This is a genomic window from Oerskovia sp. Root918 (assembly GCF_001428945.1).
In the GTDB taxonomy this organism is placed as follows: domain Bacteria; phylum Actinomycetota; class Actinomycetes; order Actinomycetales; family Cellulomonadaceae; genus Oerskovia; species Oerskovia enterophila.
Genome location: NZ_LMJG01000016.1, coordinates 1 through 112960, shown reverse-complemented (window position 1 = coordinate 112960; position 112960 = coordinate 1). Strand labels below are relative to the sequence as shown.

The 112960-nt window shown below is 70.9% G+C and carries 113 protein-coding genes, 4 tRNA genes and 1 pseudogene (1 of these 118 cut by a window edge); 29 read left to right on the top strand and 89 right to left on the bottom strand.

The window, feature by feature from the left end:
• Nucleotides 1-410 carry the 5' portion of a GuaB3 family IMP dehydrogenase-related protein gene (locus ASE27_RS18135; RefSeq protein ID WP_056653894.1) on the bottom strand. 715 nt of this gene lie to the left of the window's left edge, so 410 of the gene's 1125 nt are visible here — the first part of the coding sequence; its start codon is at nucleotides 408-410; the stop codon falls past the left edge of the window.
• 292 nt (nucleotides 411-702) lie between these two features.
• Between ASE27_RS18135 and ASE27_RS18130 the strand changes: the two genes are divergently transcribed.
• Nucleotides 703-1401: an exonuclease domain-containing protein gene (locus tag ASE27_RS18130; protein WP_056653891.1), complete on the top strand. Its 699-nt coding sequence runs from the start codon at nucleotides 703-705 to the stop codon at nucleotides 1399-1401.
• A 123-nt stretch (nucleotides 1402-1524) separates the two neighbouring features.
• The gene (locus tag ASE27_RS18125; RefSeq protein ID WP_082609110.1) at nucleotides 1525-3066 is read left to right on the top strand and encodes a UDP-N-acetylglucosamine 1-carboxyvinyltransferase; all 1542 of its coding nucleotides are present in this window, start codon (nucleotides 1525-1527) and stop codon (nucleotides 3064-3066) included.
• 73 nt (nucleotides 3067-3139) lie between these two features.
• On the opposite strand, the gene guaB is transcribed toward ASE27_RS18125, so the two are convergent.
• Nucleotides 3140-4663, bottom strand: coding sequence for an IMP dehydrogenase (gene guaB / locus ASE27_RS18120; RefSeq protein ID WP_056653888.1), 1524 nt, complete (start codon nucleotides 4661-4663; stop codon nucleotides 3140-3142).
• 94 nt (nucleotides 4664-4757) lie between these two features.
• Nucleotides 4758-5864, bottom strand: coding sequence for a MerR family transcriptional regulator (locus tag ASE27_RS18115; RefSeq protein WP_056653884.1), 1107 nt, complete (start codon nucleotides 5862-5864; stop codon nucleotides 4758-4760).
• Between the two features lie 210 nt (nucleotides 5865-6074).
• On the opposite strand from ASE27_RS18115, the gene ASE27_RS18110 reads away from it, so the two are divergent.
• Complete coding sequence (locus ASE27_RS18110) at nucleotides 6075-6362, top strand: WhiB family transcriptional regulator (RefSeq protein ID WP_056653881.1); 288 nt, start codon at nucleotides 6075-6077, stop codon at nucleotides 6360-6362.
• A gap of 182 nt (nucleotides 6363-6544) precedes the next feature.
• Here the strand turns inward: ASE27_RS18110 and groES are convergent, their stop codons facing one another.
• Nucleotides 6545-6841 (bottom strand): co-chaperone GroES, encoded by a 297-nt coding sequence (gene groES / locus ASE27_RS18105; protein WP_056653879.1) that lies wholly within the window; start codon nucleotides 6839-6841, stop codon nucleotides 6545-6547.
• A 207-nt stretch (nucleotides 6842-7048) separates the two neighbouring features.
• Between groES and ASE27_RS18100 the strand changes: the two genes are divergently transcribed.
• Both ASE27_RS18100 and ASE27_RS18095 read left to right on the top strand, forming a co-directional pair.
• The gene (locus ASE27_RS18100) at nucleotides 7049-8347 is read left to right on the top strand and encodes a class I SAM-dependent methyltransferase (protein WP_056653876.1); all 1299 of its coding nucleotides are present in this window, start codon (nucleotides 7049-7051) and stop codon (nucleotides 8345-8347) included.
• Between the two features lie 3 nt (nucleotides 8348-8350).
• Entirely contained in the window at nucleotides 8351-9487 is a 1137-nt protein-coding gene (locus ASE27_RS18095) for a glutamate--cysteine ligase (RefSeq protein WP_056653873.1), read from the top strand.
• A 43-nt stretch (nucleotides 9488-9530) separates the two neighbouring features.
• On the opposite strand, the gene ASE27_RS18090 is transcribed toward ASE27_RS18095, so the two are convergent.
• Nucleotides 9531-10766, bottom strand: a complete 1236-nt coding sequence (locus ASE27_RS18090; protein WP_056653870.1) for a hypothetical protein — start codon at nucleotides 10764-10766, stop codon at nucleotides 9531-9533.
• Between the two features lie 120 nt (nucleotides 10767-10886).
• Here ASE27_RS18090 and ASE27_RS18085 point away from each other — a divergent pair, with 120 nt between their 5' ends.
• Entirely contained in the window at nucleotides 10887-11636 is a 750-nt protein-coding gene (locus ASE27_RS18085; RefSeq protein ID WP_056653866.1) for a class I SAM-dependent methyltransferase, read from the top strand.
• Nucleotides 11637-11681: 45 nt separating this feature from the next.
• Here the strand turns inward: ASE27_RS18085 and tsaD are convergent, their stop codons facing one another.
• On the bottom strand, nucleotides 11682-12752 hold the full coding sequence (tsaD, locus tag ASE27_RS18080) for a tRNA (adenosine(37)-N6)-threonylcarbamoyltransferase complex transferase subunit TsaD (protein ID WP_056653863.1): 1071 nt from the start codon (nucleotides 12750-12752) through the stop codon (nucleotides 11682-11684).
• Nucleotides 12753-12869: 117 nt separating this feature from the next.
• Between tsaD and ASE27_RS18075 the strand changes: the two genes are divergently transcribed.
• Nucleotides 12870-13511 carry a malonic semialdehyde reductase gene (locus ASE27_RS18075; protein ID WP_056653860.1) on the top strand — a complete coding sequence of 214 codons (642 nt, stop codon included), beginning with the start codon at nucleotides 12870-12872 and terminating at the stop codon, nucleotides 13509-13511.
• Between the two features lie 77 nt (nucleotides 13512-13588).
• Here the strand turns inward: ASE27_RS18075 and ASE27_RS18070 are convergent, their stop codons facing one another.
• From ASE27_RS18070 to ASE27_RS18035, 8 genes are all read right to left on the bottom strand, one after another.
• Nucleotides 13589-14395: a sulfurtransferase gene (locus ASE27_RS18070; RefSeq protein WP_056653987.1), complete on the bottom strand. Its 807-nt coding sequence runs from the start codon at nucleotides 14393-14395 to the stop codon at nucleotides 13589-13591.
• 47 nt (nucleotides 14396-14442) lie between these two features.
• Complete coding sequence (rimI, locus tag ASE27_RS18065) at nucleotides 14443-14997, bottom strand: ribosomal protein S18-alanine N-acetyltransferase (RefSeq protein ID WP_056653855.1); 555 nt, start codon at nucleotides 14995-14997, stop codon at nucleotides 14443-14445.
• Entirely contained in the window at nucleotides 14994-15728 is a 735-nt protein-coding gene (gene tsaB / locus ASE27_RS18060; RefSeq protein ID WP_056653851.1) for a tRNA (adenosine(37)-N6)-threonylcarbamoyltransferase complex dimerization subunit type 1 TsaB, read from the bottom strand. The genes rimI and tsaB overlap by 4 nt, the downstream gene beginning before the upstream one ends.
• Before the next feature lie 9 nt (nucleotides 15729-15737).
• Nucleotides 15738-16385: a tRNA (adenosine(37)-N6)-threonylcarbamoyltransferase complex ATPase subunit type 1 TsaE gene (tsaE, locus tag ASE27_RS18055; RefSeq protein WP_082609109.1), complete on the bottom strand. Its 648-nt coding sequence runs from the start codon at nucleotides 16383-16385 to the stop codon at nucleotides 15738-15740.
• Nucleotides 16382-17677 (bottom strand): alanine racemase, encoded by a 1296-nt coding sequence (gene alr / locus ASE27_RS18050; RefSeq protein WP_235535491.1) that lies wholly within the window; start codon nucleotides 17675-17677, stop codon nucleotides 16382-16384. The genes tsaE and alr overlap by 4 nt, the downstream gene beginning before the upstream one ends.
• Before the next feature lie 201 nt (nucleotides 17678-17878).
• Nucleotides 17879-18886, bottom strand: coding sequence for a pseudouridine synthase (locus ASE27_RS18045; RefSeq protein WP_235535489.1), 1008 nt, complete (start codon nucleotides 18884-18886; stop codon nucleotides 17879-17881).
• Nucleotides 18887-18980: 94 nt separating this feature from the next.
• A complete protein-coding gene (locus ASE27_RS18040) occupies nucleotides 18981-19733 on the bottom strand; it encodes a nucleoside/nucleotide kinase family protein (RefSeq protein ID WP_235535488.1) in 753 nt (250 codons plus the stop codon).
• Nucleotides 19734-19782: 49 nt separating this feature from the next.
• The gene (locus ASE27_RS18035; protein ID WP_056653850.1) at nucleotides 19783-21459 is read right to left on the bottom strand and encodes a bifunctional ADP-dependent NAD(P)H-hydrate dehydratase/NAD(P)H-hydrate epimerase; all 1677 of its coding nucleotides are present in this window, start codon (nucleotides 21457-21459) and stop codon (nucleotides 19783-19785) included.
• Nucleotides 21460-21558: 99 nt separating this feature from the next.
• On the opposite strand from ASE27_RS18035, the gene ASE27_RS18030 reads away from it, so the two are divergent.
• Nucleotides 21559-22611 (top strand): LLM class F420-dependent oxidoreductase, encoded by a 1053-nt coding sequence (locus tag ASE27_RS18030; RefSeq protein WP_056653846.1) that lies wholly within the window; start codon nucleotides 21559-21561, stop codon nucleotides 22609-22611.
• A gap of 197 nt (nucleotides 22612-22808) precedes the next feature.
• Here ASE27_RS18030 and ASE27_RS18025 read toward each other — a convergent pair whose 3' ends face one another.
• Together ASE27_RS18025 and glmS are read right to left on the bottom strand one after the other, a co-directional pair.
• Complete coding sequence (locus ASE27_RS18025) at nucleotides 22809-23159, bottom strand: holo-ACP synthase (RefSeq protein ID WP_056653843.1); 351 nt, start codon at nucleotides 23157-23159, stop codon at nucleotides 22809-22811.
• Between the two features lie 124 nt (nucleotides 23160-23283).
• Nucleotides 23284-25149, bottom strand: a complete 1866-nt coding sequence (gene glmS / locus ASE27_RS18020; RefSeq protein ID WP_056653840.1) for a glutamine--fructose-6-phosphate transaminase (isomerizing) — start codon at nucleotides 25147-25149, stop codon at nucleotides 23284-23286.
• Nucleotides 25150-25321: 172 nt separating this feature from the next.
• Here glmS and coaA point away from each other — a divergent pair, with 172 nt between their 5' ends.
• Nucleotides 25322-26302, top strand: a complete 981-nt coding sequence (coaA, locus tag ASE27_RS18015) for a type I pantothenate kinase (protein WP_139107692.1) — start codon at nucleotides 25322-25324, stop codon at nucleotides 26300-26302.
• Between the two features lie 118 nt (nucleotides 26303-26420).
• On the opposite strand, the gene ASE27_RS18010 is transcribed toward coaA, so the two are convergent.
• From ASE27_RS18010 to ASE27_RS17975, 8 genes are all read right to left on the bottom strand, one after another.
• Complete coding sequence (locus tag ASE27_RS18010; RefSeq protein WP_056653837.1) at nucleotides 26421-27179, bottom strand: DedA family protein; 759 nt, start codon at nucleotides 27177-27179, stop codon at nucleotides 26421-26423.
• A 318-nt stretch (nucleotides 27180-27497) separates the two neighbouring features.
• Nucleotides 27498-28172, bottom strand: coding sequence for a peptide deformylase (locus ASE27_RS18005; RefSeq protein WP_369819025.1), 675 nt, complete (start codon nucleotides 28170-28172; stop codon nucleotides 27498-27500).
• Entirely contained in the window at nucleotides 28169-29533 is a 1365-nt protein-coding gene (gene glmM, locus ASE27_RS18000; protein WP_056653834.1) for a phosphoglucosamine mutase, read from the bottom strand. The genes ASE27_RS18005 and glmM overlap by 4 nt, the downstream gene beginning before the upstream one ends.
• Before the next feature lie 153 nt (nucleotides 29534-29686).
• The gene (gene rpsI / locus ASE27_RS17995; protein ID WP_056653832.1) at nucleotides 29687-30175 is read right to left on the bottom strand and encodes a 30S ribosomal protein S9; all 489 of its coding nucleotides are present in this window, start codon (nucleotides 30173-30175) and stop codon (nucleotides 29687-29689) included.
• A 46-nt stretch (nucleotides 30176-30221) separates the two neighbouring features.
• Complete coding sequence (gene rplM / locus ASE27_RS17990; protein WP_030151909.1) at nucleotides 30222-30665, bottom strand: 50S ribosomal protein L13; 444 nt, start codon at nucleotides 30663-30665, stop codon at nucleotides 30222-30224.
• A 269-nt stretch (nucleotides 30666-30934) separates the two neighbouring features.
• Entirely contained in the window at nucleotides 30935-31894 is a 960-nt protein-coding gene (locus ASE27_RS17985; RefSeq protein ID WP_082609108.1) for a rhodanese-related sulfurtransferase, read from the bottom strand.
• 193 nt (nucleotides 31895-32087) lie between these two features.
• On the bottom strand, nucleotides 32088-33815 hold the full coding sequence (locus tag ASE27_RS17980; protein ID WP_056653828.1) for an ABC-F family ATP-binding cassette domain-containing protein: 1728 nt from the start codon (nucleotides 33813-33815) through the stop codon (nucleotides 32088-32090).
• A gap of 177 nt (nucleotides 33816-33992) precedes the next feature.
• On the bottom strand, nucleotides 33993-34547 hold the full coding sequence (locus ASE27_RS17975; RefSeq protein WP_056653825.1) for a DUF937 domain-containing protein: 555 nt from the start codon (nucleotides 34545-34547) through the stop codon (nucleotides 33993-33995).
• A 187-nt stretch (nucleotides 34548-34734) separates the two neighbouring features.
• Here ASE27_RS17975 and ASE27_RS17970 point away from each other — a divergent pair, with 187 nt between their 5' ends.
• Nucleotides 34735-35133 carry a DUF5709 domain-containing protein gene (locus ASE27_RS17970; protein WP_056653823.1) on the top strand — a complete coding sequence of 133 codons (399 nt, stop codon included), beginning with the start codon at nucleotides 34735-34737 and terminating at the stop codon, nucleotides 35131-35133.
• 32 nt (nucleotides 35134-35165) lie between these two features.
• Here ASE27_RS17970 and truA read toward each other — a convergent pair whose 3' ends face one another.
• A complete protein-coding gene (gene truA, locus ASE27_RS17965; protein WP_056653820.1) occupies nucleotides 35166-36086 on the bottom strand; it encodes a tRNA pseudouridine(38-40) synthase TruA in 921 nt (306 codons plus the stop codon).
• A gap of 34 nt (nucleotides 36087-36120) precedes the next feature.
• Here truA and ASE27_RS17960 point away from each other — a divergent pair, with 34 nt between their 5' ends.
• Nucleotides 36121-36906 carry an ROK family protein gene (locus ASE27_RS17960; protein ID WP_056653818.1) on the top strand — a complete coding sequence of 262 codons (786 nt, stop codon included), beginning with the start codon at nucleotides 36121-36123 and terminating at the stop codon, nucleotides 36904-36906.
• A 27-nt stretch (nucleotides 36907-36933) separates the two neighbouring features.
• Here ASE27_RS17960 and ASE27_RS17955 read toward each other — a convergent pair whose 3' ends face one another.
• The 43 genes from ASE27_RS17955 to ASE27_RS17745 form a co-directional block, all read right to left on the bottom strand.
• Nucleotides 36934-37671 (bottom strand): alpha/beta fold hydrolase, encoded by a 738-nt coding sequence (locus tag ASE27_RS17955; protein WP_056653815.1) that lies wholly within the window; start codon nucleotides 37669-37671, stop codon nucleotides 36934-36936.
• Nucleotides 37672-37934: 263 nt separating this feature from the next.
• On the bottom strand, nucleotides 37935-38435 hold the full coding sequence (gene rplQ, locus ASE27_RS17950; protein WP_056653812.1) for a 50S ribosomal protein L17: 501 nt from the start codon (nucleotides 38433-38435) through the stop codon (nucleotides 37935-37937).
• A gap of 56 nt (nucleotides 38436-38491) precedes the next feature.
• Nucleotides 38492-39511 (bottom strand): DNA-directed RNA polymerase subunit alpha, encoded by a 1020-nt coding sequence (locus tag ASE27_RS17945; protein WP_056653808.1) that lies wholly within the window; start codon nucleotides 39509-39511, stop codon nucleotides 38492-38494.
• Nucleotides 39512-39665: 154 nt separating this feature from the next.
• On the bottom strand, nucleotides 39666-40070 hold the full coding sequence (gene rpsK / locus ASE27_RS17940; protein ID WP_056653805.1) for a 30S ribosomal protein S11: 405 nt from the start codon (nucleotides 40068-40070) through the stop codon (nucleotides 39666-39668).
• Nucleotides 40071-40173: 103 nt separating this feature from the next.
• The gene (gene rpsM, locus ASE27_RS17935; protein ID WP_030151919.1) at nucleotides 40174-40548 is read right to left on the bottom strand and encodes a 30S ribosomal protein S13; all 375 of its coding nucleotides are present in this window, start codon (nucleotides 40546-40548) and stop codon (nucleotides 40174-40176) included.
• 214 nt (nucleotides 40549-40762) lie between these two features.
• A complete protein-coding gene (gene rpmJ / locus ASE27_RS17930) occupies nucleotides 40763-40876 on the bottom strand; it encodes a 50S ribosomal protein L36 (protein ID WP_009740505.1) in 114 nt (37 codons plus the stop codon).
• 85 nt (nucleotides 40877-40961) lie between these two features.
• Nucleotides 40962-41183: a translation initiation factor IF-1 gene (gene infA, locus ASE27_RS17925; RefSeq protein WP_012867920.1), complete on the bottom strand. Its 222-nt coding sequence runs from the start codon at nucleotides 41181-41183 to the stop codon at nucleotides 40962-40964.
• 308 nt (nucleotides 41184-41491) lie between these two features.
• A complete protein-coding gene (gene map, locus ASE27_RS17920; protein WP_056653802.1) occupies nucleotides 41492-42328 on the bottom strand; it encodes a type I methionyl aminopeptidase in 837 nt (278 codons plus the stop codon).
• Between the two features lie 22 nt (nucleotides 42329-42350).
• Nucleotides 42351-42971, bottom strand: coding sequence for an adenylate kinase (locus ASE27_RS17915; protein WP_255354269.1), 621 nt, complete (start codon nucleotides 42969-42971; stop codon nucleotides 42351-42353).
• Nucleotides 42968-44263, bottom strand: coding sequence for a preprotein translocase subunit SecY (gene secY, locus ASE27_RS17910; RefSeq protein WP_056653799.1), 1296 nt, complete (start codon nucleotides 44261-44263; stop codon nucleotides 42968-42970). Before secY ends, ASE27_RS17915 begins: the two co-directional genes overlap by 4 nt.
• Before the next feature lie 233 nt (nucleotides 44264-44496).
• Nucleotides 44497-45069, bottom strand: coding sequence for a 50S ribosomal protein L15 (gene rplO / locus ASE27_RS17905; protein WP_082609121.1), 573 nt, complete (start codon nucleotides 45067-45069; stop codon nucleotides 44497-44499).
• 2 nt (nucleotides 45070-45071) lie between these two features.
• Nucleotides 45072-45254 carry a 50S ribosomal protein L30 gene (rpmD, locus tag ASE27_RS17900; RefSeq protein WP_030151924.1) on the bottom strand — a complete coding sequence of 61 codons (183 nt, stop codon included), beginning with the start codon at nucleotides 45252-45254 and terminating at the stop codon, nucleotides 45072-45074.
• A complete protein-coding gene (rpsE, locus tag ASE27_RS17895) occupies nucleotides 45254-45910 on the bottom strand; it encodes a 30S ribosomal protein S5 (RefSeq protein ID WP_056653795.1) in 657 nt (218 codons plus the stop codon). The genes rpmD and rpsE overlap by 1 nt, the downstream gene beginning before the upstream one ends.
• 52 nt (nucleotides 45911-45962) lie before the next feature.
• On the bottom strand, nucleotides 45963-46334 hold the full coding sequence (gene rplR, locus ASE27_RS17890; RefSeq protein ID WP_056653792.1) for a 50S ribosomal protein L18: 372 nt from the start codon (nucleotides 46332-46334) through the stop codon (nucleotides 45963-45965).
• Nucleotides 46335-46336: 2 nt separating this feature from the next.
• Nucleotides 46337-46873 carry a 50S ribosomal protein L6 gene (rplF, locus tag ASE27_RS17885; protein ID WP_056653788.1) on the bottom strand — a complete coding sequence of 179 codons (537 nt, stop codon included), beginning with the start codon at nucleotides 46871-46873 and terminating at the stop codon, nucleotides 46337-46339.
• A 20-nt stretch (nucleotides 46874-46893) separates the two neighbouring features.
• The gene (gene rpsH, locus ASE27_RS17880) at nucleotides 46894-47292 is read right to left on the bottom strand and encodes a 30S ribosomal protein S8 (protein WP_030151928.1); all 399 of its coding nucleotides are present in this window, start codon (nucleotides 47290-47292) and stop codon (nucleotides 46894-46896) included.
• Between the two features lie 76 nt (nucleotides 47293-47368).
• A complete protein-coding gene (locus ASE27_RS17875; protein ID WP_012867931.1) occupies nucleotides 47369-47554 on the bottom strand; it encodes a type Z 30S ribosomal protein S14 in 186 nt (61 codons plus the stop codon).
• Between the two features lies 1 nt (nucleotide 47555).
• Nucleotides 47556-48128, bottom strand: a complete 573-nt coding sequence (gene rplE / locus ASE27_RS17870; protein ID WP_056653785.1) for a 50S ribosomal protein L5 — start codon at nucleotides 48126-48128, stop codon at nucleotides 47556-47558.
• The gene (gene rplX / locus ASE27_RS17865) at nucleotides 48128-48469 is read right to left on the bottom strand and encodes a 50S ribosomal protein L24 (protein ID WP_056653782.1); all 342 of its coding nucleotides are present in this window, start codon (nucleotides 48467-48469) and stop codon (nucleotides 48128-48130) included. Before rplX ends, rplE begins: the two co-directional genes overlap by 1 nt.
• Nucleotides 48470-48471: 2 nt before the next feature.
• Nucleotides 48472-48840 carry a 50S ribosomal protein L14 gene (gene rplN / locus ASE27_RS17860; protein WP_056653778.1) on the bottom strand — a complete coding sequence of 123 codons (369 nt, stop codon included), beginning with the start codon at nucleotides 48838-48840 and terminating at the stop codon, nucleotides 48472-48474.
• 205 nt (nucleotides 48841-49045) lie between these two features.
• Nucleotides 49046-49348, bottom strand: a complete 303-nt coding sequence (rpsQ, locus tag ASE27_RS17855; RefSeq protein ID WP_056653775.1) for a 30S ribosomal protein S17 — start codon at nucleotides 49346-49348, stop codon at nucleotides 49046-49048.
• A gap of 7 nt (nucleotides 49349-49355) precedes the next feature.
• The gene (gene rpmC, locus ASE27_RS17850; RefSeq protein ID WP_056653772.1) at nucleotides 49356-49595 is read right to left on the bottom strand and encodes a 50S ribosomal protein L29; all 240 of its coding nucleotides are present in this window, start codon (nucleotides 49593-49595) and stop codon (nucleotides 49356-49358) included.
• On the bottom strand, nucleotides 49595-50014 hold the full coding sequence (gene rplP / locus ASE27_RS17845) for a 50S ribosomal protein L16 (protein WP_056653770.1): 420 nt from the start codon (nucleotides 50012-50014) through the stop codon (nucleotides 49595-49597). The genes rpmC and rplP overlap by 1 nt, the downstream gene beginning before the upstream one ends.
• 2 nt (nucleotides 50015-50016) lie before the next feature.
• Complete coding sequence (gene rpsC, locus ASE27_RS17840; RefSeq protein ID WP_030151934.1) at nucleotides 50017-50859, bottom strand: 30S ribosomal protein S3; 843 nt, start codon at nucleotides 50857-50859, stop codon at nucleotides 50017-50019.
• Nucleotides 50859-51230 (bottom strand): 50S ribosomal protein L22, encoded by a 372-nt coding sequence (gene rplV / locus ASE27_RS17835; protein ID WP_030151935.1) that lies wholly within the window; start codon nucleotides 51228-51230, stop codon nucleotides 50859-50861. Before rplV ends, rpsC begins: the two co-directional genes overlap by 1 nt.
• Before the next feature lie 70 nt (nucleotides 51231-51300).
• Nucleotides 51301-51582 carry a 30S ribosomal protein S19 gene (gene rpsS / locus ASE27_RS17830; RefSeq protein WP_012867940.1) on the bottom strand — a complete coding sequence of 94 codons (282 nt, stop codon included), beginning with the start codon at nucleotides 51580-51582 and terminating at the stop codon, nucleotides 51301-51303.
• Nucleotides 51583-51596: 14 nt separating this feature from the next.
• Nucleotides 51597-52433 carry a 50S ribosomal protein L2 gene (gene rplB / locus ASE27_RS17825; RefSeq protein WP_056653766.1) on the bottom strand — a complete coding sequence of 279 codons (837 nt, stop codon included), beginning with the start codon at nucleotides 52431-52433 and terminating at the stop codon, nucleotides 51597-51599.
• Nucleotides 52434-52466: 33 nt separating this feature from the next.
• Nucleotides 52467-52769 carry a 50S ribosomal protein L23 gene (gene rplW, locus ASE27_RS17820; RefSeq protein ID WP_056653763.1) on the bottom strand — a complete coding sequence of 101 codons (303 nt, stop codon included), beginning with the start codon at nucleotides 52767-52769 and terminating at the stop codon, nucleotides 52467-52469.
• Nucleotides 52766-53467, bottom strand: coding sequence for a 50S ribosomal protein L4 (rplD, locus tag ASE27_RS17815; RefSeq protein WP_056653761.1), 702 nt, complete (start codon nucleotides 53465-53467; stop codon nucleotides 52766-52768). The genes rplW and rplD overlap by 4 nt, the downstream gene beginning before the upstream one ends.
• 5 nt (nucleotides 53468-53472) lie before the next feature.
• Nucleotides 53473-54135 (bottom strand): 50S ribosomal protein L3, encoded by a 663-nt coding sequence (gene rplC / locus ASE27_RS17810; RefSeq protein ID WP_056653758.1) that lies wholly within the window; start codon nucleotides 54133-54135, stop codon nucleotides 53473-53475.
• A 14-nt stretch (nucleotides 54136-54149) separates the two neighbouring features.
• Complete coding sequence (rpsJ, locus tag ASE27_RS17805; protein WP_012867945.1) at nucleotides 54150-54458, bottom strand: 30S ribosomal protein S10; 309 nt, start codon at nucleotides 54456-54458, stop codon at nucleotides 54150-54152.
• A gap of 1018 nt (nucleotides 54459-55476) precedes the next feature.
• On the bottom strand, nucleotides 55477-56667 hold the full coding sequence (gene tuf / locus ASE27_RS17800; protein ID WP_056653755.1) for an elongation factor Tu: 1191 nt from the start codon (nucleotides 56665-56667) through the stop codon (nucleotides 55477-55479).
• A gap of 118 nt (nucleotides 56668-56785) precedes the next feature.
• On the bottom strand, nucleotides 56786-58891 hold the full coding sequence (fusA, locus tag ASE27_RS17795; RefSeq protein ID WP_056653753.1) for an elongation factor G: 2106 nt from the start codon (nucleotides 58889-58891) through the stop codon (nucleotides 56786-56788).
• Nucleotides 58892-58999: 108 nt separating this feature from the next.
• Complete coding sequence (rpsG, locus tag ASE27_RS17790) at nucleotides 59000-59470, bottom strand: 30S ribosomal protein S7 (RefSeq protein ID WP_030151942.1); 471 nt, start codon at nucleotides 59468-59470, stop codon at nucleotides 59000-59002.
• Nucleotides 59470-59844: a 30S ribosomal protein S12 gene (gene rpsL / locus ASE27_RS17785; protein ID WP_021479869.1), complete on the bottom strand. Its 375-nt coding sequence runs from the start codon at nucleotides 59842-59844 to the stop codon at nucleotides 59470-59472. Before rpsL ends, rpsG begins: the two co-directional genes overlap by 1 nt.
• A 380-nt stretch (nucleotides 59845-60224) precedes the next feature.
• The gene (locus ASE27_RS17780) at nucleotides 60225-64094 is read right to left on the bottom strand and encodes a DNA-directed RNA polymerase subunit beta' (protein WP_056653751.1); all 3870 of its coding nucleotides are present in this window, start codon (nucleotides 64092-64094) and stop codon (nucleotides 60225-60227) included.
• A 129-nt stretch (nucleotides 64095-64223) separates the two neighbouring features.
• Nucleotides 64224-67748 carry a DNA-directed RNA polymerase subunit beta gene (gene rpoB / locus ASE27_RS17775; RefSeq protein WP_056653748.1) on the bottom strand — a complete coding sequence of 1175 codons (3525 nt, stop codon included), beginning with the start codon at nucleotides 67746-67748 and terminating at the stop codon, nucleotides 64224-64226.
• Nucleotides 67749-68222: 474 nt separating this feature from the next.
• Entirely contained in the window at nucleotides 68223-68606 is a 384-nt protein-coding gene (rplL, locus tag ASE27_RS17770) for a 50S ribosomal protein L7/L12 (protein WP_030151946.1), read from the bottom strand.
• Nucleotides 68607-68714: 108 nt separating this feature from the next.
• On the bottom strand, nucleotides 68715-69242 hold the full coding sequence (gene rplJ, locus ASE27_RS17765; RefSeq protein ID WP_030151947.1) for a 50S ribosomal protein L10: 528 nt from the start codon (nucleotides 69240-69242) through the stop codon (nucleotides 68715-68717).
• Nucleotides 69243-69599: 357 nt separating this feature from the next.
• Nucleotides 69600-72170: a CHAT domain-containing protein gene (locus ASE27_RS17760; RefSeq protein WP_056653745.1), complete on the bottom strand. Its 2571-nt coding sequence runs from the start codon at nucleotides 72168-72170 to the stop codon at nucleotides 69600-69602.
• A 9-nt stretch (nucleotides 72171-72179) separates the two neighbouring features.
• Entirely contained in the window at nucleotides 72180-73985 is a 1806-nt protein-coding gene (locus ASE27_RS17755) for a S8/S53 family peptidase (RefSeq protein ID WP_157257702.1), read from the bottom strand.
• A gap of 75 nt (nucleotides 73986-74060) precedes the next feature.
• Entirely contained in the window at nucleotides 74061-74558 is a 498-nt protein-coding gene (locus tag ASE27_RS17750; RefSeq protein ID WP_157257701.1) for a carboxypeptidase-like regulatory domain-containing protein, read from the bottom strand.
• Complete coding sequence (locus ASE27_RS17745; RefSeq protein ID WP_056653736.1) at nucleotides 74555-75199, bottom strand: RNA polymerase sigma factor; 645 nt, start codon at nucleotides 75197-75199, stop codon at nucleotides 74555-74557. Before ASE27_RS17745 ends, ASE27_RS17750 begins: the two co-directional genes overlap by 4 nt.
• 478 nt (nucleotides 75200-75677) lie before the next feature.
• On the opposite strand from ASE27_RS17745, the gene ASE27_RS17740 reads away from it, so the two are divergent.
• The gene (locus tag ASE27_RS17740) at nucleotides 75678-77078 is read left to right on the top strand and encodes a glycosyl hydrolase family 18 protein (protein WP_200955975.1); all 1401 of its coding nucleotides are present in this window, start codon (nucleotides 75678-75680) and stop codon (nucleotides 77076-77078) included.
• A 133-nt stretch (nucleotides 77079-77211) separates the two neighbouring features.
• Here the strand turns inward: ASE27_RS17740 and ASE27_RS17735 are convergent, their stop codons facing one another.
• The 6 genes from ASE27_RS17735 to ASE27_RS17710 form a co-directional block, all read right to left on the bottom strand.
• Nucleotides 77212-79254 (bottom strand): alkaline phosphatase family protein, encoded by a 2043-nt coding sequence (locus ASE27_RS17735; protein WP_056653733.1) that lies wholly within the window; start codon nucleotides 79252-79254, stop codon nucleotides 77212-77214.
• A gap of 327 nt (nucleotides 79255-79581) precedes the next feature.
• Nucleotides 79582-80298 carry a 50S ribosomal protein L1 gene (rplA, locus tag ASE27_RS17730; RefSeq protein ID WP_056653730.1) on the bottom strand — a complete coding sequence of 239 codons (717 nt, stop codon included), beginning with the start codon at nucleotides 80296-80298 and terminating at the stop codon, nucleotides 79582-79584.
• Between the two features lie 125 nt (nucleotides 80299-80423).
• Complete coding sequence (gene rplK, locus ASE27_RS17725) at nucleotides 80424-80855, bottom strand: 50S ribosomal protein L11 (protein ID WP_056653726.1); 432 nt, start codon at nucleotides 80853-80855, stop codon at nucleotides 80424-80426.
• Nucleotides 80856-80930: 75 nt separating this feature from the next.
• The gene (gene nusG, locus ASE27_RS17720; RefSeq protein ID WP_056653723.1) at nucleotides 80931-81734 is read right to left on the bottom strand and encodes a transcription termination/antitermination protein NusG; all 804 of its coding nucleotides are present in this window, start codon (nucleotides 81732-81734) and stop codon (nucleotides 80931-80933) included.
• Between the two features lie 126 nt (nucleotides 81735-81860).
• Nucleotides 81861-82136: a preprotein translocase subunit SecE gene (gene secE / locus ASE27_RS17715; RefSeq protein ID WP_082609106.1), complete on the bottom strand. Its 276-nt coding sequence runs from the start codon at nucleotides 82134-82136 to the stop codon at nucleotides 81861-81863.
• Between the two features lie 105 nt (nucleotides 82137-82241).
• Nucleotides 82242-82314 (bottom strand) — tRNA-Trp (locus ASE27_RS17710).
• Between the two features lie 357 nt (nucleotides 82315-82671).
• Between ASE27_RS17710 and ASE27_RS17705 the strand changes: the two genes are divergently transcribed.
• Nucleotides 82672-84318, top strand: coding sequence for an AbgT family transporter (locus ASE27_RS17705; RefSeq protein ID WP_056653721.1), 1647 nt, complete (start codon nucleotides 82672-82674; stop codon nucleotides 84316-84318).
• A gap of 137 nt (nucleotides 84319-84455) precedes the next feature.
• Here the strand turns inward: ASE27_RS17705 and ASE27_RS17700 are convergent, their stop codons facing one another.
• Nucleotides 84456-85937: a M17 family metallopeptidase gene (locus tag ASE27_RS17700; RefSeq protein WP_056653718.1), complete on the bottom strand. Its 1482-nt coding sequence runs from the start codon at nucleotides 85935-85937 to the stop codon at nucleotides 84456-84458.
• A 108-nt stretch (nucleotides 85938-86045) separates the two neighbouring features.
• Complete coding sequence (locus ASE27_RS17695; protein ID WP_056653716.1) at nucleotides 86046-87890, bottom strand: SLC13 family permease; 1845 nt, start codon at nucleotides 87888-87890, stop codon at nucleotides 86046-86048.
• Nucleotides 87891-88071: 181 nt separating this feature from the next.
• Between ASE27_RS17695 and ASE27_RS17690 the strand changes: the two genes are divergently transcribed.
• The 8 genes from ASE27_RS17690 (at nucleotide 88072) to ASE27_RS17655 (ending at nucleotide 95829) form a co-directional block, all read left to right on the top strand.
• Entirely contained in the window at nucleotides 88072-89091 is a 1020-nt protein-coding gene (locus ASE27_RS17690) for an ABC transporter ATP-binding protein (RefSeq protein ID WP_082609105.1), read from the top strand.
• Nucleotides 89088-89942 carry an ABC transporter permease gene (locus ASE27_RS17685; protein ID WP_056653713.1) on the top strand — a complete coding sequence of 285 codons (855 nt, stop codon included), beginning with the start codon at nucleotides 89088-89090 and terminating at the stop codon, nucleotides 89940-89942. The genes ASE27_RS17690 and ASE27_RS17685 overlap by 4 nt, the downstream gene beginning before the upstream one ends.
• Nucleotides 89929-91272 (top strand): sensor histidine kinase, encoded by a 1344-nt coding sequence (locus ASE27_RS17680; RefSeq protein WP_235535487.1) that lies wholly within the window; start codon nucleotides 89929-89931, stop codon nucleotides 91270-91272. The genes ASE27_RS17685 and ASE27_RS17680 overlap by 14 nt, the downstream gene beginning before the upstream one ends.
• An 83-nt stretch (nucleotides 91273-91355) precedes the next feature.
• Complete coding sequence (locus ASE27_RS17675) at nucleotides 91356-91946, top strand: response regulator transcription factor (RefSeq protein ID WP_056653958.1); 591 nt, start codon at nucleotides 91356-91358, stop codon at nucleotides 91944-91946.
• 74 nt (nucleotides 91947-92020) lie between these two features.
• Nucleotides 92021-93070 carry an adenosine deaminase gene (locus ASE27_RS17670; protein WP_056653710.1) on the top strand — a complete coding sequence of 350 codons (1050 nt, stop codon included), beginning with the start codon at nucleotides 92021-92023 and terminating at the stop codon, nucleotides 93068-93070.
• A gap of 46 nt (nucleotides 93071-93116) precedes the next feature.
• On the top strand, nucleotides 93117-93554 hold the full coding sequence (locus ASE27_RS17665; RefSeq protein WP_056653707.1) for a hypothetical protein: 438 nt from the start codon (nucleotides 93117-93119) through the stop codon (nucleotides 93552-93554).
• Entirely contained in the window at nucleotides 93554-95164 is a 1611-nt protein-coding gene (locus tag ASE27_RS17660) for a cell wall metabolism sensor histidine kinase WalK (protein WP_235535486.1), read from the top strand. Before ASE27_RS17665 ends, ASE27_RS17660 begins: the two co-directional genes overlap by 1 nt.
• Entirely contained in the window at nucleotides 95161-95829 is a 669-nt protein-coding gene (locus ASE27_RS17655) for a response regulator transcription factor (protein ID WP_056653704.1), read from the top strand. Before ASE27_RS17660 ends, ASE27_RS17655 begins: the two co-directional genes overlap by 4 nt.
• 178 nt (nucleotides 95830-96007) lie before the next feature.
• Here ASE27_RS17655 and ASE27_RS17650 read toward each other — a convergent pair whose 3' ends face one another.
• Together ASE27_RS17650 and ASE27_RS17645 are read right to left on the bottom strand one after the other, a co-directional pair.
• Nucleotides 96008-96325 carry a hypothetical protein gene (locus ASE27_RS17650; protein ID WP_056653701.1) on the bottom strand — a complete coding sequence of 106 codons (318 nt, stop codon included), beginning with the start codon at nucleotides 96323-96325 and terminating at the stop codon, nucleotides 96008-96010.
• Between the two features lie 11 nt (nucleotides 96326-96336).
• Complete coding sequence (locus ASE27_RS17645; protein ID WP_056653698.1) at nucleotides 96337-97689, bottom strand: phosphotransferase family protein; 1353 nt, start codon at nucleotides 97687-97689, stop codon at nucleotides 96337-96339.
• A gap of 169 nt (nucleotides 97690-97858) precedes the next feature.
• On the opposite strand from ASE27_RS17645, the gene ASE27_RS17640 reads away from it, so the two are divergent.
• Both ASE27_RS17640 and ASE27_RS17635 read left to right on the top strand, forming a co-directional pair.
• Nucleotides 97859-98260, top strand: coding sequence for a GntR family transcriptional regulator (locus ASE27_RS17640; protein WP_082609103.1), 402 nt, complete (start codon nucleotides 97859-97861; stop codon nucleotides 98258-98260).
• 123 nt (nucleotides 98261-98383) lie between these two features.
• Nucleotides 98384-99289 carry a L,D-transpeptidase family protein gene (locus ASE27_RS17635; RefSeq protein ID WP_056653695.1) on the top strand — a complete coding sequence of 302 codons (906 nt, stop codon included), beginning with the start codon at nucleotides 98384-98386 and terminating at the stop codon, nucleotides 99287-99289.
• Nucleotides 99290-99412: 123 nt separating this feature from the next.
• Here ASE27_RS17635 and ASE27_RS17630 read toward each other — a convergent pair whose 3' ends face one another.
• From ASE27_RS17630 to ASE27_RS17620, 3 genes are all read right to left on the bottom strand, one after another.
• Nucleotides 99413-100630, bottom strand: coding sequence for a UDP-N-acetylmuramate dehydrogenase (locus ASE27_RS17630; protein WP_082609102.1), 1218 nt, complete (start codon nucleotides 100628-100630; stop codon nucleotides 99413-99415).
• A 64-nt stretch (nucleotides 100631-100694) separates the two neighbouring features.
• The gene (locus tag ASE27_RS17625; protein WP_056653692.1) at nucleotides 100695-102005 is read right to left on the bottom strand and encodes an MFS transporter; all 1311 of its coding nucleotides are present in this window, start codon (nucleotides 102003-102005) and stop codon (nucleotides 100695-100697) included.
• Entirely contained in the window at nucleotides 102002-103585 is a 1584-nt protein-coding gene (locus ASE27_RS17620) for an MFS transporter (RefSeq protein ID WP_082609101.1), read from the bottom strand. Before ASE27_RS17620 ends, ASE27_RS17625 begins: the two co-directional genes overlap by 4 nt.
• 99 nt (nucleotides 103586-103684) lie before the next feature.
• Here ASE27_RS17620 and ASE27_RS17615 point away from each other — a divergent pair, with 99 nt between their 5' ends.
• Entirely contained in the window at nucleotides 103685-104785 is a 1101-nt protein-coding gene (locus tag ASE27_RS17615) for a LacI family DNA-binding transcriptional regulator (protein WP_056653689.1), read from the top strand.
• A gap of 121 nt (nucleotides 104786-104906) precedes the next feature.
• On the opposite strand, the gene ASE27_RS17610 is transcribed toward ASE27_RS17615, so the two are convergent.
• The 6 genes from ASE27_RS17610 to ASE27_RS17585 all read right to left on the bottom strand — a co-directional run bounded on the left by ASE27_RS17610 (nucleotide 104907) and on the right by ASE27_RS17585 (nucleotide 106849).
• A complete protein-coding gene (locus tag ASE27_RS17610; protein WP_056653686.1) occupies nucleotides 104907-105359 on the bottom strand; it encodes a MaoC family dehydratase in 453 nt (150 codons plus the stop codon).
• Nucleotides 105356-105823 carry a MaoC family dehydratase N-terminal domain-containing protein gene (locus tag ASE27_RS17605; RefSeq protein WP_056653682.1) on the bottom strand — a complete coding sequence of 156 codons (468 nt, stop codon included), beginning with the start codon at nucleotides 105821-105823 and terminating at the stop codon, nucleotides 105356-105358. Before ASE27_RS17605 ends, ASE27_RS17610 begins: the two co-directional genes overlap by 4 nt.
• Before the next feature lie 32 nt (nucleotides 105824-105855).
• A complete protein-coding gene (gene rpmG, locus ASE27_RS17600) occupies nucleotides 105856-106026 on the bottom strand; it encodes a 50S ribosomal protein L33 (RefSeq protein ID WP_030151977.1) in 171 nt (56 codons plus the stop codon).
• Nucleotides 106027-106114: 88 nt separating this feature from the next.
• Nucleotides 106115-106191 (bottom strand) — tRNA-Met (locus ASE27_RS17595).
• A gap of 63 nt (nucleotides 106192-106254) precedes the next feature.
• Nucleotides 106255-106327 (bottom strand) — tRNA-Thr (locus tag ASE27_RS17590).
• A 440-nt stretch (nucleotides 106328-106767) separates the two neighbouring features.
• A tRNA-Tyr gene (locus tag ASE27_RS17585) sits at nucleotides 106768-106849 on the bottom strand.
• A 162-nt stretch (nucleotides 106850-107011) separates the two neighbouring features.
• Between ASE27_RS17585 and rarD the strand changes: the two genes are divergently transcribed.
• From rarD to ASE27_RS17560, 5 genes are all read left to right on the top strand, one after another.
• Nucleotides 107012-107995 (top strand): EamA family transporter RarD, encoded by a 984-nt coding sequence (rarD, locus tag ASE27_RS17580; RefSeq protein WP_157257699.1) that lies wholly within the window; start codon nucleotides 107012-107014, stop codon nucleotides 107993-107995.
• 112 nt (nucleotides 107996-108107) lie between these two features.
• A complete protein-coding gene (locus ASE27_RS17575; RefSeq protein WP_191801466.1) occupies nucleotides 108108-108602 on the top strand; it encodes a YajQ family cyclic di-GMP-binding protein in 495 nt (164 codons plus the stop codon).
• Nucleotides 108603-108736: 134 nt separating this feature from the next.
• Nucleotides 108737-109462 carry a hypothetical protein gene (locus ASE27_RS17570; protein WP_056653676.1) on the top strand — a complete coding sequence of 242 codons (726 nt, stop codon included), beginning with the start codon at nucleotides 108737-108739 and terminating at the stop codon, nucleotides 109460-109462.
• A complete protein-coding gene (locus ASE27_RS17565) occupies nucleotides 109459-110304 on the top strand; it encodes an HAD family hydrolase (protein WP_056653673.1) in 846 nt (281 codons plus the stop codon). The genes ASE27_RS17570 and ASE27_RS17565 overlap by 4 nt, the downstream gene beginning before the upstream one ends.
• A complete protein-coding gene (locus ASE27_RS17560) occupies nucleotides 110304-111350 on the top strand; it encodes a S9 family peptidase (protein ID WP_056653669.1) in 1047 nt (348 codons plus the stop codon). Before ASE27_RS17565 ends, ASE27_RS17560 begins: the two co-directional genes overlap by 1 nt.
• A gap of 76 nt (nucleotides 111351-111426) precedes the next feature.
• Here the strand turns inward: ASE27_RS17560 and htpX are convergent, their stop codons facing one another.
• On the bottom strand, nucleotides 111427-112302 hold the full coding sequence (htpX, locus tag ASE27_RS17555) for a zinc metalloprotease HtpX (RefSeq protein ID WP_082609100.1): 876 nt from the start codon (nucleotides 112300-112302) through the stop codon (nucleotides 111427-111429).
• Between the two features lie 244 nt (nucleotides 112303-112546).
• Nucleotides 112547-112960, bottom strand: a pseudogene (locus ASE27_RS17550) (hypothetical protein); the annotation flags it as partial.

The window sequence follows — 112960 nt, the reverse complement described above, 5'->3', positions numbered from 1 at the left end:
CCGGCGACCGTGACGCCCGTCGCGCGGATCTCCTTGAGTCGCTGGGTGATCAGCTCGGCCTTGATCGGCTCGGCGTACACCTCCTGCATGCGGCGCGTCGCGCTCGCGGCGTCGAGCGTCGCGATCTCCGCGAGGATCGGCTCCGGGTTCTCGTAGCGCGTCCACAGGCCCTCGAGGTCCAGGACGCCCAGACCGCCCGCGTTGCCCAGGGCGACCGCGGTCGACGGGCTCATGACGGAGTCCATGGGTGCTGCCAGGATCGGCAGGTCGAAGTGGTAGGCGTCGATCTGCCACCCCACCGACACGTCCTCCGGGTCACGCGTACGCCGGGACGGGACCACGGCGATGTCGTCGAAGGAGAAGGCGCGCCGTCCGCGCTTGCCACGACCGATCTCGATCTCGTTGCTCACCCGACGAGGATACCGGCCCACGCCGCTCCCCCGCCCGCCCGTGCCGCCGGGTGGACTCCGCACGTCCAGCCCCGGGCACCCTGGAGCCCGCCGGACGGACCGGGCCGACGAGGCTGCCGCGGTGCCGGACGAGGCCCGGCCTCACCCTGGACGCCGCGCACGCGCCCCGTGCCACGCGCGGGCGCCCGTGTCAGTGGCCGCTGGCATGCTCACCACCAGAGACCAGGACAGGTCGGGCACGGCGCAGTCGGCCGGGCCCGCCGTCCACAGGACCACCGCAAGGAGCACGACGATGAGCTGGACCACCAGGCCCCTGCTGGGCTTCGACACGGAGACCACCGGCGTGGACGTCCACAACGACCGCATCGTGACCGCGGCCCTCGTCCGGCGCGTGCCGGGCGAGAGCACCGAGGTACGGACGTGGCTGATCGACCCGGGCGTCCCCATCCCCGCGGAGGCCGCGGCGATCCACGGGATCTCGACCGAGCACGCGGTCGAGCACGGGGAGGCCCCGGGCCCGGCGCTCGAGGAGATCGCGTCGCTCATCGCCGCGGACCTCGCGCTGGGGGTACCGGTCGTCGCGTTCAACGCCGCGTTCGACCTCTCGCTGCTCGACGCCGAGCTCACGCGGCACGCCCTGCCGACGCTCGGCGAGCGCCTGGGCCGCGAGGTCACCCCCGTGATCGACCCGCTCGTGCTGGACCGCTCGCTCGACCGCTACCGCAAGGGCAAGCGCAAGCTCGGCGACCTGTGCGCGCACTACGGCGTGTTCGACGGCGGCAACCTGCACACCGCGGACGTCGACGTCCTGGCGACCCTCGACGTGCTCGAGGCCATGACCCGCACGTTCCCGGAGATCGTGGACCAGGACCTGGACGCGCTCCACCGTCACCAGATCACGGCCCACCGCGCCTGGGCGGAGAACTTCAACTCCTGGCGCCAGCAGCAGGGGTACGTCGGGGCGGGAGCCAGCACCGCCTGGCCGTCCTGACCAGCGGCGACACGCCGCCTTGAACTCATAGAACAGATGAGCCAGGCGTGATGATCTCGTGAAACTGCCGCCACACGCCAGGATCGACGCGTCAATATCTCATGCATGAGTTACGGTCGGTCCATGACCATGGTCGACGAAGCACCCCAGCACCTCGCACAGGTCGCCGCGCTCATCCGCGGCGCGCGCCAGAACAAGGGCCTGACCCAGGCTCAGCTCGCCGAGAGGCTCGGCACCAGCCAGAGCGCGATCCACCGGATCGAGCAGGGCTCGCAGAACGTGAGCCTCGACATGCTCGCGCGGATCAGCGCAGCCCTCGACTCCGAGATCATCACGTTCGGAGCCCCCAAGCACTCGCACCTGCGGGTCAGCGGCGGACACGAGCTGTCCGGACGCATCGAGGTCAACTCCTCGAAGAACGGGGCCGTCGCCCTGCTCTGCGCGTCGCTGCTCAACCGCGGCCGGACCACGCTGCGGCGCGTCGCCCGCATCGTCGAGGTCGACCGCATCGTCGACGTCCTGCGCAGCATCGGCGTGCAGGCGACCTGGTCGACCGACGGCCGCGACCTCGAGATCGTCGTGCCCGAGCAGCTCGACCTGGCCTCGATCGACGTCGACGCGGCTCGTCGCACTCGATCGATCATCATGTTCCTGGGCCCGCTCCTGGGCCTCGAGCGCGAGTTCGCCCTCCCCTACGCCGGGGGCTGCGACCTGGGCACGCGGACCGTCGAGCCGCACATGATCGCGCTGCGCCCGTTCGGGCTGTCGGTCACGGCGGCCTCGGGCAACTACGAGGCCCTCGTGACCCCGGGCGGCTCGGAAGACCTGAGCGTCGTCCTGACCGAGCGCGGCGACACCGTCACGGAGAACGCGATCATGGCGGCCGCGTCGCGCGACGGCGTCACCACGATCCGCAACGCGAGCCCCAACTACATGGTCCAGGACCTGTGCTTCTACCTCGAGCTCGTCGGGGTCCGCATCGAGGGCATCGGCACCACGACCCTGCGCATCCACGGCCGCACCGACATCGACGCCGACGTCGAGTACGCGGTCTCCGAGGACCCGGTCGAGGCCATGAGCCTGCTGACCGCGGGGATCGTGACCGGCTCGGAGATCACCGTGGCCCGCGTGCCCATCGAGTTCATGGAGATCGAGCTCGCGACGCTCTCCGAGATGGGGCTGCGCTACTCGCTCACGCCCGAGTACCTGGCGCTCAACGGACGCACGCGCCTCGTCGACGTGACGGTCCACCCGAGCGAGCTGCACGCCCCGATCGACAAGATCCACCCCATGCCGTTCCCAGGGCTCAACATCGACAACCTGCCGTTCTTCGCGGTCATCGCCGCGTGCGCGAGCGGCCACACGCTCATCCACGACTGGGTCTACGAGGGCAGGGCCATCCACCTGACGGACCTGACCCGGCTCGGGGCCGACGTCCGCCTGCTCGACTCGCACCGCCTCGACATCACGGGCCCCACCCACTGGTCGGGCGCCGAGGTCAGCTGCCCGCCCGCTCTGCGCCCCGCGGTCGTGATCCTGCTCGGGATGCTCGCCGCGAAGGGCACCTCGGTGCTCCGCAACGTCGACATCATCTCGCGCGGCTACGAGCAGCTCCAGGAGCGCCTCATCGAGCTGGGCGCTCGGATCGAGACCTTCCGCGACTGAAGGCCTCTGCACGCCGGAACGGGCGTGACCCCACCAGGGGTCACGCCCGTTCTGACGTCGGGGGAGGAGCGGGTCAGCGTCCCGTGTAGTTGGGCGCCTCGACCGTCATCTGGATGTCGTGCGGGTGCGACTCCTTGAGCCCGGCCGGCGTGATGCGCACGAACTTGCCGCGCTCCTGGAGCTGGGGGATGGTGTGCGCGCCGACGTAGAACATCGACTGGTGCAGGCCACCGACCAGCTGGTGGGCGACCGCACCGAGCGGGCCGCGGTAGGGCACCTGGCCCTCGATGCCCTCGGGCACGATCTTGTCGTCGCTCGCGACGTCCGCCTGGAAGTAGCGGTCCTTGGAGTAGGACACCTTCTTGCCACGCGAGGCCATGGCGCCGATCGAGCCCATGCCGCGGTAGAGCTTGTACTGCTTGCCGTTGACGAACACGAGGTCGCCGGGGCTCTCGTCACAGCCCGCGAGGAGCGAGCCCAGCATGACCGTGTCGGCTCCGGCGACGAGCGCCTTGGCGATGTCGCCCGAGTACTGCAGGCCGCCGTCCCCGATGACCGGGACGCCGGCCGGGCGGCACGCGAGCGAGGCCTCGTAGATCGCGGTGACCTGCGGGACGCCGACGCCCGCGACGACGCGGGTCGTGCAGATCGAGCCCGGCCCGACGCCGACCTTCACGCCGTCCGCGCCCGCGTCGACGAGCGCCTGCGCGCCTGCGCGCGTCGCGACGTTGCCGCCGATGATCTGGACGTCCTTGAACGCCGGGTCCGCCTTGAGCTTGCGGATCATGTCGAGCAGGAGGCGGGCGTGCCCGTTGGCCGTGTCCGCGACGAGGACGTCGACGCCGGCCTCGGCGAGCGCCGTCGCGCGCGTCCAGGCGTCACCGAAGAAGCCGATCGCGGCACCGACGCGCAGACGACCCTCGTCGTCCTTGGTCGCGCCCGGGTACTGCTCGGTCTTGACGAAGTCCTTGACCGTGATGAGCCCGCCCAGGCGGCCCTCTGCGTCGATGAGGGGGAGCTTCTCGATCTTGTGCTTGGCCAGCAGCGCTGCGGCGTCGTCGCGCGCGATGCCGATCGGGGCCGTCACGAGGGGCATGGGCGTCATGATCTCGAAGACGCGACGCTCCGCGAAGTCCGCGGGGTTGACGAAGCGCAGGTCCCTGTTCGTGATGATGCCCAGGAGCTTGCCGGTCTCGTCGACCACGGGCAGCCCCGAGACGCGGTACTGACCGCACAGGGCGTCGAGCTCGGAGAGCGTGGCCTCCGGGCCGACCGTGACCGGGTCGGTGATCATGCCGGACTCCGACCGCTTGACGAGGTCGACCTCCTTGGCCTGCGCCTCGATCGACAGGTTGCGGTGGATGATCCCGATCCCGCCCTGGCGTGCCATCGCGATCGCCATGCGCGACTCGGTGACCGTGTCCATCGCGGCCGAGAGCAGCGGCGAGGACATGGAGATCTCGCGCGTCAGCCGCGCGGTCGTATCGACCTCGCTCGGGATGACGTCCGTCTCGTTCGGGAGCAGGAGGACGTCGTCGTACGTCAGTCCGGTGAATCCGAAGGGGTCGTGTGCGGGGGCTGCGAGAGAGTCGGTCACATCAAGATTCTACGCCGAGGGCCTCTGACATATTCCCGGCCGTCCCGCCACCGGACGGCCGGGAGGCCTGCCTCCGGTGCGCACGTGCCACGCGTCACCGGACGACGGCGAGCGCCTCGTGGAGGAGCCCCGTGAAGCTGCGCACCCGTTGGACGGTCGCGGCGAGGGGCAGATCCGTCGCCGCCTCGTCGTTCTGGAGCCCGACGAAGATGGGCAGGTCGGGGTTCGCCTCGTGCACCGTCCGCACGACGTCGAGGTCCGGCCGGGGCTGGGTCGTCACGACCGCGACCGCCGCAGGACGCACCATGGCGACGAGCTCGAGCGAGCGGTGCATGGTGGCCGACCCGGTCACGATGCGGGCCATCGCTCCCTGGGCCCCCAGGGCAGCGGCGAGCGCGTGGGCCGCGAGCGGCACCTGCTCCCCCGGCGCCGCGAAGATGAGGACGATGCGCCGCATCCTGCTCGGGTGGTTGGGCGGAGGTCCGCCGCCCGCGACGAGGGCGGCCTCGGACTGCTGGGTGTACTCGCGCAGCGCGGCCAGGGTCGCGTTGCTGAAGACGACCTCCGGCATCTCTCCCGGGGAGGCGAGGAACGTGCGCTCGGCGATGCGATGGAGGGCCGGCTCCACGAGGCTCGACCACCACTGACCGGGATCGGTGCCGGGTGCGATGCGCAGGAGCCTGTCGCACCGCTTCTGGTCGAACGAGATCGCGGCGTCGACCACGTCGGACACGCCCGCGGCGCGGATCGCGCCGACGCGCACCGGTTCGTCGTCCGCACCGCGAGGGACCGCGCGCAGGAGGCGCAGGCCCCCACCGGGCGTCTCGCCCGACGGTTCGCCCTCGGTCCCGGCCTCGGCGGAGTCGTCGTCGGCGGCGGTGGGCTGCTCGACCGGGCTGCTCTCGAGCGCGAGCTCTGCCTCGTCGGCGTCGAGCGCTGCGCGCGCGGCGTCGACGGGCGCGACCCCCTCGAGCGTGAGGCGACGCATGATGACGAGGCGCGCGACGTCGTCGGCGGTGTATCTCCGGTGCGAACCGGCAGTGTGCTCGGAGGGACCCAGACCGTAGCGACGGTCCCAGGTACGCAGGGTGGCGGGGGCGACGCCCAGCCTCTTGGCGACGGCTGCGACAGCGAGTGCAGGAACCTCGGTCACCTTCCGTCGGGGCCCGCCGGAGGTCGGGGCGGACCGGAGTGAAGTCATGCACCGATTCTGCCGACCGGCTCACCCCCTCGCCACTTCGGGCGCGGCGTGTCTCGGTCCGCGAGCCCGGTGTGTCCTGTCACACAGTGGACAACGCCGTAGTTCGCGCCAGGTTCACCGTGAATCGGTGCACACAGAGGCAAAGCCGGTCAGAAACTCATCCACCCCTGCTACTTGAACAACTTCTGCAACGCTTGTAGGTTGTTCGACATGACAGAGATCTCGAGGCTCCCCGGACCGGTGATGGAACTGTGGGAATGGCAGTACCAGGGCTCGTGCCGCGACGCGGACGACACCCTCTTCTTCCACCCGGAGGGCGAGCGAGGCTCCACCCGACGACGCCGCGCGGAAGCAGCCAAGGCCATCTGCGCCTCGTGCCCCGTGCTGATGCAGTGCCGCGAGCAGTCGCTCAAGGTCCGCGAGCCGTACGGCGTGTGGGGCGGCCTCAGCGAGGACGAGCGCTCCGCGATCCTGGCCGGGGTCTCGAAGACCGCCTGACCTGCCGCCTGGCCCCGGGCGCGACCTGCGCGTCGCCACGCCCCCGTCGGCCCGCACCACGACCAGCTTCACCACGACCTGCACCACTCCGAGGACCCAGCAGACCCCTGACATGACGAAGGGCCCCGCAACCGAGGTTGCGGGGCCCTTCGTGCTGGCAGCTGCCAGCCGTCAGCCGATGATCAGGCGACGACCACGGCGAGGATGTCGCGCGCGGAGAGCACCAGGTACTCCTGGCCCCCGTACTTGACCTCGGTGCCGCCGTACTTGCTGTAGATGACCTTGTCGCCGACGACGACGTCCAGGGGGACGCGGTTGCCGTTGTCGTCGATACGACCCGGACCAACGGCCAGGACCTCGCCCTCCTGGGGCTTCTCCTTGGCGGTGTCCGGAATGACCAGGCCGGATGCGGTCGTGGTCTCGGCCTCGAGGGCCTTCACGACGATCCGGTCCTCGAGCGGCTTGATGGGGACCGACACGTCGGACCTCCCCTTTCGCTATGAGAACTGCAACGGATGAGTGTCGAGCGCTGCCTGCCGTCCGTCGTCGCGGGTGCCGGACCGGCGGGTGTCGCTCTGGTGTTCGTCCACGCCCGAGGGCCTGAACGTCCTACGCACAATCTAGGTCCGCATTAGCACTCGGTCAAGGCGAGTGCCAACGCGTGCCGGGCGTGGAAAGATCGACGCATGGACGCGTCGGCACTGACCAAGCTGCTCAGCCCCACGGGGTGGGCGCTCCTCAACGCGCTCCCCCCGTACGACGAGCGGCAGGCCATGGTGCTCGCGACCGGCCTGCGGGCCAAGGGGGTCGACCCGGAGCTCGCCGCGGCGGCTCTCACCCAGTCGCGCCTGCGCGCCAAGGCGCACCTGAAGTTCGACACGTTCGCCGACGGCATGCTCTTCACCCAGGACGGCCTCGAGCAAGCCACGCGGCTCGTGGTCGCCGCGCGCCACGCGCAGCGGTACCACGCGGCCGGGGTGACCAAGGTCGCCGACCTGACGTGCGGCATCGGTGCGGACTCCATGACGTTCGCCGGGACCGGTCTGCGCGTGCTCGCGACGGACATCGACGAGGTCACGGCGTCGATCGCCACGGTCAACCTGCGCCACTTCCCCGAGGCGGAGGTCCGTCACGCGGACGGCCTGAGCATCGACCTGGCCACCGAGGGCGTCGACGGCGTGTTCGCCGACCCCGCGCGCCGCACCCGCTCGGGCACCCGGATCTTCGACCCGCGCTCGTACGCTCCCCCGCTCGACGACGTCTGGGCCCTGCGCTCGGTCGTGCCCGCGGTCGGCATCAAGGTCGGCCCCGGCATCCCGCACGCGGGCCTGCCGACCGACGCCGAGACGCAGTGGGTCTCGGTCGACGGCGACGTGGTCGAGGCCGCGCTGTGGTTCGGCCCGCTCGCCCCCGAGGGGCCTGGGCGCACCGCGCTGGTCCTGCGGACCGTCACGGACGACGACGGCACGCGCCGCACCACGTCGCGCACCCTGCGCCGCTCCCAGGGTGACGACGAGCTCGTCCCCGACGTGGGCGCCGTCGGGCACTACCTGTACGAGCCCGACGGCGCGATCATCCGCGCAGGGCTCGTCGCCCAGGCCGCAGCGGAGCTGGGCGGGCGCCTGCTCGACCGGACCATCGCCTACGTGACCACGGACTCCCCCGCTCCGCGCGCGGCGGTCGGCAGCGCCGACAGTGCTGATCTCGCGACCGGGTACCGCGTCCTGGACGTCATGCCCTTCAGCCTCAAGAAGCTCAAGGCCTACCTGCGCGAGCGTGGCGTGGGACGCCTGACCATCAAGAAGCGGGGCACGGCCGTCGTGCCCGAACAGCTCCGCAAGCAGCTCGACCTCCGCGGCACCGCGGAGGCGACCGTCGTCCTCACCCGGATCGCCGGCTCGCAGCAGGTCCTGGTCGTCGAACCGTTGATCCGGCCCGACGGCACGAACATCCTCGACTCCCCCACGCCTCCTGAAAGGGGCTGATCGGTGCACCTTCCCTTCGCCCGGTCCGAGCGTTCGTCCGTCGGCATCGAGTGGGAGCTCGCGCTCGTCGACAAGGACTCGGGCGACCTGCGCCAGGTCGCCCAGACCGTGCTCGACGCCGTCGAGCCCACCGACGGCTCGCAGCACCCGCACATCCGCCAGGAGCTGCTGCTCAACACGGTCGAGGTCGTGAGCGGCGTGTGCCGCACGGTCGGCGACGCCGGCCGCGACCTCGAGGCCGCGATCGAGGAGATCCGCGTCCTGACCGACCCGCTGCGCGTCGAGCTCATGAGCGCGGGCACGCACCCGTTCGCGCGCTGGGCCCAGCAGAAGGTCACCGACAAGCAGCGCTACGCGACCCTCATCGACCGCACCCAGTGGTGGGGCCGCCAGATGCTCATCTACGGCGTGCACGTGCACGTCGGGATCGAGGACCGCAGCAAGGTGCTGCCCATCTCGCGAGCCATGCTCGGGTACTTCGCGCACCTGCAGTCGCTCTCGGCCTCGTCGCCGTTCTGGGGCGGCAAGGACACGGGCTACGCATCGAACCGCGCGCTCATGTTCCAGCAGCTGCCGACGGCCGGCCTGGGCTTCCAGTTCGAGACCTGGGAGCAGCTCGAGGGCTACGTCGGGGACATGATCCACACGGGCGTGATCGACCAGTTCGACGAGGTCCGCTGGGACCTGCGCCCGTCGCCGCGGTTCGGGACGCTCGAGACCCGCATCTGCGACGGCGCGACCAACCTCACCGAGGTCCTCGCGCTCGCGGCGCTCAACCACTGCCTGGTCGAGCACCTCTCGACGCTGCTCGACCAGGGCAAGGAGCTCCCGACCATCCCGGCCTGGTTCGCCCAGGAGAACAAGTGGCGCTCGGCCCGGTACGGGATGGACGCCATCATCATCCTCGACCGGGCGGGCAACGAGGAGCTCGTGACCGAGGCCGTGGCCAAGCTGCTCGTCGAGCTCGAGCCCGTCGCGGCCCGGCTCGGCTGTCTCCAGGAGCTCGACGACGTCCGCGTGATCCTGCGCCGTGGCGCGTCGTACCAGCGGCAGCGTGCGGTGGCGCGGCGCAACGGCGGCGAGCTGGACGCCGTGGTGCGCGCGCTCGTCGCGGAGATGCGGGCGGGTCGCCCGCTGTAGCCGCGACGTGCCCGACGCCGGAGCGCACCTCGGGTGCGCCCGGTCAGTAGTCCGTGATCGTGACCCCGCGTGCCGCAGCCTGCTCGGCGAGCCAGTCCTCGGACCAGTCGGGGGCCGTGCACGGCGACGACGAGCTGTCCGCGACCTCCTGCGAGTAGCCGCCCCAGGACAGGACGCGGCAGGTCGCGTCCGACTCGACGACCGTCTTCCAGTCCTCGTCGTCCCGCAGTCCTGCGTCGCCCGCGGACTGGACGACGTCGAACCGGTGCCACCACTGCATGAGGTGCGAGAGCTCGTGCGCGAGCACGAACTCCTTCGCCGCGGCGCTCGCCTCGGGTCCCCAGTACATGAACAGGGTCGTCGGGTAGTCGGGGTCGTAGCACCCCGCGACGCCCGACTCGCGCATGTCGCGCTCGACGATCCAGTCCATGCCGCAGTTGTACGTGCTGTCGTCGGTGAACACCACACGCAGGCCCTCGTTGGCCGCGTTGAGGTCGACGAGCCATCGCGTCGGGTCGGGCTGACCGGGCGCGAAGGGGGTACCGGGGGAAGCCGTGAGCAGGTCGTCCGGCACGGGCAGCGCGTACTCGCCCTGCTTCCATCGTTCCTCCATGCCCGCGCCGGGTGGGAGGTCCGTCCCGTCCGCGGTGAGGTCGCCCGGAGCCGGGTCGACGTCGCCCGTCGCGGGGACCTGGTCCGTGGCGGGCTCCGGGACCGGCTCGGGCGCGACCCAGCCGTCGATCGCCGGGACGGTCGGCGCGGGGTTGTCGAACACCTCGGCGAGGCCCTGCTGCGCGGACCGCACCACGCCGAGGACCATGCCGATCAGCACCAGGACACCGACGATCGCGACGAAGGTTCCGACGAGCGCGGGCCCTCGGCGGCGCGGGGGCTGCGGCGCGCCGGGGGCAGGGTATACCGGGGGTGCAGCAGGGGCCGGGGGCCCGTGGTGACCGGCTGTGCCCCAGGCCGGGCCGGCGGCCGACGACGGCCCCGGTGCAGGTGCCAGCCCGGTCGGTGCCACCGCAGGGGGCGTCGGGTGCGCTGCCCAGCCGGCTCGCGCGGACTCCTGGGCGGCGAGCGTGCGGTGCACCGCGAACCAGTGCGCCGACGCTGCCAGGGCGTGCTGCTGGGCCGGCCCGGCCTGGGTGCGTGCGTACGCGTGCCACGCCTGCGCGCTCTGCCACGCAGCGGCGGCGCTGCCGGGCGTCGCGGGCACCGACCCCGACGGCGGGCCCGGGTACGCCGGTCCTGCCGGGCCGGGTCGGGCGGGGTCCATGAGCTCTCCGTACTGCCCCCGCGGCGGTCGCGTCGGCCAGGTGGCACGGTATCAAGTCCACCCGCGCGCCCCGCCCGAGGGTCCGAACAATTGGGTGGCGGTGGCTGAGAGCATGGGCGCATGGATCCCGCGGACTTCTACACCGGACTCGTCGTCGAGCTCTACTCGCCCCTGAAGTCGGGTCATGAGGACCCCGAGCGCTACGCGCGCTTCGTCCTGGACTCGGGCGAGCCGGCCCTCGAGCTCGGGTGCGGGGACGGGGACCCGCTCCTCGCGCTGCGCGCGCTCGACCTCGACGTCGAGGGCGTCGACTCGTCGGCCGACATGCTCGCGCGGTGCCGCGAGCTCGCGGCCCGGGAAGGGATCGACGTCGTGGTGCACCACCAGCGCATGGAGCAGCTCGACCTCGACCGGAGCTTCCGCTCGATCTTCCTCGCGGGCCCCACGTTCAACCTGCTGCCGGACGACGACACCGCCCTCGCCGCGCTGCGCCGCATCCGGACCCACCTGACCCTCGACGGCACCGCGATCGTCCCGCTCTTCGTCCCGTCGCCGACACCGACCGAGCAGCTCGGCCTGGCGCGCGGGACGACGCGCGACGACGGCGCGGTCCTGCGCGTCGGGGTCATCTCCGAGGAGCGCGACGAGAAGACCCAGGTCCAGCGCAGCACGCTGCGCTACGAGCGGGTCCTGGACGGGCTGAGCACGGTCGACGAGCGCGTGTGGACCATCCACTGGTACACCCGCGACGGCTTCCGGGAGCTGGCCCGGGCAGCCGGTCTCGAGGTCGTCGACGTCCAGGACGACGAGGGCCGCCCGGCCGCGCACGACGCGAGCGACGTCACGTTCGTGCTGCGCGCCGCGCGCTGACGCGGCGTCGCGCGCGGTTCAGACCGTGACGGTCGTCGGGGCAGATCAGACCGTGACGGTCGTCAGGGGCATGGAGGAGTCGACAGGGATGTCGAGGCCCGACGGCGCGACGCCCGCCCGCACCACGGCCGAGCCGAGCGCGGCGATCATGGCGCCGTTGTCGGTGCAGTAGCGGATGGGCGGGATGCGCAGGTCGATCCCCGCCTCGGCGCAGCGCTTCGCGGCCATGTCGCGCAGCTGCGAGTTGGCGCTGAACCCGCCCCCGACCACGAGCGTCTCGACGCCGTGCCGCTGGCAGGCCGCGATGGTCTTGGCCGTGAGCACGTCCGCGACGGCCTCGGCGAACGAGGCCGCGACGTCGTTCAGGGGCACCTCGAGCCCGCTGTCGACGCGTGCCTCGACCCAGCGGGCGACCGCGGTCTTGAGGCCCGAGAACGAGAAGTCGTACGCGTGCTTCTCCTGGTCCTTGCGCGCGGTGAGCCCGCGCGGGAAGCGGATCGCGGTCGGGTCGCCCTCGCGCGCGAGGCGGTCGACGTGGGGCCCGCCGGGGTAGGGCAGGCCCAGGAGGCGACCGACCTTGTCGAAGGCCTCGCCCGCGGCGTCGTCGAGCGTCGAGCCGAGCTCGGTCACGTCGGTCGCGATGTCGTCCACGAGCAGCAGCGACGAGTGCCCGCCCGAGACCACGAGCGCCATGACGCGCTCGGGGAACTCACCGTGGACCAGCTCGTCGACCGCGGCATGCCCGATCACGTGGTTCACGCCGTACAGGGGCTTGTTCAGGCCGATCGACAGCGCCTTGGCGGCCGAGGCGCCGATCGTGAGCGGGCCCACGAGCCCGGGACCCGCCGTGACGGCGATCGCGTCGATCTGCGAGAGGTCGACGTCCGCCTCGCCCAGCGCGCGCTGGATCGTGGGGATCATCGCCTCGAGGTGGGCGCGCGAGGCGACCTCGGGGATGATGCCGCCGTAGCGGGCGTGCTCGTCCATCGAGCTCGCGACCGCGTCCACGAGGAGCTCGCGGCCGCGCACGAGCGCGACCCCCGTCTCGTCGCAGGAGGACTCGATGCCGAGGACGAGGGGGGCGCCGAGGCTGTCAGAGGTACCGCCAGAAACCATGGTTCCCAGCGTAGTCGTGCCGCAGGGGTCGTCGTGCGACGGGAGCCCCCTGCGCTGTGTCGCACGTCACGGCCCGGATCGGGAAGAGTGATTGATCCTTCAACTGTTGACCGAGGCATGAGCACAGAGACCTTCACCCCCATCGACGCCGCTTTCGACGACCTGCTCGAGATCGACGCCTCGACCGCCGACCTGCTGTTCCGCGAGGCCCGCACCGTCCACGCGTTCGAGGACGAGGCCGTGCCGGACGAGAAGATCCAGGCCGCCTACGACCTGGTCCGCTGGGGACCGACCGCCATGAACACCGTGCCGCTGCGCCTCCTCGTGGTTCGTGACCCCGAGGCCCGTGCGCGCCTGGTCGAGCACATGGCGGACGGCAACAAGGCCAAGACCCTCGCCGCGCCGCTCACGATCGTCGCAGCGGCCGACACGAACTTCCACGAGTTCCTCCCGGTCCTCGCCCCGCACATGGAGGGCGCCAAGGAGAACTTCGAGGCCGCCGGTGAGGAGACGCGCGCCGGGATGTCGCGCACGTCCGCGCTGATCCAGGTCGGCTACTTCATCGTGGGCCTGCGCGCTGCCGGTCTGCACGTCGGTCCCATGGGCGGGTTCGACGCGGCCGGCATCGACGCCGAGTTCTTCGGCGAGAACGGCTGGAAGTCGCTCGTCGTCATCAACGTCGGCACCCCGGCCGGCGAGGGCGCGACCTACCCGCGCCAGACGCGCCTCACGTTCGAGCAGGCGTCGCAGACCCTCTGAGGTACCGCGGCACCGCGTGACCCGTGCTCCGACGCCCCGCGCGTCGCGGTGCCGAGCACGACCCGAGACCCGTCCGGTCAGGCCCCCGTGGCCACGGGGCGGGTCTCGTCGTTGGACCACTGGGACCACGAGCCCGCGTAGAGCGCGGCGTCGACCCCCAGCGTGGCGAGGGCCGCGACCTCGTGCGCGGCCGTGACCCCGGACCCGCAGTAGACACCGACGTGCTGCTCACCGTCGGCGCGCACCCCGAGCGCCTCGAAGCGCTCGCGCAGCGCGTCCTCGCCGAGGAACCGGCCGTCGGGCCCCAGGTTCTGGACGGTCGGGGCGCTCACGGCTCCCGGCACGTGCCCCGCACGCGGGTCCACGGGCTCGACCTCGCCCCGGAAGCGCTCGCCCGCGCGGGCGTCCAGGAGCAGTCCCGCGCCCGACGACGCCAGGTGCGCTGCGTCGTCGGGCGTGAGCGTGGGGAGCTCGCCCTCCGACAGGACGACGTCCCCCGGGACGGGGACGACCTCGCCCTGCTCGAGCGCGAAGCCCGCGCCGGTCCACGCACCGAGGCCGCCGTCGAGGAGGCGGACGTCGGCGAGACCCGCCCACCGCAGGAGCCACCAGACGCGGGCGGCCGACGTGGCGCCCACCGCGTCGTACGCGACGACCCGGGAGCCCGCGCGCACGCCCCAGCGACGCGCTGCCGCCTCGAGGTCGGCGAGGTCCGGGAGCGGGTGCCGCCCTCGCGCGGGCGACGGCGGAGCGGCGAGCTCGGTCTCGAGGTCCACGAACACCGCGCCGGGCAGGTGCCCTGCGAGGTACTGCTCGTGGCCGTCCGTGACACCGAGCGCCCAGCGGACGTCGAGCAGGACCAGGTCGCCCGTGCCCGCCGCCATCTCGTCGTGCAGCGCCCGCGCCGGGACGAGCACCGCGTCGCGTGCGCTCACGCGACGCCCGGCTCGTCGGGCACCGCTGCGTCACGGATCTCGGCTGCGGGCGCGTCGTCCGTCGCCGAGTCGTCGGTCAGCTCGAGGCGCATGGTGTACGCGTCGACGTCCTCGGGCTGGTAGTACCGCTTGCGGATGCCGAGCTGCTCGAACCCGAACTTGCCGTACATGGCCAGCGCGGCGTCGTTGTCGACGCGGACCTCGAGCAGCACCGCGCTCGCGCCGACCTGGCGCGAACGGTCGATCAGCGCGGTCAGCAGCACCGACCCGATGCCGAGGTGCTGGTACTGCGGGTCCACGCCGATCGTCATGATCTGCGTGACGTCGCCGTCGAACCACAGCCCCGCGTAGCCGATGAGCTCCTGGGGGCCCGCGGCGTAGAGGCGGACGGGCTCGGCCGCGACGTACCACCGGCCCAGCGCCCCGAGCTCCTCGGCGAGCATGCCGTAGGTCCAGGCGCTCGACCCGAACAGCTCCTGCTCGAGGCGCACGACGCGCGGGAGGTCCGCAGCCCGCAGCGGCCGGAGCTTGACCTCGTAGTGCGCGCTCACGCCCCGGCCCCCGTCGGGGTCACCGCGGGCGGTGCGTCGCTCGCCCGCTTGCGCGCGGCCGGCTCCTGGACGTCGGGACGGCGCAGGTACAGCGGCTCGGTGGGCTGCTCGACGCCCGCGTCGCGGCGGGCGATCGCGAGCCGCGCGAGGACCGTCGCGTCGGGTACGAGGGGCGCGTCCTCGGCGAGCGGCAGGTGCTCCGGGTACAGCGCGGCCCCTTCGCCCACGACGACGGCGCCCGCGGCCTGGTCGGCCAGCCCCGCGGCCGGACCGACGTCGGGCCCGGCGACGAGCTCGACGACCGGGGTCGCGTGCGGACCCTCGTGCGCCACGACGCGGTAGCGCGCCCAGTAGACCTCCCGACGGCGGGCGTCGGCGGTCGCGAGGACCTCGTCGCCCGGCGTCAGGCCCAGGTCGCTCACGGCCTGCGCCGCGATCGCGTCGAGCCCCGAGACCCCGAGGGCCGGGATCCCGAGCGAGAGCGCGAGCGTGCGGGCCGTGACGAGCCCGACGCGCAGGCCCGTGAACGGAGCCGGACCGGTGCCCGCGACGACCGCGGTCAGCGCGGTCCGGTCCACGCCGGCCTCGGCGAGCACCTCGCTGACGAGGGGGGCCAGGGTCTCGGCGTGCCGACGTCTCTCGTCCGCGGAGCGCACGGCGAGCCGTTCACCGCCTTCCCCGACGAGGGCGACCGCGACGGCGGCTGACGTATCGAGCGCGAGGACTGCCACGGTCCCAGCCTACTTTTCCGCGGACGGGTCGGCTGCCAGCGCCCGTGCGTCAGGTCGGCCCGTGTCCGTGCCCACCGGAGCGTCCGGATCCCCCGACGCCGCGGCTGCCTCGACGACGGCCGCGCGCAACGCGGTCGCGGCTCGCTCGAAGTCGGCCCACCGGTCCCCCACGGCCCGCACCGTCACGTGCCGGACACCGGCCTCGGGCGCGTCGAGCCCGTCGTCGGGCTCGTCAGCCCCCGCCGCGGGCACACCCAGCCCGCCGCGCGGGCGCTCGATCGTGATCTCCAGGCGGTCCTCGGCGAGGGACTCCACGAGGTCCTGGCCCCACTCGACGACCGTCACCGACTCGTCGAGGCTCGCGTCGAGGTCCAGCGCCTCGACCTCGTCGAGCGAGCCGAGCCGGTAGGCGTCGACGTGGACCAGGTACGGCCCGTCCGCGAGCGGCGGATGGACGCGCGCGATGATGAACGTGGGCGACGCCACCTGCCCCCGGACCCCCAGGCCCGTGCCGATCCCCTGGGTCAGGGTCGTCTTGCCCGCGCCCAGGTCGCCCGTGAGCATCACGAGGTCGCCCGCGCGCAGGTCACGGGCCAGCGCGAGCCCGAACGCGCGCGTCGCGTCGGCGTCGGGCAGGTCGATGGTCAGGTCGGTCATGACAGCCACTCCTGGTCGTGGTGAAGGGGGGTGTGCGAGGCGGTGGGGGCGGGCTCCGCCGGTGTCGCCGACGCGCCCGGGGCGAGCGCCGTCGTCGGGCCCTCGTCCGCGCCGTCGACGTACACGCGCGGCACGCGCGCACCCAGGCGCGTCGTGATCTCGTAGCTGATGGTCCCGGCGGCCAGCGCCCAGTCCTCGGCGGTCGGGGCTCCCCCGCGGGCCAGGCCCGCGCCGGGCCCGAACAGCGTCACGACGTCGCCCGCCTGCTCGGACGCGTAGGGGCCCAGGTCCAGCACGAACTGGTCCATGCAGACCCGACCGGCCACGTGCAGGACGCGGCCCGTGCCGTCCACGCCGCCGGCCTCGTCGATCGGCCCACCCACCAGCACGGGGCCACCGGGCCGCTCGGGCAGGGCGCCCGAGGCGTGCCGCGGGATGCCGTCGGCGTAGCCGAGCGGGACCACGCCGAGGATCGTCGCCCGGGGCGTCGTGTAGGCGTGCGCGTAGGAGACGCCCTGGCCTCCCGCGACCTGCTTGACGGTCGCGAGCCGTGCCTCGAGCGTCATGGCCGGGACCAGCCCGTAGTCGTCGGGCGTGCCGAGGCTCGGGACCGGCGAGAGGCCGTAGACCGCGAGGCCCGGGCGCACCAGGTCGTAGTGCACGCGCGGGTTGGTGAGCGTCGCCGCGGAGTTCGCGAGGTGCCGGACCTCGAGCTGTGCACCCGCGGCCTCGGTCGTGCGCACCGCGGCGTCGAACACGTCGGCCTGGTGCAGGACGGTCGGGTGCTCGGGCTCGTCCGCGAAGGCGAAGTGCGACCAGATCCCGACGACGCGCAGCACGCCCTCGGACTCGGCGCGCAGCGCGGCGTCGAGCACGGCCGGGAGCTGCTCGGGAACGATCCCGTTGCGCCCGAGCCCCGTGTCGATCTTCAGGTGCACGCGGGCGGGGCGTGCGGCCGCGCGAGCCGCCGCGGCGACCTCGTCGAGGGCCCACGGTGCGGCGACCGAGACGTCGATCTCGGCCTCGACGAGTGCCCTGAGCGGCGCGCCCGGCGCGTAGAGCCAGGTCAGGACCCGCGCCTGGTCGGGGCCGATGCCCGCGGCGCGCAGCGCGAGCGCCTCCGAGATCTGCGCCGTGCCGAGCCACGTGGCCCCGCCCGCGAGCGCAGCGCGGGCGCTGGGCAGCAGGCCGTGACCGTACGCGTCGGCCTTGACGACCGCCATGACCTGGGCCGTGCCGGCGTGCCGCGCGAGCGACTCGACGTTGGAGCGGATCGCGCCCAGGTCGATCACGGCGCGCGCCGGGTAGTAGTCGGCGGGCGGGACGGGGCCGGTGGCCGACGGCGTGGGGGTGGTGTCGCCGGTGGAACCGTGCGGGGGATCGCTGAAGGGGCTCACGATCACCGATTCTCTCACCGGCGGTGACCGATGGGTGGGCCGAGGGTGACGGGCCCGCCCGCCGGGGACGACCGGGCCGGCTGCTGAGGATCGGGCCTACGCCCACTCCTGCAAGGGCCGCGTCGTCTCGAACCGCCGGGGCCTCCCGCTGAGCGGGTCGACGAACTCGATCGAGCGCGAGACGAGCTGGAGCGGCCGGCTGAAGTCGTCAGGACGCACGTCGTAGAACGTCGGGTAGAAGTTGTCGTGCAGGATCGGCAGGCCCAGCGAGTTCATGTGCAGCCGAAGCTGGTGGGTCTTGCCCGTGTGCGGGGTGAGACGGTAGAGGCCCAGGCGACCGCGGGACCCGTCGCCTCCGTCGCCCGTCCCGGACGGATCCTCGCGGGTGTCCACGAGCTCCACGAGGCTCTCGGAGTTCGGCTCGCCCGGCACCTCGGACGCGCGCATGACTCCGCGCTCCTTGTGGATGCGGCTGCGCACGACGCGCGGCAGGTCGAGCGCAGGGTCGACGCCCGCGACGGCCTCGTACACCTTGGTCACGCGCCGCTCGGCGAACAGCGTCTGGTACGGCCCGCGGACCTCGGGCCGGACGGTCAGCACGAGCACCCCGGCGGTCACGCGGTCGAGCCGGTGCGCGGGCGAGAGCTCGGGCAGGTCGAGGTCCCTGCGCAGCCGGACGAGCGCGGACTCCGCGATGAAGGCGCCACGCGGGATGCTCGCGAGGAAGTGCGGCTTGTCGACCACGACCAGGTCGTCGTCGCGGTACAGGATCTCGATCTCGAACGGGACGCGCGTCTCCACGGGCGGGTCCCGGTACAGGAACACGCGCGCGTGCTGTGCAAAGGCCGTGTCGGGCGCGACCGGTCGGCCCAGGTGGTCGACGACCTCTCCCGCGGCGACCTTCTCCCGCAGACGCCGCTCGTCGTCGGGAAACCGGTGGACGAGGTGGTCCAGGACGGTGTCCCACCGGGGCGAGCCGTCGCTGCCGTCACCGTTGGAGGGCAGGACGACGCGGGTCGCGTTGAGGCCGTCGCGCACGGGGAGCGGCTGGAACGGGATGCGCCGACGGCGCGGCGGGACCTGAGGGGTCGTGGGGGTCGGCACGGCCACCACGGTAGTCGCTCACCGTGGGCGGCCGTCCGGCTGAGTGCGGAGTTCTTGCGCGACACACCGGGCGTGTCGCGCAAGAACTCCGCACTCAGCGGTGGCAGACGACGTCGGCCCGGTCCCGCGTCGAGGCGACCAGCCGGGCGTTGGTCTCGTCAGGCCCGAGCGCCCAGGCGCGCGCCGCGGCAGGCGGCTTGCCGTGCCGCTCGTGCCGGGCCACGAGGCGCTCGACGCGGACGTGCTCGGGGACCTCGAGGAACCAGGTCTCGTCGAGGATCGCTCGCACCGGGGTCCAGCGCCCGTGGTCCTGGTCACCACCGAGCAGCAGGTAGTTGCCCTCGGTCAGCACGAGCTCGACGTCGGGTCCGACGGGGATCGACCCCGCGACGGGCTCCTCGATCTCGCGGTCGAACGCGGGCGCGTAGACCGTGACGCAGTCGCGGGGCGACCGGAGCCGTTCGAGGAGCGCGACGTACCCGTGGGCGTCGAACGTGTCGGGGGCACCCTTGCGGTCCCGGCGGCCCAGGCGGGCGAGCTCGGCGTCGGCGAGGTGGAAGCCGTCCATGGGCACGACGACGGCGCTCACCCCGGGCGCTCGGACGCCCTGCGTGGACAGGGTCGGCCCGGCGCTGGCGGCGGGTGCGGCGCGCTGCGTGAGCGCGGCGAGGACGTCGCCGGCGAGCGTCGACTTCCCCGCTCCGGGTGCGCCGACGATCCCGACGAGCACCCGGACACGTCCGCCGGGCTCTGCGCGCCGGGCGCGCGCGACGAGAGCTGCGCACCGGTCCGCGAGCGCCGTCGCGACGTCGCCCTCGATCAGCGCCGGGTCACTCTCGACCTGCACGTGCGTCACCTTCGACCTCGTCTCTCGTCACCGTCGGCGTGGCGGTGCGTCACCCTCGGAGCAGCTCGGCCACCACCCTTGGGACCGCCTCGGCCACGTCCATGGCGGCGACGGGTCCGCCTGGGTTGGCCCGCACAGCGGCCAACCCGTGGACCGTAGCAGCCGCGGCAGCGAGCTCTGCCGCCAGCCCGGGCTCTCGGACCACGCGCTCGCCGTACGCGGCCAGGAGGGCGCCCAGGAGCCCCGTGAGCACGTCTCCGGCGCCCGCGGTCGCGAGCCAGGCAGGTCCGTCGGCCTGGGACCACGCGCCCTCGGGCCCGACCACCACGGTCGCCGACCCCTTGAGCAGCACGGTCGCGCCCGTGAGCTCGTGCGCTGTGCGCGCCCAGCGCAGCGGCTCGGCCTCGACGCCGTCCCGGTCGACGTCCTCGCCGCGCGCGCGCAGGAGCGTCGCGAGCTCGCCCGCGTGCGGCGTCAGCACGACCGACGGCGGGCAGGTCGCGGGCAGCAACGACAGCGCACCGGCGTCCACGACGCACGCCGGACGCGGGCCGGCCGAGGCGTCCCAGGCGTCCTGCGCCAGCTCGCCGCTCGCCACCGCGAGCGCGTACCGGATGCGCTCGTGCTGGCCGGCGTCCGGTCCGGAGCCCGTGTCCCGCTCGCTCGCGCCGTCGCGCAGCCCGGACCGCTCCCCCGCGGCCGGGACCCCTGACCCGAGCGCCCACGCCTGGACCCTGCCCTCGGCGGGCACCGCCTCGGGGCGAGCCGAGACGACGACGCGCGCGACGTCGTCGGGCCCGCGGTAGCGCACCATGCCGGCGCCCGCGCGCACGGCCGCCGTGACCGCGAGGACCGCAGCCCCCGGGAACGTCGGTGTGCCCGCGACGACTCCCAGGACCCCGCGCGTGTACTTCTGGTCGCTCGCCCCGGGCACGGGCCACAGGCGCGCGACGTCGGCGGGTTCGAGGCGCCTGACCGCGGGAGTCCCCAGCTCGTCGAGGCCCACGTCGACGGGCGTGACGAGCCCCGCGAGGTGCGTCGCCGGCGGCAGCAGCAGCCCGGGCTTGGGCGCGCCGAACGTGACCGTCCGGTCGGCACGCAGGACCGGCCCGGGGACCGAGCCGTCGTCGACCCCGATCCCGCTGGGCGTGTCGACCGCGACGACCCAGGGGACGTGGACGGCGCGAGCGGCACGCACCGACGTCCCCTCCGCGAGCGCCTCGACCAGCTCCCCTGCCAGCCCCCGCAGCGCCCCCGACGCCCCGATCCCGACCAGCCCGTCGACGACCACCTCGGCCGAGAGGATGCCCTCGACGACGTCCCCCCACCGCGCGGGCCCGGTCGGGACGGTGAGGTCGAGGACCCGTCCACCCGCACGGCGCAGCGCCGTCAGACCTGCGGCATGAGGGTGCCCGCTCGTGCAGACCGCTTCGACCGCGACCCCGCGCCGGGACAGGTACGCCCCCGCGAACAAGGCATCGCCCCCGTTGTTGCCCGAACCCACGAGGAGCACCACGCGCGTGCCGGTCACGCGCCCGGGGCGCGCACCGCCGTCGGGCCCCGCACCCCGCGCTCGCGCGGACCGCCCATGCGCGGCCGTACGCCGCAGGTCGCCTGCGACGACCGTCGCGAGCGCGAACGCCGCGCGCTCCATGAGCGGGACGCCCCGGGCGAGCAGCGGCTCCTCGGCGGCACGGACCTGGGCGGCGGTGAACGCTTCGATCATGGGGCCATGATGCCGCGCGCGGGCGCGGCCCGCCGGGCCGGGCTGCGCGCGGGCGAGACCCGCGCGGCCCCCGTTCCCCGCCGGGCTAGATTGGCGACCATGCGATTCGGACTCTTCATCCCGCAAGGCTGGCGACAGGACCTCGTCGGCATCGACCCCTCGGCACAGTGGGAGACCATGCGGTCGCTCGCTCAGCACGCGGACACCGCGACGACCGGCGCGCCCGGCCCTGACGCGCGGCACGCGTGGGAGTCGGTGTGGGTCTACGACCACTTCCACACGGTGCCCGAGCCCACGGGCGAGGCCACGCACGAGGCCTGGACCCTCATGGCGGCGTTCGCGGCGTCGACCGAGCGCGTGCGCCTGGGCCAGATGTGCACGTGCATGGCGTACCGCAACCCCGCCTACCTCGCCAAGGTCGCGGCGACGGTCGACATCGTGAGCGGCGGCCGCACCGAGATGGGTATCGGCGCCGGCTGGTACGAGCACGAGTGGCGTGCCTACGGCTACGGCTTCCCGGGCGCGGGAGCGCGCCTGGGCGCGCTCGACGAGGGCGTGCAGGTCATGGAGCAGATGTGGCGCACGGGCTCCGCGACGCTCGACGGCACGTACTTCCAGGTCGACGGCGCGCTGTGCCACCCGCAGCCGCTCCAGGTCCTGGACGGCGTGGGGGCAGGAGGCGGCAGCGCCCCCAGCATCCCGCTGTGGATCGCGGGCGGCGGCGAGAAGAAGACGCTGCGCATCGCCGCGCAGCACGCCCAGTACACGAACTTCGACGGGTCCCTGGAGGGGTTCGCGCACAAGTCCGACGTCCTGCGGGGGCACTGCGAGAGCATCGGGCGCCCGTTCGAGGACATCACGCGCTCGGCCAACTACAACGTGGTCATCGGCGAGACCGAGGCCGACGTCGAGGACCGCCTGCGCTGGATCGGCGAGCACTACGCCAAGACCGTCCCGGCCAAGGTGGAGCAGACCGTGCGGGACTTCCGCTCGGGCCCGCTCGTGGGCACCCCCGAGCAGGTCGTCGAGACCCTCCAGAAGCTCGAGGGCGCGGGCATGACGTACGCCATCACGTACTTCGCGGAGGCGGCCTACGACCGCAGCGGGATCGAGCTGTTCGAGCGCGAGGTCGTGCCGGCGCTGCAGGGCTGACTGCTTCCGCTCGCCCCGGTGCCTGCGGGAGGCAGTGTGCCGGTGCCGAGCACGAGGTTGCGGTCGTTCTGACGTCGAGAACGACCGCAACCTCGTGCTCGGCGGCCGCTCGCGGCCGCGCGACCACCTGCTCGACGACGGAGCCCCCTCGGCCTCCCGCCTCACCCGGGCGGAGCGTACGGCGAGGCGACGACCCCTCAGCCCTCCGCGACCACCATGGCCGACGCGATCCCGGCGTCGTGCGAGATCGACAGGTGGAACGACGTGATCCCGAGCGCGGTCGCCCGGGCCTGGACGGTCCCGGTGATCTCGACCTGGGGAGCGCCCCCGACGACGCGGTGGACCGTGGCGTCCTGCCAGTTCATGCCGCCGGGTGCACCGAGCGCCTTGGCGATGGCCTCCTTGGCCGCGAAGCGGGCAGCGAGCGACGCCGCCGGGAGGTCGCGCTCGGCGGGGGTGAAGAGCTTCTCGCGCAGGCGCGGCGTCCGACCGAGCGTGTCCATGAACCGCGCGACGTCCACGACGTCGATTCCCACCCCGATGATCATGCGTTCACCCTAAGTGGTCGCGTGCGGCACGGGCCCAGGACGCCGGAAGCCCACCGGGCCGGGGCACGGTGGGCTTCTGGCAGGTGGTGCTGCGTGCTCGGTCCGGACCGGCGCAGCGCACGGGCTACTCGACCGTGACGGACTTCGCCAGGTTGCGCGGCTGGTCGACGTCGAGGCCCTTGGCCGTGGCCAGCGCCATGGCGAAGATCTGCAGCGGGACGACTGCCAGGAGCGGCGAGAGCAGCGTGGGCGACTGCGGGATCCAGAAGATCTCGTCCGCGAACGGCAGCACCGCGTCGTCGCCGTCCTCGGCGATGACGAGGGTCCTGGCCCCACGGGCCCGGATCTCCTGGATGTTGGAGATGACCTTCGAGTGCAGCGAGTCGCGCCCGCGCGGCGAGGGCACGACGACGAAGACCGGCTGCCCCTCGTCGATCAGGGCGATGGGCCCGTGCTTGAGCTCTCCGGCGGCGAAGCCCTCGGCGTGGATGTAGGCGAGCTCCTTGAGCTTGAGCGCGCCCTCGAGGGCGACCGGGAACCCGACGTGCCGGCCCAGGAAGAGCACCGACGTCGCGTCCTTCATGGAGCGGGCCACGGCGCTGACGTACTCGCCGCGCTCGATCACGGTCTGGATCTTGCGCGGCATCTCGCGCAGGTCGTCGAGGATCTCGCGGATCTCGTCGGGGAACTTGTTGCCGCGCAGCTGCGCCAGGTACAGGCCCAGCAGGTACGCCGCGGTGATCTGCGAGAGGAACGCCTTGGTCGAGGCGACCGCGATCTCCGGGCCGGCGTGCGTGTAGAGGACCGCGTCGGACTCGCGCGGGATGGTCGACCCGTGCGTGTTGACGATCGAGATGACCTTGGCACCCTGCTCACGCGCGTGCCGGACCGCCATGAGCGTGTCCATGGTCTCGCCGGACTGCGTGACGGCCACGACGAGCGTCTTCTCGTTCACGATCGGGTCGCGGTAGCGGAACTCGTGCGCGAGCTCGACCTCGACCGGGATGCGGCACCAGTGCTCGATCGCGTACTTGGCGACGTGCCCCGAGTAGGCCGCGGTGCCGCACGCGATGACGATGATCTTGTCGATGGTCCGCAGCACGGCCTCGTCGATGCGCAGGTCGTCGAGGATCAGGCGTCCCTCGGCGTCGGTGCGTCCCAGCAGGGTGTCGCCCACGGCCTGCGGCTGGTCGTGGATCTCCTTGTCCATGAAGGAGGCGAAGCCACCCTTCTCCGCGGCGGCGGCGTCCCAGTCGACCGTGAAGCGCGTGGCCTCGGCCGGGTTGCCGTGGAAGTCGACGACCTCGACCGAGTCCGGGGTGATGGTCACGATCTGGTCCTGGCCGAGCTCGAGCGCGTCCTTGGTGAAGGCGATGAAGGCCGCGACGTCGGAGCCGAGGAAGTTCTCGCCCTCGCCGAGCCCGACGACGAGCGGCGAGTCGTGCCGCGCACCCACCACGGTGGTGGGGCTGTCCGCGTGGACCGCGAGCAGGGTGAACGTGCCTTCGAGCTGGCGGGCGACGTAGGCCATGGCCTCGGTCAGGTCGCCCGTGCGGCGGTAGGCGCGGGCGAGCAGCTGGGCCGCCACCTCGGTGTCGGTCTCGGAGAGGAACGTGGCGCCGTCGGCCAGCAGCTCCTCCTTGAGGACCGCGAAGTTCTCGACGATCCCGTTGTGGATGACCGCGAGCCGTCCCTCGTCCGCGAGGTGCGGGTGGGCGTTGGTGTCGTTGGGCGCGCCGTGCGTCGCCCACCGCGTGTGCCCGATCGCCGCGGACGCGGCGGGCAGCGGTCTGGCGGCGAGCTCGTCGAGGAGCTTGACCAGCTTTCCGGACTTCTTGGCCGTCGCGACACGGTTCAGCTCGGGTGCGACGAGCGCGACCCCGGCCGAGTCGTAGCCGCGGTACTCGAGCCTGCCGAGTCCTTCGAGGACGACGTCCAGGGGTCGCCCGGACGTTGCGAGAGGGCCTGCGTAACCCACGATTCCACACATGTTTCCGGAGTCTAGCGGCACCGGTTCGGGCTCTCTCGACCGCGACATCTCGCGGTTCTTTGTTAGCGGTCCGGCGGCTCGCGGTTCTCGATCACCGCGTGCGTCCGGCAGAATCATCCGAGTGGTTCCTCCCTCCGACCTGCCCGTCCCTCCGCGCGAGGGTCTCCCTGCGATCGACCCGGGCGCCTCTCCCGGCGCGGGGCTGCTGCCCGAGCGCACCACGGCGTCGCCGTACGTCGACCTGGACCGCGCCGCGTGGAGCAAGCTCTCCGAGTCGACGCCGCTGCCGCTGACGGACGCCGACGTCGTCAAGCTCCGTGGCCTCGGAGACCCGATCGACCTGGCCGAGGTCGACGCGATCTACCGCCCCATCTCCCGGCTCCTCAACCTGTACGTGACGGCCACGAGCGGCCTCCACGAGGCGACGTCGACCTTCCTGCGGGAGAACTCGACGCGCACGCCGTACGTGATCGGTGTCGCGGGGTCGGTCGCCGTGGGCAAGTCGACGACGTCACGCATCCTGCGCGAGATGCTCGCGCGCTGGCCCGAGACCCCGCGCGTCGAGCTCATCACGACCGACGGGTTCCTGTACCCGAACGCCGAGCTCGCGCGCCGCGGCCTCATGGAACGCAAGGGCTTCCCGGAGTCGTACGACCGCCGTGCCCTGATCCGGTTCCTGTCCCGCGTGAAGGCGGGCGCTCCCGAGGTCCGCAGCCCGGTCTACGACCACCTGACCTACGACATCGTCCCGGGGGCCGAGACGGTCGTCCGCAAGCCGGACGTCCTGATCGTCGAGGGCCTCAACGTCCTGCAGCCTGCACGGCCCAGCGCGACCGACGAGTCGACGGTCGCGGTGAGCGACTTCTTCGACTTCTCGATCTACGTCGACGCGCGCACGCGCAACATCCGCCAGTGGTACGTGGACAGGTTCCTCTCGCTGCGCCGGACGGCGTTCGCGCGTCCCGAGTCGTACTTCAAGCGCTACGCGACGCTCACGGACGAGGAGGCGATCGAGAAGGCCAAGTCGATCTGGGACTCGATCAACGCGCCGAACCTCGAGGAGAACATCCTGCCGACCCGCGGGCGGGCGACCCTGGTGCTGACGAAGGGCTCGGACCACTCGGTCCAGCGGGCGCGCCTGCGCAAGATCTGAGCCCGGGACACCCTCTGCGAGGCCTTGGAAGGCGCCGTGGGTGTGCACAGCCCCAGCGCGGCCTCGCCGTCTGCTCACGCCCGCTCAGGGCGGCGAGAGCGAGCGGTGGAACGGGACCTCAGCAGGCTCGGCGGACCGCGGCCCCGTCGTCGTCCTGAAGGCCCTCGGTGCCCGACGACGGCGCGGCGGCCGGGTCGGTCGGCGCACCGTGGAGCGGGGTCGCCCCGGCAGCGACGGCTCGCGCAGCCTCGGCTGCGCGACGCTTGCGGGCCATGCGGTTCATGATGCGGTCGACGACCACCCCGGACAGGACCCCCAGGATCACGCCGAGGACCATGGCCAGGAGCGGCTGGTGGCCGAGCCACTGCGCGGCCACGAGGCCGATGAGGACCGAGTAGAGCGCCCACGTCACGGCCGCGAGGCCCGAGTAGAGCATGAAGCGGCGGCGGGGATAGCCCACGGCACCGGCCGTCATGTTGACCGCGACGCGACCGATGGGGACGTAGCGGGCCGCCAGGATGAAGGCCGCCCCCCGCGCCTTGAGCGCCTGGTCTGCCCAGGCGACGGCCTTGCGGCCGCGGACCGTGCGGAGGAACCCGATCCGCTCGGTACCGATGCCCCTGCCGAGCGCATAGGCGATCTGGTCCCCCGTCCAGGCGCCGGCCGCAGCGATGGCCAGGACGAGCACGAGGTTGGGGTTGCCCGACGCGCTGGCGGCGACCGCGAGGGTGATGACCACGGACTCGCTGGGGATCGGCGGGAAGAACCCGTCGATCGTCGCGAAGGCGTACAGGGCGGGGTAGATCCATGCGGACGCCGCGAGTGCGAGGACCCAGGTCTCCAGGTTCTCCAAGAAGGTCGAGACGGCCTCTATCACGGGTCCTCTGTTCGTCGGCTGGTGTGGCGAACCAGGCTGGTCACAGGTACAGGAGATGCACCTGTGACCAGCCTACGGATACGAGGGGCCGGCACCATCGGGGAAACCCCCCAGTCTGCCCTGATCTCGACCCCTACCTTCCTCGATAGATTCTGCCGCACCGACCGAGACCGGAACGTCATCCTCTGGAGGGAGATCTCCACCTAGGGAGGTCCCCCAGAAGGATGCTGTGACACTTCCGAGAGACTGACCTTCCGGACGGGGCCCAGCCAGGCCAGGCCCGGCAGGGCCGTCAGGAGCCGGCCGGAGCCGGCCAGGTCAGGGCAGCGCGAACCCCAGGGCCTCGGCCGCCCCGGAGGGGTCCGGGGTCTGACCCCAGAACCGCATCATGCTGTCGTTCGACGCGAGCGACCGGAGCTCGGCGCGGTCGAGGTAGAGCCCGCCGCCCAGGTGGTCGGTCTCGTGCTGGACGATCCGCGCGGGCCAGCCCGTCAGGACGTCGTCCACGGGTCGCCCGGCCTCGTCCTGGCCGGTGAGCCGGACGGTCCGGGGCCGGGCCACGACGGCCTGCCAGCCGCTCACGCTCAGGCAGCCCTCGTAGAACGCCCGACGCTCCTCCCCCACGGCCTCGTACGCGGGGTTGACGAGCACGCGGAACGGCAGGGGGTGCCGCTCGCGCAGGTCCGCGTCCTCGGGGTCGGAGACGCCTGCGTCCTGGATCACCGCGACCGCGATCCCCAGGCCCACCTGCGGAGCCGCGAGCCCGACCCCGGGGGCCGCGTGCATGGTGCGACGCATGGCCTCGACCAGCTCGGGGAACAGGTCCCCGAGCTGGCCGGTGTAGGGCACCGCGGGTCGGCGCAGGACCGGGTGACCGGCCTGGACGATCGGCAGCACGCCGTCCTCGTGGCGAGCGAGATGGCTCGCGACCTGGTCGCGCAGCTCCTCGTCGACGGGTCCGGCGAACCCGGGCGCGGGGCTCCCGGCCGTCACAGGGCCAGCCGGTCCCGCACCACCGCGGCGAGCGACTCGGCCACGGCGTCGGCAGAGGCCTGCGTCGCGGCCTCGACCATGACGCGCACCAGGGGCTCGGTGCCCGACGAGCGCAGGACGACACGGCCGGTCTCGCCGAGGCGGGACTCGGCGGCTGCGACGGCCTCCTGGAGGACCTCGTCGGTCGCGGCGCGTGCCTTGTCCACACCCGGGACGTTGAGCAGCGTCTGCGGCAGCTTGGGCACGGCACCCGCGAGGTCCGCGAGCTTGGCCCCCGACTCCTGGATGCGCGCGGCGAGCTGGAGCGCCGTGAGGACGCCGTCGCCCGTGGTCGCGAACTGCGACAGGATGATGTGGCCCGACTGCTCGCCGCCCAGGGTGTACCCGTTGGCACGCATCTCCTCGAGGACGTACCGGTCGCCCACGCCCGTCTGGACGGTCCGGATACCGGCCTCGCGCATCGCGAGGATCAGTCCGAGGTTGCTCATGACCGTGACGACGAGCGTGTCCTCGTGCAGTCGCCCCTTGTCCTTCTCGGCGAGGGCCAGGACGCCCATGATCTGGTCGCCGTCGACGAGCACGCCACGGTGGTCCACGGCGATGCAACGGTCGGCGTCACCGTCGAACGCGACCCCGAAGTCGGCCTCGGAGGCGACCACGACGGCCTGGAGCTGCTCCGGGTGGTTCGAGCCGCACTTCTCGTTGATGTTGCGTCCGTCGGGGCTCGCGTTCATCACGACGACGTCGGCGCCTGCCGCACGCAGCGCGGCGGGTCCCACGTCGCTCGCCGCGCCGTTCGCGCAGTCGACGGCGATCCGCAACCCCGAGAGCGGCAGGGCGTCGCCCGTGGCGCCGATGCTCCCGATGAGGTGCTCGACGTAGTCCGCACCGGCGCTGCCCGTGTCGGTCCGGACGCGGCCGACGTCGGCCCCGAGCGGACGGTCCCACACGGTGTCGAGCTGACGCTCGATCTCGTCCTCGAGCGAGTCCTCGAGCTTGATCCCGCCACGGGCCAGGAACTTGATGCCGTTGTCGGCCATCGGGTTGTGCGAGGCGGAGATCATGACGCCGAAGTCCACGTCGAGCGTGCTCGTGAGGAACGCGACGGCCGGCGTCGGCAGGACGCCGACGTCGAGCACGTTGACCCCGGCGCTCGCCAGGCCTGCGGTCACTGCCGCGCCGAGGAACTCGCCCGAGGCCCGGGGGTCGCGGCCGATCACCGCCCGCGGGCGGTGCCCTTCGGGTTGTCCCGTGCGTCCCAGCACGTTGGCCGAGGCCACGCCCAGGCCGAGCGCGAGCTCGGCCGTGACGTCCCTGTTCGCCAGCCCCCGCACACCGTCGGTGCCGAACAGTCGTCCCATGAGTTTTCCTCCCTCAACGGGACGGTACCGGCACCGAGGCCCGCACCGCCCCCGCTGCGAGCCGACCGGTCCGGTCGCTCGTCAGCATCCCTGACAAATGACAACGGCCCCGGTGGACGATGTCCACCGGGGCCGTTGTGCGCAAGCGCTGGATCAGCGCTTGGAGTACTGCGGAGCCTTACGGGCCTTCTTGAGCCCGGCCTTCTTGCGCTCGACGACGCGGGCGTCGCGGGTCAGGAAGCCGGCCTTCTTGAGCGCCGGGCGGTTGTGCTCGGCGTCGATCTCGTTCAGCGCACGGGCGATGCCCAGGCGCAGAGCGCCGGCCTGGCCGGACGAGCCACCACCGTTGATGCGGGCGATGACGTCGAAGCGACCCTCGACGTCGACCAGCTTCAGCGGGGAGTTGACCAGCTGCTGGTGCACCTTGTTGGGGAAGTACCCCTCGAGGGTGCGGCCGTTGATCTTCCACTGGCCGGTGCCGGGCACCAGGCGCACGCGGGCGATGGCCTCCTTGCGACGGCCCAGGGCCTGCGCGGGGGCGGTGATGCTCTGGCCACGGCCCGTGGGGGCTGCGCTCTCAGAGGTGTAGTTGCTGGGAGTCTCTTCGTCCAGCACGTCGATGTCGACGGTGGTCTCGGCCACTGGTGTGTCCTCGCGTCCTAAGTTCTCGTCTACGAGCAGGCGGAGCCTACTGCGCGACCTGGGTGATCTCGAAAGTCTTCGGCTGCTGCGCGGCGTGCGGGTGCTCAGAGCCTGCGTAGACCTTGAGCTTGCCGAACTGGGCGCGGCCGAGCGAGGTCTTGGGGATCATGCCGCGGACGGCCTTCTCCACAGCACGCTCGGGGTGCTTCTCCAGCAGGTCGCTGTAGGCGACCGCCCGAAGACCACCCGGGTAACCGGAGTGGGTGTAGGCAAGCTTCTGCTCGCGCTTGTTGCCGGTGAGGGCGACCTTGCCGGCGTTGATGACGATGACGAAGTCACCTCCGTCGACGTGAGGCGCGAAGGTGGCCTTGTGCTTGCCACGGAGCAGGGTCGCCACGTGGGTGGCGAGGCGGCCCAGGACGACGTCGGTCGCGTCGATGACGTACCAGTCACGCTGGACGTCGCCGGGCTTCGGGGTGTACGTACGCACGGTCGTAGCCTTCGTTTCGTGTCTTCGATGTCTTCGGCGCAGGAGCCTGCGTCCGACAAGTCGTTCGGCCTTCGGTCGACGGATGTCCACGTCACGGAGCGAGTGGGCGCACAAGTGACGAGATAACCGAAGGGGAAGCACAACGACTCAACAGACTACCTGGACGGCCCATGCAGGGTCAAAACAAGATGCGTCACACCGAGGGCGAAAAGGACCTCGGTGTGATCAGCCTCGTCGGACGGCACGGGCTCTGGTGCCAGACAGCCGATTCAGGCGGTTGCCCGGTGGTTGTCGTGGGAGAGACCGGTCATCGCGTCTTCCCGAGGTCGAGGATACGCGCCCGGGCGCAGTTCGGCACAGGCGTCGCACTGGAGCGTGCGCGCCAGGCCCGCGCAGTCGGTGCAGAACAGGCGCAGCGTCTGGCACCCGGGGTCGACGCAGTTCTCGTACTTCGCGGTCGCCGCGCCGCACTCGCAGCACGCACCGAGCGGGACCGTGTCGTCGCCGAACTCGACGTGCATGCGCTCGTCGAACACGTAGAGCGACCCTTCCCACAGCCCCTGGTCGCCGAACGTCTCGCCGTAGCGGACGATCCCGCCGTCGAGCTGGTAGACCTCCTCGAAGCCGCGCGCGAGCATGAGCGAGGACAGGACCTCGCACCGGACGCCGCCCGTGCAGTAGGTCACGACGGGACGACCCTTGAGGTCGTCGTAGGCGCCCGAGTCGAGCTCCGCGACGAAGTCACGCGTCGTCGCGACGTCCGGTACGACCGCACCGCGGAACTTGCCGATCGCGGCCTCGAACGCGTTGCGGCCGTCGAAGAACACGACGTCCTCGCCGCGCTCGGCGACCAGCTCGTGGAGCGCCTCGGGGGCGAGGCGCACCCCGCTGTCGACCACGCCGTCCTCGTCGACCGCGATCTCTTCGACGGCCCCGAAGCTCACGAGCTCGGGCCGGACCTTGACGGACAGGCGGGGGAAGTCGCGCCCCGTGCCGTCCGACCACTTGACGTCGATCCCTGCGAAGCCCGGGTACTGCTTGGTGGTCTTGACGTACTGCTTGAGGTTCTCGACCGTCCCGCCGAGCGTGGCGTTGATGCCGTGCTCGGAGACGATGACGCGGCCCGTCAGGTTCCACTGCTCCCCGAGCGAGCGTTGCCACAGCTGCACCGCGCGCGGGTCGGCGAGCGGTGTGAAGGCGTAGAAGAGCACGATCTTGGGGACAGCCATTGCTCCATTTTAGGAGCCCGACGGCGCCGCGCAGGCCGTGCTATCGGCTCTCCGTGGGGCGTGTGGTCTTCCTCACCGCGACACGTCCTCGCGTGGGGCCCGTCCCGGCGCCGCCATGTCTCGTCGTCGCCCGACCGACCTCGAGCCGGCGACCGGGGGGCGCCCCGACGACGGGGCGCCACCGGTCGGCCGGTCAGCGCTGCCGCTTGACGCGCTCGACGTCCCACACGGGCTCGGGGGTCTCGACGACGCGGCCGTCGGAGCCGAAGACCACGAACCGGTCGAAGCCGCGCGCGAACCACCGGTCGTGCGTGACGGCCATGACCGTGCCCTCGAACGCCAGGAGGCCCGCCTCGAGCGCCTCGGCCGAGTGCAGGTCGAGGTTGTCGGTCGGCTCGTCGAGCAGCAGGAGCGTGGCTCCCCCGAGCTCGAGGAGCAGGATCTGGAAGCGCGCCTGCTGGCCGCCCGAGAGCGTCTCGAAGCGCTGCTCGGCCTGACCGACCAGCTCGTAGCGGTCGAGGGCCTTGCTCGCGGGCTCGCGCCCCATGCCGTCGCGCGCACCGTCGCCCCGGTGCAGGATCTCGAGGAGCGTGCGGCCCTCGAACTCGGGGTGGGCGTGGTTCTGCGCGAACCACCCCGGGCGCACGCGCGAGCCGAGCACGGCGCGGCCCGTGTGCGCGACGGGCGGGACCACGGCCGCGTCGCCCGGAGCACCCGCGGTGCCCCCAGTGCCCACAGCGGACTCGTAGACCGGCCGGTGCTCCACGTCCGGGTCCGACCCACCCCGCGCCAGCAGGCGCATGAAGTGCGACTTGCCCGAGCCGTTGGACCCCAGGATCGCGACGCGCTCGCCGAAGAAGACCTCGAGGTCGAACGGCTCCATGAGGCCCGTGAGCTCGAGCCGCTCGCACGTCACGGCGCGCTTGGCCGTGCGTCCGCCCGTGAGCCGGACCTTCACGTTCTGCTCGTGGGCGAGCACCTGCGGCGGGCCGGCCTCCTCGAACTTGCGCAGACGCGTCTGGGCGGCCTGGTAGCGGCTCGCGAGCCCGTCGTTGAACGCCGACTTGTTCTTGAGCATGTTGACGAGGTCCTTGAGCTTGGTGTGCTCCTCCTCCCAGCGGCGCAGCAGCTCCTCGAGGCGGCTGCGGCGATCGGCCCGTGCCTCGGCGTACGTGCCGAACCCGCCGCCGTGCACCCAGATCGTGCCGCCCGCGGCCGTGGGCTCCACGGTGGCGACCTGGGTCGCGGTGCGCGCCAGGAGCTCGCGGTCGTGGCTGATGAACAGCACGGTCTTGGGCGAGGCAGCGAGCTTCTCCTCGAGCCAGCGCTTGGTCGGCACGTCGAGGTAGTTGTCGGGCTCGTCGAGGAGCAGGACCTCCTCGGGGCCGCGGAACAGTGCCGTGAGGACCAGGCGCTTCTGCTCGCCGCCGGACAGCGTGCGGACCTCGCGGAACTGGGCCTGGTCGAACGGGATGGACAGGACCTCGTCGGTGACCTTGTCCCACTCGGCCTCGGCCTCGTAGCCGCGCGCGTCGGCCCAGTCGGCGAGCGCCTGGGCGTAGCGCATCTGGGAGGGGGTGTCGTCGACCGTCATGATGTCGAGCTCTGCCGCGGCGAGCTCGCGCGCGGCGTCGCGGATCGAGGGCTGCGCGAGGTCGACGAGCAGGTCGCGGACCGTGCGCTCGTCGTCGATGCGGCCGACGAACTGGCGCATGACGCCGAGCCCGCCGCTGCGTCCCACGGTGCCGCCGTGCGGCGACAGGTCTCCCGCGACGATGCGCAGGAGCGTCGTCTTGCCGGCGCCGTTGGGTCCGACGAGCGCGACCTTGGCCCCGTCCGCGACGCGCAGGGTGGCCCCCGCGAGGAGGGGACGCCCGTCGGGCAGGAAGTAGCTGATGTCGCTGATGTCGATGTGACCCACGGGCTCATCCTCCCTGCCCGAGGCCCCGGATGACGATTCCTTTCCGCCCGGGCAGCCGCGGGCGCCGGGCCCCGGACAGCGAGCGGGCTCGCCTGCGACACCCTCGCGACGCCCGACGGCGAGGCGCACCCCGGGCGGGCCGGTGCGCCCGGGGTGCGCTCCGCCGTCGGGCAGGGGTCAGCGCTTGCCGCCGCCCAGCAGGCCGCCCAGCCCGCCCAGGATGCTCCCGAGACCGCCGCCCGAGCCCCCCTGACCGCCACCCAGGAGCCCGCCCAGCAGGTCGCCGATCCCGCCGCCCCCGGCGGCCTCCTGCGTCCCGGTCGGCTGCTCGCTCTTGCCCCCGACCTGCTTGGCGAGGAACGACAGCGCGATGGGCGCGAGCGCCGGGAGGATCGAGGCCAGGACGTTCGACTGCGTGCCGCTCTTGTCCGCGAGCTGCGCGACCACCTGTTCCTCGTTCGAGCCGAAGATGTTGTGGACGATCTTCTCGCCGTCGGCCGTGTCGACGTCGTCGAGGTTCACGCCGCCCTCGACGAGAGAGGGAGAGTGCTGCCCGAGGGCCTTGCGGAGCGACGCGGCCCCGGCCGGGTCCTGCGCGTTGGCCTGGAGCCCGCCGATCAGCGCGGGGAGCGCGGTCGTGACCGCCTGCTGGGCGGTCGCCTCGTCCACGCCGAGCCTGCCGGCGAGCTGGTCGAGAGGGATGGCGGACAGGAGGTCGTCGATCGATGCCATGGGGACTCCTGGTTCAGGCCGCCCCGTGGGTCGAGGACGGCGTCGTCACGGGACGCACGTGACCGCAGGCGCCTCGGACGGTCGCCCGCCGGGAGTCCTGCGGCGCACGTGGTCCGAGCCTAGTCCGCAGGAGGCCGGATCCGCCCGGTGGGCTGCACGAACGCGCCACCGGTGCGAGTGTGGAGACATGAGCGACGACACACCGGCCACCCGGACAGACCCGGCCCTCGGCACCGAGGGCGACTCCGACCAGCTCCAGCAGGACGACACCCTGGTCGACCGCGGCGTCGACGACGTGCTCGACGAGGGGTACGCACCACCCGAGCGCGCACCCCTGACCTACGCCCACCCCGAACGGCTCGAGGAGGACGGCGAGTCGCTCGACCAGCGCCTCGCCGACGAGGAGCCCGAGGACTGGGACACCGACCCTCTCGACCGCCCCGACACGACCCGCTCGGGCCGCCTCGTGGCGGACGCCGACGCGCTCGACGGGCGCGTCAACGACACGTACGCGGACGACGCCGGGATCGACGGCGCCGCGGCGAGCGCCGAGGAGGCCGCGGTCCACATCGTCGAGGAGCCGTAGGGGCGGGCCTGCGGGGGCGCAGGACGCCGGCGCTACGAGGTCGGGGACGCCCCTGCTCCGGCGGCCTGTGCCGCGGTGCCCGCGTCCCACACGTCCTCGTCCATGCGCACCGCGCGCACGCGCTCGGCGCGGGCCGCGAGCTCGTCGTCGGGCGGGTACGTGACGGCCTCGAGGACCAGGCCGTGCGGGGGCACGACGCCGGCCCCCGCGTCCCGGCGCCTCGCCGCCAGGACCTCGGCCGGCCACGAGACGGGGCGGCGCCCCTCCCCCACGGCGACCGACGCCCCGACGAGCGCCCGGACCATGTTGTGGCAGAAGGCGTCCGCGCGGACGTGCGCGACGACGAGCCCCTCGTCGGGGCCGCCGGTCGCGCGCTCCCAGGACAGGTGCTGGAGCTCGCGGATCGTGGTCGCGCCGGGACGCGGCTTGCAGAAGGCCGCGAAGTCGCGCACACCGAGCAAGGGCTGCAGCGCCTCGTGCATCGCGTCCGCGTCGAGCGGCTTGCGGTTCCACAGGACCCACTCGCGACGCAGCGGGTCGCGCAGGGCCGGGTCGTCGACGATCCGGAACGTGTAGCTGCGGTAGAGGGCCGAGAAGCGCGCGTCGAACCCCTCCGGCGCCCGGGAGGCCCGGTGCACCACGACGTCCCCCGGCAGCACTCCTCCGAGCCGTGCGACGAGCGCCTCCCCCGGCTCGCGGTCCGACCGGCCCGGCATCGCGTCCCACACGGCCCGCGGGAGGTCGACGTGGGCCACCTGCCCGCGGGCGTGCACGCCCGCGTCGGTGCGCCCCGCGACCGTCAGGCGCGGCGGTTCACCGCGAAGGATCTGCCCCAGGCCGTCCTCGAGGGCGCCCTCGACGGTCCGCAGACCGGGCTGTCGGGCCCAGCCCGCGAAGGCGGTGCCCTGGTAGGCGAGGTCCAGGCGGACGCGGACCGGCTGCTCGTTCGTCACGTGCACCTACGCTAGCGCCCGTTAGTGTGCAGACATGCCCGAACGTCCCGCCGCGACCGACCCCGCCGACCTGCGCACCCTCGCGGTGGACTGCGGCGGAGGCGGCATCAAGGCCAACGTGCTCGACGCCGCGGGGACCGCGCACGCGACCGCGGTGCGGGTACCCACGCCCTACCCGCTGCCGCCCTCGCTCCTGGTCGACGTCATCGCGCAGATCGCCGACCGCCTGCCCCCCGCCGTACGTGTCACGGTCGGCATGCCCGGCATGATCCGGCGCGGGGTCGTCGTGCACACCCCGCACTACATCACGCGCTCGGGCCCGCGGAGCAGGGTCGACCCGGCGCTCGCCGAGCAGTGGGCCAGCTTCGACGTCCAGGCCGCCGTGAGCGAGCGCCTCGGGATCCCCGCGCTCGTCCTCAACGACGCCGAGGTCCACGGAGCCGGGGTCATCGCGGCGTCGGGCCTCGAGCTCGTCCTGACCCTCGGCACGGGGCTCGGTTCCGCGCTCTTCCACGGAGGGCGCCTCGCACCCCACCTCGAGTGGTCGCATGCCCCGGTACGACGCGGGACCACGTACGACGAGTACATCGGCGAGGTCGAGCGGCGCAGGCTCGGGAACGGGCTGTGGTCGCGGCGCGTCGTGGCGCTCGTCGACGGCCTGCGCCCCGTCTTCTGGTGGGACCGCCTCTACCTCGGCGGGGGCAACTCGCGCCAGATCACGCCGTCCGCGCTCGAACGGCTCGGCGACGATGTCGTGATCGTCCCCAACTCGGCCGCGCTCGTGGGCGGGGCCCGGGCGTGGGACCTGCCCCTGGCCTGAGCGGACCGGGCGGTCCCGGCAGCGGGATCAGGTCCGCTGCGACTCCGTCCCCGCGACCTCCCCGTACGCCTCGAGGACCGCCCGGTTGAACGCGACGGGCCGGTCCAGGCTCACGAGGTGCTTGGCCCCGGGGATCACGACGAGCTCGGCCGTGGCCCCTCCCGCCCGGGCCGCCGCCACGAACTCGCGCTCGCCGAGGCGGAAGTGGTCCCACCGGCCGTTGACGAACCACACCGGCGAGCCGGTCGCGGCCAGAGCCGTGAGCGGGTCCGAGGCGCCCACCTCGTCGAGGATCGCGGTCATGGCCGTCAGGGCGAACCCGCCCGCCCCGATGTCCACGATCCCTGCTGCAGGCAGGGTCCGGTCGACCAGCGCCTGGTTGATCGCCGCGCCGTTGTCGGGCAGCTTCTCGATCCGGTCGGCCGCGACGCGCCACGCTCCCCGCAGCGGCGAGCCGGGGACTGTGCAGCAGCTCGCGGCGACGAGACCCGCGACCTGCTCGGGGAACCGCGCGCGGTGCTCGATCCCGACGTACCCGCCGAGCGAGAGCCCGACGACGAGCGCCCGGCCGCCCAGGTCGTCCACGGCACGAGCGACGGTCGCCACCGCACCCTCGAGCGTGAACGGCTCGCCGATGCGTCGGCCGTGGCCCGGCAGGTCCGGCGCGACGGCCACGACACCTGCACGGTCCATGGCCTCGAGCTGCGCGCGCCACATGGTGCGGGACGTGCGAGAGCCGTGGACGAACAGCACCGGGAGAGCCATGTCGACCAATCTAGGACGAACGGACCCGCGACGCGGGGCGGTGGACGGCTCATGGTCGCCGGAGCCCGAGGCCCGTTGGTCCCGACGCCTCAGGCCCGTGCTCGGTCGTCTCGCTGGAGGACGGACCCACCGCAGCCTGAAGCCGTCCGCCGCGGGACGATGACCGCCCGACGCGCGCTCCGCCGTCGGGCATGGCGAAGGGCCCGGCACCAGATGGTGCCGGGCCCTTCAGGAGGTACCCGTCCGGCTATGCCGGAGCGAGATCAGTCCTCCTTGGAAGCCGGAGTGTCCTCGACGACGGGAGCGTCCTCGACGACCGGCGCGTCCTCGACCTTGGCGGCCTTGGGCTTGCTGGTCTTCTTCGTGGCCTTCTCGGCCTCGCGGACGACAGCCTGCTTGGGGCTGACGGGCTCGGTCACGAGCTCGATGACGGCCATGGGGGCGTTGTCGCCCTTGCGGTTGCCGACCTTCGTGATGCGCGTGTAGCCACCGTTGCGCTCCGCCATCTGCGGGGCGATCTCGGTGAAGAGCGTGTGCACGACGGACTTGTCGCGAACGACGGTCATGACGCGACGGCGAGCCGACAGGTCACCGCGCTTCGCGAACGTGATGAGACGCTCGGCCAGCGGACGCAGGCGCTTGGCCTTGGTCTCGGTGGTCGTGATGCGGCCGTGCTCGAAGAGCGCCGTGGACAGGTTCGCGAGGATGAGACGCTCGTGAGCCGGGCCACCGCCGAGCCGCGGACCCTTGGTGGGGGTAGGCATTGATCTTGCTCCTTAGAAGTGGATCGTGCGTGCGGCCGAGCCGCTCGCACGGAAGGTCAGTACTGCTGCTGCTCGTCGGAGAACGTCGCCTCGTCCTCGTCGGCCTCGTAGTAGTCGGCCGTCGAGGGGTCGAAGTCCAGCGGCGAGTCCTTGAGGTTCAGGCCGAGCTCAGCGAGCTTCTCCTTGACCTCGTTGATGGACTTCGCGCCGAAGTTCCGGATGTCCAGCAGGTCTGCTTCGCTGCGAGCGACGAGCTCGCCGACCTGGTGGATGCCCTCGCGCTTGAGGCAGTTGTACGAACGGATCGTGAGGTTGAGCTCCTCGATCGGGAGCGCCAGGTCCGCGGCGAGAGCGGCGTCCGTCGGGGACGGGCCGATCTCGATGCCCTCGGCCTCGACGTTGAGCTCACGGGCGAGGCCGAAGAGCTCGACGAGCGTCTTGCCGGCCGAGGCCAGCGCGTCGCGCGGGGAGATCGCCTGCTTCGTCTCGACGTCGACGATCAGCTTGTCGAAGTCGGTGCGCTGCTCGACACGGGTCGCCTCGACCTTGTACGTGACCTTGAGGACCGGCGAGTAGATCGAGTCGACGGGAACACGGCCGATCTCGGCGTCGAAGGACTTGTTCTGGTTGGCGGAGACGTAGCCACGTCCACGCTCGACCGTGAGCTCGATCTCGAGCTTGCCCTTGTCGTTGAGGGTGGCGATGTGCAGGTCCGGGTTGTGGACCTCCACACCCGCCGGCGGAACGATGTCCGCGGCGGTGACCGCGCCAGCACCCTGCTTGCGCAGGTACATCACGACCGGCTCGTCGTTCTCCGAGGAGACCACGAGGTTCTTGATGTTGAGGATGATCTCGGTGACGTCTTCCTTGACACCGGACACCGTGGTGAACTCGTGGAGCACACCGTCGATACGGATCGAGGTCACTGCAGCGCCCGGGATGGACGAGAGCAGCGTGCGACGAAGCGAGTTGCCGAGGGTGTAGCCGAAGCCAGGCTCGAGCGGCTCGATGGAGAAGCGCGAACGGTTCTCCGAGAGGACCTCTTCGGTCAGGGTGGGGCGCTGTGCGATCAGCACTGGTGTGTTCCTTTCAGTGTGCGTCCGCCATATGACGCATCACGGGCAACGCTGTGCCGGGGCGGGACTCTGTCCACCCGCCCAGGTGGCTGCGCCCGCCGCCGCGCCGACCCGACGAGGTCGGGTGCGGCGCGACGGCGAGCGAAGCGGAAGATCAGACGCGGCGACGCTTCGGGGGGCGGCAGCCGTTGTGAGCCTGGGGCGTCACGTCCTGGATCGAGCCGACCTCGAGGCCGGTCGCCGTGAGCGAGCGGATCGCGGTCTCGCGACCGGAGCCCGGGCCCTTGACGAAGACGTCGACCTTCTTGACGCCGTGCTCCTGGGCGCGGCGAGCCGCGGACTCGGCAGCGAGCTGCGCGGCGAACGGGGTCGACTTGCGCGAGCCCTTGAAGCCGACGTGGCCTGCCGAGGCCCAGGCGATGACAGCACCGGTCTGGTCCGTGATCGACACGATCGTGTTGTTGAACGTGCTCTTGATGTGAGCCTGGCCGTGAGGGACGTTCTTCTTGTCCTTGCGGCGCGGCTTGCGAGCCGCGGTGGCGCGAGTCTTGGGAGGCATTTCTGAGTTCTCTCCTGGTCTGAGGTGTTCGGACCGGGTCGGCGTGCGCTGCGCGGGTGAACTCGAGGTTCAGGCGAGCGGCACGCGTCCCACGGACTACTGCTTAGCGGGCCTTCTTCTTGCCGGCCACGGTGCGCTTGGGTCCCTTGCGGGTACGCGCGTTGGTCTTGGTGCGCTGCCCGCGGACGGGCAGGCCGCGGCGGTGACGCAGGCCCTCGTAGCAGCCGATCTCGACCTTGCGGCGAATGTCAGCAGCCACCTCACGGCGGAGGTCACCCTCGAGCTTGTAGTTGCCCTCGAGGTAGTCACGCAGCGCGACGAGCTCGGTGTCACCGAGGTCCTTCACGCGAACGTCCGGGGAGATCCCGGTGGCGGCCAGCGTCTGCTGGGCGCGGGTACGGCCGACGCCGTAGATGTAGGTGAGCGCGATCTCGAGCCGCTTCTCGCGGGGGAGGTCGACGCCGACAAGACGTGCCATGTGCCTTTCGGCTCCTCTGTACTTCGTTCGGAGGTCTACCGCACCATCTTCCCGCGGAGCTGCGGGCCCCGGCCTCCGAGCCGGGGGTTCCCCTCAGTGGGCCTGTGCGGCCCGACCGTGAGGTTCGTGGTGATGCGCTGGTTGGCACCCGAGGGTGCCGGCGACCGGTCCGCTCTCGCGGACCTGGATCACCGTGCGCCGGAGCGCCGGGGACTCAGCCCTGGCGCTGCTTGTGGCGCAGGTTCTCGCAGATCACCATGACGCGACCGTGCCGGCGGATCACCTTGCACTTGTCGCAGATCTTCTTGACGCTGGGCTTGACCTTCATCAGTCTGTTCCTCCGCCGCCGCACGCACGCGCAGGCGAACCCAGGCTTGCGGCAGCAGTTGTTTCGAGTGGTGGATTCTTGACGACTACTTGTAGCGGTAGACGATCCGGCCACGGGACAGGTCGTACGGGCTCAGCTCCACCACCACCCGGTCCTCAGGGAGGATCCGGATGTAGTGCTGTCGCATCTTGCCCGAGATGTGAGCCAGAACCTTGTGCCCGTTGGCCAGCTCCACGCGGAACATCGCGTTCGGCAAGGCCTCGACCACGCTGCCCTCGATCTCGATGACACCGTCCTTCTTTGCCATATCCTCCGCTAACTCTCGTCTGAACTGCTTCCCACGCACCCGTGCTCTACGAGGACCGGTGAGTGGACGTCGTGTGTGGTCCGGCCCGTCGTCGGTCAGTTCGACTCGCACGGGAAACGCGGACTACACCCAGCGGACTATCCTACGGCATGGATCACCGCGAGGGAACCGCGGGGCTGTGCACCCGGTCACCCCGGACTGCAGGGGTCGGGCATGCGCCGCCGGCACGGCGGACGAGCGACGGCCCGCCCCGGACCGGAAAGGGTCGGGACGGGCCATCTTCTCGGATTCAGGCCTTCTCCGGGCCGTCAGGCGTCGAGCGGGGCGATCGTGACGCCGAGCTCGGCCAGCTTGGCCGCACCGCCGTCAGGGGCCGTCAGGACCCAGATGCCGTCCTCGAGGATCGCGACGCTGTGCTCCCAGTGAGCAGCACGAGCACCGTCGTCGGTGACGACCGTCCAGTCGTCCTCGAGAACCTGCGTGAAGCGCTCGCCACGCGTCACCATGGGCTCGATCGCGAGGCACATGCCCGGCTTGAGCCGAGGGCCGCGCTCGCGCGTCCGGTAGTTCAGGACGTCCGGCGGCTGGTGCATCGAGGTACCGATGCCATGGCCGACGTACTCCTCGATGATCCCGTACGCGACGCCGTCCGCGGCAGCCGAGGCCTCGATCGAGTCCTCGACCGCGTTCCCGACGTCACCGAGCCGTTCGCCGGTCGCCAGGGCGGCGATGCCCGCCCAGAGCGCCCGTTCGGTCGCCTCGACGAGCGCGACGTCCGCGGCGTCCGCCTCCGGCAGCACGAACGAGAACGCGGAGTCCCCGTGCCAGCCGTCGACGATCGCGCCGCAGTCGACCGAGACGACGTCGCCCGGGAGGAGCTCGCGTGTCCCGGGGATGCCGTGCACCACCTCGTCGTTCACCGAGACGCAGAGCGTCGCCGGGTAACCGTGGTACCCCAGGAACGACGGGGTGGCACCGGCGTCACCGATGACTGCCGCCGCCAGGGCGTCCAGGTCTGCGGTCGTCATGCCGGGACGCACCGCCGAGCGGACCGTGGCGAGCGCGTCAGCGACCACCAGGCCCGCCCGGCGCATGGTGCGCACCTGGTCGACCGTCTTGTACTCGATCTTCTCGCGGCCGAACACTTCTCGCTCCAACCGTCCCGGGTCAGCCGACGAGAGGCGCGAGCGCCTCGACGAGACGCGTGGTCACGTCGTCGATCTCACCGATGCCGTCGACCTGGGCGAGCAGACCGCGCTCGGCGTAGGCCGACGTCAGCGGAGCCGTCTGCTCGGCGTAGATGTCCAGACGCCGAGCGATGGCCTCCTCGGTGTCGTCCTCGCGGCCCTCGATCTCCGCACGCTTGCGCAGACGAGCCAGGAGCTCGTCACGGTCCGCGGTGAGCTCGAGGACGGCGTCCAGGCGGACGCCGAGGTCCGCGAGGATCTCGTCGAGCTCGACGACCTGCGCCGCGTTGCGCGGGTAGCCGTCGAGGATGAAGCCGCGCGCCACGTCGTCCTGGGCGAGACGGTCACGGACCATCTCGTTCGTCACGGAGTCCGGGACGAGCTCACCCTTCGCGGTGTACTCCTGGACGAGCCTACCCAGCTCGGTGCCGCCCTTGATGTTCGCACGGAAGATGTCGCCCGTGGAGATCGCAGGGATGCCGTAGTGCTCCGCCAGGCGAGCTGCCTGGGTGCCCTTGCCTGCACCCTGGGGACCCATGATGATCAGGCGAGCGGAGCGCGTGCCGGAACGCTGAGCGTCGGCAGTCAACTCTGAGGTCAACGGAGGAACCCTTCGTAGTGACGCTGCTGCAGCTGCGAGTCGATCTGCTTGACCGTCTCGAGACCGACGCCCACGACGATGAGGATCGAGCTACCGCCGAACGGGATGTTCGTGCTCACCCCCAGCAGGACGAGGACGAGCGTCGGGATGAGCGCAACGAGCGCGAGGTAGATGGCACCCGCGGAGGTGATGCGGGTGATGACGTAGTCCAGGTACTCCGCCGTCGGGCGGCCGGCACGGATGCCGGGGATGAAGCCGCCGTACTTCTTCATGTTGTCGGCGACCTCGTCCGGGTTGAACGTGATGGCCGTGTAGAAGAAGCAGAAGAAGACGATCAGGAGCACGTAGATCGAGATGTGGATCGGCGAGGCCGGGTCCGCGAGGTACTTCGAGACCCACTGGACCCATCCGGCCGTCGCGTCGCCGAACTGGGCGATGAGACCGGGGACCGCGAGCAGCGACGACGCGAAGATGACCGGGATGACACCCGACATGTTGATCTTGATCGGGATGTAGGTGCTGGAGCCGCCGTACATCTTGCGACCGACCATGCGCTTCGCGTACTGCACCGGCACTCGGCGCTGGGACTGCTCGACGAAGACGACGAGACCGATCACCAGGATGATGACCGCGATCATGATGGTGAAGTTCACGGCGCCGTTGGCGCCACCTGCGATGGACCACAGAGCCGTGGGGAAGCTGGCGGCGATCGAGGTGAAGATGAGGAGCGACATGCCGTTGCCGACGCCGCGCTCCGAGATGAGCTCACCGAGCCACATGATCAGACCGGTACCGGCGGTCATGGTGATGACCATGAGGGCCGAGGTCATGAAGCTGTCGTTCGGGATGACCTCGACCGGGCAGTTCGGGAAGAGGAAGCCGCTGCGGGCGGTCGTGATGACCGTCGTGGACTGCAGGATCGCGAGGGCGATGGTCAGGTAGCGCGTGTACTGCGTGAGCTTCGCGGTACCGGACTGACCTTCCTTGTGCAGAGCCTCGAAGTGAGGGATGACCACGCGGAGCAGCTGCACGATGATGCTCGCGGTGATGTACGGCATGATGCCGAGCGCGAAGATCGAGAGCTGGAGCAGGGCTCCACCGCTGAACAGGTTGACCATTCCGAGGAGGTCGTTCTGCCCCTGGGCCGCGATGCACTGCTGGACGTTGGCATAGTCCACGCCGGGGGTAGGGATGAACGAGCCCACACGGAAGATCGCCATGATGGCGATCGTGAACAGCAGCTTGCGCCGCAGGTCAGGTGTCCGGAAAGCCCGGGCGAATGCGCTGAGCACCTATCCTCCTGGCCCGCTCGAGGCGGGATGTCGTGTCGCCGGGGTTCGGCGAGATGTGACGCACCCGGCACGGGACGCCACTGGGCACCTTAGCCGCTGCGCCGCGATGGACGGCAATTTGAGACAACCGGCAGTGATTCTACGTTCCCCCGAGCGAGGCTGGTACCGGCTACCACGCCTCTAGACGCAGACAGGGCCGACAGCGCATAGCGCTATCGGCCCTGTCCTTCGTATCAGTTCTCCGAGATGGAGCCACCGGCCGCAAGGATCTTGTCCTTGGCGGAACCAGAGAGCGCGTCGACCGCGACCTCGAGCTTGACGGTGATCTCACCCGTGCCGAGCACCTTGACGAGCTCGCCCTTGCGGACGGCTCCCTTGGCGACCAGGTCCTCGACGGTGACGGAGCCACCCTCGGGGTACAGCGCGGAGAGCTTGTCCAGGTTCACGACCTGGTACTCCGTGCGGAACGGGTTCTTGAAGCCACGAAGCTTGGGCAGACGCATGTGGAGCGGCATCTGACCACCCTCGAAACGCTCCGGCACCTGGTAACGAGCCTTCTGGCCCTTGGTACCACGGCCGGCCGTCTTACCCTTCGACGCCTCACCACGACCCACACGGGTCTTGGCCTTCTTGGCGCCGGGGGCCGGACGGAGGTGGTGCACCTTCAGGGTGCCACCAGCGCCGACGGTCTGCTGAGCCTCGGCCTTGGGGGCCTCGGCGACAGCAGCCTTCTTGGCAGGAGCCTTCTTCTTGGGAGCGTCGGTCGAAGCCTCGACCGCGGTCTCCTTCTTGGCCTTCTCAGCCATGATCACTCGACCTCCTCAACGGCGACGAGGTGCGCCACCGTTGCGACCATGCCGCGGATCTCCGGGCGGTCCTCCTTCACGGCGGTGTCGCCGATCCGCTTGAGGCCCAGAGTGCGCAGCGTGTCGCGCTGATTCTGCTTGCCGCCGATGGCGGACTTCGTCTGGGTCACCTTGAGTCGAGCCATCACGCACCTACCCCAGCTGCACGTGCACGCAGGAGGGCGGCCGGAGCCACTGCCTCGAGCGGCAGGCCACGGCGCGCTGCAACAGCCTCAGGCTGCTCCAGGTTGCGCAGGGCCTCGACCGTTGCGTGCACGATGTTGATCGCGTTGGACGAACCGAGCGACTTGCTCAGGACGTCGTGGATGCCCGCGCACTCCAGCACGGCGCGCACCGGACCACCGGCGATAACACCGGTACCCGGAGCGGCCGGACGCAGGAAGACGACACCGGCGGCTGCCTCGCCCTGGATGGGGTGAGGAATGGTGCCCTGGATGCGGGGAACCTTGAAGAAGTTCTTCTTGGCCTCCTCGACACCCTTGGCGATCGCCGCGGGAACTTCCTTCGCCTTGCCGTAGCCGACGCCGACGGTACCGTCGCCATCGCCCACCACGACGAGCGCGGTGAAGCTGAAGCGACGGCCGCCCTTGACGACCTTGGACACGCGGTTGATGGTGACGACGCGCTCGACGAAGGCATTCTTCTCGGCGGCGTCACCACGGCGACCGTCACCACGGCGACCGTCGCGACGAGCGTCGCCCCGGCCTCCGGAGTTGCGGTCGGTCGACTCGTTGGCGGCACCCGTAGGGGCGCCGGTGCTGCTGCGCTGCCCTGCAGCCATCAGAGAATCCTTTGCTTCCGTACCGTGTACACGGTGGTGGTTTCGGCCATCATCACAGGGACAGACCGCCTTCGCGGGCCCCGTCGGCGACTGCAGCCACCCGGCCGTGGTACTTGTTGCCACCGCGGTCGAAGACGACCGAGTCGACACCAGCGGCCTTGGCACGCTCTGCGACGAGCTCGCCGACCTTGCGGGCCTTCGCGCTCTTGTCGCCCTCGAGCGACCGCAGGTCGCCCTCGATGGTCGAAGCGGAAGCAACGGTCTGGCCGATCGTGTCGTCCACGATCTGCGCCGTGATGTGGCGCGCGGAGCGCGTCACCACGAGGCGGGGACGAGCAGCCGTGCCGGCAATCTTCTTGCGCAGGCGGAGGTGGCGGCGCTTGCGCGAGACCGCCTTGCCCTTGCCGAGAACCTTGAGAGCCATCGTTACTTACCAGCCTTTCCGACCTTGCGGCGGACGACCTCGCCGGCGTACCGCACACCCTTGCCCTTGTACGGCTCGGGCTTGCGGATCTTGCGGATGTTCGCAGCGACCTCGCCGACCTGCTGCTTGTCGATGCCCGCGACCGAGAACTTGGTCGGGGACTCGACAGCGAAGGTGATACCAGCGGGCGCGGACACCACGACGGGGTGGCTGAAGCCCAGAGCGAACTCCAGGTCAGTGCCCTTCGCGGTCACGCGGTAACCGGTACCGACGATCTCGAGCTTCTTCTCGTAGCCCTCGGTGACACCGGTCACCAGGTTTGCGAGAAGCGTGCGGGTCAGGCCGTGCAGAGCGCGCGACGAGCGCTCTTCGTTGGGGCGCGTCACCACGAGGGTGGAGGCGTCCTGGGAGACCTCGATGGGGGCGGGGATGGTGTGCTCCAAGGAACCCTTCGGGCCCTTGACCGTCACCAGTGCGCCGCTGATCGTGACATCCACTCCGGCGGGAACCGGAACGGGGATCTTGCCGATACGAGACATGGCGTATCTCTCCTTTCCGATTACCAGACGTAGGCGAGGACTTCTCCGCCCACGCCCTTCTTGGCTGCCTGACGGTCGGTCAGGAGGCCGGAGGACGTGGACAGGATCGCCACGCCGAGGCCACCGAGAACCTTGGGCAGGTTGGTCGACTTCGCGTACACACGCAGGCCGGGCTTCGACACGCGGCGCACACCAGCAAGGGAGCGCTCACGGTTCGGGCCGAACTTCAGCTGGATCGTGAGGTACTTGCCCACGGGGGCGTCCTCGACGGTCCAGCCGGAGATGTAGCCCTCGGCCTGCAGGATCTCAGCAATGTGCGACTTCAGCTTCGAGAACGGCATCTGAACCGTCTCGTGGTAAGCCGAGTTCGCGTTACGCAGACGGGTCAGCATGTCTGCGATCGGGTCGGTCATCGTCATTGGGCTTCAGCCCTTCCTCGCCGGGGTATCTGGCCGGTTCCCCGAGGGGAACCGTGCCAGACCTACGACGTAGTTGTTACCAGCTGCTCTTGGTGACGCCGGGAAGCTCGCCACGGTGTGCCATCTCGCGAACGCAGATACGGCACAGGCCGAACTTGCGGTACACGGAGTGCGGGCGACCGCACTTCTGGCAGCGAGTGTAGGCGCGAACCGCGAACTTAGGCTTTGCGGCTGCCTTGTTGACCAGGGCCTTCTTCGCCATATCAGTTCTGCTCCTTGAAGGGGAAGCCGAGACGGCGCAGCAGGGAGCGGCCCTCGTCATCGGTCGTCGCCGTCGTCACGATCGTGATGTCCATACCGCGGACGCGATCGATCTTGTCCTGGTCGATCTCGTGGAACATCGACTGCTCCGTGAGACCGAAGGTGTAGTTGCCGTGTCCGTCGAACTGCTTGGGCGACAGGCCGCGGAAGTCGCGGATACGCGGCAGCGCGATGGACAGCAGGCGGTCGAGGAACTCCCACATGCGCTCGCCGCGCAGCGTGACGTGCGCGCCGATCGGCATGCCCTCACGCAGCTTGAACTGAGCGATGGACTTGCGGGCCTTGGTGACCTGCGGCTTCTGGCCGGTGATGGCCGAGAGGTCGCGGATGGCACCCTCGATGAGCTTCGAGTCCTTGGCCGCGTCGCCGACACCCATGTTGACGACGATCTTCGTCAGTCGTGCAACCTGGTTGACGTTCTCGTGGCCGAACTCCTCGAGGAGGCCGGCGACGATCTCGTCGCGGTAGCGCTGCTTGAGACGCGCGATCTCCGGGGCTTGCAGTTCAGTGCTCATCAGATGTCCTTACCGGAACGCTTGGCGACGCGCACGCGGACGTTACGCGTACGGCCGTCACGCTCGACCTCTTCGGTGCGGTACCCGACGCGGGTGCCCTTCTTGGTCTCCGGGTCGACGACCATCACGTTGCTCACGTGGATCGGCGCCTCGACGACCTCGATGCCACCGGTACGCGTCCCACGCTGGGACTGACCCACCTTGGTGTGCTTCGTGACGCGGTTGATGCCCTCGACGATCACGCGGTCGGAGTCCGTGAGGACCTCGAGCACGCGACCCTGCTGGGTGCGGTCCTTGCCAGAGATGACGACCACCAGGTCGCCCTTCTTGATCTTCGCCATGTTCAGAGCACCTCCGGAGCCAGCGAGATGATCTTCATGAACCGCTTGTCGCGCAGCTCGCGGCCCACGGGGCCGAAGATGCGCGTGCCACGGGGCTCGCCGTCGTTCTTGAGGATCACGGCCGCGTTCTCGTCAAACTTGATGTAGGAACCGTCCGGACGACGGCGCTCCTTGGCGGTGCGGACGATGACCGCCTTCACGACATCGCCCTTCTTCACGTTGCCGCCGGGGATAGCGTCCTTGACGGTTGCGACGATGACGTCGCCGATTCCGGCGTAGCGACGGCCCGAACCACCGAGAACACGGATGCAGAGAATCTCCTTCGCACCCGTGTTGTCGGCGACGCGAAGTCGCGACTCCTGCTGGATCATGTAATGAACTCCTGTCGTCGAGCCGGTTCTCGCTGAGCGAGCCTTGCCGAACGGATAGCTGTCAGTGCCGGGTCCCTTGCGGGTGAACCGGCCAGGCGCGGCGGGGTACCGCCACCCTGTCTACTGGTTGCCGCACCTTGGTGCGGCCCGAGACCGGTCGTGACGGGCGGGACCCCGCCCGTCACGACCTGGTAGGCCGCAGGGCCTACTTGGCCTTCTCGAGGATCTCCACCAGGCGCCACCGCTTGGTCGCGGACAGCGGGCGGGTCTCCATGATAAGGACGAGGTCACCGACGCCGGCAGCATTCTGCTCGTCGTGGACCTTGACCTTGCTCGTGCGCCGGATGACCTTGCCGTAGAGCGGGTGCTTGACCCGGTCCTCGACCTCGATCACGACGGTCTTGTCCATCTTGTCGCTCACCACGTAGCCGCGCCGCGTCTTGCGGTTGGCGCGCTGGTCAGCGGCCGTCTCGGTCACCGGTGCGGCGTTCGTTGCGTTCTCGCTCATTCCAGCCTCACTCACTCACGCTCGGTGCGGTACGGATACCGAGCTCGCGCTCACGCAGGATCGTGTAGATCCGCGCGATGTCGCGACGCACGGCCTTCAGGCGACCGTGGCTCTCCAGCTGACCGGTGGCCGACTGGAAGCGGAGGTTGAAAAGCTCCTCCTTGGCCTTCTTCAGCTCGGCGACGAGCTTCTCGTCATCGAACGTGTCCAGCTCGCTCGAACCCAGTTCCTTGGTTCCGATAGCCATCAGTTGCCACCACCCTCGCGCACCACGAAACGGCACTTCATCGGGAGCTTGTGGATCGCGCGGCGCATGGCCTCGCGAGCCAGGGGCTCCGGTACACCGGCCAGCTCGAAGATGATACGGCCGGGCTTGACGTTGGAGATCCACCACTCGGGCGAACCCTTACCAGAACCCATGCGGGTCTCCGCCGGCTTCTTGGTCAGCGGACGGTCCGGGTAGATGTTGATCCAGACCTTTCCGCCTCGCTTGATGTGGCGGGTCATCGCGATACGAGCAGCCTCGATCTGGCGGTTCGTGACGTACGCAGGCTCGAGAGCCTGGATGCCGAACTCGCCGAACGCGATCTGGTTGCCACCCTTCGAGGCGCCGGAGCGCGAGGGGTGGTGCTGCTTGCGGTGCTTCAGCCTGCGCGGGATCAGCATGCTCAGGCCTCCGTTCCGGACTCAGGAGCCTTCTCGGCGACAGGTGCCTCCGCCCCTGCAGCTGCAGGTGCCTCGGACTGTGCCGGACGCTCGTTGCGACGACCAGCACCGCGACGGTCTCCACCACGGTCAGGACGGTCGCCACCGCGGGGGCCACCACGGCCCTGGCGGGGAGCGGCGGTCGCCTGCTGCGCAGCGAACTCCTTCTCGGTCATGTCGCCCTTGTAGATCCACACCTTGACGCCGATACGGCCGAAGGTGGTGCGGGCCTCGAAGAAGCCGTAGTCGATGTTCGCGCGGAGCGTGTGCAGCGGCACACGGCCTTCGCGGTAGAACTCCGAGCGGCTCATCTCGGCGCCGCCGAGACGACCCGAGCACTGGACACGGATGCCCTTGGCGCCGGCGCGCTGCGCGGACTGCATGCCCTTGCGCATCGCACGACGGAAGGACACGCGGCTCGCGAGCTGCTCCGCGATCCCCTGGGCCACGAGCTGAGCATCGATCTCAGCGTTCTTGACCTCGAGGATGTTGAGCTGGACCTGCTTGCCCGTGAGCTTCTCGAGCTCGCCGCGGATGCGGTCTGCCTCTGCGCCACGGCGGCCGATGACGATGCCCGGACGTGCGGTGTGGATGTCCACACGAACACGGTCGCGGGTGCGCTCGATCTCGACCTTGGAGATGCCGGCACGCTCGAGGCCCGTGGCCATGAGCTTGCGGATCTGGACGTCCTCACGGACGTAGTCGCGGTACCGCTGTCCGGGCTTGGTGCTGTCGGCGAACCAACGCGACCGGTGGTCGGTGGTGATGCCGAGGCGGTACCCGTGCGGGTGAACCTTCTGTCCCACTATCGGGCCCTTCCCTTCGTGTCTTCGCGCGGAACGAGAACCACGGTGATGTGGCTCGTCCGCTTGAGGATCTGGCTCGCGCGCCCCTGAGCGCGAGGCCGGAACCGCTTGAGGGTCGGGCCCTCGTCCACGAACGCCTGGGCAACGACGAGCTCCTGCTCGTCGAATGCCACGCTCGCGCGGTCGGCCTTCACCCGTGCGTTCGCGATCGCGCTCTCCACGACCTTGCGGATGGGCTCACTCGCGGCCTGCGGTGCGAACTTCAGCACCGCGACGGCCTCGGTGGCCTGCTTGCCACGGATGAGGTCCACGACGCGCCGGGCCTTCTGGGGCGTGACACGGACGAACCGCGCCTGCGCCTTGGCTTCCATTGCTGTCCTGCCTTCTTGTCTCGTCATGACGTTCGGAGTCGTCGTCTCTTGATCTGCGTCTGCACGCAGATCAGCGACGACGGCCCTTCTTGTCGTCCTTCACGTGGCCGCGGAAGGTCCGGGTGGGTGCGAACTCGCCGAGCTTGTGGCCAACCATCGACTCGGTGACGAACACCGGAGTGTGCTTGCGTCCGTCGTGCACGGCAAAAGTGTGACCGAGGAAGTCGGGCGTGATGACCGACCGACGGGACCAGGTCTTGATGACGTTCTTGGTCCCCTTCTCGTTCTGGACGTCCACCTTCTTCTGAAGGTGTCCATCGACGAAGGGGCCCTTCTTCAGGCTGCGTGGCATCTGTCAGGCTCCTATCAGCGCTTCTTGCCGGTACGGCGACGACGCACGATCAGCTTGTCGCTCGGCTTGTTGGGACGGCGGGTACGACCTTCGGCCTGGCCCCAGGGGCTGACCGGGTGACGTCCACCGGAGGTCTTGCCTTCACCACCACCGTGAGGGTGGTCGATCGGGTTCATGGCGACACCACGGACGGAGGGGCGCTTGCCCTTCCAACGCATACGGCCGGCCTTGCCCCAGTTGATGTTCGACTGCTCGGCGTTGCCCACCTCGCCGACCGTCGCGCGGCAGCGCAGGTCGACGTTGCGGATCTCACCGGACGGCATACGCAGCTGGGCGTAGGGTCCGTCCTTGGCGACGAGCTGCACGGAGGCACCAGCCGAACGGGCGATCTTCGCGCCGCCACCGGGCTTGAGCTCGATGGCGTGGATGACCGTACCGGTCGGGATGTTGCGCAACGGCAGGTTGTTGCCGGGCTTGATGTCGGCGCCGGCGCCGTTCTCGATGACGTCGCCCTGCTTCAGCTTGTTCGGCGCGATGATGTAGCGCTTCTCGCCGTCCGCGTAGTGCAGGAGCGCGATGCGTGCCGTGCGGTTGGGGTCGTACTCGATGTGAGCGACCTTCGCGGGCACGCCGTCCTTGTCGTGACGACGGAAGTCGATGACTCGGTATGCGCGCTTGTGGCCACCACCCTTGTGACGGGTGGTGATGCGACCGGTGCTGTTGCGGCCACCGCTCTTGGTGAGCGGACGGACCAGCGACTTCTCCGGCTGCGAGCGCGTGATCTCGACGAAGTCGGCAACGCTCGAGCCGCGGCGGCCGGGCGTCGTCGGCTTGTACTTACGGATTCCCATGGGGATCTGTCCTCAATCTGCTCTCGTCCGGCCTCAGCCGACCGGCCCGCCGAAGATGTCGATCGTGCCCTCGCGGAGGGTGATGATCGCACGCTTGGTGTCCTTGCGCTTGCCCAGTCCGAAACGCGTCCGCCGGGTCTTGCCCTTGCGGTTGATCGTGTTCACGGAGGCAACCTTGACCGAGAAGATCTGCTCGACAGCGATCTTGATCTCGGTCTTGTTGGCCCGCGGGTCCACGAGGAAGGTGTACTTACCCTCGTCGAGGAGCCCGTAGCTCTTCTCGGAGACCACCGGCGCGAGCAGGATGTCGCGGGGGTCCTTCGTCACGGCGGTCACTTCGCGGCCTCCTCGGCCTCGTCAGCTGCTTCCGACTCGGACGCGACGGCCTTGACCGACGAGCCCGTGGCGGGTCCGGCGAGGAACGCAGCGAGTGCGCCCTCGGTGAAGACCACGTCGTCGGAGACCAGCACGTCGTAGGTGTTCAACTGGTCAGCGACCAGGAGGTGCACCTGCTCCGCGTTGCGGAGGGACTTGCTCGTCAGCTCGTCGCCGCGCTCCAGCACCACGAGCACGTGCTTGCGGGGAGAGAGGTTGGCGAGCGAGGAGATCGCGGCCTTGGTCGACGGCTGGCCGTCGATCCCGAAGCCGGACACGACGTGGACACGGCCTGCACGAGCCCGGTCGGAGAGGGCGCCGCGCAGGGCAGCAGCCTTCATCTTCTTGGGGGTGCGCTGGCTGTAGTCGCGCGGCGTCGGGCCGTGAACGACCCCACCGCCGGCGAACTGAGGCGCACGGGTCGAACCCTGACGGGCGCGGCCGGTGCCCTTCTGCTTGTACGGCTTGCGTCCACCACCGCGGACCTCGCCGCGGCTCTTGGTGTCGTGCGTGCCCTGACGGGCTGCAGCGAGCTGCGCGACGACAACCTGGTGGATCAGCGGGACGTTCGTCTGGACGTCGAACACCTCGGCGGGAAGCTCGGCGGTGCCGGCCTTCTTGCCCGTGGCGTCGAGGACGTCAACAGTGAGAGCTGCCATGAGTGTCATGCTCCCTTCACGGCGCTACGCACGAGGACGACGCCGCCCTTGGGGCCGGGCACTGCGCCCTTGACGAGCAGCAGACCCTTCTCTGCGTCGACCGCGTGGACGGTCAGGTTCTGCGTGGTCTGCTGGTCGAAACCCATGCGACCAGCCATGCGCACGCCCTTGAAGACTCGACCCGGGGTCGAGGCCCCACCGATCGAACCAGGCTTGCGGTGGTTACGGTGTGCACCGTGGGAGGCAGGCGCGCCGTGGAAGCCGTGACGCTTCATGACACCGGCCGTGCCCTTGCCCTTGGTGGTGCCCTGGACGTCGACCTTCGCGCCGGCCGTGAAGACCTCCGCGGTGATCTCCTGGCCGAGGGTGTACTCACCGGCGTTGGTCGTGCGGACCTCGGTCACGTGACGGCGCGGCGTGACGCCGGCCTTCTCGAAGTGACCCTTGAGGGGCTTCGTGACCTTGCGCGGGTCGATCTGGCCTGCAGCCAGCTGGACCGCGCTGTAGCCGTCGACCTCGTCGGTACGGACCTGGGTCACGACGTTCGTGCCCACGGCAACGACCGTGACGGGAACCAGGCGACCGGCCTCGTCCCAGAGCTGGGTCATGCCGAGCTTCGTGCCGAGCACGGCCGTGACGGGCCGCTCGTTCTGCTGGGGGGTAGTCATGTTGTCCTCCCGCCTCAGAGCTTGATCTCGATGTTCACGTCCGCAGGCAGGTCGAGACGCATGAGCGAGTCGACGGCCTTCGGAGTGGGATCGATGATGTCGATAAGCCGCTTGTGCGTGCGCATCTCGAAGTGCTCGCGGCTGTCCTTGTACTTGTGAGGCGACCGGATGACGCAGAAGACGTTCTTCTCCGTCGGCAGCGGCACCGGGCCCACGACCGTTGCACCAGCGCGGGTGACAGTGTCGACGATCTTGCGCGCCGAGCTGTCAATCACCTCGTGGTCGTAGGACTTGAGCCGGATGCGGATCTTCTGTCCCGCCATGGCGTCGTCTGACTCTCTCTCTCGAACCGCTAGCTGTCCGACCCCCGCGCTCGGGCGTGTCGCCTATCGCGACCTACCCAGCGCACGCACCGAGGAACGGTGCAGGGCCGTTGGATATGTGAACCGCTCACGCATCGGGCCAACTTCTGGCGCCCGACGGCGTCACAGCCGTTCACAACGTTGTCGAGCCTGTGCAGAACCTGAGCTCCGCGGGGTCCTCGATCCGTATCGACAGAGAGTTCAACCCGCGGCAACCCCGGAATACCGAGGTCCGCATGCTTAGCGGTTCAACACACTGTTCGACACATGAAAGAGCGCACCCGTAACAGGCAACCTGAACAGTCTGCCACAGGAAGCCGTGGAAGACCAATCATGGTGCGTGTGACTCTGCCCTCAGAGGGACTGTCCCCACGCTCCGACCGACACGCTCACGCGCAGTGCGGGCTTGTCGGTCCCTCTAGGGTAACCGCCCGGACGGGCCTCGCAGGACGAAGTGACCGCCCTCACACCCGCGATCGGCCCGGCATTGGGAACCATGGACCGCCCACGCGCGCCTCACCTGCATCGATGCGACGCGACGACGCCCCCACCAGATTCCAGATCGGTGGGAGATCACACCGCCGGAACCTGCCGATCCGCCCCGCACGCCCCCGCTCGAGGCGCCTCGCACGACCGGACACGACCCCAGGCCGGCGGTGAGTCGCTCGATGGAGCCTCGCTCTGCCCTCTCGCCCGCGACCGCACGGAGCGACGGCGCCCACCGGCTCGTCAGGCGACTCGACGTCCGCGGGCGGTCCCTGGCAGCTCGACCTTCGACATCAGGCCCACCGGCACCAGTACGCGAGGACGCCGGCGTCGCGGCGCGCCGTCGGCGTCCGGGTCAGGCACGGCCGGCCAGGCGTCCGGGGACGACGAAGGGCCCGGGTACCTTGCGGTACCCGGGCCCTTCGGTCAATCCACCCCGGCTCCCCGAGCGCGAGGCTCAGGAGCTGCCGGGGTGGATCAGGTGGTCAGAAGATCACTTGATGATCTTCGTGACACGGCCCGAACCGACCGTACGGCCGCCCTCACGGATGGCGAAGCCGAGGCCCTCCTCCATGGCGATCGGCTGGATCAGCGCGACCGTCATCTCGGTGTTGTCACCAGGCATGACCATCTCGGTGCCCTCGGGCAGCGTGATGACGCCGGTGACGTCCGTGGTGCGGAAGTAGAACTGCGGACGGTAGTTCGAGTAGAACGGGTTGTGACGCCCACCCTCGTCCTTGCCCAGGATGTAGACCTGAGCCTCGAAGTCGGTGTGCGGGGTGATCGAACCCGGCTTGACGACGACCTGGCCGCGCTCGACGTCCTCGCGCTTGATGCCGCGGAGCAGCAGACCGGTGTTGTCGCCGGCCTGAGCCTCGTCCATCTGCTTGTGGAACGTCTCGATACCCGTGACCGTGGTCTTCTGCGGGTTGCGGATGCCGACGATCTCGACCTCGGAGTTGACCGCGAGGGTGCCGCGCTCGACCTTGCCGGTGACGACGGTGCCACGACCGGTGATCGTGAAGACGTCCTCGACAGGCATGAGGAAGGGCTTGTCGAGCTCACGGACGGGCTCGGGGACGTTCTCGTCCACGGCCTCCATGAGCGCCTCGACGGACTTGACCCACTCGGGGTCGCCCTCGAGAGCCTTCAGACCGGAGACGCGGACCACGGGGGCCTCGTCGCCGTCGAAGCCCTGCGACGAGAGGAGCTCACGCACCTCCATCTCGACGAGCTCGAGGATTTCCTCGTCCTCGACCATGTCGGACTTGTTCAGCGCGACCAGCAGGTAGGGGACACCCACCTGGCGGGCGAGCAGAACGTGCTCACGCGTCTGGGCCATGGGGCCGTCGGTCGCCGCGACCACGAGGATCGCGCCGTCCATCTGAGCGGCACCGGTGATCATGTTCTTGATGTAGTCGGCGTGCCCGGGAGCGTCGACGTGAGCGTAGTGACGCTTCTCCGTCTCGTACTCGATGTGCGCGATGTTGATCGTGATACCGCGCTGCTTCTCTTCCGGAGCCTTGTCGATCTCGTCGAACTTGAACTCGGGGTTCACGTCCGGGTACTTGTCGTGCAGCACCTTGGAGATCGCTGCCGTCAGGGTCGTCTTACCGTGGTCGACGTGACCGATGGTGCCGACATTGACGTGCGGCTTGGTCCGCTCGAACTTGGCCTTCGCCACTGGGGTCCTCCTGGGACTTGGGTAGTTGTGCCGAACGATGCAGATGCACAAGACATCTGCGGGGCGTGCGGGTCGCTACAGGTTGATGGTTGTTACAGGGTCTTCGACCTGTGGGGACTCACTCGCCCCGGGTCTTCTTGATGATCTCTTCGGCAACGTTCCGAGGGACCTCGGCATAGCTGTCGAATGACATCGAGTACACAGCACGACCCTGGGTCTTGGACCGCAGGTCGCCGATGTACCCGAACATCTCGGACAACGGTACTTGAGCACGGATGACCTTGACACCCGTCGCGTCCTCCATGGACTGGATCATGCCGCGACGAGAGTTGAGGTCACCGATCACGTCGCCCATGTACTCCTCGGGCGTACGCACCTCGACCGCCATGACCGGCTCCAGCAGAACCGGGTCCGCCCGCTTGACGCCCTCCTTGAGGACCATCGAGCCGGCAATCTTGAATGCCATCTCCGAGGAGTCGACATCATGGTACGCGCCGTCGATGAGCGTAGCCTTCACGCCCACGAGCGGGAAGCCGGCGAGGACACCCAGCTGGAGGGCGGCCTGGATACCGGCGTCGACCGACGGGATGTACTCACGCGGGATGCGACCACCGGTGACGGCGTTCTTGAACTCGTAGAGCTCGCCGCCCTCGGTCAGGTCGAGAGGCTCGAAGGTGACCTGCACCTTGGCGAACTGACCCGAACCACCGGTCTGCTTCTTGTGCGTGTAGTCGATCTTCTCCGCCGCGCGGCGGATGGTCTCGCGGTACGCGACCTGCGGCTTGCCGACGTTCGCCTCGACGTTGAACTCGCGACGCATGCGGTCGACGAGGATGTCGAGGTGGAGCTCGCCCATGCCGCCGATGACGGTCTGGCCGGTCTCCTCGTCGAGCTTGACGCGGAAGGTCGGGTCCTCCTCGGCGAGCTTCTGGATGGCGACCGAGAGCTTCTCCTGGTCGGCCTTCGTCTTGGGCTCGATGGCCACGTCGATGACGGGCTCCGGGAAGGTCATCGACTCGAGGACCACGGGGTTCGCGATGTCACACAGGGTGTCACCGGTCGTCGTGTCCTTGAGGCCGATGAACGCGTAGATGTGGCCGGCGCTGCCGAGCTCGACCGCGTTCTCCTTGTTGGAGTGCATCTGGAAGATCTTGCCCAGACGCTCCTTCTTGCCCTTGGTCGCGTTGAGCACCTGGGTGCCCGGCGTGACCTGGCCGGAGTAGACGCGGACGTACGTCAGCTTGCCGAAGAACGGGTGCGAGGCGACCTTGAACGCCAGGGCCGCGAAGGGCTCCGTGGCGTCGGGGTGGCGCTCGACGATCTTCTCCTCGTCCTTGACGTCGTGACCGTTGATGGCCGGGACGTCGAGGGGCGAGGGGAGGTAGTCGATGACCGCGTCGAGCATCGGCTGGACGCCCTTGTTCTTGAACGCGGAGCCGCACAGGACGGGGAAGGCCTCGCCCGAGACGGTGAGCTTGCGGATCGCGGACTTGATCTCCGCGATCGTCAGCTCTTCACCGTTGAGGTACTTCTCGAGAAGCTCCTCGTCGGCCTCGGCGACGTTCTCGACGAGCTCGGCACGGTAGGTCTTGGCCTTCTCGAGGAGGTCCGCGGGGATCTCCTCGATCTCGTAGGCCTCGCCCATCTTGGTCTCGCCGCGCCAGACGAGCGCGCGCATCTCGAGCAGGTCGACGACGCCCGTGAACTCGCTCTCCGAGCCGATCGGCAGCTGGATGACCAGCGGCTTGGCCTTGAGGCGGTTCACGATGGTGTCGACCGTGAAGTAGAAGTCCGCGCCGAGCTTGTCCATCTTGTTGACGAAGCAGATGCGCGGGACGTTGTACTTGTCGGCCTGGCGCCAGACGGTCTCGGACTGGGGCTCGACGCCCTCCTTGCCGTCGAAGACAGCAACAGCGCCGTCGAGCACGCGCAGGGAGCGCTCGACCTCGACCGTGAAGTCCACGTGGCCCGGGGTGTCGATGATGTTGATCTGGTTCTTGTTCCAGAAGCAGGTCACGGCGGCAGACGTGATCGTGATGCCGCGCTCCTTCTCCTGCTCCATCCAGTCGGTCGTCGACGCGCCGTCGTGCGTCTCACCGATCTTGTAGTTCACCCCGGTGTAGAACAGGATGCGCTCGGTGGTCGTGGTCTTACCGGCATCGATGTGGGCCATGATGCCGATGTTGCGGACCTTGTTCAGGTCGGTCAGCACGTCGTGTGCCACGGGTACTTCCCCTTTGTGTGGGTTGAGTCGGGGGCGATGCTTCGACCGAGAGGCCGGCTGGACCCGCCGACGGCCCCGGGGGTGAACCCCCAGGGCCGGTCGGTCGGACTACCAGCGGTAGTGCGCGAAGGCCTTGTTGGACTCGGCCATCTTGTGCATGTCCTCGCGACGCTTGACCGCGGCACCGAGGCCGTTGCTCGCGTCGAGGATCTCGTTCATGAGGCGCTCGGTCATGGTCTTCTCGCGACGGGCGCGCGAGTAGTCCGTGAGCCAGCGCAGCGCGAGCGTCGTGGAACGCGTGGGGCGCACCTCGACGGGGACCTGGTAGGTCGCGCCACCGACACGGCGAGAGCGGACCTCGAGGGCCGGGCGCACGTTCTCGAGCGCACGCTTGAGGACGACGACGGGGTCGCCGTCGGTCTTCGCGCGGACACCCTCGAGGGCACCGTAGACGATCGCCTCGGCGGTCGACTTCTTGCCGTCCAGGAGGACCTTGTTGATGAGCTGCGTGACGACCGGGGAACCGTAGACAGGGTCGACGATGAGCGGCCGCTTCGGGGCGGGGCCCTTACGAGGCATTAGCTCTTCTCCTTCTTGGCGCCGTAGCGGCTGCGAGCCTGCTTGCGGTTCTTGACGCCCTGGGTGTCGAGTGCGCCACGGACGATCTTGTAGCGGACACCGGGGAGGTCCTTCACACGGCCGCCGCGGACGAGCACGATGGAGTGCTCCTGGAGGTTGTGGCCGACACCGGGGATGTACGCGGTGACCTCGACCTGCGAGGACAGCTTCACGCGTGCGACCTTGCGCAGTGCGGAGTTCGGCTTCTTGGGGGTGGTGGTGTACACACGCGTGCACACACCACGCCGCTGCGGGGAACCCTTGAGGGCGGGAGTCTTGGACTTCCCGACCTTCGAGGTCCGCCCCTTGCGGACGAGCTGCTGGATCGTAGGCACTACGTCTCCGTGTCTTCTCGAGCTGGACCGGGGCGAACCCCGGCGGTGGTCTACGGGCTGTGGGCGCCGACGGCAAACGGCACCTGCGACGCAGAGCGTCGCAATCGCCACGTACCACCGGCTCGATGGTCCGGGCCCCGAACCACGGATCATCCGAGGAACACAGGGACCGGAATGCTCGCGCACTCACATCGGCTCGCTGGAGAACACCACAGCGAGCCCGACGGCGCGGGCACGGTCATTCACGATACCTGCCAGTTGGCAGGTAGTCAAAGCGAGAGGGGGTGGTCGCGGCGCGTCGAACGCGCCACGACCACCCCCTGTGCTACTCGCTCCCCCGCGGCCCGACGACGAGACGTCGCCGGGCTGCGGGGACAGGATCAGCGGTAGTCGCCGAAGTCCAGGTCCTCGAGCGGGATCGCCTCGCCGGAGCCCATGCCGAGCCCCTGGAAGTCGATCTCGTCGTAGCCGAAGCTCGGGTAGAGCTCGGTCTTGGCCTGCTCGGTGGGCTCGACCTCGACGTTGCGGTAGCGGGGCAGACCCGTACCGGCCGGGATGAGCTTACCGAGGATGACGTTCTCCTTGAGGCCGAGGAGCGGGTCACGACGACCGCTCATCGCTGCCTCGGTGAGGACGCGCGTCGTCTCCTGGAAGGAGGCCGCCGAGAGCCACGAGTCGGTCGCGAGCGACGCCTTCGTGATCCCCATGAGCTCGGGACGGCCGGAGGCCGGCTGGCCACCCTCCGCCACGGCCCGACGGTTGAGGTCCTCGAAACGTCCACGCTCGGCCAGCTCGCCCGGGAGCAGCTGCGAGTCGCCCGAGTCCAGCACGGTCACGCGACGCAGCATCTGCCGCACGATGACCTCGATGTGCTTGTCGTGGATGTCCACGCCCTGGGAGCGGTAGACCTCCTGGACCTCGTCCACCAGGTGCTTCTGGGTGGCACGGGGGCCGAGGATGCGCAGGACCTTCTTGGGGTCGACCGCACCCTGGACCAGCTGGGTACCGACCTCGACGTGGTCGCCGTCGCTGACGAGGAGGCGCGAACGCTTCGTCACCGGGTAGGCGAGCTCTTCCGAGCCGTCGTCGGGGGTCAGGACGATGCGGCGCGTGCGCTCCGCCTCGTCGATCGTGATCCGACCCGAGAACTCCGCGATGGGGCCCTCACCCTTCGGGGTACGTGCCTCGAAGAGCTCGGTCACACGGGGCAGACCCTGCGTGATGTCGTCCGCGGAGGCCACACCACCGGTGTGGAACGTACGCATCGTCAGCTGGGTACCGGGCTCACCGATCGACTGGGCCGCGATGATGCCGACGGCCTCGCCGATGTCGACGAGCTTGCCCGTGGCCAGCGAACGGCCGTAGCACTTGGCGCACGTACCGACGCGGGACTCGCAGGTCAGGACCGAGCGGACCTTGACCGTGTCGATCCCGGCAGCGAGGAGCGCGTCGATGACCAGGTCACCGGCGTCCTCACCACCCTTGGCGATGAGGTTGCCGTCGGCGTCCTGCACGTCGGAGGCCAGCGTGCGGGAGTAGATGCTCGTTTCGACCTTGTCGTGACGGACCAGGCGGTCGCCGATCTTCTCCCCGACGGGCAGCGTCAGACCACGCTCGGTGCCGCAGTCCTCCTCGCGGACGATGACGTCCTGCGACACGTCGACCAGACGACGGGTCAGGTAACCCGAGTCGGCCGTACGCAGGGCGGTGTCGGCGAGGCCCTTACGGGCACCGTGCGTCGCGATGAAGTACTCGAGGACCGAGAGGCCCTCACGGTAGTTGGACTTGATCGGGCGAGGGATGATCTCACCCTTCGGGTTCGCCACGAGGCCGCGCATACCGGCGATCTGACGGACCTGCATCCAGTTACCACGAGCACCCGAGCCGACCATCGTGTAGACGGTGTTGCGCTCGGGGAAGCTCGCGCGCATCGCGGTGGCGACCTTGTCGGTGGCCTGGGTCCAGATCTCGATGAGCTCCTGACGGCGCTCGTCGTCCGTGATCAGACCACGCTCGTACTCCTGCTGGACCTTGAGCGCACGAGCCTCGTGCTCCTCCAGGATCGCGGCCTTCTCGCTCGGCGTCGCGACGTCGGAGATCGCGATGGTGACACCCGAACGGGTGGCCCAGCGGAAGCCGGCCTCCTTGAGGGCGTCGAGCGAGGCAGCGACCTCGACCTTGGGGTAGGTCTCGGCCAGCTCGTTGACGATCGTCGAGAGCTTCTTCTTGTCGACGATCCCGTTGACGTAGCCGTAGCTGACGGGGAGCGTCTCGTTGAAGAGCGCGCGGCCGAGCGTCGTCGCGAAGACGAACGGCTCGCCCGGGACGAAGCCCTCGGGGGCGTCGCCCTCGGCGAAGACGAGGCCGTCCATGCGGATGCTGACCTCGGCGTTCAGGTCCAGCGTCCCACCGTCGAAGGCCATGATGGCCTCGGCGACGGAACTGAACGCACGCCCTGCACCCTTGGCATCCTTCTTGTCGTTCGTCAGGTGGTATAGGCCGATGATCATGTCCTGCGAGGGCATGGTCACCGGACGGCCGTCCGACGGCTTCAGGATGTTGTTGCTCGAGAGCATGAGGATGCGGGCCTCGGCCTGGGCCTCGGCCGACAGCGGCAGGTGCACGGCCATCTGGTCACCGTCGAAGTCCGCGTTGAACGCGGCACACACGAGCGGGTGCAGGTGGATGGCCTTGCCCTCGACCAGCTGGGGCTCGAACGCCTGGATACCGAGACGGTGCAGCGTCGGTGCACGGTTGAGCAGCACCGGGTGCTCGGTGATGACCTCTTCGAGGACGTCCCACACGACCGGGCGCGCGCGCTCGACCATGCGCTTGGCGCTCTTGATGTTCTGCGCGTGGTTCAGGTCCACGAGGCGCTTCATCACGAAGGGCTTGAAGAGCTCGAGGGCCATCTGCTTCGGCAGACCGCACTGGTGCAGCTTGAGCTGCGGGCCGACCACGATGACCGAACGGCCCGAGTAGTCGACACGCTTGCCGAGCAGGTTCTGACGGAATCGACCCTGCTTGCCCTTGAGCATGTCGGAGATCGACTTCAGCGGACGGTTGCCGGGGCCCGTGACCGGGCGACCACGACGGCCGTTGTCGAAGAGCGAGTCCACAGCTTCCTGCAGCATGCGCTTCTCGTTGTTGACGATGATCTCCGGGGCGCCCAGGTCGAGAAGACGCTTGAGGCGGTTGTTCCGGTTGATCACGCGGCGGTACAGGTCGTTCAGGTCCGAGGTCGCGAAGCGGCCACCGTCGAGCTGCACCATGGGGCGCAGGTCCGGCGGGATGACCGGGACGGCGTCCAGCACCATGCCCGTGGGCGAGTTCGTGGTCGTCAGGAACGCGTTGACGACCTTGAGGCGCTTGAGCGCACGGGTCTTCTTCTGGCCCTTGCCCGAGCGGATGATCTCGCGCAGGAGGTCGGCCTCGGCAGCCAGGTCGAAGTCCTGGAGACGCTTCTGGATCGCCGCGGCGCCCATCGAGCCCTCGAAGTAGTTGCCGTAGCGGTCCTGGAGGGCGCGGTACAGCATCTCGTCGCCCTCGAGGTCGGCGACCTTGAGGTTCTTGAAACGGTCCCAGACCTGGTCCAGGCGGTCGAGCTCGGCGTCGGAACGCTTGCGGATCGCCGCCATCTCGCGCTCGGCCGAGTCGCGGACCTTGCGGCGGGCGTCGGCGCGAGCGCCCTCGGCCTCGAGCGCGGCCAGGTCGGCCTCGAGCTTCTGGGCACGGGTGTTGATGTCGTTGTCGCGACGGTCCGTGATCTCCTTCTTCTCCAGGTCGATCTCGTTCTGGAGGTTGGGGAGGTCTTCCTGACGGCCCTCGACGTCGACCGACGTGATCATGTACGCGGCGAAGTAGATGACCTTCTCGAGGTCCTTCGGCGCGAGGTCGAGGAGGTAACCGAGGCGGGAGGGCACACCCTTGAAGAACCAGATGTGCGTGACAGGAGCGGCGAGCTCGATGTGGCCCATGCGCTCGCGGCGCACCTTCGAGCGCGTCACCTCGACGCCGCAGCGCTCGCAGATGATGCCCTTGAAGCGCACGCGCTTGTACTTGCCGCAGTAGCACTCCCAGTCACGGGTGGGACCGAAGATCTTCTCGCAGAAGAGCCCGTCCTTCTCCGGCTTGAGGGTGCGGTAGTTGATGGTCTCAGGCTTCTTGACCTCGCCGTGAGACCAGTCACGGATGTCGTCTGCCGTGGCCAGTCCGATACGCAGCTCGTCGAAGACATTGACGTCGAGCAAGGTGGTCCTACTTCCTTCGTCTGCCGGCCTGTCCGGGGTTCGTCCCGGCCGGCGCGGTGGAGGTGCTACAGAGTGTCGGGTGGCGGTGGGGGCGGTCGTTCGTCACGAACGCCCCCACCGCTTCCGAGATCAGATCTCGTCGATGCTGGATGCTGCGTTGGGGCGACGCGAGAGGTCGATGCCGAGCTCCTCGGCAGCGCGGTACACGTCGTCGTCCGACTCACGCATCTCGATGGAGACACCGTCGCTGGAGAGCACCTCGACGTTCAGGCACAGCGACTGCATCTCCTTGAGGAGAACCTTGAAGGACTCCGGGATGCCCGAGTCGGGGATGTTCTCGCCCTTGACGATCGCCTCGTAGACCTTGACACGGCCCGGGACGTCGTCGGACTTGATCGTCAGCAGCTCCTGGAGGGTGTACGCCGCGCCATAAGCCTCGAGCGCCCACACCTCCATCTCGCCGAAACGCTGTCCACCGAACTGCGCCTTACCACCCAGCGGCTGCTGCGTGATCATGGAGTACGGACCGGTCGAGCGGGCGTGGATCTTGTCGTCCACCAGGTGGTGGAGCTTCAGGATGTACATGTAGCCCACGGAGACCGGCTCCGGGAACGGCTCGCCGGAGCGGCCGTCGAACAGACGGGCCTTGCCGTCGCGCCCGACCATGCGGTTGCCGTCACGGTTCGGCAGCGTCGTGGAGAGCAGACCCGTGAGGGCTTCCTCCTCGAGGCCGTCGAAGACCGGGGTGGCCACGGGGCGACCGGGCTCGGACGATGCCGCGACGACGGGGAGGCGCTCCTTCCAGGAGAGGTCGCCCTCGCCTGCTGCGCCGTCCGTCTGCGAGATGTCCCAGCCCTGCTTGGCGACCCACCCGAGGTGGGTCTCGAGGACCTGGCCGACGTTCATACGACCGGGGACACCCAGCGGGTTGAGGATGACGTCCACGGGGGTGCCGTCCTCGAGGAAGGGCATGTCCTCGACCGGGAGGATCTTCGAGATGACACCCTTGTTGCCGTGACGGCCGGCGAGCTTGTCGCCGTCCGTGATCTTGCGTCGCTGCGCGATGTAGACGCGGACCAGCTGGTTGACGCCGGCGGGCAGCTCGTCGCCGTCCTCACGGTTGAACTCGCGGACGCCGATGACGGTGCCGGACTCGCCGTGGGGGACCTTGAGCGACGTGTCGCGGACCTCGCGGGCCTTCTCGCCGAAGATGGCGCGCAGCAGGCGCTCCTCGGGGGTCAGCTCGGTCTCGCCCTTGGGCGTGACCTTGCCGACGAGCACGTCGCCCGCGCCGACCTCTGCACCGATGCGGATGACACCGCGCTCGTCGAGGTCCGCCAGGACGTCCTCGGAGACGTTCGGGATGTCCCGCGTGATCTCCTCGGGGCCGAGCTTCGTGTCGCGGGCGTCGACCTCGTGCTCCTCGATGTGGATCGAGGACAGGACGTCGTCCTGCACGAGGCGCTGCGACAGGATGATCGCGTCCTCGTAGTTGTGGCCTTCCCAGGACATGAACGCGACCAGCAGGTTGCGGCCGAGCGACAGCTCGCCCTCGTCGGTCGCCGGGCCGTCGGCCAGCACGGAGCCGACCTCGACGCGTGCGCCCTCGTCGACGACGACGCGCTGGTTGTACGACGTGCCCTGGTTCGAGCGGCGGAACTTGGCCGCGCGGTAGCTCGTCGTGGTCGCGTCGTCGTTGGCGACGACGATCATGTCGGCCGAGACCTCGGTCACGACACCGGGCTTGGTGGCGACGATGACGTCACCGGCGTCGATGGCTGCACGACGCTCCATGCCGGTCCCGACGAGCGGGGCCTCGGAACGGACCAGGGGCACGGCCTGACGCTGCATGTTGGCACCCATGAGTGCGCGGTTGGCGTCGTCGTGCTCGAGGAACGGGATGAGGGCGGTCGCGACCGACACCATCTGGCGCGGCGAGACGTCCATGTAGTCGACCTCGGTGCCGAGGACGTCAGCCGTCTCGCCACCCTTGGTACGGACCAGGACGCGCTCCTGACGGAACGAGCCGTCCACGTTGAGCTCGGTGTTCGCCTGGGCGATGACGTAGCGGTCCTCGTCGTCGGCCGTCAGGTAGACGACCTCGTCGGAGACCTTGCCGTCCTCGACCTTGCGGTACGGCGTCTCGATGAACCCGAACGGGTTGATCCGGCCGTAGGAGGCGAGCGATCCGATCAGACCGATGTTCGGGCCTTCAGGAGTCTCGATGGGGCACATGCGGCCGTAGTGCGACGGGTGGACGTCACGGACCTCCATGCCGGCGCGGTCACGGGACAGACCACCCGGGCCCAGCGCGGACAGACGACGCTTGTGCGTCAGGCCGGCGAGCGGGTTGTTCTGGTCCATGAACTGCGACAGCTGCGAGGTGCCGAAGAACTCCTTGATCGACGCCACCACGGGGCGGATGTTGATCAGGGTCTGCGGCGTGATCGCCTCGACGTCCTGGGTCGTCATGCGCTCGCGCACGACGCGCTCCATGCGCGAGAGACCGGTGCGCACCTGGTTCTGGATGAGCTCACCCACGGCGCGGATACGACGGTTGCCGAAGTGGTCGATGTCGTCGGTCTCGACGCGGATCTCGACGGGCTCGCCGGCACGCGTGCCGGGGAGCGTCGTGACCTCTGCGTGGAGGGCCGCGAGGTACTTGATCGTCGCGACGATGTCCGTGACGGACAGCGTGGAGTCCGCGAGGGGCGCGTCGACGCCGAGCTTCTTGTTCGCCTTGTAGCGGCCGACCTTCGCGAAGTCGTAGCGCTTGGGGTTGAAGTAGAAGTTCTCGAGGAGCGAGCGGCCAGCCTCGACCGTGGGCGGCTCGCCCGGGCGGATCTTGCGGTAGAGGTCGACGAGCGCCTCTTCCTCGGTGTGGACGTGGTCCTTCTCGAGCGTGTCGAGCACGGCCGGGAAGTCCGCGAACTCCTCGCGGATCTGCGACTCGGTCACGCCGAGGGCCTTGAGCAGCACCGTGACGGACTGCTTGCGCTTGCGGTCGACGCGGACGCCCACGGCGTCACGCTTGTCGATCTCGAACTCCAGCCACGCACCGCGCGACGGGATGATCTTCGCGGAGTAGATGTCCTTGTCGCTCGTCTTGTCGGCCTGGCGCTCGAAGTACACGCCGGGCGAACGGACGAGCTGCGAGACGACGACGCGCTCGGTGCCGTTGATGATGAAGGTGCCGCGCGCGGTCATGAGCGGGAAGTCGCCCATGAAGACGGTCTGGCTCTTGATCTCACCGGTGTTGTAGTTCACGAACTCCGCGGTCACGAAGAGCGGTGCGGCGAAGGTGAAGTCCTTCTCCTTGCACTCCTCGGCCGTGTACTTCGGGGGCTCGAAACGGTGGTTCGAGAAGGAGAGAGACATGGAGGAGCCGAAGTCCTCGATCGGGGAGATCTCCTCGAAGATCTCCTCGAGACCCGACGTCGCGGGGACGTCCTGGCGACCGGCAGCAGCCGCGGCGTCGACGCGTGCGCGCCACGCCGGGTTGCCGAGCAGCCAGTCGAAGCTCTCCGTCTGGAGCCCGAGCAGGTCGGGCACCTCGAGAGGCTCGTAGATCTTGGCGAAAGAGACGCGCCGGGAAGCGGTGCGGTTCGCGATAGCGTCGGCGGACGGAGCAGAAGGGGTGCGCGAGGCAGCCAAGAGGGGTCCTTCCCTGCAGATCGATTGCACGCTGTACGCTGCGTGGCTGGAGGACCTCTTCCCCCTGAGGCTGCCGTGGTGCACGATGGACGCACACCGGAGACGGTTCGGGCAGTTCAGAGGGTGCCGAGGGCACACGCGAGCGCAAAGCGCTAGCATACCCGGCCCGGTCAAGCGTGTCCAGCGACGCCAAATCACGGCCTGTCAAGACCGTTGTCGAGCCGCGTTCCACTCCCCCACCGGACCGGTGAGGACATCTTCTCGGTGGCCGCCATATGCCGCCCAAGAACACGAGAAATTCCCTGCCCGACGGCGCGGGTCACCTTCTCCTGGAAGGTGGGCTCCGGCGTCGGGCCGGGAGACGCACAAGCGACGAGAGGCCCGCACCCCGGAGGGTGCGGGCCTCGTCGCCTGTGCTACCTGTCAGGTCGCGCGAGGCGACCTGTCATGCGATACCGCCCCGAAGGGCAGTGATCACTTGACGGTGACGGTTGCGCCGGCGCCCTCGAGGGCAGCCTTGGCCTTGTCAGCAGCGTCCTTGGCGACGTTCTCCAGGACGGGCTTGGGGGCGCCGTCAACGAGGTCCTTGGCCTCCTTCAGGCCGAGGCTCGTGAGGGCACGCACCTCCTTGATGACCTGGATCTTCTTGTCGCCGGCAGCCTCGAGGATGACGTCGAACTCCGTCTTCTCCTCGACCTCCTCGGCGGCAGCGGCCGCGGGGCCTGCAACGGCGACGGCGGCCGGAGCGGCTGCGGTGACCTCGAAAGCGTCCTCGAACGCCTTCACGAACTCAGAGAGCTCGATGAGGGAGAGGCCCTTGAACTGCTCGATGAGCTCTTCGGTGCTGAGCTTCGCCATGATGGCGGTCCTTTCGGTTGGTGCTCGGCAGCGGCCCTGTCAACGATCCACAGAGCCCTGCTGGAAGCAGAGGGGGTGTGTGCGTGCTGCGTGATCCTCCGAGGAGGGTCAGGCTGCAGCGCTCTCCGATTCCTGCTTGAGGCGCAGGGCATCGATGGTGCGAACGGCCTGCGAGGCGGGCGCGTTGAACAGGTATGCCGCCTGGTAGAGCGGCTGCTTGAACGCGCCGGCCAGCTTGGCCAGCAGGACCTCGCGGGACTCGAGGTCCGCGAGCTTGGTGATGTCCGCAGCGGTCAGGGAGCGTCCGTCGAGGACACCGCCCTTGATGACCAGTGCGGGGTTCGCCTTGGCGAAGTCACGCAGGCCCTTGGCCGCCTCGACCGGGTCACCGGTCACGAAGGCGATGGCCGAGGGGCCCTTGAAGTCGGCGTCGATCTCGATGCCGGCTTCCTTGGCCGCGATGGCGGTCAGCGTGTTCTTCACCACGGCGTAGGTTGCGTTGCCGCTGAGCGACCGACGCAGCTGCTTGAGCTGCGCGACGGTGAGCCCGCGGTACTCGGTCAGCACGGCCGCGTTCGACTCGCGGAAGTTCTCCGTGAGCTCTGCGACTGCGGCTGCCTTGTCCGGCCTCGCCATGGCAATCCTTCCGGTGGTGGTGCCACCGGTCTCCGCAGGGCGGGGGCCCTGGGGGGTGAGGTCCTGCGGAGACGAGAAGAGCCCCGCGCAGGCGCGGGGCTCGAAGTGCAGGCTCTCGCCCGCTCCGTGAACTCTCACCTGCGCTGGCCTCCGCACTTCTGCGGGACTTCGGTCCGGACTGCAGCTGACGAGTCAGCGGGCAGGACGGTACGACCGGCGGTCTTGGGTACTGGAACAGAGTACGTGACGCGGGCGTGTGGTCCAAATCCGGCCCGACGGCGCCGCGCACCGCGCGCTCCGGACGGCTCAGGCGGGCGGCGAGCCGCACGCGCGCGGCTCGGATGGTGCTTCACTGCTTCAGAGCGCGAGCGGCCCGAAGCAGACGAGGGGCACCGGCTCGTCCTCGCTCGCGACGGCCGTCGCGAGCGCCTCTCCCGGTGTCGCTCCCGCACGCAGCTCACCGTGGAACTCGGGCATGACCCGTGCGGCGACGTCGTCGCGCAGCGGAGCGACGCTCGCGACGACGGCCCTCGCCCCGAGCCGGAGCAGGACGCTCGTGAGGCCGAGCGGCTCGCCACCGATCCGGACCGACGACAGACCTGCCTCGCACGCCGAGAGGACGACGACGGCACCTCGGAGGTCCACCCCGTCGAGCTCGTGGGCGAACAAGGGACCGTCGGCGAGCCGCAACGACGAGAACAACGGGTTGTCGGTCTCGTGCTTGCCGTGCGTCGCGAGGTGGACGACCCCCGCCCCGGGAAGCCGCTCGATCGTCGCCGCGCACGTCGCGTCCTCACCGGACAGGAGCGTCGCGCTGCCCCACGCGCCGGCCACTGCCTCGGCCTCCGCCTCGGCCGCGCGCAAGCCGGGTCCGGCCACGACCACGACGTCCGGATCGGCCGGTACAGGGGCTGCCTCCTGCAGGTCGATCCAGGAGTTGACCCAGGTCCGGCGACCGACCCTGGACGGGAGCGACGACCACGGGACGGCCAGGAGAAGGTCGCGAGCGGCGACGTGCAGGTCGCCCTGCGCGTCGATCGGGGCGAGGAGCTCGCGATCGAGCCAGGCGAGGCCGCGCTCGAGCGAGGCGCGGGCCGCTGCGCGCATGGGGGCGGGGATCAGGTCGTTCGCCAGGACGTCGAGGTCTGCCCGGGTGCGTCGGATCCGTTCACCGATCTCCGCCATCGGTGCCAGTCGGACCATGCTCAGACCGTATGCGTCCGCACGCAGCACACGGAGCGACTCGTCCGCGACCACGAAGTCCGCGACGACCGTCGACGAGCTCCTCGACGTCAAGGCGCTGCGCAGGCGACGGGCGGTGACGGCGGTCGGCGTCGCGGCTCCCCCTCCCTCCTGCCAGGCCCGACGTCTCGCGGCCTCCTGCAACCGACGGGCCTCGCTCAGGTGCGTACGTCGACGTTCCAGGCGTTCGCCCGAGGGGTTCGCTCCCAGGAGCCTGGCCGACTCGATCTCCTGGCGTGCGCGAGTGAGGAGTTCGGCGGACTCGACGTCCGACGGTGGCCGGACCCTCCCGCTGCCGGCGACGGTCGCGCGCCCACGCTCGACGGCGTCGAGGAGCGCGGAGGCACGTCCGGTGCGAAGGGCCGCGGCCACGTCCACGTGCCCCAGGCGTACGCCGTGCACCGCCGAGGCTGTGATGGCGTCGACGGACCCCACCCCCTCCCGGTGCTCGGCGAGCATGCGCTGGCCCCGGCGCACCGCACGCAGCGCCGCTCCGCGCTCACCCGCGGCGAACGCGAGCTGGGCGGTCACGGCCTGGTGCTGCAGACGCAGCGGCAGCGCCACACGTCCGAGGTGACCCGGCACCTGAGAGAGGACCTCGCGCGCGCCCGCAGGGTCCTTCGCCGCGAGGAACCACTCGGCAGCCAGGAGCTGGGCGGGCACGGTCACCCCCCGGCCGACGGCCGCGCCGAGCGACGTCCCGACGTCTGCGAGCGCGAGCGCGCGAGCGGCCCTCCGCCGGGCCACGCCGATCGAGACGCCGACCGACCGGTCCTCGGCCAGCCGCGCCTGGAGCTCGGCCACCCGAGCCCGTGCAGCCCAGGGATCGTTGCCGATGCGGTCGAACCGGGCCGCTGCAGCACGGGCCTGACGCTGCGCCTCCGCGTAGCGGCGCAACCCCACGAGGCACTGAGCGCGCAAGAGCTCGACCTCGGCGACGTCCCGGACCATCCGGTTGCGGGCCAGGTGCTCGCGCGCCTCGGCGAGCGTCGCGTCCGCGTCCGAGAGCAGTCCTGCCTCCAGAAGAACCTGGGCCTTGTCGATGAGACCGACCGACGCGTGCCGGTCGGGAGCGCCTCTCTCGGCTTCCTCCATGTCACGCAGAGCGCTCGGCAGGTCGCCCCCGAGGTACTTGGCGTATCCGAGGTTGTGCTGCGCCTTGGACGCGAGCAGCGCATCGCCCAGGTCCTCCGCACGACGGACCACCTCGGCGAGGTCCGACTCGGCCCGACCAAGGTTGCCCAGCTCGAGGTGCAGCGACCCCCGGTTGAGGAGGAGGACCGCGGCATCGAGCGGGCGGGCCACGTCGATGAATCGAGCAGCGGCATCCATCTCCTCGACCGCCTCGACGACCCGTCCGGTGCGCAGCCGGAGCAGACCGCGCTGCCCGCCGACCACGAGCTGGAGGTCCTCGGGCCCGTGGGCCTCGACCCACGCCCGGGCCTCCTCGAGGAGATCCAGCGAGCGGTCGACATCGCCCTCGTACTCGAACCTGGAGATCGCCAGACCGATGAGCGCCCGGACGTGCGCGTAGCTCTTGTCCGGGTCCGTCGCGAAGGCCGGCTCCTCGAGGTCCGCGAGGAGAGTGCGGTAGAGCTGAGCGGCCCTGGCGTGACGCCCCCGGGCATTGGTGGCCGACGCGAACTCGAGGCGTGCGCGCAGGGTCTGACCAACGCTGCGCGTCACGCCGTCACCTCATTCCGCGGTCACCTCCGTGGGGACCAGTCCAGTGGCCAGGGTAATGGACTCCCACAGCCACGCGCAGCGTCCCGGAGCTCCTTCACCCGGTACCAGCGCGCTCGGTGACGTCGGGTCCGCCGCGGAGTCGTCCAGCAGGTAGGACGCGAGCTCGCCGGCCAGCACGGGGGCTGCGAACGACGTGCCGCTCCAGCTCGCGAACCCACCCTGGAAGCCCTCCGGGTCGATCGTGGCGCGGTTGCCCTCCGACCAGAGCTCCTTGAGCCAACGGGTGGGGGCTACCGCGCCGTCCATGGTCGTCGGAGCGGTCGAGACGAGCGCCGCCCCGGGACGCACGCAGGTGACCCAGGGCCCGTCGTTGCTGAACAGGGAGGTCGTCCCGTCCGGGTTCAGGGCCCCGACCGTGAGCACGGGCGGCTCGTCCTTCAGGAGAGCGACGCCCGGGAGCGGTACGGGCGGCGTCTGTCGACGATCGATCCTCGGTGCGAAGGCCGCGGGATAGCTCGGCCTCGTCTGCCCGTCGTTCCCGGACGAGACGACGACCAGCACCCCGTAGCGCCGGAGCGCCCGCAGGACGGTGCCGAACGGGGCGTCGAAGTCCGCGTCCTCGGGTCGCTCGTGGTAGTACCCGAGCGAGAGCACCAGGACATCGATCGGGGAGTAGCCCTTCCGACCGACGAGTCCGAGCACGTGCCAGAGAAGCACCCGGCGCAGCGAGCGCAGGAGGTCTCGCTCCGGGATGACCCCGGCACCGCCGTAGAGGCGAGGGGCCAGGATGACCGCATCAGGGCACTTCTGGTGGACGAGGCCGGCGATGAAGGTTCCGTGCCCGGCGACAGGGTCGAGCGGGCCCGTCAAGGGAGAGATCGACACGCCACCGATCTCCGGGTCCTCGTACTCGTACTCCGTCTCCGGCAGCACGGACAGCGGCTCTCCGAGCAGCTCGGGGTCCCGCACCACGATCGTCCCGCGCGACTCGAGGGACGCGTCGAACCAAGGATGCGCCCCCACGCCGGTGTCCAGGACCGCGACCACGGGTCGACGCGTCCCGTCGGCCGCCGTGTACTCGTCGTCTCCGACCGCCAGGCGACGCGCTGGGACGGGCCCTACCCAGTTCACCGGGGTCCGGCCGCCCGAGCCGGGGGCTGCGTACTCTGCGGTACCCGTGACCGGGAACGGCTGCGTGTAGGGGAAGGGCTGGGTGTACGGGAAGGGCTGCGTGTACGGGAAGGGCTGCGTGTAGGGGAACGGCTGGGTGTACGGGAAGGGCTGCGTGTACGGCTGGCCACCGATGGCCGGTCCCGCCGACGGCGCGATCATGTGGTCGAGGCCCACCCGTGGGCTGCACTTGTCGTCCGGGCACAGGCGCCCGCCGAGCTTCTCGATCACCTTCCACGCGTCCGGGAGCTCCCCCTCGCTGCCGCCCTTCTGCCGCAGGCGAGCCGAGAGCCCGAACACGCGTCGCAGGTCGCGGGTCGTCTCACGATCGAGCCTCGCCCGGGTGATGAGCTCCGCGTCGGCCTTGCTGGCCTCCTCGACCTCGACCGTCAGGTCGAACTTCTCCGCAGCCTCCTCGAGCCACCGCAGCGAACGGTTGCCGGTCAGGTCGTCCGGAGACTCCGGAACCAGGACCCGGTCCCCCACGTACCACGTGGGGTGCGGCGAGGACTGCCCGGCCCGACGCGGCGCGGTGATCGGGTCGAGAGTCCGCGTTCGCCACTGCAGCCGGTTCGGCCGGTCCCCGAAGGGCCGTCCGCCCGGCGGGACGGGTGGCGTGGCCGACTGCTCTGGGGTCTCACTCATCGGTGCTCCAATGCACGAAGGGGACTACCGCCGAGGGGTGGGCCGCCGGCGCGTGAAGAAGATGTCGCGAGATCGCTACAGCTCGATGATGGGCGTGGTCACTGCGTCGCCGTCCGCACCGGGGGTCCGCAGCAGGAGGCTCGCCGGGCCGGGGGCGACGTCCTCGAACACGAATCGGCCGTCCTCGTCGGTGGTCGTCGAGACCATCCCGTCCGGGCGGTGCAGCTCGACCGTCAGCTCTCCGGCGGGCGCAGCCCAGCCGTCGATCCTGATCCTGGTGTCGTCCCGGGTCGAGAGCGTGATCATCACGGTCAGCGACTCGGCCGTGAACGTGATGGTCCGTGCCTCGACCGGCGGCGCTTCACCGCGGACGGACATCTCCGGTACGCGTACGTACTCGAGCTCCATGACCTCTGCCTCGAGGCCGGCCAACGTGATCGCGAAGAGCGACCTCTCGACGAGACCCCCGGGTACCGGGTCGAGCATCGCGCTGATCCGCGCGAGGTCCGCGAGGATCTCGAGGTCGACCGTGTCCAACGGGTCGTCGGGGCTGTATCCGATCGGCGCGCTCATGATGTTTCCCATGTCCTGTCCCCCTGATCGCTTTCCATGATGTCGCGGAGCTTGGCCAGGCAGCGCCCGCGGTTGGATCCGATGCTGCCCACCGGCATACCGATGGCGCTCGAGATGTACTTGTAGTCAGGGCGGTCCGCCAACGAGATCAGCCGGAGCAGCTGCTGGCAGCGGTCCGGCAGCTGAAGGACGGCCCGCCACAGGTGGCGGTCTCGCTCCACCTCGAGGACCTGGGTCTCGGGGGTGGGGTCTGAGGAAGGCAGTGCGCCGACAGGGCCGTCGAGCAGGTCGTCGGGAAGCTCCGTCCGGCGCTTCTGGTCGTCACGCTGCTTGCGGACCACCTCCCAGGCACCGCGCTTGGCGGTGACGAGGAGCCACTTGAGGACCGCGTGCGGCTCCTGGATGGTGTGGGCGTTGCGCACGAGCGCCATCCAGGTGTTCTGGACCACGTCGTCGGCGTGCTCCCGGTCCGCTCCCTGCGCCCGCGCCGTGTGCCACAGCAGCGGGGTCGCCTCCTTCACGAAGTCGGCCAGTGCCTGGTGCTTGCCCTCCCGGTAGTCGAGGAGAGCAGCCGCGGCTCGATCGCCGAGGCTCACCTCCGGTTCGTCGACTTCCGGGACGTCCTCGGTGATCCGTGTCATGGCTGGGTGCGCCGTCTGCTCTCGGTCGTGCTCGGGTACTTCGGGGGAACCCGAGTCTAGAGGTGTTCGTGCAGGTGGGACAAGCATTTCCGCCATAGCAGCACCTCCCTCCGACCCGCTCTCGCGGCACTCTCGACGGACAGGCCGACTGGTCGTCGGACCTCCTCCTGCTGGGAGAGAGGGGGGTTCGTCGCGTTTGATACACGTTCGTGAGATCTTTCCCGAACGATCTCGCCGACGCCTCGGGCGACCGCGCGGCCCCGGCCCCCGCCGCGCCGTCGGGCAGGCTCGCAGAGCCTCTACGGGTACGTGACCCGTACGGGGATCCACGTATGGACAGGGCGCAGAGAGTCGTGGAATCCCTCATCAAACGCGTGACCCAGGTCACGTACGGTCGGCCTGACCGACCACGACCGGTCCACTCCGACGGTCCCGGTGAGACGACGACGTCCCGGACCCCCTGCTAGAGGAGCTACACGTGAGAACCCTTCGCCACCCCGCCGACGGCACCCGCCGTCCGGCTCGTCTGCTCGCGGCGCTGACCGCCGCGACCGTCGCGCTCGGCGGCCTCGCGCTCGCCGGCACGAGCGCCCAGGCCGCACCGCTGCCCGCCGCCCAGCCGGCGACGGTCGCCGCCGCAGCCGCTCCCGGCCACCAGTGGCTCACGGGCTACTGGCACAACTTCAACAACGGCTCGGTCGTCATGCCGCTGAGCGACATCCCGGCTGCGTACAACCTCGTCGCGGTCGCGTTCGCCGACAACCTGACCGGCACGCCCGGTGGCATCACGTTCAACCTGTCGAGCGCCGAGCTCAACGGGTACACGGTGCCCCAGTTCAAGGCCGACATCGCCGCGATCCGGGCGCAGGGCCGCAAGGTCATCCTGTCGGTCGGCGGTGAGAAGGGGAACGTGATCGTCTCCAACGCGACCGAGGCGAAGAACTTCGCAGACACCGCGTACGGCCTGATGCAGGAGTACGGGTTCGACGGCGTCGACATCGACCTCGAGCACGGCATCAACGCGACGTACATGTCGAGCGCGCTGCACCAGCTCTCGGCCAAGGCCGGACCGAACCTCATCATCGCGATGGCACCGCAGACCATCGACTACCAGGCCACCTCGATGGGGTACTACCAGCTCACGCTCGCGATCAAGGACATCCTGACGATCGTCAACACCCAGTACTACAACTCGGGCGCCATGATGGGCTGCAACCAGCAGGTCTACAGCCAGGGCAGCATCGACTTCCTCACCTCGCTCAGCTGCATCCAGCTCGAGATGGGCCTGCGCCCCGACCAGGTCGGCATCGGCGTCCCCGCGGTCCAGGCCGCTGCCGGCGGCGGCTACCAGCCCATCGCCAACGTCATCAAGGCCGTCGACTGCCTCGAGACCGGGACGGGCTGCGGCACGTTCAAGCCAGCCACTCCGTACGGCAAGATCGGCGGCGTCATGACCTGGTCGATCAACTGGGACAAGAAGAACAACTACGCGCTCGCCACCGCGGTGGGCGCCCGCCTCGGCACCGGCTCGGGCGGCGGCGGCACCGACCCGACCGGCGGCAGCACGGGCGGCGACCCCACCGGCGGCGGCACCGACCCGACCGGCGGCAGCACGGGCGGCGACCCCACCGGCGGCAGCACCGGCGGCGACCCCACGGGCGGCAACACCGGCGGCACGGACCCGACCGGCGGGACGACGGGCGGCAGCACCGGCGGCTCGGGCACCTGCTCGGCCGCGGCGTGGGACGCCTCGAGCATCTACACCGGTGGCAACACCGTGGCGCACAACGGCCACACCTGGCAGGCCAAGTGGTGGACCCGCGGCGACGCCCCGGCACCGAGCGACTGGGGCGTGTGGAAGGACCTCGGCGCCTGCTGAGCCCCGTCCCCCGGTGACGGCGGTACCGTCACCGTGACGACCGAGCCGCCCGGCTCTCCTCCCCAGGGAAGGAGAGCCGGGCGGCTCCGTGCTGCCGGCCGCAAGGGGGCGAGCGGCAGCGCGGCGCGGGACGTCAGTCGACCGGGAAGAGCGATACCGTCAGCGTCGCTCCGTAGGAGCCGGGAGCGGTGTCGGCCGGCAGCTCGAGAGCGAGGTCGGCCGTGACGTCGCTCGTGCCCTTGCGGCCGATCGCGTCGGCCCCCGCGAGGGTCTGCGGCGTCGACAGCCCCGCTCCCCCGGCCTGCGCCGAGGAGATGCGCTGCCCAGCGGTCACGCCCGGCTTGTCGACGACCAGGCGCGGTGCCCAGCCGAGCCGGTCAGCGCCGAACGTCGTCGACCCCGCCGAGAACGCGGTCGACTGGCCCGAGACGGCCCAGCCCGCAGCGTCACGACGCGTGTCCGAGACGCTCACGACGGGCAGCGCCGCGGTGTACGCCAGGTGGTCACCGTCGAGCCCGCCCGCGAGCCGCACGGGCGCGCCGTCGCCCGCGACGGTCATCGAGAGCTTGCCCTCGGTCACGACCTCCTCCACGACGGCCTCGAGCGCGATGCCCTCGGCACCCGCGGGGTCGGTCTCGCCCTGCGCCGCGAACCGCACCTGGTCGAGAGCCCAGAACCAGTCGTTCGTGCCGCTGTAGTGGAAGCGGTACTGCGCGGTCCTCGCCCCGGCCGGGACGTCGGTGACGATCGCGCGCTTCCCGTTGTCGCTCGCGGGGAACGAGGCCACCTGGACCGGGGCGGCGCCGTCGAAGCTCACGAGGACCTCCGCGACCTGCACGCGGTCATGACGGTACGAGTGCTCGAAAGTCAGCACTGCCTGCTCCTTGCCCGCGACCGCGTAGTCGGGCGTGACGAGCGTCGAGTCGAACTTCCCCGCGCCGTGGGCCTTGTCGTCCCACTCGTCCGAGTCGGCGACCGCGATCACGTCGCGCCCACGCGTGAAGTTCTCCCGCGCCTGGCCCGCCTCGGCCGCCGACCAGAATGTCTGGGTCGTGAACGACCAACCGCGCCACTCGGTCACGCCACCCGACGGCATGGCCGAGTTGTCGACGCTCCAGCCCGTCGGGGGCGTCGTCGTGAAGCCGAGCGTGCCGGCCGGGATGCCCGTCTCGTCGACCCGGGCCGAGAGCGCGGGGCGCAGGGAGTCGAAGTCGTCGGAGACGTCGTCGCCGATCGGGGTGCCGTCGAGCCCCCACGCAGGGTCCACCGCGACACCGGCCTGCCGCATGACCGTCGGCGCGATGTCGGTGATCGCGAGGTTCTCCTGGCGACCGCGCGGCTCGATGTCGTCGCCCGCGGCGATGACGAACGTCGCGCGCTCGGTCTGCGCCCGGCCGCCGTGCCCGCCCTTCGGCAGGTGGCCGTGGTCGGCCGTCACGATGATGTTCCAGCTCTCGGCCCCCCGCGTGGGCCGCGCGTCGACCGCGGCGAGGATGCGGCCGATGCGTGCGTCCTGGACCTCGAGCTCGGCGGCGTACTGGGCCGCGTCCGCGCCGTGGCTGTGACCGGCGCCGTCGATGTCGTCGAGGTGGAGGAACGCCACGTCGGGGTTCTGCGTCCCGAGGTAGGTGATCGCGGCCTGCTCGGTCTTGACGTCCGAGCCCGTCGCGATGCGCAGGTCGATCCCGTCGGAGACGATGTCGCCGTTGCTCGCCGACGACGTGATCGGGGCCCAGGTCGAGGCCGCGAACGTCGCGATGCTCGGGTCGACCTGCTCGAGGCGATCGAGGAAGCTCGGGTACTGCGCGTAGTTCTTGCCCGCGAAGGTGTTGTCGCGGACGTTGTGCTTGTCCGTCCACACGCCCGTGAGGATCGTCGACCAGCCCGCGCCGGACACCGTCTGGGCGCCGCGCTGGCTCACCTCGGGGGCGTCGCTCGTGGCGTACAGGAGGCTGTGACCCGAGGTCCCGCGCTGCATGAGCGCGTGGAGGGTGGGGGTCGAGGCGGCCTCGATCTTGTCGAGGCGAGCACCGTCGAGCCCGATCACGAGGGTCTTGTCCGTACGAGTTCCCTGCAGGACGGGGGCTTCGCCGTCGGCGGCGAAGGCGGCGGCCGGGACGAGGAACGTCCCTGCTGCCAGCGACCCGGCGAGTGCCAGGTGTGCGATCTTGCGCATGTCCAACCCTTCAGTCGTCATGGTGCACGTCATGGATGCGGTGTCCGGACGAGCCGCGAGACTCACTTGTCCAGACAGGCCTCACTCTGACCGCGCCAGGCAGACCAGGGATGAACCGGGACGATCGGGGCCGTGAACGTCTGCGTCGTGCGGGCCGCGATTCGGTCCACCCGCTGCACATACCAGACATTTCAACAGGCCCGACGACGGCACGCAGCACCGCACGGACCGGCACCTCGGACACCGTCCCGCCCGACGACGAAAAGACCGACGGCGCCCCTCCCCGTGAGGGGAGAGACGCCGTCGGTCAGGAAGAGGACGGGCTGATCAGGCCGCGTCGTCCTCGAGGAGCTTCGTCGCCTTGGACGGGTCCACGGGGATGCCGGGGCCCATCGTCGTCGAGAGCGTCGCCTTGCTGATGTAGCGGCCCTTGGAGGAGGACGGCTTCAGACGCAGGACCTCTTCGATCGCTGCTGCGTAGTTCTCCACGAGCGCCTTCTCGTCGAACGAGACCTTGCCGATGATGAAGTGGAGGTTCGAGTGCTTGTCGACGCGGAACTCGATCTTTCCGCCCTTGATGTCCTCGACGGCCTTCGCGACATCCATGGTCACGGTGCCGGTCTTCGGGTTCGGCATCAGACCACGGGGGCCGAGGACCTTACCGAGGCGACCGACCTTGCCCATGAGGTCGGGCGTCGCGACAGCGGAGTCGAAGTCCGTGTAGCCGGCGGCGACCTTCTCGATGAGCTCGTCGCCACCGACGATGTCGGCGCCGGCTGCACGAGCCTGCTCCGCCTTCTCGCCGTTCGCGAAGACCAGGACGCGGGCGGTCTTACCGGTGCCGTGAGGCAGGTTGACCGTTCCACGAACCATCTGGTCCGCCTTGCGGGGGTCGACACCGAGACGGAACGCGACCTCGACGGTCGCGTCGTACTTGGTGGGCGACGTCTCCTTGGCGAGACGAACCGCCTGGAGCGGGGTGTAGAGCTCGTCGCGGTCGATCTTCTCCGCGGCGGCGCGGTATGCCTTGCTGCGCGTTGCCATCTGCTTCTCCTTGTCGAGCAGTCGTGGTCTACGGATCCGCGCGGACCCTGCCACTGCCTGCCGGTCGAGGACCGGCGGGCTCATGAAAAATGAGGTTCAGCCCGGAGGCTGGGGGTGGAGCTGGGTCAGCCCTCGACCGTGATGCCCATGGAGCGAGCGGTGCCCGCGATGATGAGCGATGCAGCGTCGAGGTCGTTCGCGTTGAGGTCCTCGAGCTTGGTCTGAGCGATCTCGCGCACCTGGGCGGAGGTCAGCTTCGCGACCTTGACCGTGTGCGGGGTGGGCGAACCCTTGTCCACGCCGGCGGCCTTCTTGATGAGCTCGGCTGCCGGGGGGGTCTTGGTGATGAAGGTGAACGAGCGGTCCTCGTAGACCGTGATCTCCACGGGGATGACGTTGCCGCGCTGCGACTCGGTCGCCGCGTTGTACGCCTTGCAGAACTCCATGATGTTGACGCCGTGCTGACCGAGCGCGGGGCCGATCGGCGGGGCGGGGGTTGCTGCACCGGCCTGGATCTGGAGCTTGATCAGCCCAGAGACCTTCTTCTTGGGAGGCATGAGATTCCGTGCTTTCTGTGTCTGGGCCGACGCCGTGGGCGATGACCCGGTTGCAGGTGCTGCCGTCGAGCAGGATCAGATCTTGGCGACCTGGTTGAACGACAGCTCGACCGGGGTCTCCCGGCCGAAGATGGAGACGAGGACCTTGAGCTTCTGGCCCTCGGCGTTGATCTCGGAGATCGTCGCGGGGAGCGTGTCGAACGGACCGTCCGTGACGGTGACCGACTCGCCGACCTGGAAGTCGACCTCGAAGGGGGCCTTGGCCGACGCGGCGGGCTTGCCGGCCTCGGCCTTGGGCTCGATCGTCGGGGCGAGCATCGAGAAGACCTCGTCGAGCGTCAGCGGCACCGGCTGGTGGGTGTGGCCCACGAAGCCCGTGACACCGGGCGTGTGACGCACGGCGCCCCACGACTCGTCGGTCAGGTCCATGCGGACCAGGACGTAGCCGGGGATGCGGACGCGACGGACGATCTTCTTCTGCGCGTTCTTGATCTCCGCGACCTCTTCCATGGGGACTTCGATTTGGAAGATGTAGTCCTCCATGTTCAGGCTCTGGATGCGGTTCTCCAGGTTGGCCTTCACACGGTTCTCGTAGCCCGCGTAGGAGTGGATCACGAACCAGTCGCCCGGCTTGGTGCGCAGGTCCTTCTTGAACTCCTCGACCGGGTCGAGGTCGTCGAGGATGTCGCCGTCCTCGTCGACACGGGGCTCGTCGTCGGCCTCGGCCGGCTCCTCGTCCGTCTCGGTGTCCAGCTCTTCGTCGTCCGCCTCGACCTCGTCGATGGCAGCCTCGGGTGCGTCGAGCTCGACCTCGGCGCCTTCGGCGACGGGCTCGGTGGGATCGACGTTCTCCGCCTGGTCCAGCGACTCCTGGGACACGAACGAACCTGCTTTCTACTGACTACTCGAACATGCTATTGACGGGACCGCTCACGGTCCTCGCGCTCCGGGCGCGTACTCGTGCGGTGCCGCGAGATGCTCGCGGCACGAGGCGCCCTCCGGGAATCAGTCCCCGAAGACCCACAGGACGGCCTTGCCGATCCCGAGGTCGAGCACCGTCACGAACGCCATGACCACGGCCACGAAGACGAGGACGACGGTGGTGTAGGTGATCAGCTCGGAACGAGTGGGGGTGACGACCTTCTTGAGCTCGGCGATCACCTGGCGGACGAACAGGGCGATCCGCGAGAAGATGTTGCCCTTCTTCGCGTCGCCCTTGTTCTTGTCACCGCCGGCGCGCACGCCTTCAGCACCCAGCGCCTCTGATGGCGATTCGCTCACTGTTCATCCCCACTACGTGACGTTGAAACCGAAACCGATGCTGACCTTTCGTGGTGTAACCCGTTACCGGACTACGCGCACGCCCCCGAGGAGGACGACGCCTTGCAGGGCAGACAGGGCTCGAACCTGCAACCTGCGGTTTTGGAGACCGCTGCGCTACCAATTGCGCCACTGCCCTTCGTGATCGATGCCACCCCGCGAACCTACCCAGAAGGCAGAGATCATCGGGTGGGCACCTGCCACCGAAGGAATACTGTACGCGAACCGAGCGCCGTGGTCGAACCGGCCCTCGTCACGTCCCGTCGGAGACCGTCCGGCCCCACCGGGTGACCGCCCGCGAGGCACCCCTCGGCACCCGCTCGCGACCGTCCTTCAGGACCCACGCTAGACGACGGCCCGCAGATCTCACCCGCTCGTCCGGCATTCGATCGCCCGCTCCCGGTGATTCACCCCACATCCACACGATCTCCTCGCAATACTTACCCCCGAGTCCTCGCGCACCCCGCACGAGGCGATCGGGACATGAGAGGGCGACATGTCGGAAGCCGCGGTCGTACGACGCACCCCCCTCGAGCGCATGCTCGACGGGATCGAGCGGGTGGGGAACAAGGTCCCGCACCCCGCCATCATCTTCCTGGGCCTCATCGCCCTCATCATCGTGCTCTCGCACGCGTTCTACCTCGCCGGGACCTCGGTCACGTTCGACCAGGCGCAGGTCGCCGAGCAGGTCGAGCCGAGCGGCGAGGAGCTCATCGGGGACGCGCCCTACCAGAGCGAAGACCCCCATGTGGAGCAGGTCACGGTCTCGGTCGAGTCGCTCCTGAGCGCCGACGGGATCCGGTTCATCTTCACGTCGCCCGTCGAGAACTTCAACGGGTTCGGCGTCGTCGGCGTGATCGTGGTCGCCATGATCGGCGTGGGCCTCGCCGAGGAGGTCGGCCTGATCGGCGCCTTCATCAAGCGCCTCGTCAAGGTCACGCCGGCGCGCTTCATCACGCTCATCGTGGTGTTCCTCGGCGTGCTGTCCTCGATCGCGACCGACGCGGGCTACCTGGTCCTCATCCCGCTGGCGGCCGCGGTGTTCCACACGCTCGGCCGACATCCGCTCGCGGGTCTGGCAGCGGCGTTCGCGGGCGTGGGCGGCGGGTTCGGCGTGAACCTGCTCATCACCCCGATCGACGGCATGCTCGCCGAGATCACCAACGAGTCGATCGCGGACCCCGCGCAGCACGTCTCGATCACGGGCAACCTCTACTTCTCGATCGTCTCGACCATCGTGGTGACCCTGGTCGCGACGCTCGTGACCGAGAAGTTCGTCGAGCCCCGCCTGGGCACCTACCGGGAGGACGAGGCCCCCGCGGCCGACGACCACGACTCTGGCGGGGCGGCCGCCGCCGCCCCCTCGGGCGAGCTGACCGCCGCGGAGAAGCGTGGGCTCAAGTGGTCCGGGTTCGGCCTGATCGGCGTCACCGCGTTCATCCTGCTGCTGACGCTCCCGTCCTGGGGGCCGCTGCGCAACCCCGAGACGGGCAGCCTCATCGAGGGCTCGCCCCTCATGGGCAGCATCATCTTCCTGATCCTGATCTACTTCTTCGTCATGGGCCTGTGCTACGGCAAGGGTGCCGGGACGATCAAGAACAGCATGGACGTCATCAACCCCATGACGAAGACGATCGCGGGCCTGTCCGGGCTGATCTTCCTGCTGCTGATCATCAGCCAGTTCATCGCCTACTTCAACTACTCGAACCTGGGCACGGTCGCGGCCGTGAACATGGCCGACGCCCTCGAGCAGGCGAACCTCGGGACGGTCCCGCTCATCATCGGCCTCATCGCGATGACGGCCGTGATCGACATCTTCATCGGCGGTGTGGTGCCGAAGTGGGCGATCTTCGCCCCGATCTTCGTGCCGCTGTTCATCCAGCTCGGCATCTCGCCCGACCTCGCGGTCGCGGCCTACCGCGTGGGCGACTCGCCGATCAACGTCGCGACCCCGCTCATGCCGTACTTCGCGCTCATCGTGATCTTCGCGGAGCGGTACCGCAAGAAGGTCGGCGTGGGCTCGATCATCTCGCTCATGCTGCCGTACACCGTCGCGCTGCTGCTCGTGTGGACCGCGCTGCTCGTGGGCTGGTACCTGCTGGGTCTGCCGCTCGGCCCGGGGGCGGAGATCTACCTGCAGTGAGGTGGGGCCCGACGGCGGAGCGTGCGTCGTCGGGCCCGCGTCACCCCGCGCCGGGTCCTCCCGGGCGACGCGAGGAGGACATGACGAGAGGCCGGGCGCCCGCAGTGCGGGCGCCCGGCCTCTCCTGTGCACAGGACCTACGCGACCGGGACCGTGAACGCGCCCGCGAGCTCGGCGAGCAGGCGCGCCCCGAAGCCCGTGGCGCCCTTGGTCCAGACCGCGTCGTCGGAGTCCGACTTCATGGTGCCGGCGATGTCGAGGTGGGCCCACGACACGTCGCCCGCCCACTCCGCGAGGAACAGCGCTGCGGTGATGGCCCCCGCGAACTCGCCGCCCAGGTTCTTGATGTCCGCGACGTCCGAGTCGAGCTGGGGCCGGTAGCGGTGCTCGAGCGGGAGGCGCCAGATGCGCTCGTCGGTCGCGGCCGACGCCGACTCGACCTGGGCGGCCAGCGCGTCGTCGTTGCCGAGCAGCGCGGCCCGCGCCGTGCCGAGCGCCGCGAGCGCCGCGCCCGTGAGGGTCGCGATGTCGACGATCGCGTCGACGCCGTCCTCGACCGCGAGCGCGATCGCGTCGGCCATGACCAGTCGGCCCTCGGCGTCGGTGTTGACGACCTCGATCGTGCGGCCGCTGCGCGTCGTGAGGACGTCGCCCAGCTTGGTCGCGCTGCCCGAGGGCATGTTGTCGGTGCACGCGAGGTACGCCGTGACGGTCGTGCCCACGCCCAGGTCCTTGAGCACCGAGAGGGCAGCGAGCGCCGCCCCCGCCCCGGACATGTCCATCTTCATGGCCGCGTGCATCGCGTTCGAGGGCTTGAGGCTGATGCCGCCCGAGTCGTAGGTGATGCCCTTGCCGACGAACGCGAGGTGCCCCTCGCCACCGCGGTACGTCAGCTTGACCAGACGGGGCTCGACGACGCTGCCCGCGTTGACCCCGAGGATGCCGCCGCACCCCATCTCCGTCAGCGCGGCCTTGTCGAAGACCTCGACCTCGAGGCCGCTCGCGGCCCCCAGGCGCACCGCGACGTCGGCCAGGTCGGGGGCCGTGAGGTAGCCCGCCGGGGTGTTCGCGAGGTCGCGCGAGACGAGCGCCGCGCGGGCCAGGACCAGGCCCCGCCGGGCACCCGCGAGCGCCTCGGCCGCGTCCCCGTCCGTGAGCAGGACGATGCCCGTGACCGGGACCGTCGCGGGCTCGGTGCGGAGCTGGTCGTAGCGGTAGCGCCCCAGCAGGACGCCCTCGACGACCGCGCTCGCGACCTCGGCGAGGTCGAGGCCCTCGGTGCCCGCGAGCGAGAGCGTCACCACCGTGTCGCGCGCGACGGCCCGGGCGTGGTGGGCCGCGGCGTCACGGATCGCGGCGGTGTCGAGCCGGCCGGCCGGTCCGGCGCCGACAGCGACCACGTCGGCCCCTGCGGAGGGGCGGGCGAGGGTCTGCCCCGCACGCCCCGTGAAGCCCCAGCGGGCGAGCTCGTCGCGGTCGGCGCCGATCGCGGCCGGGACGTCGCCGTCCGAGGTCACCAGGACCCCGGTCGTGGCCCCTGCCGGCGCTGCGTCGACGGACACCTCGACGGCGCGTACGGCGGTGTCGGACGGGATCGGGTCGAAGGGTGCGTCACCCATGGCGTGCTCCATCTCTCGGGCCGCGGCCGGGGCCGGGGCTGGTGCAGTGCGGTGTGGTGCAGTGCGGGACGTGCGGTGCGGGTTGGTGCAGGACGTGCCGGGCGAGCCCTACGGCCGCCAGATCAGGGGGACGAGGAACACCGCGACCAGCAGGTAGACCCCGAGCACGGGCAGGCCGAGCTTCCAGTAGTCGCCGAACCGGTAGCCGCCGGGTTCCATGACCATCATGTTGCCGGGCGTCGCGACGGGCGTCAGGAGCGCCGCGGCGGACGCGACCGCGACGCACATCACGAGCGGCACGGGCGAGATCCCGAGCTCGAGCGCGACCGACCCTGCGATGGGGATCATGACCAGGGCCGTGGCCATGTTGCTGATGAGCTGCCCGAGCACCGCGCACAGCACGAAGATGCCGAGCAGCAGGAGCGTCAGCCCTCCCCCGCCGACCACGTCGATCAGCGCCGTCGCGACGATCTCCGCGGCGCCGGTCTGCGTGATCGCGGTCGAGAGCGGGATCATGCCCGCCACGAGGATCACGGTCGTGAGCGAGATCGAACGCTGCGCCTGGCGCGTCGTGACGACGCGCAGCAGGATCATCGCGATCGCGGCCCCCACGGCGGTGACCGCAGCCGGCAGCACGTCCGTCGCGAGCGCGGCCACCATGAGCACGAGCACCACGATCGCCGGCACGGCCCGGCGCCCGAGCGGCGCGGCCTGGCGGCGGATCGAGTCCGGGGTGTCGACCACGAGGACGTCGGGGTCGTCGGTGTGGCGGTCGAGCGCGTCCCACGGCCCCTGGAGGAGCACCGCGTCGCCCGCGCGCAGCGTGACCTCGTGGTCGCGCGGGTCGGCCGCGGGCCGGTTCTCCCCCTCGTCGGTGGCCGGGTCGAGGACCTCCCCGAGCCGCTTCACGGCCAGGACCACGAGCTCGCCCGAGTCCGTGACCATGCCCGGGAAGACGCGCTCGCCGATCAGGCCCGAGCGCGGGCGCACGATGACCTCGGCGACCCCGTGCTCGCGGGACACGAGCCCGCAGGTGACGTCCTCGCCGTCGGGCCCCGTGGGGGCGACCAGGCCGCTGGCGGCCGCGAACCCGTCGATCCCCCTGCGGCCGCCGCGCACCACGAGCTGACCGCCCGCCGCAACCTCCGACGCGGGCCGACCCGACCGGTCCTGCACCGCGACCGCGTGCACCGAACGGTCGCCCGTGTCGATCGCGTCGGCCGCGACCCCGACGAGTGGTGAGCCCACGGGCACGGCGAGGCGCGCGATGCTGCCGGACGGAGCGTAGTCGCGCAGCAGGTCCGCGGGCAGGCCCGTCAGGTCGCGCGAGAGCGAGCGCGCGCTGCGGTGCGGCAGCAGGCGCGGACCCCACAGCACGCAGACCAGGATCGTCCCCGCGAGCAGCGGGACGCCCACCAGCGCGAACTCGAAGAACCCCAGGCCCGTGCCTGTCTCCTCGAGGGCCGTCGCCGAGACGATCACGTTGACGGGCGTGCCCGTCAGCATGAGGAGCGACCCGGCGTGCGCACCGAACGCGAGGGGCATGAGGAGCTGCGAGGGCGAGCGGCCGAGCCGCGTCGAGAGGACCACGACCATGGGGAACAGCGCCGCGACCGCGCCGTTGGGCGTGACGAGCGCGGACAGCACCGCCGAGAGCACCAGCATGAGCACCATGAGCCGGGCGGGGCTCGTCCCCGCCCGGTCGATCAGCTGCTGGCCCGCCCACGCCGTGATGCCTGCGGCGTCGAGCGCCTCGGCGACCACGAACAGCGCTGCGATGAGGATCACGGTCGGGGTGCCGAAGCCCGCGAGCGACTCCTCGACCGTGAGGACGCCCGTGAGGTAGAGCGAGAGCGCGACCGCGAGCGCCACGACACCGACCGGCAGCCTGTTCCACACGAAGAGGACCACCGCTGCGCCCAGGACGGTCAGCGTGATCGCGGCGTCGCTCATGCGGCTGACAGTAGTGGACCCCTGGCGGGCCATCGCGGCGGACATCCCGTCACCGTGGGTGAGTCTTCCGGTCACCCCCCGGCGGGCGTGCCCGTCACCGCCCGCGTCCACCGACCGGTGGACCCCGCGTCCCCCCGACCGGTCGTCGCGGCGAGCCCCACGCTCACGCCAGGCTGGAGCCATGAGCACAGACAGGACTCCTCCCCGAGCAGGCACGAGCTCCCCGGCCATCGAGGTCCGCGGGCTCACCAAGCGCTACACGCAGGGCAGCGGCGCAGGCAGCACCGTGAAGCAGGCGGTCGACGGGCTGGACCTCACGGTCGAGCGCGGCGAGATCTTCGCGGTCCTCGGCCCCAACGGCGCAGGCAAGACCACGACGGTCGAGATCCTCGAGGGCTTCCGCAAGCGCGACGGCGGGCAGGTCCAGGTCCTCGGCGAGGACCCCGCGCTCGCGGGGCGCGCGTGGCGCAGCCGGATCGGCGTCGTGCTCCAGGACTCGCGCGACCAGGCCGAGCTCACGGTGCGCGAGCTCGTGCGCCACTTCGCGACGTTCTACCCGGCCCCGCGCGACCCCGAGGAGGTGATCACCGCCGTCGGGCTGCAGGAGAAGGCGTCGACGCGTGCCCGCCAGCTCTCGGGCGGCCAGCGGCGCCGCCTCGACGTCGCGCTCGGGATCGTGGGCGACCCCGAGCTGCTGTTCCTCGACGAACCCACGACCGGGTTCGACCCGCAGGCCCGCCGCAGCTTCTGGGACCTCGTCCTGGCCCTGCGCGCGAGCGGCACCACGATCCTCCTGACGACCCACTACCTCGACGAGGCCGCGCACCTGGCCGACCGCGCCGCCGTCGTACGCGACGGGAAGGTCGTCGCCCTCGGGGCGCCGGGCGACCTGGGCGGGCCGGGTGCGCTGCGCCCCGTCGTGCAGTGGGTGTCCGACGGCGTCACGCACGTCGAGCGCACCGACCACCCGACCGCGCTGGTCGCCTCGCTCGCGGCACGCCTGGCCGGACCCGACGGCGAGGTGCCGGGCCTGCGCGTGCTCCAGCCGAGCCTCGAGGACGTGTACCTCGAGCTCATCGGGGCCGTACCGGCGGCCCCGTCCGCAGACCCGTCCGCCACCTCGTCGGCAGCCGCGCCGCCCGGGCTCCCGCCGACCTCCGCCGTCCCGTCCGCACCCGTCGCCGAGGAGGCCACCCGATGAGCACCCAGACCGCCCCCGCACCAGCCCCCCACGCCCGGCGCGCGCTGCCCGGCACCCTGCGCACGGGGCTGCGGCGGACCTGGATCGAGATGCTCGCGTTCCTGCGCGAGCGCGACGCGGTCATCTTCATCCTGGCCTACCCGCTCATCATGATGGCGATCTTCGCGACGGTGTTCGGGCAGCAGGAACAAGGGAACGCCACGGACTCCGTGCCGTTCACGCAGTACTTCCTGCCCGGCATGGTCGCCACGGGTGTCATGCTCACGAGCTTCCAGAACCTCGCGATCTCGATCGCGGTCGAGCGCGACGACGGCACGCTCAAGCGCCTGCGCGCGACGCCGCTGCCGGCGACCTCGTACTTCCTGGGAAAGATCTGCCAGGTCCTGATCGCCGTGACCGTGCAGACCGCCGCGCTGCTGCTGCTCGCCGCCACGGCGTTCGACGTCCCGATGCCGACCACCGCCTCGGCCTGGGGGACGTTCGCCTGGGTGTTCGTGCTCGGTACCGCGACGGGCTCGGTGCTGGGCGTCGCGTTCTCCTCGGTGCCCCGCTCCGGGAAGTCCGCGAGCGCCGTCGTGACGCCCGTGGTGCTGGTGCTGCAGTTCATCTCGGGCGTGTTCTTCGCGTTCTTCGCGCTGCCGTCGTGGATGCAGCAGGTCGCGTCGGTCTTCCCGCTGAAGTGGCTCGCGCAGGGCATGCGCTCGGTGTTCCTGCCGGCAGAGGCCGAGGCCCTCGAGGTGGGCGGGTCGTGGCAGCACGGTGCCACGGCTGCTGTACTGGTCGCATGGCTCGTGGTGGGACTCGTGGTGGGGGTGCGGACGTTCCGGTGGCGGCGTCGTGACGACGGCTGACGGCCACGCCCCCGACGAGGCCGGGACGGTGCAGGACTCGCAGGCCGCCCAGATCGACGGCACGTGGGAGCGCGACGTGCGCTGGTGGGACGTGGCGTTCTACGTCATCGTCGTCCTCAGCGCGCTCGCGCTGCTCACCGCCGACGTCCGCGGCACGGCGCTCGTCGTCTCGCTCGCGGCCGTCGGGGTCATCCTCGTCGGGTACGTCGGCTGGGGGCGGCGCGCCGCGCGGACGCGCAACCAGGTGGCCGCGCACGTCTACCTCGTCGTGGCGATCGCGTGCACGCTCGTGGTCGTGGGTCAGGACGCGCTGGGCACGCTCCTGCTGTTCGCGGTGTTCACGCAGATCTGGATGCTCTCGGAACGCCTGTGGACGCAGGTCGTGCTGTGCGTCGTGCTCGCGGCGGGCACGGCGCTCGCGCTCGCGTTCGACCCGACGACAGGCCGGGTCGGGGTGGCCGAGCTCGCGAGCACGGCACCGCAGATGGGCGTCGCGCTGGCGTTCGCGCTCAGCCTCGGGCTGTGGACCGCGCACACCATGCGGCAGGCCGAGCGGCACGCGCGGCTCGTCGACGAGCTGCGCGCGACCCAGGCCGAGCTCGCGCGCTCGCACCACGAGGCGGGCGTGCTCGCGGAGCGCGAGCGTGTCGCCCAGGAGATCCACGACACGCTCGCCCAGGGGTTCACGAGCGTGGTGATGCTCGCGCAGGCCGCGAGCGCCGACCTCGACCGGTCGGCCCCCGACGCAGCGCGCGAGCGGCTCGCGCTCGTCGAGTCGACCGCGCGCGACAACCTCGCCGAGGCGCGGGCCCTGGTCGCCGCGGCCGCGCCCGCCCCGCTCCAGGTGGGCACGCTCGGCCAGGCGCTGCGCCGCCTCGCCGACCGCTTCACGGACGAGACCGGCACGCACGTCGACCTCGAGGTCGCGGACGTGCTCGGGCTGTCGAGCGCCGAGGAGGTGGTCCTGCTGCGGTCCGCGCAGGAGGCCCTGGCCAACGTGCGCCGCCACGCGGCGGCGAGCGCCGTCGTCGTCTCCCTGGTGCCCGGTGGCCCTGCGGGTGCCGGCTTCCCGGGGTCCGGTGACGGGCCCGACGGCGCCGCGGTCGTCCTCGAGGTCGTCGACGACGGTCGCGGGCTCGGCCCGGGCGTCGTGGAAGGGTTCGGCCTGCGCGGCATGCGCGAGCGCGTCGCGGCGAGCGGCGGCGAGGTCACCGTGCACGGGACGCCCGGGGGCGGGACGAGCGTGCGCGTCGAGCTGCCCGTGCCGGGACGGCCCCCCGCGCCTGTTACGTCCCCCGCCGCCACCCCTGCCCCCCGGAGCACCTCGTGACCACTTCCTCGCCCGCCACCTCCCCCCAGGTCCGCGTCCTCGTGGTCGACGACCACCCCGTGGTCCGTTCGGGCCTCGTCGGGATGCTCACGGCCGAGCCGGACCTCGTGGTGGTCGGTGAAGCGGGCGACGGGCGCGAGGGCGTGCGGCTCGCGCACGAGCTGCGCCCCGACGTCGTGCTCATGGACCTGCGCATGCCCGTGCTCGACGGCGTGGGGGCGACGAGCGAGATCCTCGGCGGCCCCCGCTCCCCCGGCGACGGGCGGGGTGCGCGGCCCCGCGTCGTCGTGCTCACGACGTACGAGACCGACACCGACATCCTGCGTGCGGTCGAGGCAGGAGCCACGGGGTACCTGCTCAAGGACACGCCGCGCGACGTGCTCGTGGCCGGGATCCGGGCCGCGGCCCGCGGCGAGACCGTCCTGGCCCCCACGGTCGCGACCCGGCTCGTGACGTCGGTCCGCGGCGCGGGCGAGCGGCTCACGCCCCGCGAGTCGCAGGTCCTCGCGCTGGTCGCGCGCGGGCTGAGCAACCCCGCGATCGGGCGCGAGCTGTTCATCTCCGAGGCGACCGTCAAGACGCACCTGCTGCGTGCGTTCGCCAAGCTCGGGGTCGACGACCGCACGCGCGCCGTGACCGTCGCGATCGAGCGCGGGATCCTGCCCGGCGTGTGAGGCCGGCCCCGATCTCACCCGGCCGGGGACCGGAACTCCCCGTGCGGGGGCCCGGCTGATGGAAGACTGCCCCTGTGCGTGATCTGGCGAAGCTCCCCAAGGCCCACCTCCACCTGCACTTCACCGGGTCCATGCGGCCCGAGACGCTGCGGGACCTCGCGGCGCAGTACGGGGTGCGGCTCCCGTCCGCGCTGCTCGACGGCGACCCGCTGCGCCTGCCCGCGACCGAGCGTGGCTGGTTCCGCTTCCAGCGCCTGTACGACGCCGCGCGCGCGTGCGTGCGCTCCGAGGCGGACATGCGCCGGATCGTGCACGAGGCCGCGGAGGACGACGCGGCCGAGGGGTCGGGGCGCCTCGAGATCCAGGTCGACCCCACGTCGTACGCGCCCTTCGTGGGCGGCATCTCGCCCGCGGTCGAGATCGTGCTCGACGCGGCCCGCGAGGCGAGCGCCGCGACGGGGACCGAGGTGGGCGTGATCGTCGCCGCGTCGCGCATGCGGCACCCGCTCGACGCGCGCACGCTCGCACGCCTCGCGGCGCAGTACGTGGGCGACGGGCCGGGCGAGGTCCTGGGATTCGGGCTGAGCAACGACGAGCGGCGCGGGGACACCGCGGCCTTCGCGCCCGCTTTCGCGATCGCGCGGCGCGCGGGGCTCGCCCTGGTCCCGCACGGTGGCGAGCTCCTCGGCCCGGACCACGTGAGCGAGGTCCTGACGGACCTGGACCCGGACCGGCTCGGCCACGGGGTCCGGTCCGTCGAGGACCCGCGGGTCCTCGAGCAGGTCGTCGAGCGGGGGGTCGCCCTCGAGGTCTGCCCCGCCTCGAACGTGTCGCTCGGGGTGTACGACGACGGCGCGCAGGTCCCGCTCGGGGCGCTCGTCGACGCGGGCGCGCAGGTCGCGCTCGGGGCCGACGACCCGCTGCTCTTCGGTTCGCGGCTCGTGGCGCAGTACGAGTCGGCGCGGACCGAGCACGGGTTCTCGGACGAGGAGCTGGCCGACCTCGCACGCTCCTCGATCCGGGCGAGCCGGGCCGGGCGCTCGACCACGGCGCGGCTGCTCGCGGGTGTCGACGCGTGGATCGCCGACGAGGCACCACCCACGGGAGAGGCGCCCCGTGGGTGACCGACGCTCTCATGCCCCTCTCATGAGGACCCGGGACACTCGCGCCATGCGACGGACGACGATGTGGGTGGGCGCCCTGGTGCTGGGCACCCTCGGCGTCGGCACGGCTGCCGTGGCCCTCGTCTCCGCGAGCCCCCCGGACCGTGACCTGGGCAACCAGGTCGTCCTGAGCCCTGCCCCGGTCGAGACCGTGACCCCCGAGCCCGTCCCGTCCCCCGTCGAGTCCGTCGAGGAGGAACCGGTCGAGCCCACGGAGCCCGGCGACGAGGGGTCGGACGACGACGGGCCCCTCGTCCCCGTCCAGCCGGCCCCTCCTCGCAGCGGGGGCACCGTCGACAGCGGCACCGGTACGGCGCCTCAGACCGACGAGCAGCCCTACGACGACGGCATGTACCACCCCGGCGACGAGTACGACGACGGCATGTACCGCCCGTCGGACGAGTACGACGACGGCATGTGGACCCCCGACACGGGGAACGGATGATGGCCCAGGCCTCCGACCCCGCCGCGCCCCACCTCCCCCGCACGACCGCGCGACTGCTGACGGTCCGCGCCCGTATCCTCGGCGCGGTCCTCGCCCTCGCGGCCCTGGGGCTGATCATCGCGGGCGGCGTCGCGTTCACGTCCCAGCGCAAGCACGTCGACGACCGGATGGACCTCTCCCTCACGCGCTCGCTCGAGGAGTTCAAGGCCCTCGCCCAGGACGGCGTCAACCCCTCCACGGGAGAACGCTTCACGTCGTCGGACGACCTGGTGAACATCGCGATGCGCCAGACCGTGCCCGCCCCGCACGAGGGCATGGTGGGCTTCCGCGCCGGACGCGCCCAGTGGATCGCGGCGTCGCCCGTGCCCCTGCGGCTCGAGGACGACGAGACGCTCATGGACGCCTTGGAGCCCCTGACCACGGGCGACCGGGTCGCCCTGCGCGAGATCACGACGCCCACCACCAGCTACCGGGTGCTGGTCGTGCCCGTGACGGACGGCAAGGAACCCTCCGCGCTCGTCCTGGCGTACGACCGCGATGCCGAGCACGCCGAGTTCGACCAGGTCTTCCGGACGTACGCGATCATCGCGGTGGTCTCGCTCCTGCTCATCGGCGCGGTCGGCTGGCTCGTCGCGGGGCGCCTGCTGCGCCCCGTGCGCCTGCTCGGCCAGACCGCTCGGCGGATCAGCGACACCCACACGTCCGAGCGCATCCCGGTCACGGGCAACGACGACGTCTCCGAGCTCACCCAGGCGTTCAACGAGATGCTCGACCGTCTGGCCGCCGCGTTCGACGCCGAGCACCAGCTCCTCGACGACGTGGGGCACGAGCTGCGCACCCCGCTGACGATCGTCCGCGGGCACCTCGAGCTCATGGACCCGGGCGACCCCGAGGACTCGGCGGCCACGCGCAGTCTCGCGCTCGACGAGCTCGACCGCATGCACCGGCTCGTCGACGACCTCATGACGCTCGCGACCGCTGGGAGCCCGGACTTCGTCCGCCTCGAGGAGACCGACCTGGGGCGCCTGACCGACGACATCCTCGACAAGGCCCGCCTCCTGGGCGACCGCAGGTGGAAGATCGACGCACGCACCGGAGCCACCGCGCTCGTCGACGAGCAGCGCCTGACCCAGGCATGGCTCCAGCTCGCCTCGAACGCCGTGAAGTTCTCCGCACCGGGGTCGAAGATCACCCTGGGCTCCGCGGTGCGTGACGGCCGGATCCGGCTCTGGGTCCGGGACGAGGGCATCGGCGTCTCGCCCGACCAGCTCGAGCGCATCTTCGTGCGCTTCGCGCAGGCCGAGCGCGACCCCGCGTTCCGCGACGGCGCGGGTCTGGGCCTGGCGATCGTCAGCGCGATCGCGGGCGGGCACGACGGCCGGGTCGAGGTCTCCTCGACCCGAGGTTTCGGTTCCACCTTCACGCTCGACCTGCCGCTCGAACCCGGCCTGGCTCCGCCCCCGCCCGGACCGGACCACGACCACCGGAGCTCCCCTCCCTCGCCGGCAGGTCCGGCACGGGAACACCCGGAGCACGACCTCTTGACTCCGCTGACCGTGGAGATCCCCGTGATCTCCCCGGCGCACCTGGGTGAAAGGACATCGCTGTGAGCCAGATCCTCGTCGTCGAGGACGAGACACGGATCTCGTCGTTCGTGTCCAAGGGGCTGCGCGCGGCCGGGTACGCGAGCACGGCCGTCACGACCGGCCGGGAGGGCTACGACCTGGCGCAGACAGGCGACTACGACCTGATGATCCTGGACCTGGGGCTGCCGGACCAGGACGGGTTCACGGTCCTGCGCCGGCTCCGCTCGGCCCGCAACACGATCCCCGTCGTCATCCTCACGGCCCGGTCCTCGGTCACCGACACCGTGGCGGGCCTCGAGGGCGGGGCGGACGACTACATGGTCAAGCCGTTCCGGTTCGAGGAGCTGTTGGCGCGCATCCGCCTGCGCCTGCGGACCGAGCCCGCGGGCGAGGTCACCGTGCTCTCGCACGGGTCGCTCAGCCTCGACCTGCGCACGCGCCGCGCCCGCACCGAGGACCGGGAGGTCGACCTCTCGGCCCGGGAGTTCGCCCTCGCCGAGACGTTCCTGCGCAACCCGGGCCAGGTCCTGAGCCGCGAGCAGCTGCTCTCGCGGGTGTGGGGATACGACTTCGACCCGGGCTCCAACGTCGTGGACGTCTACGTCCGCTACCTGCGCAACAAGCTGGGCCCCGAGCGCGTGGTCACGGTGCGCGGCATGGGCTACCGGCTGGCGGACCCGGCGGCCTGAGCCGTCCGCGACACGCCGTCGCGATGGGCCACGGGGCGTGAGCCGGGCCCGCCGTGGGCCAGGAGCGCGCCGCGCGGCCGACTGTACGACGAACGAGAGGGCGGGGGCACCGTGTGCCCCCGCCCTCTCGTGGTGCAGCCGGTGACGCGCCGGCTGCCGGGTCGCCCGTCGACGCCACCTACGGGGTGGCGGCCGACGGGGACGTCTGTGCCGAGGCGGGACTCGCAGGAGTCACCGGGCTCGGGGCGGTGTTCGCGGAGTCCGCCGAGGTCGGCGACCCGGCGGTCACGCTCGTCGTGGCGCTCGACGGGTCGAGGTCCGACGGGCTGGGCGTCGCGCTCGTGGCGCGTGCCGTCGTCGTGCCGTCCGCCGCGCGCTCGACGACCGCAGCCGGGTCCTGCCCGACGTCGTCCTCCGCCGCGGCCATCGTGGCGCCGAACCCGACCCCGAGCACGCCCAGCGTGCCGGTCGCGACCCAGATCCTGCGTGCGTCCATGTCCTACCTCCTCAGCCGAGGGGCAGCCGGTCCGCCGCCCCGTCCCTTCGAGAGTCCGCCGGAGGCGTGAGAGCCCGAGGAGCCGTCGGTGAGAGGACTCTGAGACGGTCCTCGGCCCCTGCGAGGAGCTCTTCGGCGACGGCGAGCCAGACCTCGGCGAGCGCGTCGCGCGGCGCGCCGGGCAGCAACGAGAGGACGACGCCGGCGGTGCGCGCGCGCAGCCCGACCGGGTCCGTGCTCTCGCCGAACGCCGCGAGGCAGCGGTCCACGAGTCCCTGGACCCCGGGGTACACCTGGGGCGCGAGGGTCTCGAGGACTGCGAGGTGCCCGGCCATGCACGCGAGGTCGTCCACGCGGTGACCCGGGCCGAGCGTGTCGACGTCGAGGACAGCGGCCACCCGGCGGCAGCCCGCTCCGCCGACGAGGAGGACGTTGGCCTCGTAGAAGTCGCCGTGCGTCGCGACCACGGGGCCGGGGTCACGGGTCTCGACGATGCGGCGCACGCCTCGTTCGAGGGCCTCGATGCGCGCGGCGACGTGAGGAAGGCGCCCGACGGCGGAGCGTGCGTAGTGCGCGGAGCGCTCGGCCCAGGCGGGGCGGCGCTCGAGCAGGACGGCGTCCGGGGGCAGCGCGTCCAGCGCCCGGAGCAGCTCGTGCGGGTCGACCGTGAGCGCCTGCTCGTGCCGGGGGGTCGAGGCCACGGCGGAGGCCATGGTCTCCTCGGGGCGCGCACCGAGGACGAGGATGCCCTCACCGAGCGAGGCCAGGACCCTGGGGGCCGCGAGCGGCGCCGTCAGGCTGTATCCCTGTGGAGCGGCCTCGGCGACCAGGAAGAGGTCGTGGCGCAGCCGGAGCTCCGCGACCCTGTCCGGGCGGACGACCTTGAGGTAGACGTCGCCCGCGGTCGTCCGTGCGCGCAGGACGGCCCGGCGCAGGGGGCGGTAGGCGACCAGGTCCAGCCCCAGGACGAGCGGGGCGTGCGCGTCGATCGAGCGCCACCGGTCGGTCAGCGTCGCGGCGTCGCAGGCCGTCGCGAGCCCCGGCAGGAGGGGGTCCACGGGGTGGCGCCACACGTGGACGGTCTGGTCGCCGTCGACCATGCGCAGGATGCCGTGCCGTTCGACGACGTCGGGCGGGAGGTCGGCCGTGGTCGCCACGAGGTACTCGTCGCGCCCTCCGGCCGTCCGCAGCCCACCGGCGCGGCCGCGCACCGTGACCTCGTACCCGACGCTCACCTCGGCGCCCGGGCGCGCGTGCACCTGGTGCACGCGCCACGAGCCCAGCGCGACGTGGTCGACGGCGAGCGCCGCCTCCAGGAGGTCCCCGGCCCGGGGACCGGTGAGCAGCTGCGCGGCGGTGTCCATGGCAGCAAGGCAAACGGCACGACGTGATGCGGGGATGAGGGCTGCGTGAGAGACCTCTCACGCAGCCGTTGACACCGCGAGGGGCGACTGCCATTGTGTCGGCATGATGATACAAAACCTCCGGAGTGAGCTGCCCGCGCCGCTGCCAATCACCCACCGGGACACCTGAGTGGCCGGGACCGAGCAGCCCGGCGCGGCAGGGCTGCACCTCGAGATCGACCTCGCGTCGGGCGTGCCCCCGTACGAGCAGATCCGCTCGCAGGTCGTCGCGCACGTCGCCGCGGAACGCCTCGTGGTCGGCGACCGCCTACCCACCATCCGGGCCCTCGCGGCCGACCTCGGCCTCGCCGCAGGAACCGTCGCACGCGCCTACCGCGAGCTCGAGTCGGCCGGCATCACCACGACGCACCGTCGCGCGGGCACGGTCGTCGCCGACGGCGTGGCCCCCACCGACGTCGTCGCCCGGCAGGCCGCACGCACCTTCGTCGCTGCGGTGCGCGAGGCGGGGCTCGACGACGACGCGATCTTCGCACTCGTGCGAGGCGAGCTCCTGCGCCGGCACAGCGACTGACGACCGACGCTTCACAACGATTGCGCATACCGCGCGCGGGCGATGCAGGCCCTGTGCCTGCGGCGTGAGAACGTGGTCGTGCCAGTTCTCCGGCAGGACGCCGGGCATCGAGGGGGAACACGCATGTCGAAGGAACGATCGATCAGGACGAGATGGACTGCCACCACGGCCGCCCTCGTCGCCCTGCTGCTCGTCGGAGGGTGCGACGTCCTGAGCCCGGGCGCCGGCGAGACCTCGGCCCCGCCCACCTCGACCTCGTCGCCCTCTCCCTCCGAGACGCCCAGCCCCGCTCCGACGCCGACCGAGGCCCCGGCTCCCGAGCCCACGCCGGAGCCGCCGGAGCCGGTCGAGCCGGCACCGCCCGCCGAGACGCCCGCTCCCCCGGCTGCCGAGCCCGCGCCCGTCGCGCCGGCCCCCGACCCCGCGACCGAGGAGCTCGTGCGCGGGAGCACAGGAGATCGGGTCGTCGCCCTCCAGCAGCGCCTCGCCGACCTCGGCTACTTCGGAGCGAGCCCCGACGGCACGTTCGGTCCGGGCACGCAGCAGGCCGTCTGGGCCCTGCAGAAGGCCGCGGGCATCGGCCGCGACGGCCGGGTCGGCCCCATGACCCAGGCGGCGCTGGACCAGGGTGTCCGACCCACGCCCCAGAGCTCCTCGGGCCACGTGATCGAGATCGACATCGCCCGTCAGCTCGTCCTGGCGGTCGACGACGGGCGCGTCACCGCGATCATCAACGCCTCGTCGGGCAACGGCGAGCGCTACGAGGCCAAGGGTCGGACGTACTACGCCCGCACCCCTGCGGGGACGTTCACGGTGGGGCGTCAGGTCGACGGGAACTACGAGTCCTCGCTCGAGCTCGGGAGCATGTGGCGCCCCAAGTTCTTCAACGGTGGGATCGCGGTCCACGGCTCGGGCTCGGTCCCCCCGTCACCCGCGTCGCACGGGTGCGTGCGTGTCGCCAACGGGGCCATGAACTGGATCTGGGACTCGTGGGGCGCCCCGGCCGGCACGACCGTGATCGTCTACTGACCAGCCCAGCCGCTCGGTCCGCGAGGTAGAGGGCCCGCGTCGAGACAGTGGGCCGGAGCCCTCTACCTCGACGCGGGCCCTCTACCTCGGCACTTCCGGGACTCGGCAGCGACGCTCAGTGCCTCAGAGCGTGACGCCCACCAGCACGGGCTCGGGGACCAGCTCGATCCCGTAGGCGTCGAGCACCCCGTCGCGCACGGTGCGTGCGAGCTCGACGATCTCCGCTGCGGTCGCCGCCCCTCGGTTCGTCAGGGCCAGGGTGTGCTTGGTCGAGAGCCTCGCGGCGCTCGACGGGCCGTGCACGCCGAACCCCTTGGTGAAGCCCGCGTGCTCGATGAGCCAGGCCGCCGAGGTCTTGACCAGGGTCGGGTCGATCTCCCCGAGGCTCGGACCCGTGGTGCGCGACGGGAGCGCCGACCGGACCGGGAAGCGCGGGGCGTCGTGCGGCAGCAGGTCGGCCTGGTCCGCGGCGACGACCGGGTTCGTGAAGAACGAGCCCGCGCTCCAGCGGTCGTGGTCGGGGGCGGTCGGGTCGTCGAGCAGCATGCCCTTGCCCCCGCGCAGCTCGAGCACCGCGGCGCGCACCTCGGCGCTCGGCGCGCGCTCGCCCACCTGGACGCCCAGGCGGCGCGCGAGCTCGGGGTAGCCGATCGGGGCCGAAAGGGTCCCGAGCCGCATCTGGAGGTTGACCTCGAGGACGACGAAGCGCGGGGACGGGTACCAGATGTCGCCGCCGTCGGGCGAGGCGTGCATGGTCCGCTTGAGGAGCGAGGTGCGGTAGCCGAAGTCCAGGTCGATGAGCGGCAGCGTGCGGATGCGCGACTCCGCGCGGTCCCACACGCGCACCGAGGCCACGACGCCCGCGACCTCCTGGCCGTAGGCGCCGATGTTCTGGACCGGGGCCGCCCCGACGGTTCCGGGGATGCCGGACAACGCCTCGATCCCGACCCACTCCTGGGCCACGGCCCGTTCCACGAGCTGGTCCCAGTCCTGCCCCGCGGTCACGGTCACGCTCCCGCCGCCGCACGTGTCCTCCGCGTCGATGCGGATCTCGGCACGCACGTCGCGGACCACGACCCCACCGAAGCCCTCGTCGCTCACGAGCAGGTTGGAGCCACCTCCGAGCACGAGGAGCGGCTCGCCCGCGTCGTCGGCCGCACGGACCGCGTCGACGAGCTCTGCCTCGGTGCTCGCCTCGAGGTACGCGTCGGCAGGGCCGCCGACGCGCAGGGTCGTGAGGTCGGCGAGCGTGGGCTGCTCGAGCACCTCGCCCGGACCGGGCGCGGCACCCTCGGTGACGGCTTCGACGGCGGACACGCGGCGCGGAGAGGGGGCGGTCATGGCTCCAGCCTAGTTCGCCCCGCTCGTGCCCCTGCTCCGCACCCCTCGTCGGTCGAGCGAGATGTCAGGCGCCCCCGGTGCCCGTGCCGCCCGCCGCGGTGGGCAGCGGCTTGGCCGCGTTGACCACGAGCAGCCCGATCACGAGCGGCACCGCGATCACGAGCAGCGCGGGGCGGTAGCCGCCGATGTGCTCGGCCAGGAACCCGATGAGCGGCGGGCCGACGAAGAACGCCGAGTACCCGATGGTCGACACGACGCTGACCCGGACTGCGGCGTGCGTGGGGTCGTCCGACGCCGCGCTCATCCCGACCGGGAAGCCCAGCGCCGCACCCATGCCCCACAGCACCACGCCCACGAGCGCGACCCACAGGATGGGCACGAGCGCGAACACGAGCAGGCCGACGAACGCGAGGCCTGCCGAGATGCGTAGCACGGCCACCCGGCCGAACCGGTCGAGCAGCCCCGTCCCGAGCAGGCGCATGCCCGTCATGGCGGTGAGGAAGATCCCGAGCCCCACGGCGCCCATCGCGTCGGACGTGCCGAACCCGTCGACGACCGCGAGCCCGACCCAGTCGTTCGCCGCCCCCTCGGTCAGCGCGGCGGCCAGCACCACGAGGCCGATGAGCAGCGTGCGCGGCTCCTTCCAGGCGGCGAGGGCGCTGCGCGCGCCCTTGCCGTGGACCGCGGTCGCGGGGTCCTCGCCCGCGGCGTCGTCCCGCAGGTCGCCCGACGACGCAGCGAGGGCCTCGTCCGTGACCGCACCTGCGGGGAGGAAGGACCGCACGCACCACAGGACCGCGAGCAGGCTCAGCGCGAGCGCCACCGCGAGGTGCCACTGCACGGGCACGCCCGCGAGCGCGGCCAGGGCGCCGACGCCGGCGCCGGCCATGGTCCCGAACGAGAAGCCCGCGTGGAAGCGCGGCATGATCGCCTTGCCGAGGCGCTGCTCGACCGCCGCGCCCTCGATGTTCATCGCGGCGTCCCAGACCCCGGTGCCGATCCCGAACAGGAACAGGCCGACCCGCACCACGTCGACCGAGCCCTGGGACACGCCCGTGACGGCCACGACGAGCCCCGCCACGTTGACCGTCGCGAAGATCACGACCGCGCGCGAGGCGCCGACGCGCTGGACGACCATGCCCGAGAGCGGCAGCGCGAGGAGCGAGCCGATCGCGGCGAACAGCAGCAGGAAGCCCATGCTGCCCTCGGAGAGCCCGAGCGCGTCCCTGACCGCGGGAAGGCGCGAGGCCCAGCTCGCGAAGTTGAAGCCGTTGAGGAAGAACACCGCGAACACGGCCCAGGTGGCTGCCTGGACGAGGCGGGCGGTGCTCGCTGCGCGCTGCTCCCCGGAGCGGGGGGCGGGCGGGGTGGTCATGCGGGGGTCTCCTCGCGTCGGTGGGAGGTCGAGCCGGACGGTGCAGGTTCGGTCGCGCCGTGTCGCCGCACGGCACGACGGCGGCGCGTGCGCAGGGTCGACGGTACCGCGTGGTGGGTTACCACCTGGTCAGGCTTCGCGGTCGCGTCGGGTCCGCCCACCCCGGCGTCCTCGGATCGTGCGTCGTCGTCGAGCGACGCCTCGTCCGCACCGGAGCCCTCCGCACGGCGACCCGTGGGCGGGACGGGAGCTCCGCCGTCGGGCCCTGCGAGCGGTGCCGGGCGCTCCCCCGCGACCAGCGGCGCGACCTTCGTCGAGAGCAGCACGCTGACGACCATCGCGACCACGATGAGGACGAGCGCGTGGCGCGCGCCCATGGCCTCTGCCGCGATGCCCAGCAGCGGCGGGGCCGCGAGCGAGGCCATGGACGAGAACGCCGAGACGACCGAGACACGGCTCGCGGCCTGCATGGGCTCGTCCGAGGCCGCGGCGATACCGATCGGGACCGCGAGCGCTGCGCCCAGGCCCCACGCGACCACACCCACGCCCGCGAGGGCGAGGTTCGGGGCGAACCCGAAGAGCAGCAGGCCGCCGATCGAGGCGACCCCCGAGACGCGCAGCACCGTGACGCGGCCGTAGCGGTCGATCAGGCGGGTGCCGAGCAGGCGCATGACGGTCATCGCGCCGACGAACGCGCCGAACACGACCGCCCCCACCGCCTCGGTCTGGTCGAACCCGTCGACCACGGCGAGCGAGAGCCAGTCGTTCGCCGAACCCTCGGACAGTGCCGCGGCCATGATGACGAGGCCGATGAGCAGAGTGCGCGGCTCGCGCCAGGCTCCGAGCGCCGCCCCCAGGCGCACGCGACGCGAGCGCGGGTGCAGCACCGCGGCTGCCTCGACCCCGTCGGGGCCGGCGTCGCCCAGACGCGCCTCGACCCGCGGGCGGGGCAGCGTCGCGTGGACGAACATCGGGATGCTCACGAGGCGCCAGACCGTCGCGACGACCGCGGTGCCCACGAACTGCACCAGGACCGGGACGTCGCCCGCGGCGCACGCAGCGCCGACGAGCGAGCCCACGACCGCGCCGATGCTGAAGGCCGCGTGGAACTGCGGCAGGATCGTGCGCCCCGTGCGCCGCTCGACGCTCGCGCTCTCGACGTTCATGGGGACGTTGCCGAGGGAGAACGCGACCCCGTTGAGGAAGATGCCCGCGGCCAGCAGCGGGACCGAGCCCGTCGCGGGGCCGACGCCCAGGAGCACGAGTGCCGCGGCGAAGAAGCCGGTCGAGGCGAGCATGGCCGCACGACCGCCGAAGCGGTTGACGATCGGCCCGGCCAGCGTGACCGTCACGAGCGCGCCGACCGCGCCTGCGAGCAGCACGAAGCCGAGGTCCTTGGGCGTCATGCCCAGGGCGTCGCGCACCGAGGGGATGCGGGCGAGCCAGCTCGACATGGTGATGCCGTTGAGCAGGAAGATCCCCAGGAGGGACCAGCGGGCGCGGGAGAGGCCGGGGTCGAGCGCTGGTCGAATCGATTCGATACCTGCGTCGGGAGTGGCCTTCGAAACGATTCGAGACATGGTGACAAGTCTGCGGGTAGTCTGGCCGCGCCGTCAAACACCTTTTCCGTGCGTCACGGCGGATCCGAGTTCGTCCAGAAGACCGGCAGAGGGGCAACGATGACCGATTCCGAGCAGGTACCCAAGCCACCGGGCCGTCCGACCCTCGCCCGCGTGGCCGCGCTCGCCGGCGTCTCGGTGTCCACCGCGTCGCTCGCGTTCTCCGGCGCCGGCCCCATCACCCCCGAGACGCGCGAGCGCGTCATGGCCGCCGCGACCGAGCTCGGGTACGCGGGCCCCAACCCGCTCGGCCGCCAGCTCCGCTCGGGGCGGTCCGGGATCGTGGGCGTCGTGATCGGCGACCAGCTCAAGCGCGCGTTCCGCGACCCCGTCGCGGTCCAGGTCCTCGACGGGCTCGTCTCGACGCTCGGCACGAGCGGGCTGGGCGTGCTCCTCATCCCCGGCATCCCGTCCGAGGACCCGTCCCGCGCGGTCGACCCGCTCATCGAGAGCGCCGCGATGGACGTCGCGGTGCTCGTGTGGGGCATCGGGACCGACGACGCGACCCTCGACGCGCTGCAGCGCCGCGGCGTCCCCGTCGTGATCGGCGAGGGGCACCCCGTGCCCGGGACCCCGCTCGTCGGCATCGAGGACCGCAAGGGCACTGCCGAGGTCGTGCGCCACCTGGTCGACCTCGGGCACACCCGCATCGCCGAGATCGCTCTCCCCCTCGACAACTCCCGCCGCAGCGGGGTCATCGACGCCGACCGCCTCGCCCAGGCCGACCGCACCCCCACGCTCAACCGGCTCGCGGGCGTGCGTGACGTCGTCGAACCCCTGATCTCCTGGGAGACCGAGGCCTCGCTCGTCGAGCACGGGCACGCGGCCGCGGTCGAGATCCTCGGGACCTGGGTCCCGTCCGACGAGCGCCCGACCGCGATCATCGCCCACTCGGACCTGCTCGCCGCGGGTGCCGTCCTGGGCGCCAAGGAGCTCGGCCTGCGCGTGCCCGAGGACGTGTCCGTCGCGGGCTTCGACGGGCTCGACCTGCCGTGGCTCAGCCCGGACACCCTCACGAGCGTGCACCAGCCCCTCGCGGAGAAGGGGGCCGAGCTCGGCCGCGCCGTCGTCTCGCTCCTCGCGGGCAAGGAGCCCGAGACCGTGATGCTCGACGTCACGCTCGTCGTGGGGACCACGACCGGGCCCGTCCCGGCCGCCTGAACCACCCGGTCCAGCTTGGCCGCACCGTGGGTCCGCGGCCCCACCACCGACGACGAAGGGCGCCTCTCCCGTGCGGGAGAGGCGCCCTTCGTCGTGTGCAGGCTGCGCGGCGGAGGCCCGCTCAGAGGCGGACGACGGCCTGCGCCTTCATGAGCACCTTGGCACCCTCGAACGTGACGGTCAGGTCGACGCGGACCGTGCGGGCCTCCGCGTCGATCGCCCCGATCGCTCCGGACACCGAGATCACGGCCTCGCCCGGGTTCGGCACGGGCACGGGGCGCGTGAAGCGTGTCTGGTAGTCGACGACAGCCCCCGGGTCGCCGGCCCAGTCCTCGACGAGGGCCACCGCGGCACCCATGGTGAACATGCCGTGCGCGATCACGCCGGGCAGGTCCACGCTCTGCGCGAAGGTGTCGTTCCAGTGGATCGGGTTGAAGTCGCCGCTCGCGCCGGCGTACCGGACGAGGCGAGCGCGGTCGACCGCGATCTCGCGCGTCCCGACGACGTCACCCACCGCGAGGGCGGAGAGGTCCGGTCGCGTGGTGGTCACCGGGGAGGCCGTGGGCTCGGTCATGCGTCCTCCCCGCGGACGACGAGGCTGGACGTGACGGTCGCGACGGGCTCGACGGTTCCGGAGCCGTCTGCCGCCAGGGCGCCGATCTCGGCACGAGTGGTGACCATCGAGATGCCTGCCCGCTGCGTGATCGAGTCGACGTGCAGGACCGTGACCAGCTCGTCGCCGGCGACGATGGGTCGGTGGTGCACGAACCGCTCGTCCGCGTGGACGACCCGCGTGAAGTCGACGCCGGCCTCAGGGTCCTGGATGAACGGGGCCTCGGCGCGCTGCGCGACGACCACCGCGAAGGTGGGCGGCGCGATCAGGTCCGGATAGCCCAAACCCCGCGCTGTGACCACATCGTGGTGCGCGGGGTGGGTCGAACCGACGGCGCTGGCGAACTCGCGGATCTTCTCGCGGCCTACGGAGTACGGGGCGGTGGCCGGGTACTCACGACCGGCGTAGTCAGCGTTGATCGCCATGCGTGTCGGTGCTGCTCAGAGGAGCCGCTGGATCAGCGGGTCTCGCGGTGAGCGGTGTGCTTGCCGCAACGCGGGCAGAACTTCGCCAGCTCGAGACGGTCGGGGTCGTTGCGGCGGTTCTTCTTCGTGATGTAGTTGCGCTCCTTGCAGTCCACGCATGCGAGCGTGATCTTCGGGCGAACGTCTGAGCTCTTGCTTGCCACGGTAGTGCCACCTCTCGCGCCTCCGGAGGGCGCTACGTGCTTGCTAGGCCGCACGGCGCCGGCCGCCGTACGGTGTGATGTCAGGAAGTGGTAGCGGGGGCGGGGCTCGAACCCGCGACCTCACGATTATGAGCCGTGCGCTCTGACCAACTGAGCTACCCCGCCGCGTGATGAACGCGGGGTCGTGTCGCCAGTATTCCAGCGAGACGACCCCGCGTCACTTCACAGAGCCCCGAAAGGGAATCGAACCCTTGACCTTCTCCTTACCATGGAGACGCTCTGCCGACTGAGCTATCGGGGCAGCGGTGAAAAGATTACACGGGTTCTGCCGTGGTGCGAAATCGGCCTCGGCGACCACCCGGGAACCCAGTGATCAGGCCGATTTCTCGACCTGTCGACCGTGCACCGCGATGCCTGCACGACACGTCGCACGCGTCCGACATGTCACGACTTCACCCCCACGTCGCACGCACAGGCTGCCGTCGACGCGCAGCACGCTCGCCGGACCGAGGTCGAGGAACGGACGAGGGGCGCCGCGAGGAGTACCGGACTGCACGCCGGGCGCTCCTCGGCCGAGCCGCACCTGGCCGCGAGCCGAGAGGCGGAGGCGAGCTCCGACGTCGGGCAGGACGGGCGTGCACCGCGCCGGCCCACGACGCCCCCCGCGCCGACCCGTCCCCATGCGACCCCGCCAACGCGAACGAGGCGCCACCCCGGGGGGTGGCGCCTCGTTCAGGTGCGTGGCAGGTGAGGGATTCGAACCCACGAAGGCTATGCCGTCTGATTTACAGTCAGATCCCTTTGGCCGCTCGGGCAACCTGCCATGTTCGGTTGTGCACTCTCGCTGGCCGACCGCGACCGGGCTGCACCGAGGCGCAACCAGAGGACGCTTCCGAACTGCGGGAGCGTGGCAACAGTACAGCCGATCGGGCCCTGGTGAAAAATCGACCCCGCGCGCACGCCCCGCCCACGCTTACAGTGGACCGTGAGCCAGGCCCCCCAGCACCCCGCGAACGACCTCTCCGCGCCACCGGACGCTCCCCGTCCAGGTGCCCCGGGAGCCCCCGCCCCGATCGACCGCCTGGGCGTGGTCCTGGGCGCGAGCGCGTACTTCCTGTGGGGCGCGATGCCCCTGTTCTTCCCCCTGCTCCAGCCGGCCGGACCGCTCGAGATCATCTCCCACCGTGTGGTCTGGAGCCTGCTCTTCTGCCTGCTCCTGCTGCTCGTGATGCGCAAGCTGCCCGCGTACCGGGCCGTGTTCCGGGTGCGCCGGACCGTGGGGCTGCTCGCGATCGCGGCCGTCCTGGTCGCCACGAACTGGGCCGTCTACGTCTACGGCGTCCTGTCCGGGCACGTGCTCGACGCCGCGCTCGGGTACTTCATCAACCCGCTCGTCACGGTGCTCCTCGCGGTGCTCGTGCTCAAGGAACGGCTGCGGCCCGCTCAGTGGGTCGCGCTGGGGATCGGCGCCTCGGCCGTGATCATCCTCACGATCGGCCTGGGCCGTCTGCCGTGGATCGCCCTGACCCTCGCGATCTCGTTCGGGCTGTACGGGCTCGTCAAGAACCGGGTCGGACGGGACGTCGAGGCCCTCCCGGGGCTCGCGGTCGAGACCACGCTGCTGTTCCCCGTGGCGCTCGGCTACCTCGTCTTCCTGGGCGCGACGGGGGTCGGGACGTTCGGCACCGAGGGCACGGGCCATGCTCTCCTGCTGGCCTCGAGCGGCATCGTCACGGCCCTGCCCCTGCTGCTCTTCGGCGCGGCGGCCCGCCGCCTGCCGCTGAGCCTCGTGGGCATGCTCCAGTACCTCGCCCCCGTGCTCCAGCTCCTCGTCGGTCTCCTCGTGTTCCACGAGCCCATGCCGCCCGCGCGGTGGGCCGGCTTCTCGCTCGTGTGGCTCGCGCTCATCGTCCTGAGCGTCGACGGCCTGCACGCCATGCGCGCGTCCCGCCTCGCAGCGACGCGCTGACCCGCAGCGCGCGCCGACACCGCCGACACCGCCGGGCCCGGGGCGGCATCCGTGCCGCCCGCCCACTACCGTGGACCCCAGACCACCCCACCTACCGCGTCAGGAGAGCACCGTGGCCGATTCATCGATGGACATCGTCAGCAAGGTCGACCGCCAAGAGGTCGACAACGCCCTCAACCAGGCCGTCAAGGAGATCCAGACGCGCTACGACTTCAAGAACGTCGGCGCCTCGATCGCCTGGAGCGGCGAGAAGATCGTCATGATCGCCAACTCCGAGGAGCGCGTGCTCGCGATCCTCGACGTCTTCCAGACCAAGCTCATCAAGCGCGGCATCTCGCTCAAGGCGTTCGACACGGACGACAAGGAGCCCAAGCTGTCGGGCAAGGAGTACCGCCTCGAGGGCGTGCTCAAGGAGGGCCTCGCCGGCGAGAACGCCAAGAAGATCACCAAGATCATCCGCGAGGAGGGCCCCAAGGGCGTCAAGACGCAGATCACGGGCGACGAGGTCCGCGCGACGAGCAAGTCGCGCGACGACCTCCAGGCCGTCCAGTCGCTGCTCAAGGGTGCGGACCTGGACTTCGCGGTGCAGTTCACGAACTACCGCTGACACCTTCTCGCGACGGGCGCGTCGCCGGTCGGGCTCCTGCCCGACGGCGGCGCGCCCGTCCGCGTGTCAGGTCGCGCCGGGTCACGCCCGCGACGTGCGGGCGTGTCGCTCCCACGCGGACCTAGACTCGCGGCGTGGACACTCACCGGCTCTCGTCGCCCGAGGCCCTCGCCTGGGCGGGCTGCGGGCCGTGGTCGCGCGGCGGTGACGCTGCCGCCGCGGGGGTCGGGTTCACGGGCGGCCCGACGCTGCGCCCCGAGGTGGACGCGGACAGCATCGAGGTCCTGCTCAGGCGCCGTGAGGCGCTCTGGGCTCGCCTCACGCCCCTCGCCTTCTTCGGTGTGTCGATGCTGATGCTGTCGATGTCGTCGTCGACGAACCCGCTGTCCTGGACCTGGCGGGTGGCCGCCGTGGTCGCGGTAGCCGTCGTCGTGCTTCTCGCGGGCCGGGTCCGCCACACGCGGGAGGGGCGCGTGGCCGCCGCGCTCGAGGCGGGCGGGCCGACGGCCCTCCTGCTCGCCACGTGCGTCCCGGCTCGCAGCGGCTGGCGGCTGGATCTCGCGGCCGCTGACGCACTGGGCCTCGTCGTGGCCTCCGTCCGGAGCCCTGTGCTCGGCACGGTCCTGGCCCGCTTCGCCGACCAGGAGCTCTCCCGCGCCGTCTCTCCCGAGACCCTGCGCAGAGCGCCGTGGCGCGCGTGGGCCGCGGAACCCGTGCTCGTGGTGGGCGGCCGGTCGGCGTGCGCGGTCACGGCGCTCCAGGGGGCCGACGGCGGCTCGTGGATCCTGTCGAGGGCTCGTCGCCAGCCCGCGCGACGCGCGCGTGTCGCGACCTCCGAGCGGCAGGGAGCCCTCGCATGACCCGCCCCCTGCGCCCGCCCCGCGTGGTCGCGACAGACCTCGACGGGACCCTGCTGCGCTCGGACGGCACGGTCTCCGAACGCACGCGCGAGGTCCTGGCCGCACTCGACGAGGCCGGGACCCAGGTCGTGTTCGTCACGGCCCGCCCGCCGCGCTGGCTGACGGAGGTCGGCACGCTGGTCGGTGGTCACGGCGTGATCATCTGCCTGGGCGGGGCGTGCGTGTACGACGTCGGCACGCGCCAGGTCGTCGAGTCGCGCGGTTTCGCGCCGCTCGCCCTGGGTGGCGTGGTCCGCGACCTGCGCGCCGCGGTGCCGGGCGTCGCGCTGGCCGTCGAGCGGGTCGACGGTCCGGTGTTCGACGCGTCGTTCCGGCACGACGAGGACACGCCCGAGGCGTGGCGCGGACCGGTCGAGCGTGCGCTCGACGCTCCCGTCGCGAAGCTGCTCGCACGCACCGACGACACCGCGCAGGACGAGTTCTTCGAGCGCGTGCTGGACGCGGTCGGCGACCGGGCCCTGCTCGCCTACTCCGGCGCGGCCGGCCTCGCCGAGCTGCTCCCGCCCGACGTGACCAAGGCCGGAGCGCTGTCCGCCTGGTGCGCGTCGCACGGCATCGCGGCAGCAGACGTGTGGGCGTTCGGCGACATGCCCAACGACCTGCCGATGCTCGCCTGGGCCGGAACCTCGTACGCAGTAGCGAACGCGCATCCCGACGTGCTGGGCGCCGTCACGCACCTCACGGCGTCCAACGACGAGGACGGCGTCGCGGTCGCGCTCGAGGGCCTGCTCGACGGGTGGACCTCGCACCCCGGCCCGTTCGCCGACAGGTCGGGTGCCTGATGGCCGCGCTCCCCGGACGGGACGGCCCGCACGTCCCGTCACGCCCCGCTCGACGGCTGCCGGCGCTCGCCCTGGCGGTCGTCCTCTCGCTCACGGTCGCCGGCTGCACGGCCTCGTCCCCCGACCCGACGTCCTCCCCGCCCCCCGCGGCCGACGCACCCTCCCGGCCGACCGAGCCCGACGACGCGGTGCTCACGACGTTCTCCTACGGGCCGCGCCCGGCACAGACGGCCGACCTGATCCTGCCGGCCGAGCTCGCCGAGGGGACCGGAGAACTGCGTACGCCGTCCGGCGACGAGGCTCCCGAGCTCCCGGTCGTCGACGTCGTCGTCCTCGTCCACGGCGGCGGCTGGGACGCCGTCTACGACCGTTCGTCCGAGACCGAGGTCGCCCGGGACCTGACCGACGACGGCATCGTGGTGTGGAACCTCGACTATCGCGGCGTCGGCGCGCCCGACCCGCTCGACGAGGGCGGCTGGCCCGGGACGTTCGAGGACGCCGCCGCAGGCCTCGACCTCCTCCCCCAGGCCCTCGGGGACGCAGGACTCGCGCCGGGGCGCGTGGCCGTCGTCGGGCACTCCGCGGGCGGGACCATGGCGCTGTGGCTCGCGGCCCGGCACACCCTGCCCGACGGCGCGCCCGGCGCGGACCCGCTCGTCCGTCCCGACCTCGTGGTCACCCAGGCAGGCGTGAACGACCTGAAGACCGCCGGGGTCGAGGGGCCCGTCGAGGGAGCCGTGCAGGCGCTCATGGGCGGCTCGACGAGCGAGGTCCAGGACGACCGGTACGACCTCGCCTCCCCCACCGCACTGCTGCCCCTCGGTGTCCCGACGCTCGTCGCGACCGGGGACCTGGACGCCGTGGTCGTGCCGTCGGTCGCGACCGACTACGCCGCGGCCGCGCAGGCCGCCGGAGACGACGTGACCCTGTCCGTGGTCGCGGGCGACGACCACCTCTCGCACCTGTCTGCGACCTCACCCTCGTGGGCCGCGGTACGCGACTGGCTGGCCGAGCGTGGGATCACCCCGGTCGGGGCCACGAGATAGCGGTTCGTCGAAGCAGGCGACCCTCGTCGAGGTCCGGTCTGCAGACCACGACCGGGCTCTCCCTCGGCGCAGGCAATCAGTAGCGGGTGATGCCGCCCTGCTGGCCCGCCATGGTCTCGAGCCGCTTGATGCGCTCGGCCATGGGCGGGTGCGTCGCGAACATCTTGGCGACGCCCGCGCCACGGAACGGGTTGGCGATCATGACGTGCGAGACGTCGACGAGATCACGGTTCTGCGGCAGCGGCGCCCTCGCGGTCCCCTGCTCGAGCTTGCGCAGCGCCGACGCGAGAGCCAGCGGGTCGCCCGTGAGCTTGGCGCCGTCCTCGTCCGCGTCGTACTCGCGCGTCCGGGAGATCGCGAGCTGGACGACCATGGCCGCGACCGGCGCGAGCAGGGCCATCGCGAGCGCGGCGAGCGGGTTGCCGCCCCGGTCGCGGTTGCCGCCGAAGATCAGCAGGAACTGCGCGAGCGACGTGATGACGCCGGCCATCGCACTGGCGACCGAGGACGTGAGGATGTCCCGGTTGTACACGTGCATGAGCTCGTGGCCCAGGACCCCGCGCAGCTCACGCTCGTCGAGCAGCGTGAGGATCCCCTCGGTGCAGCACACCGCGGCGTTCTTGGGGTTGCGTCCCGTCGCGAACGCGTTGGGCGCCTGCGTGGGCGAGACGTACAGCTTGGGCATGGGCTGACGTGCAGCGGTCGAGAGCTCGCGCACGATCCTGTACATCGCCGGCTGCTCGAGCTCGCTCACGGGCCGCGCGTGCATGGCACGGATCGCGATCTTGTCGGAGTTCCAGTACCCGTACGCGGTGGTCACCAGACCGATCGCGACGAAGATCCACAACGTGCCGGCCGAACGGGCGAACACCGCCCACAGCCCCAGGATCACGACCCACATGATCCCGAACAGTCCTGCGGTCTTCAGACCGTTGAAATGCTGGTGACCCACTCCCAGCCCCTTCCCTCGAGCACAGGATGCCGTGGTGCGAGCATCCACCGGAAGAACGCGCGGCGCACGCGGGAGGTTCCCTCCGCCGTCGGGCACGGGCGCGCGCGACGAGCCGCACGGCGGGAGGCGACTGTGGGTGGCTGGGGGGGCGGCGACGCGCCCTGGGAGCCCACGGCGCAGCAGGTCCCGGTACGACGACGGCGCCCCGGCCCGGGTGGGCGGGGCGCCGTACGTGGTGCGCGGGTCAGGCCGTGGCGTCGTCCTCGCGGCGTGCGATGCGGATCATGTCCTCGCGCGGCACGACCTTGACGCGCTCACGACCACGGGCCTCTCCGAGGGCACGCTCGTGGGCGTCCAGGACCTCCCAGTCGGACCACTGCACCAGGTGCACGCCCCGCTCCGTCAGGAACTCGATGATCGCGTCGGGCGAGCCGTGCGGCGCGACGCGTCCACCCTCGAGGTCCCCCTCGACGGCCTCCACGCCCTCGGCTGCGGCAACTGCCCCCGTGACGTCCTCGACGAGGTGGCGGACGGTCTCCGAGGCGTCGGACTTGGTGTGCCCGATCAACCCGACCGGGCCGCGCTTGATCCAGCCCGTGGCATACACCCCCGGGACCTGCTCACCATCGATGTCGATCACCCGCGCGGGCGAGCGGCG

Coding starts and splice junctions, on each gene's coding strand:
- ASE27_RS18025 (WP_056653843.1), bottom strand. CDS start 23,159: ATGATCATCGGGGTGGGAATCGACGTCGTGGACGTCGCGCGGTTCATG.
- rplQ (WP_056653812.1), bottom strand. CDS start 38,435: ATGCCTACCCCCACCAAGGGTCCGCGGCTCGGCGGTGGCCCGGCTCAC.
- rpsH (WP_030151928.1), bottom strand. CDS start 47,292: ATGACGATGACCGACCCGATCGCAGACATGCTGACCCGTCTGCGTAAC.
- ASE27_RS18030 (WP_056653846.1), top strand. CDS start 21,559: ATGCGATTCGGACTCTTCATCCCGCAAGGCTGGCGACAGGACCTCGTC.
- ASE27_RS18035 (WP_056653850.1), bottom strand. CDS start 21,459: ATGATCGAAGCGTTCACCGCCGCCCAGGTCCGTGCCGCCGAGGAGCCG.
- rplC (WP_056653758.1), bottom strand. CDS start 54,135: ATGACTACCCCCCAGCAGAACGAGCGGCCCGTCACGGCCGTGCTCGGC.
- ASE27_RS17700 (WP_056653718.1), bottom strand. CDS start 85,937: ATGGGTGACGCACCCTTCGACCCGATCCCGTCCGACACCGCCGTACGC.
- rpsQ (WP_056653775.1), bottom strand. CDS start 49,348: ATGAGCGAGAACGCAACGAACGCCGCACCGGTGACCGAGACGGCCGCT.
- ASE27_RS17660 (WP_235535486.1), top strand. CDS start 93,554: ATGGCCCAGGCCTCCGACCCCGCCGCGCCCCACCTCCCCCGCACGACC.
- ASE27_RS17615 (WP_056653689.1), top strand. CDS start 103,685: ATGACCGATTCCGAGCAGGTACCCAAGCCACCGGGCCGTCCGACCCTC.
- infA (WP_012867920.1), bottom strand. CDS start 41,183: ATGGCAAAGAAGGACGGTGTCATCGAGATCGAGGGCAGCGTGGTCGAG.
- rplN (WP_056653778.1), bottom strand. CDS start 48,840: ATGATCCAGCAGGAGTCGCGACTTCGCGTCGCCGACAACACGGGTGCG.
- ASE27_RS17705 (WP_056653721.1), top strand. CDS start 82,672: ATGTCGGAAGCCGCGGTCGTACGACGCACCCCCCTCGAGCGCATGCTC.
- rplO (WP_082609121.1), bottom strand. CDS start 45,069: ATGGCTGAGAAGGCCAAGAAGGAGACCGCGGTCGAGGCTTCGACCGAC.
- ASE27_RS17625 (WP_056653692.1), bottom strand. CDS start 102,005: ATGACCACCCCGCCCGCCCCCCGCTCCGGGGAGCAGCGCGCAGCGAGC.
- ASE27_RS17690 (WP_082609105.1), top strand. CDS start 88,072: ATGAGCACAGACAGGACTCCTCCCCGAGCAGGCACGAGCTCCCCGGCC.
- rpmC (WP_056653772.1), bottom strand. CDS start 49,595: ATGGCTATCGGAACCAAGGAACTGGGTTCGAGCGAGCTGGACACGTTC.
- ASE27_RS18130 (WP_056653891.1), top strand. CDS start 703: ATGAGCTGGACCACCAGGCCCCTGCTGGGCTTCGACACGGAGACCACC.
- rplD (WP_056653761.1), bottom strand. CDS start 53,467: ATGGCAGCTCTCACTGTTGACGTCCTCGACGCCACGGGCAAGAAGGCC.
- ASE27_RS17665 (WP_056653707.1), top strand. CDS start 93,117: ATGCGACGGACGACGATGTGGGTGGGCGCCCTGGTGCTGGGCACCCTC.
- ASE27_RS18100 (WP_056653876.1), top strand. CDS start 7,049: ATGGACGCGTCGGCACTGACCAAGCTGCTCAGCCCCACGGGGTGGGCG.
- rplX (WP_056653782.1), bottom strand. CDS start 48,469: ATGGCGAAGATCAAGAAGGGCGACCTGGTGGTCGTCATCTCTGGCAAG.
- ASE27_RS17970 (WP_056653823.1), top strand. CDS start 34,735: ATGAGCGACGACACACCGGCCACCCGGACAGACCCGGCCCTCGGCACC.
- ASE27_RS17955 (WP_056653815.1), bottom strand. CDS start 37,671: ATGGCTCTCCCGGTGCTGTTCGTCCACGGCTCTCGCACGTCCCGCACC.
- rplE (WP_056653785.1), bottom strand. CDS start 48,128: ATGAGCACTGAACTGCAAGCCCCGGAGATCGCGCGTCTCAAGCAGCGC.
- rpsS (WP_012867940.1), bottom strand. CDS start 51,582: ATGCCACGCAGCCTGAAGAAGGGCCCCTTCGTCGATGGACACCTTCAG.
- ASE27_RS17735 (WP_056653733.1), bottom strand. CDS start 79,254: ATGCGCAAGATCGCACACCTGGCACTCGCCGGGTCGCTGGCAGCAGGG.
- rplL (WP_030151946.1), bottom strand. CDS start 68,606: ATGGCGAAGCTCAGCACCGAAGAGCTCATCGAGCAGTTCAAGGGCCTC.
- rpsK (WP_056653805.1), bottom strand. CDS start 40,070: ATGCCTCCCAAGACTCGCGCCACCGCGGCTCGCAAGCCGCGCCGCAAG.
- ASE27_RS17975 (WP_056653825.1), bottom strand. CDS start 34,547: ATGGCATCGATCGACGACCTCCTGTCCGCCATCCCTCTCGACCAGCTC.
- ASE27_RS18090 (WP_056653870.1), bottom strand. CDS start 10,766: ATGGACCCCGCCCGACCCGGCCCGGCAGGACCGGCGTACCCGGGCCCG.
- ASE27_RS17960 (WP_056653818.1), top strand. CDS start 36,121: ATGCCCGAACGTCCCGCCGCGACCGACCCCGCCGACCTGCGCACCCTC.
- ASE27_RS17630 (WP_082609102.1), bottom strand. CDS start 100,630: ATGACCGCCCCCTCTCCGCGCCGCGTGTCCGCCGTCGAAGCCGTCACC.
- rpsG (WP_030151942.1), bottom strand. CDS start 59,470: ATGCCTCGTAAGGGCCCCGCCCCGAAGCGGCCGCTCATCGTCGACCCT.
- ASE27_RS17645 (WP_056653698.1), bottom strand. CDS start 97,689: ATGGACACCGCCGCGCAGCTGCTCACCGGTCCCCGGGCCGGGGACCTC.
- ASE27_RS17560 (WP_056653669.1), top strand. CDS start 110,304: ATGGCCGCGCTCCCCGGACGGGACGGCCCGCACGTCCCGTCACGCCCC.
- rplK (WP_056653726.1), bottom strand. CDS start 80,855: ATGCCTCCCAAGAAGAAGGTCTCTGGGCTGATCAAGCTCCAGATCCAG.
- ASE27_RS17565 (WP_056653673.1), top strand. CDS start 109,459: ATGACCCGCCCCCTGCGCCCGCCCCGCGTGGTCGCGACAGACCTCGAC.
- ASE27_RS18070 (WP_056653987.1), bottom strand. CDS start 14,395: ATGGCGGCGGGCACGGGCGACCTGGTCCTGCTCGACGTCCGCTGGGCG.
- glmS (WP_056653840.1), bottom strand. CDS start 25,149: ATGTGTGGAATCGTGGGTTACGCAGGCCCTCTCGCAACGTCCGGGCGA.
- ASE27_RS17650 (WP_056653701.1), bottom strand. CDS start 96,325: ATGGACGCACGCAGGATCTGGGTCGCGACCGGCACGCTGGGCGTGCTC.
- rplR (WP_056653792.1), bottom strand. CDS start 46,334: ATGGCTCTCAAGGTTCTCGGCAAGGGCAAGGCGGTCTCGCGCAAGCGC.
- ASE27_RS18110 (WP_056653881.1), top strand. CDS start 6,075: ATGACAGAGATCTCGAGGCTCCCCGGACCGGTGATGGAACTGTGGGAA.
- ASE27_RS17745 (WP_056653736.1), bottom strand. CDS start 75,199: ATGACACGGATCACCGAGGACGTCCCGGAAGTCGACGAACCGGAGGTG.
- ASE27_RS17610 (WP_056653686.1), bottom strand. CDS start 105,359: ATGACCGAGCCCACGGCCTCCCCGGTGACCACCACGCGACCGGACCTC.
- rplF (WP_056653788.1), bottom strand. CDS start 46,873: ATGTCTCGTATCGGCAAGATCCCCGTTCCGGTTCCCGCCGGAGTGGAT.
- tsaD (WP_056653863.1), bottom strand. CDS start 12,752: ATGGTTTCTGGCGGTACCTCTGACAGCCTCGGCGCCCCCCTCGTCCTC.
- ASE27_RS17695 (WP_056653716.1), bottom strand. CDS start 87,890: ATGAGCGACGCCGCGATCACGCTGACCGTCCTGGGCGCAGCGGTGGTC.
- glmM (WP_056653834.1), bottom strand. CDS start 29,533: ATGGGACGACTGTTCGGCACCGACGGTGTGCGGGGGCTGGCGAACAGG.
- rpsE (WP_056653795.1), bottom strand. CDS start 45,910: ATGGCTGCAGGGCAGCGCAGCAGCACCGGCGCCCCTACGGGTGCCGCC.
- ASE27_RS18075 (WP_056653860.1), top strand. CDS start 12,870: ATGAGCACAGAGACCTTCACCCCCATCGACGCCGCTTTCGACGACCTG.
- tsaE (WP_082609109.1), bottom strand. CDS start 16,385: ATGACCGACCTGACCATCGACCTGCCCGACGCCGACGCGACGCGCGCG.
- rplB (WP_056653766.1), bottom strand. CDS start 52,433: ATGGGAATCCGTAAGTACAAGCCGACGACGCCCGGCCGCCGCGGCTCG.
- ASE27_RS17875 (WP_012867931.1), bottom strand. CDS start 47,554: ATGGCGAAGAAGGCCCTGGTCAACAAGGCAGCCGCAAAGCCTAAGTTC.
- ASE27_RS18125 (WP_082609110.1), top strand. CDS start 1,525: ATGACCATGGTCGACGAAGCACCCCAGCACCTCGCACAGGTCGCCGCG.
- rpmJ (WP_009740505.1), bottom strand. CDS start 40,876: ATGAAGGTCAAGCCCAGCGTCAAGAAGATCTGCGACAAGTGCAAGGTG.
- rpsJ (WP_012867945.1), bottom strand. CDS start 54,458: ATGGCGGGACAGAAGATCCGCATCCGGCTCAAGTCCTACGACCACGAG.
- rplA (WP_056653730.1), bottom strand. CDS start 80,298: ATGGCAACGCGCAGCAAGGCATACCGCGCCGCCGCGGAGAAGATCGAC.
- rplP (WP_056653770.1), bottom strand. CDS start 50,014: ATGCTGATCCCGCGCAGGCTGAAGCACCGCAAGCAGCACCACCCCTCG.
- rplV (WP_030151935.1), bottom strand. CDS start 51,230: ATGGAAGCCAAGGCGCAGGCGCGGTTCGTCCGTGTCACGCCCCAGAAG.
- ASE27_RS18115 (WP_056653884.1), bottom strand. CDS start 5,864: ATGACTTCACTCCGGTCCGCCCCGACCTCCGGCGGGCCCCGACGGAAG.
- ASE27_RS17985 (WP_082609108.1), bottom strand. CDS start 31,894: ATGGCTGTCCCCAAGATCGTGCTCTTCTACGCCTTCACACCGCTCGCC.
- ASE27_RS17675 (WP_056653958.1), top strand. CDS start 91,356: ATGCTCACGGCCGAGCCGGACCTCGTGGTGGTCGGTGAAGCGGGCGAC.
- rpmD (WP_030151924.1), bottom strand. CDS start 45,254: ATGGCTCGACTCAAGGTGACCCAGACGAAGTCCGCCATCGGCGGCAAG.
- ASE27_RS17605 (WP_056653682.1), bottom strand. CDS start 105,823: ATGGCGATCAACGCTGACTACGCCGGTCGTGAGTACCCGGCCACCGCC.
- ASE27_RS17685 (WP_056653713.1), top strand. CDS start 89,088: ATGAGCACCCAGACCGCCCCCGCACCAGCCCCCCACGCCCGGCGCGCG.
- ASE27_RS17635 (WP_056653695.1), top strand. CDS start 98,384: ATGTCGAAGGAACGATCGATCAGGACGAGATGGACTGCCACCACGGCC.
- ASE27_RS17755 (WP_157257702.1), bottom strand. CDS start 73,985: ATGAGTGAGACCCCAGAGCAGTCGGCCACGCCACCCGTCCCGCCGGGC.
- rpsM (WP_030151919.1), bottom strand. CDS start 40,548: ATGGCACGTCTTGTCGGCGTCGACCTCCCCCGCGAGAAGCGGCTCGAG.
- ASE27_RS18085 (WP_056653866.1), top strand. CDS start 10,887: ATGGATCCCGCGGACTTCTACACCGGACTCGTCGTCGAGCTCTACTCG.
- ASE27_RS17620 (WP_082609101.1), bottom strand. CDS start 103,585: ATGTCTCGAATCGTTTCGAAGGCCACTCCCGACGCAGGTATCGAATCG.
- ASE27_RS17750 (WP_157257701.1), bottom strand. CDS start 74,558: ATGAGCGCGCCGATCGGATACAGCCCCGACGACCCGTTGGACACGGTC.
- rplJ (WP_030151947.1), bottom strand. CDS start 69,242: ATGGCGAGGCCGGACAAGGCAGCCGCAGTCGCAGAGCTCACGGAGAAC.